This window comes from Shewanella fodinae, from assembly GCF_014651955.1.
GTDB lineage: Bacteria > Pseudomonadota > Gammaproteobacteria > Enterobacterales > Shewanellaceae > Shewanella > Shewanella fodinae.
In genome coordinates this window covers 1-115,343 of the sequence record NZ_BMXW01000004.1, presented here as the reverse complement: position 1 = coordinate 115,343, position 115,343 = coordinate 1, and the positions used below count along the sequence as shown (strand labels likewise).

Here is a 115,343-nt window from a genome sequence, read left to right as displayed (position 1 = left end):
CTTGCCCCCAACGCAGCTTCCCAAGGCGCTACCGGCAAAGTCAGGTAAACATCGCGACCTTCTACTCGATACAACGGATGGGGTCGGAAGGAAACTTCCAGCAACAGGTCACCATTAGCACCGCTCCCCATGCCGGGATTGCCCTGCCCCGCCAGCCGGATGTGTTGCCCCGGCATGACACCGCGAGGAATACGCACGTTCAGGGTACGAGCCTGACCGCCGCTGTCACTGCCGAGAGTAATAGTACGGGTTGTACCACGATAACTGTCTTCCAGATCGATCTGGATCCGTGCTCGCAGATCCTCGCCAGGAAAATCAAAATGAGCCCGAGAATGACGACCGCCACTTTGGGTGCGCGCGCGGCCACCAAACATCGACTGGAAAATATCATCAAAATCGAACGGCTGCTCACCTGCGCTATTATTGCCCTGATACTGATAGTGGTGAAAACCTTGTGCTTCTGCCTGCTGTGCAGCCTGCCAGTCGGCGCCATATTGGTCATAAGCCTCACGTTTCTGGGCATCGTGCAACACGTCGTAGGCTTCTTTTACCTCTTTGAAGCGCGACTCTGCATCGGTTTCCTTGCTGACATCAGGGTGAAATTTACGGGCAAGGCGATGGTACGCCCGCTTGATGTCTTTATCTGTGGCGTCACGGGCGACGCCCAGGATCTGATAATAATCTTTGAACGCCATAATGCTCCAAGCCTGTTTGAAGTGAATAAATGCAGTCAACTTCAGTCATTGTGAAGACTGGCTGTAACATTATAAATCTGGGTATTATTTGGCCATTTTCAAGGTGCTGCTGATAAAAGTCAGCGAGTTTTGCTGTATCTTTCTGCTGCCAGTTCAAGACCAGCGCCACTAGGAAGCTCCGCGCCCCGCAAGTCGCCATCGCCAGGTAATAACAGCGATAAAGCCAGCAAATACCCTGCATCAACTCTTTGTTGGGAACGATGGAACGCCAGAGCGTGCGCCGCCACCGACTAATACATCTGCCGCCAATGTGGTTTGCTGGTGACATATCCACTGAGACTTATTTTAGATGGCTACAGCCAGAGCAAAGTCGCAGGACAAAATGTCACCCAAGGTAAAATATCTGTAGTAACCTCTTACTACCACGGATGCCATAGAACTTGGTAAGTTGATGCAATCGTAACGACAAGGAGAGAACGACATGGCTAAGGTATTAATTATTGCCGGTGATTTTGTAGAAGACTATGAACTTATGGTGCCATTTCAGGCACTTGGCATGGTGGGCCATCAGGTGAGTGTGGTCTGTCCCGAGAAATCAGCCGGCGACAAGATAAAAACGGCTATCCATGATTTTGAAGGCGACCAGACCTATACGGAGAAACCGGGCCACCTGTTTGCACTGAATGCCGATTTTGCTGGCACTAACGCCGATAATTTTGATGCACTATTGCTGCCAGGCGGTCGTGCACCTGAATATCTGCGGCTCAATCCACAAGTCATCGCGCTGGTGCAAGCATTTGCCCAGGATCAGAAACCGATTGCCGCCATCTGTCACGGCGCGCAATTATTGGCGGCCGCCAAGGTCATTAAAGACAAGAAAATCTCCGCCTATCCCGCCTGTGCGCCAGAAGTGGCATTAGCTGGTGCCGAATATGCCAACATCGAAGTCGATCAGGCCGTTACTGACGGTTTATTTGTGACCGCGCCAGCCTGGCCTGCGCATCCCGCTTGGCTAGCGCAGTTCAACAAACTGCTAGCTTAGACTAAAGGGGTAATGACATTTGCCGCCCCCAGATTAGGCTGGAGCTTCCGGCCAGTTTGGGGGCGCAATATGTGTGAAATCTATTCCGGCACAGAAGCCGAACTGTTTGAACTGCAATCCCGCTCAGTGCGGATTGATGGCGTGGTCACGAGCATTCGCCTCGAAGCAGTATTTTGGAAAGTGATTGAAGATATTGCCAAAGACGCCAGCATTTCGGTGGCAGAATTTCTCACCCGCATCCACCGGGAAGTACTACTGAAACGCGGTGACGTTGGGAATTTCACGTCACTGTTGCGTGTTGCTTGCACCACGTATCTCAATGGTGGCAAACGGTTAACGCTATGATCAGGTTTTACGTTGCGTCACCCTAAACAAACGCCGCGGCAAACGTCCTTCAGTAAACTCCTCTACTGCCGCTGCCTGGTATCCCTGCGCCAGCAGCGCGACCTTGTCGCGACTGAAGAAGTGCACAATAAAACCATTGTTTTCATACATATCATCACCGCGATGGATGCCTTTTCCATAATCCGCATCTCCGGTGTGACGCACGGTATAAATGTGCAAACCGCCTGGACGCAGCACCCGCAAGACTTCACGGGATAACTGTTGCAGCTCCGCCGTTGTCAGTGCCATACAAAACAGCATATGCGAAAAACATGCATCGACACTATTATCGTCTAACGGTAATGGCAGGCGTACATCATGACATGTCAGGTTAATCCGTGACGCCAACCCATTTTGCTCAGCCTTGGCATTGATGGCTGCGACACCACTGGCAGAGTAATCCAGCACACTGACAGCAAAGCCATTAGCGGCAAAAAACAAAGTATCACGCCCCTGACCTGCGCCCAGTTCCAGCAACTGCGACTTCCCTTCATGCTGCAAGCGTACCGCCGCCCACTGTGCCGGTGCGCTAGCGGCACCGCCAAACATATCGCTGTTGCGGCCAAAACTATTGTCCCAGTGTTGCCGCTGCGCATTTAGAATATCGTCCAACTACCACCTCGATTATCATTGTTCGCGGTTATCTTTGATCCGATCATCTGATAAACGCCAAAGCAATACAGTGAGTTACCACCAATGTTGCTACAAAAAACACGACAGCAATGACCCAATAGCCATTACCTTACTCACGGCAGAATTACTGGCGATAAAGCCTCTACCGTGCTGCCACCAGCAAATATTTACCTTTAATAAGCGACATGTATGCACGCCATGATTTTGAACTCAGGCAGATAACGTCTTGATAACCCACAATTCGTTAAGTATGCTAACGGCCAAACCCAAGGGTGGCAACCTCACAATCGTGCGGTTGTTATACCACTACAACTGTGACCCTAGAAAAGTTCTGAGGGTAAGCATTCGCTAAGATTTGTTGTCAATAATATCGTGCAACGAGATATTCAGACATACATAAAAATGGGGGAGAACACAGACCCACCATTTTCTTATGATGGAAGATTAGCAATTATACATGGATTTGATTGTTTTATATGGAGATTTTTGTGAACAACAAAGTTAGTATCTGCTATGTTGCATATGGAAAGAAACTTGAAATATGTCAACAATTATACTTTTCAATTTTATCTTTACTAAAATATGACACCCGAAAATTTGATATTCATATTTTAACGGATAGCCCAGAATATTTTGTTAGACTTTCGGAATATTGTCATATTACTGTTATGACCTCACAGAACATTACCGACTGGAGTGGTCAATATGACTATCATTTCCGGATTAAACTAAAAGCATTAAAACTATTAACAGAGGTATCCCCCGATACAGATATTCTGTTCTTTGATTCGGATACTTTCCATTACGCCGCACCTGATACATTAATTACAGCACTGCGACAAGGACATGCTATTTTTCACTGTAATGAAGGTTTACTGGCAAAAAACCGTGATAATTCACTTTGGTCGCCTTTAAAATATAAAAAATTCGCCAACATTGAAATTAACGACAAAACTTATATGTATAATTCAGGCGTCGTTGGGCTTCCCGCATCACAGGCCAACGACATCTTGCATCAGGCCATTACTGCATGCGATCAAATGTGTCGCAACTTGCAAAAAAAAGGAGTTGTAGAACAATTGGCTATTTCTGCTGTCGCCCAAACAAAATTAGACTGCAAATTTGCAGATAAGTATGTTTTACATTATTGGGGTAATAAATCACAGTGGAATGAATTAATTCGCAAACATATGACTGAGGTTCTTTTAAGAAATTATAATATTACCGAAGAATTATCCTTACTATCTAGTTTCGATCCAATTAAGATCCCTATTTATAAAAGAACACAGATTAATAATCAACGCTTAAAGTCTCTCGCCGATGTAATGTTTCCCAAAATACGAGCCAAGTATTTCTCACCTTTAGAGCAAACGAACTTAGCAAGCAGCCATTGCCAACTCAAGCCAGTGAAGAAGTGATACCTAAACTGTCATCAGTATTGATTGACGGGTACCGCCTCGAGCCATAGCCGATTACTACGGCGCTTTGGCAAACGACCAGTGTGTCTGAATGATCTGCCAGCCACTGGCTGTTTGTCGATAAACTTCAGTACAGTTCCAATAATGGCTACCTTTGGCATTGGTTGAGATGAAGTTAAAAGTCAGCACGGCGGCAGTGCCAAGCAACTGCACTTTGGGATTGAGCATCTGATAATGATCAGCATGAATTTTGCCGCACAGCTTTTCATAGTAAGTGGTCAGCGCCGCTTTACCATCTAGCCGCTGCGATAAAAAGGGATCAAAGTACACCACATCGTCAGCCGCCAGTTGCAGGAATCCAGATGGATCACCACTTTCCCATAAAGCCAGAGCCGCTTGTTCATAGGCGATTATGGTCGCTTCCGGCGTAACTGTCGCCGCCATTGCTGGACTTAGCGTTGCCCAAAAAAGCAGGCAGCCTGTTAACCAAGATTTCATATCGACGCCTTGTCATCATCAACCAGTGTGCTAGCTAATCTAACGGCTTTTGCCTGATGGTTTATTTAAAAAAGTCACATTCTGAAACTTAAGTGAGCACCACCTCTGGCATCAGTAAGCTAGACAACCACGCGTCTACAGATACTTTGGGACTTATTCGTTATGACGTTGCAGTGGTAACCAAAATGTCTCATGAGAAACCGTGACTTTTTTGTCGGTAAACCGCAGCGAATGCGCTCGCCGTTCAAACGCAATAGTTGCACTCAAGCTGCCCGTTTGAGTGGTATAACTAATCAGACACAACGGCCATTTGTCGGCGGTTTGTGCCTAGGACGATAATTTTTGTCGAGTCTCAGTCACTCACACTCATCACAAAAAGAGCAAGCAAGTGAAAGAGTTGTGAAATACAAACCCACTTGCCGTTGTGTTACCACTGCATCGTGGCAAGACAAGAAAAGCAATGTGCTAGTGCAATACTCAGCTGGTAATACTGCTCTTGTTGGGCGTATCAACTTTCAACTGGGCAAACTTATAGCGCTTTTTACTTTGCTTACCTGCAGCGTCAGTATCCACAACAGTCAACTTATCGTCGTTGATAACAAAGGTAAGCTGATCATCAGTATCACGGGTCTTCCACGGGCCTTTTGCGGTTGCCCAGATCGTCTGGGCACCTTCAATTTTGCAGCGGTAAATATCGTGCTTCCAACTATCTTGCTCATGATAAGAAACATAAACCAGCTTGCCGTTAACGTCATCCACACTAAAAATCGATGGGTTTTTATCCAATGCAGTTGCCACAGAAGCACGACAGATCTCAGCATCGGTAAATGGGCCTTTATCGTTGCTGCAGCCTGCTAACATACTCACCAGTAGTAGCGGTGACAGCCCGATTAAAGTTGCGCGGGTGAACATAACTCCTCCATAAAATACGGCAATGAAGCGCATCATGTTGACCAATAGCCTCTAGCAACCTCACTGCAGCGTGATTGTTGAATTTTTAGTCTCTGCTCATCTGCCGCAAAAATAAATCAGAGAAACATGTCTTTTTGTTAATGTTCCGCTACGGATCCAGTCATCGGAGACTTCAACAACTGCCATTTTCTTATCGGCTTTTATCTCCGGCGAATCTGCTGCCATCGCAGTACCTGATAGCACATTGAGCATCGCTGCCGTCATCGCACTGCTAGCAAAACGACGGGACAAAATGGGGGGTTAGACGCGGAGAGGTATAACGGCATAAATAGTATTCTCACTTAGATATTAATGATAGTGATTATCTATTTCATTTTCTGGGTAATATGAATTGCAACGAAATAAGCCAATATTTCAAATGAATTCATCATGCCTTGATATCAGTTGTTAAAAGCTTTTCTCTTCAATCCCATTAATCAACAAAAACTCATTTATTGATTTCCCGTCACACAACAGCCATAGCCAGCCCTGTTAGCTTGTTTCATAGACGCTTTATTTGCCATTTGAGCCACATACGCCTAGTCTTTTTTAAGAATGTGTGCCACGGCGTTGAGCCCATAACCGACGTTGACCTAGCACGATCGCGCTCAAAGATTTCTACTGAAAAAAGGAAGAACACGTCGTGAATTTTCACCCCCATTATGCAAGTAGTGAGTCAACAGATCCGGTCGCGGCCGTTGCCGAATTTGCTCGTCAAATAGGCACCGAAGGCATCAATACTGTTATTTTTTTCTGCTCCCCAGACTACAACTTAGAAATACTGGGGCAGGAGCTGAAAAATACCTTCAACTGCGCCTGTATAGGTTGCACTTCATCTGGTCAGATTGGCAGCGAAGGCTTCCAACATTCGGGATTAGTCGGTATTGGCTTGGGTCCAGACTTCCACACCCGGCCGTTCATGATCCAACCTTTGGCGGAATACGCCGAGGTGGTGGCTGAAATCGCTGAAACCATTCGTTGTGATAGTGCTACCAGACCCAATCTGCAGCGTTTTAGCCTACTGCTAGTTGATGGTCTCTCAATGGCAGAAGAGCGCCTTGTTGCGAACCTCTACCAACAGATAGGTAATGTACCTATTATTGGCGGCTCCGCTGGCGATGATCTGCGATTCGAGAGAACCTATGTTTATGATGGCAATGGGAAATTTATTTCCGATGCGGCAGTATTTGCCGTTGTCGAAACCAATGCGCCCATCGCCTCGTTCAAGGTTCAGCATTTTGAAGCAGGCGAAGTAGAGCTCGTCATCACCGAGGCCGATGCCGAGAAGCGACTTATCATCGAGATAAACGGTGAGCCCGCTGCGCAGGTTTATGCGGAAGCCTTGGGGCTGACCGTGCAGGAATTAACCCCTACCGTTTTTTCCCGCAACCCGTTGGTGCTTTCCTTCGGCGACGAGCCCTATGTCCGTTCCATACAAAAATGGAACGAAGATCTGTCCCTCACATGCTATTGCGCCATAGAAGAAGGTCTGATTGTCGCCATCGGCAAAGCAAAAGATCCTGCGCGCACCTTAAAACAAGCCTTCGATAAGGTTCACGAGACAATTCCAGAGCCTTCAGTGATTATTGGCTGCGATTGTATCTTACGGCGGCTTCAGTTTGAGCAGGAAGGGCTAGAGCAGCAGATTGGTAACATAATGGTGCAGAACCGAGTGGTGGGTTTTTCCACCTACGGCGAACAGTACAACGGCTTGCACGTAAACCAAACATTCACCGGAATTGCCATTGGAGGGAAACATCTTGCTTGAAAATAGCACTCCCGCAGTGGCGATGGATGACTTAACCGCTTATTACGAGCGCAAACTCGCAGCACGCGATAAGACCATCGATGTGCTCAAACGTCGTATTGCACGAGAGGCTATGCACAGTCACGCCACCCCCTTTGCTATTCTGGAACAGAACGTGGGTCTGGAGAAAGTAGTCGCTCGCAAGACACTTGAGTTAGAGAATGAACGACATGCGTTAGAAAAAGCCCTGACCGAATTGCGCCTCACCCAAGCTCAGTTGCTGCAGGCTCAAAAAATGGAGTCGATAGGCCAACTCGCGGCAGGCATTGCGCACGAAATTAACACACCGACCCAATATGTGTCCGACAATGTCGGTTTCGTTAAAACCGCCACAGTTTCGCTGTTAAATCTTTTGGACTCAGCGCTGAAGCTGGCCGAGGTTGCACGGGAAAAAATGGCGGATGAGCCTGCCGTGGCGCAGTTCGATGCGGAGCTCAAGCACACTAAATTGGCATTTTTGCGTAGCCAGATCCCCAGCGCCATCGACGAATCACTGGAGGGGCTCACTCGCATTGCTAAAATCGTTTCCGCCATGAAGGAATTTTCCCATCCATCCAAGGGCGAGAAGGAATTTATCAATGTCAGCGAAGTTATCAACACCACGATAACCGTTGCGCGCAATGAATGGAAATACGTGGCAGAGCTTGATACCGACTTTGAAGACGACTTGCCGCAACTGCCGTGCCTGCGCGATATGATAGCGCAAGCGATACTCAATCTCGTGGTAAATGCTGCCCACGCCATCGCCGACACCATCCAAGAGGGGGTCAGAGAAAAAGGCCACATCCTCGTATCAGCGGTGCGCAAAGGCGAGTATATAGAGATCCGCGTCAAAGACGATGGCAGCGGTATACCGGCGGGGATCCGCGGCCGTATTTTCGATCCTTTCTTCACGACCAAAGCCGTAGGTAAAGGTACAGGGCAAGGTCTCGCCATTGTCTATTCCACCGTGGTAGACAAACATAATGGGCAGATCCGTTGCGAGTCCGAAGAAGGGGTCGGTACAACATTTATTATGCAACTGCCTATTCACTGCCATAAAGAGGAAAACTCCGCATGCAAGTGATGTTTGTCGATGACGAAAGTCGGGTGCTATCCGGTATTGAACGAGCCTTGATCTTACAAGACAACAAATGGGAATACCGCTTCGCAAATAGCGGTCAAGAAGCCCTTGCGATGCTGGAGGAAGTGCCTGCTGACGTAGTGGTGTCTGACATGAGAATGCCATTCATGGATGGTGCTGAATTGCTCAGCGAGGTACGTAAACGCTGGCCTGGCACCATACGGATCATTCTGTCCGGTTATTCTGAACCCGATGCAACCTTGCGGATGTTGGATGTAGCCCATCGATTTGTTTCTAAACCCTATGACAGTAAAGCGCTGCTGAAGATGGTGGGCAGTGCTTTAGATTTACGAAACATGTTTAAAGATCCAGCGGTGGTTGACGCCGTTGGCCGCATTAGCCAATTGCCTGCGGCTCCCAAAGTGTTCACTGAAATAAGTCGTCTTCTGGCCGACCCTAACAGCGAGATCCGCCATATCGCAGAACTGCTGGGCAGTGACCCAGCCTTAAGCGTCAAGATCATGCAGCTTGCTAATTCCGCCTATTTCTCCAGAGGCCACCACATTCATGACATCGGCAATGCCATCACCCAATTGGGGCTGGATCAGGTAAAGTTACTGGTCTTGGCTTCTCAGGTGTTTGCCGATGCCCAGAGTGTCCCCTATGTGGAACAATTGCAACAGAGCGCGCTGCTCGCATCCAACCTAGCGGCACATATTTCTAGCCGCCAAGGCGTCGAAGCCACTGCAGCCCTGCTTGCCCGCATTGCATTGTTACTCCCAGAACTGAGAAAGCCCACTTATGAACCCGCCACAACTCTTGGAAACATTCCCATTCACGCAGCCGTAGGAGCATATCTGCTGGCCTTATGGGGGCTACCTATGGATATTGTGGAAGCGGTGGCACATCACGTACAGCCCGCGCAATCGGGAGAAAAAGCCTTCGGGGTAATAGGTGTCGTGCATGTGGCGGTTTGTCTTGCCAACAACAGTGTCCCCGATCTTGACTACCTAGAACAAACTGGTGTGCTAAACCACCTGCCCTTATGGCAGAAAATGGTGGCCCAGACACAGGAAATGCTGAATGAGTGAAACCTTACCTCGCGTGCTTTGCGTAGATGATGAGCCCAACGTATTAGCCGCTATGGAGCGAAACTTATTCGATGAATTTGACGTGGAGGTAGCGAACAGCGGTGAAGCCGGCCTCCAAGCAATTCACCAAGGCGAGCGTTTTGCAGTGATCATTTCCGATATGCGCATGCCAAACATGGATGGTGCCACGTTTCTGTCAAAAGCACGTGAAGTCTCCCCGGACAGCGTGCGGATCCTACTAACTGGGCAAGCCGATGTGGAGTCTTCCATTGCGGCCATCAACAAAGGCGCCATCTTCCGCTACCTTTGTAAACCTTGTTCCAAAGAGGCGCTGGTTGCGTCTATCAACGATGCCGTCAGACAATATCGCCTTGTTCGTGCCGAAAAGGAGTTGCTCGCCACCACGCTTGCAGCCTCGGTTAAAACATTAACGGAAGTGCTTGCCATGGTGGCCCCTTGGGCTTTCCAACGTTCAGCTTTCGCGCAGTCGTGTGTCCGCCACGCGTTGGTCAAACTGAATTGGCCCGATGGTTGGCTTTACACTATTGCCGCCGCGTTAAGCCAAATTGGCTGTGTTGGCATTCCAGCGGAGATAGTCCAGGCGGATGCCGCTCAGCGCAAACTCTCTGAAGATGAGCAGAGACTGCTACAGGAACATCCCGATGTTGCGAGCCGTTTAGTAAAATGCATTCCTCGTCTTGAGCTGGTAGCCGAAATCATTCGCCACCAAGCCAAGGAAGCTGCAACTGATGCTCCCATTGAAGTCTGCCGTGGCGCGCACTTGTTACGAGCTGCCCTCGAATTGGAACGTCACGCAACGCTGGGGCGTCTAAATGTCGACCGTCCAGCAGAAATCCTGCGCACGGTGCGGCCGGCGTTGCCAGAATACATTATTAAAGCCTTGGCGGACTTTCGCGTTAACGTGACCAATGTCCGCAATGTGTATATTCGAGAGTTAACGCCGGGCTGGGTGTTAGATGAAGACATCCGTACAACCAAAGGCTTAATGGTGCTCACTAAGGGACATGAACTCACTGACACCGCTATCTCGGCGCTGCAACGCTTGCTTGCGGCCAACGCCATCAAAGAACCTATTCGGGTACGCTAAACCACTGAATATTGCCAATTTTTATAGTGTTATCACTATGATAAACCGCCACTCACAAAGGAAATGTTATCATCTTTGTATGGCAAATAGATACCGCAGCGCCTATGGCCCTTTGCACCAATACGGATGCGAGTAATGGAAAAGGCGTAAGTGCATCCGACTTACGCCTGACAATTACCCACTTTACCTAGGAACTTTTTAACTCTGACAATTTATATTGATTGCTATGCTTTTGGCCGTTGGCATTCGTCTCGGTAATAGTGAGCTGATTATAGTTAGCAATATAGGAGATTTGCCCTGCTGCTTGGTTTTGCCACTGCCCCTTGGTTGGTGCCCACAATACATGGTCACCATCGAGCCGACAGCGATAGATACTTTGCGATGAATCAGTGGGATCGGTGTAAGACACGTAAACCAACTTACCGTTTTTATCCACCAGACTAATGGTAGAAAGATCATGCTGTAACGCTGTCGCCATCGTAGCTTTACAGATTTCAGTGGCGGAAAACTTGCTTTGGGTCTGCACGGTATCATCACATCCAGCCACTAACAGCACTACCGTTAATGATGAAAGAGCAACCCAAATTTTACCTAATGCCATATACCCTCCTGGAATCAGCAGCAAAGCCCGCTAATAACGTGAGACATTGCCGTCAAATAAGTACATTTGTGCCCACAGGCATAAACGACGGCGGCAACAAGCATGTCAGCAAATATCAGGCTTGTGCTAAGTCACGCCCTTCAAGCGTGTACGCGATACAGCCGAAACCAATGTCTACAACACAGCAATACTTCCGAAAATACACCACAACTTCCACAATTGTGCCTGGGTAGTGAACTCGGTTATGCCCTGGCAATCCGCGAGGCATATCACCTATAGACTAAGGACTAATAGCCACCAGTGATGACTTATTAAAAATATGTGAACACGATATGAAATCGTCTGAAATTGAGAGAGGAGCTCAGCACACGCAACATATCCCCTTCGCTAAATCACTCGCGCCACAAAAGCTAAAGCATATTGCTCAACCTTCGTGCTGCAATATCTGCCGGATAGCAGGCAAAAATACCGTGATATCAATGACCGAAAAGGGCAATGCCTCACAGCCTCGCTACCTTCTAAGCAATGACCTTGACAGTACCGAAAGAGGAAGCGATTGCCTGCTGACGCATAGATTTTAGTTGCAGGTAAGCACCTTAGTGACACTAGAATTGACAGCCATTCTTGCGCTATTGGCGAAAACACTTGTGTTGAATTCGCGATTGCCTGAAAAATCCGCTTTTCAAAACCCTTATCATGACTGTTTATCAAGGTCGAACCACTCATCCAGCTATTAATCAATTTATTACGGCATAGACGTCAGTATTTTAATGAGGCTAAAAGTCGTCTAGTGAAGTAGTGGCGATTCAGACTACGAGCTCATTTCGACAAAGAATCGTTTTTCACCAAGCCTTTATAGCTGGCTTTTACATAGCCGAACTGGCGCTTCACTCTGCTGTAAGTTGTCCAACTGACTTAAATCATGTGCATTCGCGGAGTTGATCACCAAGCTATGGGTTAAGCCGCTTTTGGCATCAACGCCAATGTGGGCTTTTATCCCAAAGTGTCACTTATTGCCTTTTTGAGTTTGGCACATATCGCTGTCACGTTGGTTTTGCTTATTTTGGGTCGAGCTTGGTACTTTAATAATGGTTGTATCCATTAAAGTGCCTTGCAACATCATGACACTGCATTCGCTGAGCCATTGGTAAATGGGGCTGAATATCTCACGGGCCAGCTTATGTTGCTCTAACAGATGGTGAAAATTCATGATGGTCGTGCGGTCTGGCATGGCGCTATCTAAGGATAGATGTGCAAACAAGCGCATTGATGCAATTTCATAGAGGGCATCTTCCATGGCACCATCGCTTAGGTTGTACCTGCGCTGCAGGCAGTGGATACGCAACATGGTGCCAATGGGTAAGGACGGCGGTCATTACCCGCTTTAGGGTAAACAAGTTCGATAACAGTAAGGAGTTTTGCCCAAGGAAGGCTCGCATCCATCCGCGATGGGAAGATTTCTTTACGCGTCTAACGGCCTTTTTACTGGAAAATTCACTATCGGCAAATGTGAGTTAGTGTTCCATGATCTGACCGATTCCTTGGCAAACTGGATGAGTACATGAGCTCACATCTGGGACTTATTACCTTCCCTAGTTAGTGCAAGTGACTATCAATCTGCTGTTGCAGCGCCTCGCTCAAGGCTTGCACGGTCGGATCATGGCGACTGCTGTCATCGCGCACAAAATACAGTGGGGTTGAGCGGCTGTTCATCCCAATGCTCGCTAACGTACCATCTGCCAATAAGGGTGCCACTTGCTGCTGCGGCAACCAGCCAAAACCCAATTGATTTACCACAGCTCCAATCGCGGCATCAATCGAAGTGAAGTACCAAGATTCCTGTGCTGCCGGATACTGATGGCTGAGCTGCTGACTCTGCTTATCCACCACTTGGATCATCGGATAGCTAGCCAACTGCGAGCGGCGCAGTTCCTGCGTGACCTGCAACAGCGGATGCTGACTATGTGCCACACAAATAAACTGCACATCCATCACGAACTGCTTTTCTAACGCACTGGTTGGCGGCAAGCTGATCAAATACAAATCGCCCGCTTGCTGCTGTAGCTGCAAGATCCCTTCATCTTTGACCGATTCCTTCACATGTACTTGGGTCTGCTTATATTGCTGATGAAACGCCTTCAGCCCCGCAAATAACCACGCTTGTGGAAACATGCTATCCACCACCAAATTAACCACTGCTCGCCGTCCGGCATGAATCGCGTCAGCGCGCAGTTCCAAATCATGAAAACCGTTGAGCAATAGTTGCGCCTGTGCCAATAAGGCCGAGCCCGCCTCGGTCAATACCAAGCGACGCCCCTGTAGTTGCAACAACTCCACCCCCAAGCGCTGCTGTAGCTGGTTGAGCTGATAACTCACCGCCGGTTGACTGCGGTGATGATGCTCAGCGGCACTGGCGATACTGCCATGTTCAATCACGGCTGCAAACAGTTGCCATTGTTCAATGCTGGTCTTAAACATATAAAATTTCTTTATGTATTTTATTTAAAAATTACGTTTTTTATAAAAATATAAAATGATTAAGCTAACCACAAGTTAAATAAACAGCACATAAGAGGTAAGAATATGTTTGATAAAAATGATGTAAGCGGTCTTGTAGGCAAACATCTGGTGTATACCTATGACAATGGCTGGAACTACGAAATTTATGTAAAAAATGCCAACACCATGGACTACCGCATCCACAGTGGTATCGTTGGTAATCGTTGGGTCAGAGACCAAAAAATCTATCTGGTACGCGTTGCCAGCGATGTGTATAAAATCTCCTGGACGGAGCCAACTGGCACCGATGTTAGCTTAATCGTCAACTTGGCAGACAAAGTATTCCACGGCACCATCTTCTTCCCACGTTGGATTATTAATAATCCAGAAAAAACCGTCTGCTTCCAAAATGACCATATTGCGCAGATGAATGCGTACCGTGATGCGGGGCCAGCGTACCCAACTGTCGTAATCGATGAATTCGCCACCATCACCTTTGTACGTGACTGCGGCGAAAATAATGAAGAAGTGATTAACTGCGCAGCCAGCGAATTACCAAAGGATTTTCCTAATAACCTGAAATAACAGGATATTAGAAAATAGTATCATTCCGGCGAATGATAACCCAGCAAGTAAAAACGCCTCCCCAGAGGCGTTTTTGCGCCAACATTTCGCGCACACCAATGCCCCTCACCTATGATTGTCCCCAGCAATAAAAACAAATTCCACAATACTTAAGTCAATAAATCTACATTTTAGGTCGCTAATATTAATTGAAGTTCTGCTGTATGCTGCAAAGCAGAGATTGCGATGGTAATGGGGAATGTGGTTAACAGCGTCATTAACCTCAGCCGCTAACCGCCTAATGAAATAGGCCTAAATACACCCGCTGATTTTACTGGGAAGGAACAATAACAATGGAACTGCATTTGCGTACCAGATATCAAGCTTACCTTCGCGCCAAAACCCATTGGGCGATCATTCTGCCCTTGCTCGGTACACTACTTAGTGGTTGTGGTGGCGGTGAAGACACTACCGAGGTTGCGCCGTCCCCCACTCCGCCCGTGAGTACACCTGAGCCTGAACCCGGTGATACACCGGTAACGCCAGTGCCTGAAGATGAAAATCCTCCGCCGTTAGAAGCGCCTGCACTGACCAGTGCCGTGCCCTTGCCTCGCGCAGACGCGCCCTCATTACCACCACCGCCTGCGAGCTTGCGCTTGCCCGCCGACTTTGACATGGGGCAGCAGCACCAACAAGTTAAATCGACCGGCAGACGTGCAGTGATTGCAGCAACGGATGCAACGCTGCTCACGCCAGTGGCAGCAACCTCCTCGGGCGATGAAAATGACACCAATACCGCTGCCAAAGCCATTGATGGCGATGTAGAAACTCGCTGGGAAAGTGCGTGGAATAACACCGCGATTGACCCTGACGCAGCATGGTTACAGTTTGATTTTGGCGGTAAAACAGCGATTGGTTATATGAAGCTGCTATGGGAACGCGCCCATGCAACGGAATATGCCATCTACATCTCTGATGATGCCGAGACCTGGTATCAATTGCGTTATGTTGTCGATTCTCCAGGCGAAACTGAGCAGTTCTACAATTTAGGCATCTATGCCCGATATATCCGCTTACAGGGAATAAGCCGCGCCACGCAATATGGTTATTCGCTATTTGAGGCGGAGTTCCGTGCACCTGCGGCTGATAATTCGCTGCTGCCGTTGGCAACCTCCGCAGTGTCTTTCCCGATGTCTGGCGCTGGGCTCACGCCATTGCCACAGTTTGCTGAACCGATTGAGTCGACGCAATTTTCCCTGCCCGATGGCCGCTTGGTAACGCGCTTTGGTATGGTGGGTCGTTCTCGCCACGCACGGGAACGCGGTGAAGACTGGAATGAAATTGGCTATGGCGTGAATGATACTGTCGATGCGGTAGGGAATCCACGCGATAAAGGGCCTGGGGCACACCTCAATTTTGTGGCTAACTATTTTCAGTTGCGCACTTGGGGCGTAGAGATCATCGACGATAGTAATGTCGCTGGCGTGCTCCATCCTAAGTTAGTGGTTAACCAATACTTTCAGCAGCCACAAAAAGGCGGCGGACATGTGTTTGTGCGCGGCTTTGATAATCCCTACGTAACCGGATATGGCTGGATGAGTCCTGGTGATTTGTTGGATGATTCCACCTATCTCACCGATGGCGCCCCCTGTCCGGTGGTTGCCAAGCCCACCAATGGCGTATTGCTACGCCCTGACAGCGGCTACAACGGTGTTATTGGCGCTAATGATGGTTGTAGCGTGTTGTTCGATACCTTTCCCGGCCACCGAGACAATTCACCCGATGCCAACGGTGTCATGGCGCCTAATGGCACAACCATTGACGCCCGCCCATTGATCAAAGGCGATATATTGGAGTTTTCCAGTTCCTTTTTTACCACGCGTGAGATTATGGATGCGGCGGGTGACAGTCACGGCTATCGCTATTACACCAATGAAATGACCTACGTGATGGGGCAAGGATTAAGCCCTTGGTATGGCGTACAACCACGCCTGAAAAACCAGCCGTTACCAGCGGCAACGTTACAAGGTGGCACAGGCTCAATCTCCTACGATTACGCCGATAACGCCGCATTTATGTTTCAACAACCGCACACCACCATTGGTATGGAAAACATGCAGCGCTTCGTGGAAGGACGACGCTGGATCCATACTAATTTATGGACAGGTGAACATAATGAAGCGGATAACGATCGCAATGATGCAGGCATGCATCTGCAAGGGCCACGCTTTAACCAATCCTCCTGCTTTGGCTGCCACATCAATAATGGCCGCAGTGCCGCGCCTACCGTAATCAACCAGCGGCTAGATACCATGGCGGTGCGCACGGCAGCGTCAACCGAAGCTGGCACCTATTGGCCGGACAGCCATTATGGTGTCGCGGTGCAGATGAACGCCCGTTCTACCACCTCTGGCGCAGCCGAAAACTGGGGCACAGGCGTGTGGTTAGCGGGATTTGAGTATTCCTCTGCCGTGCTGGGCGACGGTACGGTGGTGGAATTACGTAAACCCAAAGTGGCGTTTGAAGGCCCCACCCCAACGGTGTATTCGGTACGTTCGGCGCAGCCGATGATCGGCATGGGGCTGTTGGAAGCCATCCCCGATGCGGAGATTTTATCCCGCGTACGCAGCACGCCTGATGAAGATGGCGTGCAAGGTGTCGCGAACTACAGCTATGACCCAGAAACTGGCGCGGTACATTTAGGCCGTTATGGTTGGAAGGCCAGTAAAGTGAGTTTGCGCCATCAGGTCACCAATGCGGCACTACTCGATATGTCAGTCACCTCAGCAGCCTACCCTAATCGGCAGTGTCTGGCAGGCTCTGCACACTGCAACGCCACTGATGGTAGCGAAGTTGGTCTCTCCGCAGAAGCGGTAGAACGTATGACGCAGTATTTGCAGCTGTTGGGCGTTCCAGCCCAGCGTAGCCTTGTTAGCGGTTTTCCCAAGGGCGTTACGCCGCTGGCCTATCTGGATGTCAATCCTGAGTCGATTGCTAAAGGGGAGCAGTTGTTTAGTGATATCCGTTGTAACAGTTGCCATGTGGTAGAACTGCAAACTGGTGCCACGTCAGAGTTTGCCGAGGTACGTAACCAAACCATCAAACCCTATACCGACCTGCTGCTGCACGATATGGGTAACGAGCTGGCCGATAATTTTGCAGAAGGTTTGGCAAGCGGCAACATGTGGCGTACCTCGCCGTTGTGGGGCATCGGCTACACCGAATATGTCGCCGCTGGCACGCCAGTGGGCTACTTGCACGACAGTCGCGCGCGTAATCTAACCGAAGCGATCTTATGGCATGGCGGCGAGGGAGAAGCCAGTAAACAACGTTTTGCCGCACTCACCGCGCAGGAACGACAGGACTTGCTGGCTTTCCTTAAATCTTTGTAATGGCTTCTTACGCTGGCCAGCATTGCGTTGACCAGCGTTTTTGTAATCGCTGTGACTCAGAAGAAAAATGAGCACAGCCACCAATTTAATCCCAAGTGGTTGAAGCGTCTTTTATATCTAGGATTAGTGAGGTTAGTCAAAACCTCGTTTTGAGCTTTTTTGTTTATGGCTTGCAGCCATAAAGGTGTTGCCTTGACGATATGGCTATTACCAATATGCTCTGTCGTACTAAATCGCCTGCAGCGGGCGCATGCACAGATGATCCAGTGACACGCTGTGAACCCATCCATGGGCGCTCGATCCTCGGCGTCCTGCCTCGGACGGTCACTGGTTCATCTGTGCTGGGAATTACGCTATTTCCCTGAAAAATCTGATCAATGAAATGAGAATGAGCACAATTTTCCAGTTGAAGACTGAATCTGAAAGTACCACGAAAAAAAGTTTTTATGCCCATTTGTTAAATTAATACATACAGTAAGATTTAATATCAGCTGTTAGATATTCCAGTTCTGGGAATATTGTTGAATGATGAATGCCACACATCCTTAATTCATAAAGAATGTTTTCTTTAGATGTGGCTGGAATGGTATATGATTTTATCATTTCTGGACATGCTTCTTGAGCATCTACAGTGGGTATTAGATCGCGATTATAAATGTATTTTCCTGTATGTATAGTAAAGCATCCAGCCTGACTAATAAGTCTCTTATTAATCATTGGCGGTTGATATAAAAAGATAGAGTCATTTAATCTACTAATTGAATCGCCCACTTCAAAAGTTAGATTTACGGGATCGTCATTTGTACAATAATGATTCTCAAGACTGCCTTTAATTTTAACTATTTCGTCAAATTTTAAATCATTAAAGTATGTATGTATCTTACTATTTATCTTGTCTTCCTTGATTTGCAATTCAATTATCTTGTTAATTAGCATCTCTTTAGCACTAAGAAACGAAAATACAACTTCATTTCCATCTAATATTACTAAGGTTTCCCAGAAATCAATATTTGAAATTAAATATTCAAAGTTTTCAAATTTTCTTTTTTTAGAATCTAAAATAAATAGATTGCCATCTTTGTGATTTTTAGATGAACATGCAAAATATAATGCAACTAAAAGGTTTTCTGTCCAGTCTAATAATCTTGTAGGTAGCCCATAATGCTGAGCATAAGTGAGAAGTTCTAGTATGTTATTATGCTTATCTTTAGCTTCTGGATTTCTTCTAATAAACTCCTTAATTAGCCTTGATTCATCATAGAGCTTTCCATCCATATTTCTTAACACACTTGGTATTAGCTTATAACTGATGTCTGAGTGTCCTCTAAACCATAAGTTACCACCTATGTTTTTCGTTACATCTATAGCATCTGAAAGACTATTAATTTCTACCATAAAAATCCATTTAAATTTTTAATAGATATTAGAATTAATAACTATAGCATGGATAAATCACTTATTAATAACATAAAAAATGGAGGCTAAAAAAATGGGGACATCCACCAATATGATTCCAGCTAACACACTGAATTTTTAGGCAACACAAAATTCCCCCTTGGCGCTGCCGCGAGCGTTGCTGAAAATGGCGTAGCCGAGATAGGGATGTCGAGGCGCGAAGGTCGAACAAGGATGTGAGTCCTGAGCATAGCCAGATTTTCAGCATAAGCTGGCGGTGTTGTCAGCGCCGTGGGGCGTCCTCGGGGTTCCAAGGGGCGAGGGACGAGCATCGCCCCTTGGCTCTGGTGTGGAGTGAGCAACTCCACGACTTTCCGCAAACGCAGTTTGCACATAGGCGCAGCCTATTTAGTCGTAGTGTGAGCACGAAAGCTCACGACTTTCGCAAGCGCCAGCTTGCAAGCCAGGTCGCAACCTGCTAGTTCAAGCGCGAAGCCGTTTCGCGCCATCAAACAGCCTAATCCTCTGGCCCTAAAAGGGTAAACTTCAAATTCTTCCGCATATCCTTAAGCACTACCCCTTTTTTCAGCATCGCTATGCTTAACCGCTTTTGCCACTTCAACAGATCTGGCGCTGCCGCCGCTAACGCTGGTTCATTCTCAAACTGAAAATTCAGCAGCAACGAACCGGGAAATAGCTGATATTCAACGGTAAACCAACATTGCACCATGCCGGGAATTTCCGCACGGGCTTGCGCTTCAAGGGCATCCGCAACCGTCTGCACAATCGTTTGTTGTTTTTGTTGTACGTTAGAGAGATTTTTCATGGTTAAAGCCTAATTGTTGAAGCCCAAGTCAGGGGCAAAAATTACGCGCAACGCCGTATAAGTTGGGCATTTTACATGTTTTTAAGAAAATGAGGGCATCCACCAATTTATTCAGCTAACACACTGAATTTTCAGGAAAAACTCATTACACTTCGGCGCAGTGTAGGGAAAAGAATGGGGACAGCCACCAATTTAAACTCAGCTAACACACTGAATTAATAGGCAATACCAATTCCCCTTGGCGCTGCGCAGGTGCGTTGGGCAGCCATTGAGCAATCGAGGCATGGACGCCGAGAAGCAACGCTGAGCCATGGATGGCGAATCGGTGCGATTTGCGAAAATGGCAAACCATAAGCCCGTAGCGTTTTGCGCCGTGGGGCGTCGTCGGGGTTATAAGGGCGAATACTCATCTACGATGAGTGCGCTTATAAGCGCGAGCCATGGATGGCGAGCTGGCCGTTAAACATGGATGTTGTTGCGGGACGAGCATCGCCCTTTGGCTCAGGTGTGGAACGAGTAGTTCCACGACTTTCCGCAAACGCAGTTTGCATAGGCGCCGCCTATTTAGCCGTTGCATGAGCACACAAGCTCACAACACTCACTTTTGTGCTAACAGCTGCAACACCGCGCCAGTGCCTGTGTGTTTAACACCTTCAATCACCTGCCGATCCAACGCTTGCAGATGCAAGATATTCAGCGCAGCTAATTCGCTAGCAACTTCATCTTTATCCAACAGCATTTCTACAGCCTTGGGGCCGCCAGTACCGAACTGTAATTGTCTTGGGGTATAGCCTTCCAACAGAAATACGCCACCCGGTTTCAAGCTATCAATCACCTGTTGATGCACACGTTTACGTAGCACAGCTGGCAGATGACAAAAAATAGAGACGATGCCATCCCACTGCTTGTTGCCAAAGCTAAAATCCGCCAGATCAGCCTGAATATAGTCAACATTGACCCCATATTGTGCCGCGAGTTTCTTCGCTTTGGCAATGCCAACAGCAGACAGATCGACGGCGGTGACTTGGTAGCCTTGTCGTGCCAGATACACAGAGTTACGGCCTTCGCCATCACCAATACACAACACCCGCCCTAGGGGCAGCTCGGCACTGTGCGCCCGCAAAAATTCGTTGGGTTCACTGCCATACACATAGTGTTCGGCATTGTAGACATCATCCCACATACTACTTCCTTGGTTTTTGTAACACTCATAACAAGAGTTACGACCACAACAGCGGCGGCCACAGCCGCCTTCCATAATATTTTTCTAATGTATCATAAACCACAAACAACCGCACAGGCTTAGCGATTAACGTCCACCAGCACCCGGCCCTGGACTTTACCGGCCAACAAATCGCTGGCGGTAGCAATGGCTTCGCTCAGGCCAATTTCACGGGTGTTGTGATCGAGCATGGCTTTAGGCAACCACTGGGCTAACTGCTGCCAGGCTGCAATGCGCTCAGCCTTGGGACGGGTGACGCTGTTAATGCCCAGCAGGCTAACACCACGCAAAATAAAGGGCGCGACCGTTGCAGGGAAGTCCATGCCTTGCGCCAGACCACAGGCCGCCACGGCACCATCGGCTTTGGTGGCAGCACAGGCATTAGCCAGCGTGTGACTGCCGACCGAATCCACCACCGCCGCCCAGCGTTCTTTGGCTAAAGGTTTCCCCGGTTGGCTCAGTTCACTGCGATCGATGATGGCGCTGGCCCCTAAGGCTTGCAGAGAATCTGCCAGTTCAGGACGCCCGGTGGCCGCCACCACCTGATAACCTTTGGCAGCCAGCAAGGCGATGGCAAAAGTACCGACACCGCCGTTAGCGCCGGTCACCAACACCTCACCTTTTTCGGGGGTCAGCCCATGTTTTTCTAGCGCCATGATACATAACATGGCGGTGTAACCGGCAGTGCCAATCGCCATGACATCACGAGTGGAGAAAGCCTCTGGCAGCGGGATCAGCCAATCACCATTGAGGCGAGCAAACTGTGCTAAGCCGCCCCAGTAATTTTCACCAACACCCCAGCCATTCAGCAGCACTTTGTCACCCACCTGATAATCTGGGTGGGCACTTTCGATAACAGTCCCTGCGAGATCGATGCCCGGCACTAACGGAAATTTTCGTACCACCGGCCCTTTGCCGGTAATCGCTAAGCCATCTTTGTAATTGAGCGTGCTGTAATCTACTTGCACCAACACATTTTCGGGGGGCAATTGCGCCTCTGCAAGCTGCTGTAATTCACAGCGATAACCTTGTTCATCTTTATTGATTATCAATGCGTTGAACATCTAAAACTCCCTGATCCAGGCGGTAAATGTGCCCAGCAGTGTAACCAGTTTTTTATGCAGAAATGAAGTTAGCGATTAGTCCCATCAAAAGACCATAGCATCATACGTGTTATGGATTGTCGCCATCGCCCTATAACAAAGGCCACCATTGATGAGGAATGAGGTGTGATATTCAAGCTCTACAAGGACAACGCATGCTAGCAGCATTCCGTTATAGCGAACACAAAAATAATCCGGCGATGTCACCGGATTATCTAGGTTGTCGTTAATTGATTGGGATAGACGATAAACGCCTAACGGAACCAGTTAGTCTTACTCAATTCGACAATTTCATCACCACGGCCATTGATAATGGCTTTCATCATATACAGGCTAAAGCCTTTGGCATGTTCAAACTTGATCTGTGGTGGCATGGCCAGTTCCTGCTTGGCGGTATCCACTTCCACCACTACCGGCCCTTCATCATCGAAGGCATCCTGCAACGCTTGCGGCAAGGCTTTAGGATCGTCCACGTGGATACCGCGAACCCCGCAAGCCTCTGCAATTGCAGCAAAGCTGGGGTTTTGCAAGTCAGTGTCGTTGGAAAGGTAACCGCCAGCCTTCATTTCCATCGCCACAAATCCCAGTGAGCGGTTATTGAATACCACGATTTTCACTGGCAGCTTCAACTGTCGCAGCGACAGTAAATCCCCCATCAGCATGGAGAAACCACCGTCACCACACATGGCGACCACTTGCCGCTGACGGTTTTCGGCCTGAGCGCCCATCGCTTGTGACAAGGCGTTAGCCATCGAGCCATGGTTAAAGGAACCTATCAGTCGCCGTTTACCATTCATCTGTAGATAACGTGCCGCCCAAACCGTCGGTGTGCCCACATCGGCAGTAAACACCGCATCTTCAGCGGCGGTTTCACTGATCAGCCGCGCCAAATATTGCGGATGAATGAGGTTGTGTGAAGTCTTGCCACTGGCTAGGTCGTCCAGATCTTTTCTGGCTTCATGGTAGTTTTTCAAACACTGATCCAGATGGCTACGAGAGCGCCCCTCATCGATAAGCGGCAACAATTCATCAATGGTGTGTTTGATATCACCCAACACGCCGAAATCAATCTGGCAATGACGACCAAGCGATGCCGGGTTGTTATCCACCTGCAATATGTTGGCTTTTTCTGGATAAAACGCCCGATAAGGGAAGCTGGTGCCAAGCAACAGCACGGTCTCAGCCTGGCGCATCGCATGGTAGCCGGAAGCAAAACCGATAAGTCCTGTCATGCCCACATCGTAGGGATTATCGTATTCCAGATATTCCTTACCACGCAGTGCATGGACGATAGGTGCTTGCAGTTTAGCGGCGAGAGCTACCACTTCATCATGAGCATCGGCACAACCAGCGCCGCAAAGGAGGGTTACCTTGCTGCTGCCATTCAGTCGCTGTGCCAGTGTTTCAATGTCAGGCATGGCAGGAAGATAGGTGGCAGGTTTTGGCAAACTCCATTTAGGTTCAACCCCTTCCGGCATCGGTTTTAACGCGATATCGCCAGGCAGAACAATCACAGCTACGTCACGATGCAGTATCGCCTGGCGCATAGCGGTTTCCAGCAAGTAAGGCATCTGCTCTGGATTAGACACCAGCTCGCAGAACACGCTACATTCTTTAAATAATTCCTGCGGATGAGTTTCCTGAAAATAGTTAGTGCCGATTTCGGCAGAAGGAATATGAGCCGCAATCGCCAGCACTGGCACATGGTTGCGATGGCAATCAAACAACCCATTGATCAGATGTAAGTTACCCGGGCCACAGGAACCGGCACATACCGATAATTCACCGGAGATGCTGGCTTCCGCCCCGGCAGCAAAAGCAGCGGTTTCTTCGTGACGAGTACCAAGCCATTCGATGGTGCCGATTTTTCGTAAACTGTCGCTGATACCATTGAGTGAGTCGCCAGTAACGCCCCACATCCGTTTGACACCCGCTTTACTCAGGGTATCGGCAATGAAATACGCAATACTTTGCCCCATACAATACACTCCACTGTTTTTAATCACTGATAGCAGCTTATTAATTCAGTGATTTGCTAATTCTATAGCTGAATAAATTGAAATTTTCTTACAAGACACATCATCCCTCCGTTAAAAAATGTGCGCAAGATCAATTTTATTCGGTCATTAGGGCAAGTTTTTATATCGATATAGCTGTGAATTCTATTAAGGCATAAAAAAAGCCCTTCAAATGAAGGGCCGGAATGAACTTCTCATAGATTGAGAAACTCAGGGTTCAGGACCCGCAGTAGCGACCAGGTTTGTGGTTGACTGCGAGCACAAAATTGGTGACCACGGCGCCAAACACTGACAATGCCAGCAACCATGGACTGATAATAAAAAAAGAGGCAATCACAATGGCACAATCCAGAACCATCTGTAACTTACCGGCGCGGATATTGAATTTATCCTGCATATACAGGGCAAAAATGTTAAATCCGCCGAGACTGGATTTATGCCTAAACATAATCAGCAGTCCCATCCCCAACAATAAGCCGCCCACTAGCGACGCATACAGCGTGTTGAGTTGCGTGAACCCCAGCACCACGTCTAGGTGATCACTCATGACCGATACCACGACAATCGAGATAAAGGTCTTTAACGTAAAACTCCGCCCCATCTTGCGCCACGCCAACCAGAAAAATGGCAAGTTCAGTAACACAAACAGTTGCCCAAAAGACAACGGGGTCAGATGAGTCAGCAATAACGACAGACCCGCGGTTCCACCGGTGAGTAAACCGGCCTGACGTAAAAAAAACACGCCAAGTGACACAAAACAACTGCCAATAAACAGGGCAGTAATATCCTCGAGCAAGGAGTGTTCTCGCTTGGGAGCCATAACAGATTCCATGAAAATACCAATTATTATAATGACTAATTTTGCACTTTAAGTGCCATTTTAGTCACCACTTCGCATAAAAAGATAGCAACAGCATAAATCTGTCATCTGCGGTAGTGGCAAAATAATTGAACACAGTTGTAACATTATGGTGCGCTCATGGGAAGTCCATATTTGAGAACAATGAAATCAACAAGTCAACATTTTTTCGCTATAAACCGCATAAACACTTAACAGCATTCGTAAACAATACATTCCACATACTGCTTTATTGGATAAAGCAGTGCATTTATAACAGGCATCAATGGCTACAGTGGTGTTACTACTGATGCGGTTACGAGGGCGATTTTAAGCCGGGACAACCGCTGCATAAGCACGGTAAAGATAAGCATAAAAATGTTTAACCTTTCAGCAACATTAGTGTCATCTAAATCCCCCAGAATCGGCGCTGACCGACATGATTGTCGGCCCACAATCACAACAGGAAATAACGCGAGGATAGCAATGAAAACCCTACCCCAGGTTCTAGCCGTGCTGACCACGGCTGTCGCAACCGCGTTGGTGAGCACTGCGGCAAACGCTGCCGTTTTGCCCGCTGCACAGACCCAAAGCAACTGGTTTACTGCCGGTGCTGAAGCTGTCGCCGCTAAAGTTGCCGAAGCACGTAAAACCGGTACGGCCAAAAACATCATTTTCTTTGTCGGCGATGGTATGGGAGTATCGACCCTGACCGCTGCGCGCATCTATCAGGGACAAGCCGCAGGCAATAGCGGTGAAGAGAACCGTCTGAGTTTTGAGACTTTTCCATATAGTGCGCTTTCAAAAACTTATTCGGTAAATCAGCAAACCCCCGATTCAGCGCCGACCATGACCGCCATGATCACTGGCGTAAAAACCGAAGATGGCATGTTATCAGTGTCCTCTGAGTCTATCCGAGGCAACTGTTTATCCAGCAAAGGTAATGAACTGAAAACAGCCTTGGAATTGGCAGAAGATTTGGGCAAATCCACCGGGATTATCTCCACCGCTCGTATCACCCACGCCACCCCTGCGGCAACCTATGCTCATACACCCGAGCGTGACTGGGAAGCAGACAGCAATCTGACGGCTGAAGCCGTTGCCAATGGTTGCCACGATATCGCCTACCAGTTGGTAATGGATGCCCCTGGTGACGGTCTGGAAGTCGCCCTTGGCGGTGGCCGCAGTTACTTTCTGCCCAACACAGTGACCGACGGTGAAGGCGCCAAGGGGCGTCGTGCCGATGGTAATGATCTGACAGCCGCCTGGGGTGAAAAATTCCCCCACGCTGCGTATGTCTGGAACAAGGAAGCCTTTGATGCGGTAGATGTTAGCACCACCGACCACCTGTTGGGATTGTTTGAAGCGTCACATATGCAATATGAAGCCGACCGTGCTGACGATACCGCTGGCGAGCCGTCTCTGGCCGAAATGACCAGCAAGGCGATTGATATTCTTAAGAAAAACGACAAAGGTTATTTCTTGATGGTGGAAGGTGGCCGTATCGACCACGCCCACCATGCCGGTAATGCGGCGTGCGCACTGGCCGATACCGTTGCTTTGTCTGACGCCGTGCAGGCCGCAATGGATAAAGTCGATCTGCAGGATACGCTGATCATCGTGTCTGCCGATCACAGCCATACCTTCACCATTGCCGGTTATCCTGCCCGTGGCAATCCAATCCTCGGGTTGGTGCATGAGCCCAATGACGAAACCATCAGCACCTCGCCATCGCTGGCATCAGACGGTCTGCCTTACACCACGCTCGGTTACACCAATGGCCCTGGAGCCAAAACCGGAGCCCGCGAGGATTTGACGGCAATGGATACCACTGATGTGGACTTCTTGCAGCAAGCACAAGTGCCGCTGAGCAGTGAAACCCATGCCGCTGAAGATGTGGCGATTTATGCCGCAGGCCCTGGTGCCTGGCTGTTCCAAGGTAGCGTCGAACAGAACGTCATTTTCCACGTCATGAACCAGGCAGGTGCTCTGGGTGGCAGCAAGTACTGATTTGAGGGATGCAAAGATGAAATTGAAAGCAATTGTGCTCGCCATGATGACCTTGTCGGCATTGACTTTAGCCGGCTGTGGCAGTGATGGCGATAAAGGTGATACGGGTGCGACCGGCCCTGCTGGTAGCGATGGCAGTAATGGTCAAAATGGCACTGATGGTCGTGATTATACCGCGGCCAATGAGTGGTTTATGGCGGGTCAAGCTACGGTTGCCAACGCCAGTAAAAACAGCATCAGTGACCCAGCAGGTAAAGCCAAAAATATCATTCTGTTCGTGGGTGACGGCATGGGTATTTCTACCCTAACCGCCGCACGCATCTATCAGGGACAGCAACAGGGCAACAGCGGTGAAGAGAATCGCCTGAGCTTTGAAACCTTCCCTTATTCCGGTCTGGTAAAGACTTATTCTGCCAACCAGCAGACACCTGACTCAGCGCCAACCATGACCGCCATCGTCACCGGCGTAAAGACCAAAGATGGCATTATTTCGGTGTCTGATGACGCAGTACGTGATGAGTGCAGCACCAGCGCCGGACATGAAGTGATGACCGCGTTGGAACTGGCAGAAATTGCCGGCATGAGTACCGGGATTATTTCTACCGCACGCCTGACCCATGCGACACCGGCGGCAACCTATTCCCATGCGGTTGAACGTAACTGGGAATCTGACAAGGAAATGTCACAAGCCGCCTTGAATGCCGGTTGTAAAGATATTGCCTCGCAACTTATCGACTTCCCTTATGGGGATGGCCCAGAAGTGGCGATGGGCGGCGGTCGGACTTACTTTATGCCAAATACCGCAACGGATCCTGAATATGGTAGCGCCGGTCGCCGTAACGATGGTCGCGATCTCACCGCCGAGTGGACCAGCAAATACAGCGATGGTGCTTACGTGTGGAACCGCGCACAGTTTATGAGTGTGGATACTAGCAGCGTCAAACATCTGTTAGGACTGTTCGAAAACAGCCATATGCAGTATGAAGCTGACCGCGTAGATGGCGATGGTGCCGGTGAACCTTCACTGGCAGAGATGACCAGCCGCGCCCTGGAAATGCTCAAGCAGAATGATAAAGGCTATTTCCTGATGGTGGAAGGTGGCCGTATCGATCACGCCCATCATGCCGGTAATGCCGCTCGGGCGCTGGAAGACACAGTGGCGTTGTCAGACGCCGTACGCGTTGCCATGGAAAAAGCCGATAAAGATACACTGATCCTAGTCACCGCTGACCATAGCCATGTGTTCACCATCGCCGGTTATCCGGTCCGCGGAAACCCGATTCTGGGATTGGTACGTGGGGTTAATGAAAGTGGTGAACCAGCAACCACTTACAGCACCGATAGCAATGGCATGCCTTACACTACACTGGGTTATGCCAACGGCCCTGGCTTTGGTTTTGGTAACGATCCGGTCAACACCGACAACTACCGTCCCGATCTGAACCTGTATAACGTCACCGATGTGGACTATCGCCAAGAAGCCACCGTGCCACTAGGCAGTGAAACCCATGCCGGTGAAGACGTTGCCGTTTATGCTACTGGCCCTGGTGCCCAGCTGGTTACCGGTTCGGTGGAACAGAATATGTTGTTCCATGTGATGAACTACGCGGCCAATCTGGTAGGTCGTGCGGAAGCGGCACAGACACAAAACTGATGCCTCAGTAACGGAACAGCGGCGGCCAGTCGCTGTTCCTTTTATTCTTTGGAGTCTTATCATGAAATTGCTTCCGATGCTGTTATTACTGCTGCCTACCGCCGCCAGTGCCGTGGATTTTTGCCCTAATAGCATGCCAACCCAAAACTGGGGCATACAGTATCAGCTCAGTGGCGCACACCAGGGCACGTTGCTGTTGCTGCGCCAGCAGGCGCAGACCGCCTTCTACAATCCGCAGAACCAAGTGGCCGAGTGGTGGCGCTTTGATAACCCGCAACATCCACAGTTCAGCCGAGTATTTGGCGAAGCCAAACGCCGTATTGACTATTACATGGGTGATTTGAGGACACTGGGAGTACAGGTGTCACAGGCAGAGATTGAAAGCTTTGCAGCGAACCATCTACGCCAAGCACTGACGAAAGTCCCGCAGTCTGACTGTGCCGAAGCTGAAGCCTACGAAGGCGACTACCATCAGGTGCATTACCGCATGTTGTGGAGCACCGCCCTGCAACTTCCCCTGACCTTGGAAACCACAGTGCAAGGTAAAGTCAGCCGTTGGCAGGCGCAACAATTTGTGAATAGTGCCGACGTGACAGGCCACTTTCAGCAATGGCAAGCTTATAAACGCACCGATTTTGCCGATGTTGGTGATAATGAACAGGATCCGTTCCTAGCAAAGATGATCAATCAGGGCTTTGTCGAACATAGCGAGCACGCAGCCTATGACAGCCGCGGTAATCCGCTGGGTAACCATAGTCATTGACACAACACAGTAAGCCGATGAATTAACATCGGCTTACTCCGTTTATAACTCCTTATAACTGCTTATAACTCCTCAGAAATGGTAGGTAACTGAGGCGTAAACTCGACGGTGATCCCCCGGAAATAATCCGGTACGGTTAATCAGGCCGCTGACCGCGTATTCCTTATCAAACAGATTTTTGATGTTGAGCTGGAATTGCCAGTTCTGCCAGTGACTCTGCCATGAGGCATCAAACACTGTATAAGGCTTGATGCGCCCGCCTTCTTGATCAAACTGCTCACTGACATAATCGGCACCAAAGGCAATGGCGGAATTGATCGCGGCAATATCGTAACGGCTCCACAGCCCTAACTGATGGCGCGGCGCGTTGGCAAAGCGATCACCATAAGCGCGGCTGATCCCACTGGTGGCTTCTTTCACTACGGTATCGTTGTAGGCGTAGCTCAGATTCAGTACCCAGTGCTCAGTCAGATCCCCCAGTAAATCGAGTTCTACTCCACGGCTACGGACCTTGCCCAGCGCTTGCAGCTTGTCAGTATCAAGCGGATCCGTCTGCAGAATATTTTCCCGCACGATGTGATAGGCCGCGAGGTTGATATTTATCGCATTATCAAACCAGAAGCTCCGAACACCCGCTTCCGCTAACTTGCTTTCCTCAGGATCAAATGGGCCGCCCTTGCTGCTCAGTTGGCTGGCGGCATCTTGCGGTACAAAGCCCGTGGCCCAGGTCGCATACGGATGCAGATGTTCATTGATTTTGTAGGTACTGCCGATACGATAACTGAAACCGCTGTCATCGTAGTCATCTCGGCTGGCGCTGATATTGTCGATCACTTTGTCATTAAAACCGTCCAGCCGTACCCCGGCCAGCACATCCCAGTCATCGGTAATACGCCATTGATCCTGCAGATACAGACCATAACGCAGCGCAGTGGTGTCAGAATCTGTGTTCAGCTTTTGCTGATAATTAGCAACGTCAGTTACCCCATATTGCGGGTCGGTGTAGCTCAGCCCGAGTACGCCACCTGACGCCGTGGCACGCAGGTAATAAAACCCTTCTTTCTGCCTGAAAAAATCGCCCCCGAGCAACACGGTATGTTGTCCTAACTCTGCCACCAAGTTACCGGTCACAGAACCGGCCTTGGTATCTCGCGTCTGATTGCGATACTGCCGCGCAGCCCAGTCGGCAACGCCGTCGCCATCGGTATCATCCATGCTGATAGGCTCGTGATATTTCTGTACTTCAGTATTTTCGAAATAACGCAGTGTCACATTGGTGCTGAGCCAACTGTTGATGTCCTGATCCAGTCGTGCTTGATAGACAGTGGCATCCAGTCGTTGAAAATCAGATTTTTCGTTGCTATTCCAACGGGTACTGGCGAGAAAATTGCCCATTTTATCGGCCGGAATGCCACGCAACCTAGCGCCGCCGTAATTCTGTTTCACATCGGTCAGTTGCAGCGTCAGCGTGGTGCTGTCACCCAAGTCAAACGCATAGCCAGTATCAATAATGCGGTTACGCACATCGGTGTTGTAGCGGTAGGGATTTTCGTGATCCTGATAAACGCCCAATCGATAACGTTGGTCACCACTATCGGTCACTGGCCCGGTCAATTCGACACTGCCACTGGTAAAATCATCATTGCCTAAGCCCAGCTTGATGCTGTTATTGTGCTGATATGCCGGTTTCTTAGTGACATAGTTGATCAAGCCACCGGGAGAGCCCGCACCATAAATTGCACCACTTGGCCCTTTAAGCACTTGTACCTGCTGAATATTGAATAGTTGCGGAATAGCAAAACCGTTGAATGGATCACCGCGCACACCATCATAGAGGATTTCGTCCTGATGAAAGCCGCGAAACGTGACCGCCGAGTAGGCATATTGGCTAACGCCACTGATAGAACGGTATAAATCGGTAACTTCAAGTGCCGCCTGATCTTCAATCAACGTTTCTGGCAAAATTTGGATTGACTGCGGTGTGCGTTCAATCGGGGTGTTGGTTCGGGTCGCCAGAGAACCATCATCCGCACGGTATAAAGACTGCGCTCGGCCAGTGACCGTCATGCGCTCAATATTAGTATTAGGAGTGGCCGCGGAGGTCGTCTCCTCTGCCACACCAGGAATAGCATATAACGCACTGAGTACAGCAATAGAAATCAGTGAAGGAGGCTGCATTTGACACCTTAAGCAACAGCAGGAATTGAAATTTGTCGAGATCGTAAATGATAGTAGTTATCATTTCAATTAATATATGCGATTTATCAATTCTATCTGGTTAAGTTGTGAACAACGCCTAACACTCAATAAAAACTATTGCTGTGGCGGGGACTTGAGATAACGTGCGCAAAAGATGTCTGCCGCTACCGGACGGGAAAACAGGTAGCCTTGGTAAAAGTCACAGTGAAGATTACGCAAATAGGCTTTTTCATCAACAGTTTCTATGCCCTCTGCCACGGTCTTCAGACCCATGGTGATACTGAGCGAAACAATGGCGCTGACAATTCCCTGTTTCTTGCGGTTATGGGTGATATCGCTGACAAATGCTTTATCAATTTTCAACGTATCGATAGGAAAATCATATAGATAAGCAAGACTCGAATACCCAGTACCAAAATCATCGATGGAGATACTTACCCCCACCTGCTTCAATGCCCGTAACGTGCTAACGGTATAGTCTAGGTCGCCCATCGCCACCCGCTCGGTGACCTCCAGTTCCAGCAACTCTGCGGGCACCTGATAGCGCTCCAACAGATAAATCACTTCATCCACAAACTGCGGCCGCTGAAACATAGGCAGTGACAGGTTAAGGGCGATTGGCAGCGGCGTAATCCCCGCTTGGATCCAGTCACTAAGTTGACGAATCACCGCTTCGAGCACCCAGCGGTCGATCATGACTATCTGCCCAGATTCTTCTGCCAAAGGAATGAAATTTCCCGGCGCTAACTCGCCGCGGGTTGGGTGATGCCAGCGGACCAATGCTTCAGCCCCAATCAAGGTGTCATCCTGAATATTAACCTTGGGCTGAAAATGCAAGCACAGTTCGTCATTATCGATTGCCAGCGCGAGATCATGTTTGAGGTTGAGTTTTTCCAGCGCGTCCGTCTGCATGTCGGCGGAGAAAAAGGCATAAGTGCCCCGCCCGACACCTTTAGCGCGATACATTGCGGCATCAGCGCTGCCTACCAGTTGATCTATGGTCAGGCCATCGGTTGGGGAAATAGCAATACCGATACTGCAGCCAATATTGATCACCTTACCGCCGATGGTAAACGTCTTACTGACAGAGGCAATCAATTGCTGAGCCAGTTCTATGGTACCGACACTGTCATACGGAGTTAACAGCAAGAATTCATCACCACTAAAACGGAACAAGGTGTCATCCAAGTCAATCTGCTGTTGCAAACGGCTGGAGACGGCCTTTAGCACCTCGTCACCAAATTGGTGCCCCATGGCATCATTTACATGTTTAAAATCATCTAGATCAATAAACATAACGGCCAGCGAACGCCGCTGTTTTTCGGCTTGGTTACTGCTTTTGAAAAATACCTCGTTGAGTTTATTGCGATTGGGTAACCCTGTGAGTGTGTCAAAATTTGCCAAACGCCGGGCATATTCTTCCGCTTGCTGCTGACGGGTAACATCTTCCATCACCGCAATCAGATGTTTCACCTCACCACGTTGGTCTGTCACGGTAGAAATGGTGCCGCGCTGCACATATAACTCACCATTTTTACGTTTATTACAAAACTCACCAGACCAACTGCCTTTGTCCAATAAGGTTTGCCACATCTCAGTGTAAAATTCGTCAGATTGTTTGTTGGATTTAAGGATCCGCGGATTATGCCCAAGCACTTCCTCGGCCGAGTATCCGGTGATCCGGCAGAAAGACGGATTGACATTGATCATGTTGCCTTGAGGATCGGTGATGACGATCGATTCCTGACTGTACTCAAACGCCTCATACCCGAGTTTCAGCTTGATATGATCATCCAAAGAGGTCAGAGCAAAGCTGAGGTCTTTTACCAAATCCTCAAACAACCGGTGCATATCTTCATCAAAGATAAAACCTTTGTTGTCGAAGACGGTGAGTACGCCATGAATATGACCAGAGCGGTAAATAGGAAAAGATACCCTAGTGTCGTAATGGCAACTTCTGTCACAGCCAGAGCAACAGCCGCTATGTTGAAACGCCTTATAACCATGGCTTTCGGAAATCCGGCTTAAATCCACTGGGAAAGCCCCACCGTCGTGAGCGCAATCATGTTCCGGAAACACATAACGCCAGGCAACTTTGTAGGTGTGAGGAGCCTCAGGACGACCAATATAAGGGGCAAAAACACTGATACAGGCCTGCTCCAAACCTATATCTTCCGTGATGATGCGGCAGACTTTGCTGAAAATTTCCCGCTCACTGCTGTCAAAGCCGATAAGGTTCTGATTAATGCTACTGAGCACTTCAAACATTTGTCGGCTGCGGCGACTTTTATTAAATGCCACGTTTTTTTCATTTATTAACATGCAGACAGCAAGTTTGACACTAACGACCACTAAGATGAAAAAAGTAAGCAAAACCAAATCGTTGAGGCGCTGATGGATATCATTGTCAGCGCTATCGAATTGCAGTGAGCGCAGCGCGAGTACACCAACACAACAGAGCACTAGGCTATTAAACCTGATAGAAAAACTTACAGCATAAAGCACCAGCATAGACATCAGTAACAACAACTGCAGGGAGATTTTATGCTCGCTGAAAGGGAAATGAGTCACCATCCATTCGGTCACCGCCAACGTCAGTAACCAATAAAACAGTAAAAGTAGTGGTGAACTCTGTTTTGCAAACCGATTACGCGGTAATAGCACACCATAAATAAGCAGTGGGCTAAACAATAATGCTGACAGTCCGAGGTTACAAAACCATCGGAACCAGCGCGGGGAAAATTCATCGAAGTTGCTATAAGGCAGCAAGGCGGGCAAACAACTACATAATAATGCGGGTAAAGTAACGCCGATAAACAGCAGCTTTAACATTCCATCAAAGCTGGCAAAGTCTACTTTTTTTAGAAAAAACAGTGACAACAACCAAGCACCTAGCAGGCCTTGTATCACCACGGTCATTGACTGAAGTATGGCGCTGGGCAGCGTCTCATGATAGTAAATGATATTGGCGGCAATGCTTAACAGCAATATCCCGGTAACAATCCATAGATCTGCTATAAAAGGTTTAGGATTTATGCTTCTTAACCCCAAAACCAAAGCGCCAGCAGCATCCAGATGCACCAGAGAATATGGCTGCTGAAACAGCAGACCTAATGTGGCAGTCAACGCCCCATAAACCGCGAGCCAAAAAATACCGGGCAACTGCGTAGTGCGATCACTGAACTCCTTCAGTTGTCCCATCCAATGGCGAATCATCATTCATCCTTAATTTTACGGTGGATTGAGCGATCGAAACTCCTTGCGATGACAGCTACTCTATTCTCCACCCTACAGATAAAAAATTCTATTTACTTGAATAAACATAATTTATTTTAAGAATTCAAACAGCAGCCTAGCACGGGCATTGAATATTCGCCACGGATAATATTCGCGGTAAGACGGCTGTCATAGATTTGTCGTTTTTTCAGGGCGAGGCAGTGTTTTCCTCAATCACGATTGGCATATTAGGTGACTAAATCTAAGAATTTTAGGTGTCCTGACCGTATAACTGTTTGCCAATATCAGCATCATCGCAACTTTAAATATGCAACTAAGCTCACATTCAGTTACCTTGACAGAGGTCGCTATTTTAATAACATACCGTTATATAAAATAGTATATAACGAAGTTACTTCGAGATTGACAGAATTTATGGATGTTACGCGTCGCTCATTAATGCAAGGACTGGCAGGCTGTGGGCTCTTAGCAGCATTTCCATCGCTGGCAAGAGCAGAATCGCCGTTGTTATTGCCGTTTGGCAAGATGCCAATGCCAGGTAATATACGCCAAGTGCTGAGTGCCGGAGCCCCAGCAGATATGTTGCTTCTGGCGTTAGCACCACAGCTGCTGTTGGGTTTCTCCAGCTTTGACTTGCGACAAGGCGCGCAATGGTTGAGCCCGTCAGTCACACAGTTGCCAAAGCTTGGGCGTCTTGCCGGACGCGCCAGTACCCTATCATTGGAGCAACTTTTGGCGCTCAAGCCCGATCTGATTATTGATTGCGGAGATATCAGCGATACCTTCCGCTCGCTGGCACAGCGGACGGTCACACAAACCAATACTCCGTATCTTCTCGTCAGTGGCAAACTGACGGACTCGCCCGCACAATTAAAACAAACTGGCGCAGTACTTGGCGTTGATTCCCAAGCAGCACAACTGGCAGCAACTGCCGAACAAATTCTCGGTGATGCCCGCACCTTTGCCGCCAGTACTGGCAAAAATCTTAGCTTTTACGCTGCACGGGGAGCCCGAGGACTGGAAACCGGAGTCACTGGTTCACTCCACACGGAAGCAATAGAACTACTGGGTTTGCGTAATGTGGTCAGCGACACAGATCGTAAAGGACTGGCACAGGTTTCACTGGAGCAAATACTCCTGTGGCAACCCGATTTGATCATTACTCAGGATGAGGCCACCTGGCAACATATTACCCAATCGCCGCAATGGCGAGGGATTACTGCGGTGAAACAGCAGCAGGTATTGTTATATCGGCGCTTTCCATTTGGCTGGCTCGATGCGCCGCCAGGCGTTAATCGCCTGTTGGGCGTGAGAAGATTACAGGCGCATCTTGATAGCGGTCTGCGCTCTGCGTTTAAAGCGGAAATGCAGCAGTTTTTCCTGCAATTTTTTCACAGCACACTCAGTGATGATGACTACCGCACTTTGGTACCGACGATATGAAGTGCGTTCCCGTCACGGCCATAATTGGCTTATTGCTGCTCTCTGGCATGATATTGGCCCTAAGTGCTGGCAAATATCCGTTGGGTTTAAGCGATATTAGTCAGTTGCTGACAGGTAACCCCCCGCACGATCCGCGTTTGTCGATCGTCTTCTGGCAGATCCGGATGCCAAGAATGCTGGCGGCATTGCTGATCGGAGCCGGTTTAGCTGCGGCCGGTACCACTTATCAGGGCATGTTCCGCAATCCCTTGGTATCGCCAGATATTCTTGGCGTTTCTGCCGGTGCCGGTATGGGCGCGAGTGTGGCGATACTACTGGGATTATCCATGCTGTATATTCAGGGGTTAGCGTTTGTCGGAGGACTGTTGGTCGTCGCACTAGTATGTGTTATCGCCCGTTTCACCCGGCGTCAGGACCCAGTGCTGTCACTGGTATTAATTGGTATCGCCATCGGCACGCTTTGCGGTGCCATGATCTCGCTGATTAAAGTGCTGGCGGATCCTTATACCGAGTTGCCATCCATCACCTTTTGGTTGCTGGGGGGGCTCAATACCATCACCATCAATGACTTACAAGTTGCCGCCCCCTTGACATTACTGGGCTTACTGCCACTTTGGTTGTTACGCTGGCGTATGAACTTGCTGAGTCTGCCTGATGAGGAAGCAAGTGCTATGGGCGTCAATGTTACCCGTCTGCGGGTGATATTTATTGTCAGCGCCACACTGGTAACCGCCAGTGCAGTAGCCATTGCAGGCATCATTGGCTGGGTCGGGTTGGTGGTGCCGCATATTTGCCGCATCATCACTGGCGCCAATAATCGGCAACTGTTGCCGATGTCGATGGCAGTGGGCGCGATTCTGTTACTGGTAACCGATACCTTGGCGCGCACCGTCAGTTCGGTAGAACTGCCGCTAGGCATACTCACTGCGATGATCGGTGCCCCTTTCTTCCTCTTGCTATTAATGCGGAGGGAGCGGCTGTGACTCTGGTGCAATTTGCCAATACCGCTATCGGCTATCCGCAACACCCAGTATTGCAGCAGATCTCTTTTAATATTGAAGCGGGAGAGGTCTGTTGTCTGCTCGGTGCCAATGGCTGTGGTAAAACCACCTTAATCCGCAGCTTGTTGGGTCGGTTAACGCTGCAGGGAGGTAACATCCTGTTGCAACGCCGACCTATCCGTGACTGGCGTGCTCACGAACTGGCGAAATGGATGGCCTATGTTCCCCAGGCACATGATAGCCCGTTTGCTTTCAGCGTACTGGATATGGTGTTGATGGGACGAAGCATCCATTTAAAAACGTTCTCCTCGCCATCAGCAAAAGATCGGCAACAGGCACTGGAACTGTTGGAAAACATGGGAATTGCGCATCTGGCTACCAGACAATATCCCTCCCTCAGCGGTGGCGAGCGGCAACTGGTGCTAATCACTAGGGCATTGATCCAACAGCCCAAATTATTGGTTATGGATGAACCTGCAGCCAGTTTGGATTTCGGCCGTCAGATCACCCTGCTGAAGAAAATCCGTCAGTTGAAAAGTGAAGGTATGACGTTGTTGATGTCTACGCATCACCCGCTTCATGCCCGAGCTATCGCGGACCGGGTGGTGTTGCTGTCCCCGTTAGGGGCACAACAAGGCAGTGCTGCGGCCATGCTCACAGGACAGAAGCTGGCAGCGCTCTATGATGTGCAAGAAGCCGATATCAGACATCATCTGGGAATCGAAATTTAAGTGTATGAGGAATCAGTAAATGGTACTGGACGAGTTAGACTTTGCCGAGCTTTACCGGCAACAGATGCAACAGGCCGGGCGCAGCACGAAAGCGCCGGAGCACTGGGATGCCCGCGCAGAAAAAATGGCCGAAGTATGCGCTAACCCACAAGATCCCTATCTGCTGCAACTACAACAGAAAATGTCACTGCAGGGAGCTAGTACACTGCTGGATATGGGCTGTGGCCCAGGCTCTGTATGCCTCAATCTGGCGGCATCACTAACTCAAGTTTATGGCGTTGATTACAGCCGTGGCATGCTGGAAGTCGCAGGCAGACGCGCACAAGGTTTAGGGTTGCATAATGTCACTTTGATCAATAAATCTTGGGAAGATGATTGGTCTGATATTCCTGAATGCGATCTCGCTGTCGCGTCTCGCTCTACGCTGGTGGCCGATCTGCGTCAGGCGCTCATCAAACTGAATAACAAGGCTCGTCTGCGCATTTACACCACCCATACGGTAGCCACATCTTTTGTAGATGTTGCCGTCCAGCGCGCCATTGGTCGCCCGGTAGTGGAGTTGCCTAATTATATTTTCGCCGTGAATATTCTATATCAGCTGGGCATTAACCCTAAAGTTGATTATATCCGAGGACCAAACTGCCAAAACAAGACTGATACATTTGAACAGTTCTCAGAGTCAGTCAGTTGGTCATTGGGGGCATTGGATGACGTTGAACAGCAACGTCTGTTTGATTTTTATCAGCAAAAACGTCGGTTGGGTGAGACTATCGTCCCGCCATCCAGAGATTGGGCACTGGTGTATTGGGACAAAACCACAACACTGTAATCCGACTAATACCAGGCTTGCCGCTGGGCACACATCCGGCAAGCCACAGTAAAGTGATAACGGCAATAACCCTCAATTGCCGTAATGATAACCACCGCCTTTCAGATGTCTGACGGGCAGCTTTTACTGCCATTTTTTGGCATAGACATCGTTATATAGTTAATTATATATCGATATTGAGGTTCATTATGAAATTTAACAAGCTCTCGTTATTTATTTGCTTCGTCATCAGTGGCCAGCAATATGCCATCGCGGATGATAGCAGCACTGAACGCCTGACCATATGGGGCAGTCAAGTTGCCGATACCAGCACCCGCATTGATCAACAAACACTTGAGCAATTGGGAAAGACCAATGTCGCCCAAGCGTTAAGTGTTATTCCAGGGGTGTCTTTGCAAAAATCTGGCAGTCGCAACGAATTACAGGTCAGAGTTCGCGGCTTTGACAGTCGTCAGGTGCCGGTATTTTACGATGGTATCCCAGTTTACGTTCCTTATGATGGCAACCTAGATCTCGGACGCTTCCTGTCCTCAAATTTGGACTCGGTAGAGGTTTCCAAGGGATACACCTCATTGTTACAAGGGCCAAACCAGATGGGTGGTGCTATCAACCTCACTACCCATAAACCACAAGAGCCATTTGAAGCCAGTGCTGCTTTTCGTCAAGGATTCACTCGTAATAAGAGCAATGCCTATGATGCCAATCTGTCACTCGGCATGCGCAGTGAGCTTGGCTACCTGCAGTTCACCGGGAGCCGCCTGAAACAGGATTATCTGGGATTACCTTATGGCACAGATAATCAGGTCGCCGGCAGTGACGGCAAAATGATCAACTCCGAAGCTGATGACAAGCGTGGCATTATCAAGTTAGGGATCACGCCTAATAGTACCGATGAATACACTTTTACCTACATCAAACAGGATGGCGAAAAACAAAATCCACCTTATGCTGGTAACAGTGGGCAGAAAGCACGTTACTGGCAATGGCCTGATTATAATAAGGAAAGTTACTACTATCAGGGGTTTACTCGGTTAAATGACATTTTCACGCTAAAAAGTCGTGTTTATCATGATGTCTTTACCAACACACTGATGATGTACAACTCGCTATCGGCGTTGCAACAGAAAAACGGCTTCTACAGCCGCTATGATGACTTCAGCAACGGCGCAGGTTTGCAACTCAGCGCCGATTTGCGGCAGCGGGATCAACTGTCCTTTGCCGCACATTGGAAAGAAGATGTACACCGTGAAAAAGACGCGCCTGACGGCCTTTATGACCGCTACAAAGATCGCACTGTCTCCCTGGCATCCGAGTATCAATGGGCCATCTCTGAACAATTTGATGCAGTTGCTGGCATCAGCTATGACAAACGCGAAAGCTTGGAAGGGATGCAGCATGAGGACGACGGCAGCATCACCCAATATGACGATAACGATCAACACGCCTTTAACTGGCAGGCATTATTGAAATACCATGTCAACGACACGGATTCACTGGCATTTTCCTTCTCTGATCGTAGCCGCTTCCCGACACTAAAAGAACGCTATACCACCTCTAAACCAGCGACAGGCCAAGTGGCACTCGTAAACCCGCAGCTAAAACCAGAACGGGCACGCACACTTGATATCACTTACAGTGGTCTTATCAATACGCAATGGAGCTATGAAGCCAGCGCCTATTACAACCGCGTAGATGATGCCATTCTTGCCATCAATATTGACGCCAATACCCTGCAGAATCGCAATAGTGGTCAGGTTGATTACAGCGGAATCGATCTCGGATTAAAAGGTAAGATCCTGGATATTGCCGAATTGGGTCTGAGCTATAGCTACACACACACCGACGTAAAACGTGAAGAAATTGGGGAAATCACCGGTTTACCTAAACAGATGGCGAACGCTTGGGTCAAAGTCACCCCTTGGGCACCATTAAGCCTGACATTGTCCGAAGAGGTCCGTGACTCCAGTTACAGCAATAGCGATGGCTCGCAGATTGCTGCCGGATTCGCTCTCACTAATCTACGTGCTGACTATCAGTTACTTGAAGAGCTCAGCCTGAACGCCTCCGTTAACAACCTGTTTGATCGCAGTTATGAATACTCCGAAGGCTTTATCGAGCAGGGTCGGAATTTCTGGTTGGGACTCGAATATCGAATGTAAAAAATACCGGTTGTAGCACAGCAGCCAGTTACCTCGTCTGTTCATCTGTGCCAGCAAAAGCCGGTGATTACTGGTCATAATCACCGGCTTTTTTATATTTACCGCCAACAATTGCAGCTCGGCAAAATGTTGAGCAATACTGGCCAACCTATACATTTAGCCTAGCAACAATGCCTCATGATGCCAGCGACTTTTGGTTAGAGGCCCAGCTCTAAATGTGGTGATTCGCCGCCAGTGCTATCTTATGGTGCAGGAAACTGTTCCCGACTATCTGAATCTGTTAATAATTCATTAATACTTTTCCGTCACCATAGCCGTATTCAAAAGTAGTCGGAACTCCTAACCTTGATGAGTAACCGCCTAATTGACCAAACGTACCTAACACCACGGATATTTCTTGGTGTAACTTATCTGGCGGCATTACTTCTGGTTTCGTTGCACTTGTGGCTGCGACCACTCATGCCAGTGGATGAAACCCGCTATGTCTCAGTTGCCTGGGAAATGTGGCGCGATCACAACTGGTTAGTACCACATCAGAATGGTGAAACTTATGCCCATAAGCCGCCATTACTGTTTTGGTTAATTAACCTGTTTTGGACGGTTTTCGGTGTAAGTGAATGGTCCGCGCGTCTTTCTGTGCCGCTGTTTTCCTGCCTCAATTTCGGTTTGGTCTATATGTTAGCTAAGAAGTACTTCCCTCAGTCTGATGCTGCGGCTAGGTACGCGCCTGTATTGCTATTAGCATTAGCGGGTTGGAATTTTTATCTGCCGACAGTCATGTTTGACTTGGTGCTGAGCGTCTTTGTGTTGCTGTGGCTACTGAGCTGTTTTGGCTTCAGTGACACAGGTAACCGACGCTTTATTGCCCTTGGTGCGTTGGCGGTCGGTCTGGGATTGCTGACTAAAGGGCCTGTTATGCTGCTTTACGCGATCCCGTTTATGCTGTTGCGTCCTTGGTGGCAACATAACAACAGCATCAGTAACGGCAGGTTTTTCCGTGGTAGCTCTATCGCCATATGCTTGGGACTGTTGCTTCTGGCGTGCTGGCTATTACCGGCGGTAATAGCTGGCGGCGGAGCTTACGAAAAGGAGCTCATTTGGAAGCAAACTGCCGGACGCTTAGTTGCCGCATTTGCTCACGCTCGGCCTTTTTACTGGTATGTATATCTTTTACCTGCGTTGTTACTCCCACTACCGCTACTCAGTGGCATCTGGCGCAGTCAAATATGCCGTTTTCAGAATAACCGTGATAAAGCCTTAGTACTTTACGTCACTATCATTCTGCTGAGTTTCAGTCTGATCAGCGGTAAACAGCTCCACTATCTATGCCCGCTGATGCCGGTAATTGCGTTGTATGTTGCCGCTGGCGTCAAGCCAGAAAATTTCGGACGCAGCTATGTGCTGACCGCGCTCTGCATGGTTGTCGTATTGTTAATCGGCTCGTTGCCATTGTGGGCTGACAAGGTGTTCAAAAACCTGCACGACCCCAAAATTGCCTTGTGGGCGATATTATTGCCCATAGTGCTGCTAGCACTGTCGCGGTGGCGATTCAAACAAGTCAGTTTGAATCCGTTGGTACAATTTCTGATATTTCCGCTGTTAATGACCAGCGTGCTTTTGGCCGTGAAACAGCCGTTACATGAGGCATACGATGTGACCGATGCGGCACGGCAAGTACGGCTATTACAACAGAAAGGAAACACGCTGGCATTCTGGGACAAATACGACAACCAGTTCCAGTTTGCCGGTCGATTACAGCAACCGATTGTGGAACTGCGGGATACCGACATAAATCAGCGCGTTGACTGGCTCAAGCAGCATCCGCAGGCAATAGTGATCTACCCGGTCAAGCGACCTGCCGAGGTTATGCGCAAGCAGGCGCTTTTTAGCCAACCGTATCGTGGACGGGTATTGTTGCTGATTAAGGCTACAGATTTTATCGCTTTAATGCCTGCCGCCCACTAGCTGACACAGGATGAAAAAGCGGCATTGGTGAATGCCGCTTTTGTCACTAGAATTTAGCCATTGTCATCTGGAAAGTCTTAAATCCACCAGTAAGATTGCGAACCTTAAAGCCATGCTGGCGCAACAGGCGATAAGCCACGTGTCCGCGCAACCCTACCTGACAAGCGACTAGGATTTCCTTGTCCTTAGGCAATTCGCCTAACCGTTGACGCAGTTGATCAACGGGGATATTCAGCGCTTGCGGAAACGCGCCAACGTTCGTCAGCTCTGGAGGATTACGGACATCTAACACAACTTGTTCGGCAGAAGGGCTAGCCACTTCATCAACGTGGCATATCTGTTCGTCACCATCCAACACGTTTGTTGCTACCATGCCGGCCTGATTCACTACATCACGGGCAGAACCAAAAGGAGGGGCATAAGACAGTTCCAGATCCTGTAGATCTCGCACAGTCATGCCAGCACGCTGTGCGACTGCCAACACATCAATACGCTTGTCGATGCCATCCATCCCGACCGCTTGTGCCCCGAGGATTTTGCCATTGTTGGGATCAAATAACAGTTTCAGTGTCACCGGATGAGCACCTGGATAGTAACCCGCATGACTCGCGGTATGCACATAGACTTTTTCATAGGGTAATTGCAGCCGCTGTAGAGATTTCTCATTGAGGCCAGTACTGGCAATCGCCAAATCAAATAATTTGCAGATGGCCGTTGCTTGAGTGCACCGATATTGTTTGTCCAGACCCAACATATTATCAGCGGCAATACGTCCCTGCCGGTTTGCTGGCCCGGCTAATGGTACCAAGGCTGCATTGCCAGTGACAAAATCTGGTGTTTCAACAGCATCCCCTACAGCATAAATATCTGGATCCGAAGTGCGCATTCCCCCATCCACTTTAATGCCGCCACGCTCCCCTAAAACCAGACCCGCACTATTGACCAATGACACTTCTGGTTTAACGCCGATGGCCAGAATCACCATATCGGTTATTAGGGTTTGACCAGTGGACAGTGTTAATGCCAGAGCAGTGTGATGGTGAGAAGGCTTGTCATAAACATCGGTTGCTTCTGGCTCTGATGGCATATTGTCACGGCTGTTTACTTCAGTAAGTCCGGTATTCAACCGCAGTTCCACACCTTTGTTAACTAATTCGCGATGCAACACATTAGCCATTTCGGGATCCACCGGAGCCATGACCTGTGGCGCTAACTCTAACAGTGAAATGCGGATCCCTCGCTGATGCAAAGCCTCTACCATTTCCAAACCGATAAATCCCCCGCCGACCACGGTCACATGCTGCGGTTTATGCGCGGCCAGTGCCGCAATAATGGCATCCATGTCAGCAATATTACGCAAGGTGAACACGTGGGGGTTGTTGATACCAGGGATCGGCGGCTTTACTGGTGCCGCGCCGGGGCTGAGCAGCAATTTATCGTAAGTTTCTTCATAGCTGTCGCCCGTCAGCAGATTTTTGACTCGTAGTGTTTTATGGATGGCATCAATCGACATCACCTCATTGAACACCCGCACCTCAACATCAAAACGCTTTTTAAAACTTTCAGGCGTTTGCAGTAAAAGCGCTTCTCTGGCAGCGATATCACCACTGATATGATACGGCAGGCCACAATTAGCAAACGAGATAAACTCTCCCCGCTCCAACATAATAATCTGCGCCGATTCCGACATGCGTCTTGCTCGCGCAGCGGCTGAGGCACCACCAGCGACACCACCGACAATCACTATTTTCGTCATATCCACTCCAGATCTTGCGCTACCAAGATTTCCGTATAAACCTTTAAAAATATTAAAATCAATGAAATAAGCTCTAGACCCGGTAAGTCACAGGGCGTGGTTAAGTACACTACCGCCTTGCAATCGCTAGCAGCAATCTGTCATTGTTTCCCCAAAAACTATCATCTATAAGAATAAACTTATGGAGTGAATGCAACCCTTTTGCACAAAAAACGCGATGGTCAGCGATTAACCGTCATCACATCAAAGCCCAATCCCAGTGACAAAGGTGCAATTTTGCTACGGTTTACGTGGTTGCAGTCGTTGCGCCCAACGCTCGCTCTGTTGACTTAGAAAGTGCTCAATGTCGGTGGTATAAGGCATGACCACACCGACATCACGATTGATTTCTTTGTGTGTCATCGCCTCAGGCATTAACGTTGCGGTGCTGCCCAGCGCCTTCGCTTGGGTGACAAATGCCTCGGCTTGCTCACAAGGCTTGTCTGGGCGTTTTGATGAACAAACCGCCAAAAATGGCGCGATTTTGCCTTTCATCTGTAACTTCGGTGAGTTCTGCTGCCAATAGGCCATGTCTTTACCAAAGGCGGCATCATAGAAGCGGTAATGCGAGCGCTCCATAATCTCAACGACATCGTAAGCAGCACTGTCCAAGGCTACCGTCGCTAACCAGGGTTGTACTTGATAGCGTTGTTGCAATGATACATCAGTCGCCAGCAAACTGATTAAATGCGCCCCCGCAGAATGCCCCATCAACACCAGTTGGTGCGGGTCAATCTGAAACTCCGTAGCATGTTGCTGCATATAAGCGACTGCTTTGGCGACATCGGCGGCCTGCACTGCCGGTGCGGCATCGGGTAACATACGGTAATTGACCGAGATAAAGACGATCCCTTGTGGCACCCAGCGTTTCACTTTGTTCACCACCACATTGCTACTTGTCTTGTCGCCAATGCGCCACGCGCCGCCATGCACCATTACCACAACGGGAGCAGGTTGCTGAAGTTGACGTGGGGCGTAGCTGTCCAGTTGCTGTAATTTATCGTCGCCGTAGGCAATGTTATGACGGACGGTGATATGGTCATTGGCAAACGCTGCTGCAGCATCACTGCTCTCAGTAAATAGGGCTTCATTGTCTTGATTAAGTCGCTCTGCACGACGCTCTTTGAATCGCTCTAACAATGACCCAGCACTCACAGTTTGCAGGGAGAAAAACATTAAACAACCTATGACAGCCATAAGTGCGATGCTGTGTTTCATTTGACGCTCCGATTGTCTAAATGGCAGGCGAAATCAATGTACAAAATTGGCGATAAAACTACCAGATGCACCTGCTGCTCTGGCAAGAAAAACATTATTCACTGTGTTTGACTTTGCTCTAGCAACGCTGAATCAACAGCAGTTGTTTGCCATTAGAGTGGACTAAATATTGGAGCTTTGGGGCACAACCATGAACAATCAGAGATTCAGGCCCGAATTTAAGCATCAAGCACTAAGACCTGTCATTGAATGGGGATATTTAATTAGTGACATCACTGAGAATTTAGGCGAGTTCTAGCACAGCATTTATAGATGAGTAAAACCCTGTGGACGCACAACACCCCAAAGCATCTTATTAGCCATCCTGAGATCTCATGCAAAGTTTGGAGCCGACCAGCACATCGGAAGATGAATGCTGCGTACAGTTGTACCCAAAATATTGGGGCGCAAAGGGAGGATAAGTGCTGGAAACAGAGACAAAAAAACCGACTTATCGTCGGCCTGTTATCTCTCAAGGAGATGGTACCAGAGGACGGACTCGAACCGTCACGCTTTTAAGGGCGGGGCCGATGTTATTGAAAGCGAATCCCCTGTGCTCGCAGGTTTGCTAGCAACACAGCATTGAAGCTTAAACCCGCCGGTACACCAAATTTCAGACATAAAAAAACCGACTTTCGTCGGTTAGCTCTTTCTAGATGTTCTCTCTAGAAGAGATGGTACCAGAGGACGGACTCGAACCGTCACGCTTTTAAGGGCGGGGGATTTTGAATAAGTAGTGTATAAAACTACTATTATTTTTCAGCTAGTTACATCATCATATAAACACTTTGCAAATTCTTTGCATGACTTACATCAGACGCAGACCATGAGTAAACAACTCGAAAGACATGATATCACTGACGAATTGTATGTCTACAAACAGGACAATAGTGAGCGTTGGTATGCCCGGATCAAGGTCGCGGGCAAATGGGTTGCCAAGGCTACTAAACAAAAGGAAAAAGAAAAAGCCATCGCCATGGCTTATCGACTCCAGATGGAGTTCGAGTTCATGGCCGACCGTAACCTACTGGTGGGCTCCAAGCGTTTCCGGGATGTGGCAGAGAAGGCTATCAGTACCATGCAAGCGGCAATCGACAATGGTAAGGATGTCGAAAAGTACACGACCTACATTCAGGTGTTACGTAAGTACCATATTCCCTTTTTTGACCGGACTTACATCACCTCGATTGATGTTGAGAAACTGCGAGCATTCGACATATGGCGAACAGAGCAACTCGGTCGTAACCCTGCCAAGTCGACACTACTGAACCATAACGCTGCCATGCAGTTAGTGTTCAAGGAAGCCGTGGAACGTAAGTGGATGCTGGCTGCCCAAGTCCCTTCCCTATCAACCAAAGGTGTTGAGTCACAACGACGAGCGCATTTCTCACCAGAAGAATACGACAAAGCCTTTGATATGGTGTGGGAGTTGGAACAAAACAGCCGTAAAGAAAAGACGCGACAAATCCGTGAACTGTTAATGGACTATATGGAATTTGCGGTCAATACCGGTATTCGTCCCGGCACGGAGATGGAAAGCTTAACGTGGGGTGATATCCATATTGATACCAATGAGCACAACATCATTTTCTATATCACCGTGAGAAAGGGGAAAACCGTTAAACACACGGGTACTCGGGAAGTGGTTTGTCGTGATGAAATCTTTTCCAGTATTCAGACATTGAGAGAACGGTTTCCTAATCGAAAACGAACTGACAAGCTGTTTCGGTTGGCCGATGGCAGTGATACCAAAGAACTCAGCAAAGCGTTTGATAAGGCGCTGACCGAAGCAGGTTTAAAAGAGTCTCCACATGGAGTGAGAACGCTCTACTCATTGCGCCATACCTACATCACATGGCAGTTACTGGCGGGCGTGAACATGGAAGTGTTGGCAAAGCAATGTGGCACCAGTATCACCATGATTGAGCAGCACTACAGCCATGTTATTCCGAAGATGTTCAGTAAAGAACTCTCCGGCGTCGACCTGGGGAAAGCGATGGTAAAACGCACCAAAGCCAAGGTGAGTGATAAACACAAACAGCATCTCGCTGACACGCTTAAAGAGTGGCAGGTACGCTATCGGCAATTAGGGTGTATCTAGTCGTCCAACTCTTCTCGGGTTGGCAATAGCTCAATCGCTTCACAGCCGAGTACCTCGGCAATCTTGTACAGCATATCCAGAGTGATATTCACCTCTGCACGCTCAATACGACCAACATAACTTCGGTCAATCTCAGCTCTGAGGGCTAGCTCGTCCTGAGAGAGTTTTTTCTGTATGCGCATCTGCCGCACAGACAGACCCACTTTCACGGCCAAGTTGTTCATAGGACTCCTGTTATTCAAGGGGTCACTATGAGAATTTGCCTGTGAACTATCCACGGATTATAATCCGCATTTTGCGGAGTATAGTCCTCATTTAATCGACGAGTTCAAGGGTATCCCAATAGATGCCCTCACTGCGCTCGTCCTGAAACTCTAGGAAGGAAGTTAATGGGTACGTTTAACATCATCTTTAAAGGTGAAGTCATTGAAGGCAAGGAACCACAAAAGCTTGCGATTGCCTTAGCGCGATATCTCAAGCTCCCCGAGGACAAAGCTTACTTGCTGCTCTCAGGCAAAGAGCTGTGCATTAAAAAGCACCTGAATGCCAGTGAAGCCTCTGCTATTCATGCCAAGCTGTTGTCTGTGGGGATAATCACCTATCTAAAAGAAGCCGCACTGCCTGAAACAAAGCCAGCAGCAAAACCGTCAGCGCCAGAGCGTGTTCAACAGGCCAAGCCCGCAACGGGAACGCGAAACCAGTCATTGAAAACGCCACACATCCTCCCTTCCGATAATGCAAAACCCCGTACTGCCCACCGGGACTACTCTTCACTAAGTAAAGGGTGGCAGATGATATTCAACACCTTTGATGAGCTTGGGGTGGATAAAGTCGGGTATCGGCAAGCTATACGCTCTGACGCATTACGACAGAGGTCGCTGATGGAACGAAGAAAACTACGGTTTAATTTCTTGGGAGCACTCTTTGGTCCGTTGTATTACTTCGCTAAGGGCATGTTCAAAAAGGGACTGTATCTGACCTTAGCATTAGCCATTGTCAACATTGCGATTGGCATGATTTGGGCGTTGTTTTCTGACTCTGCATTCATCGATAGATTGATAGTTGCTATCAACACCGTAACATTCGCCATGCAGGTCAACTACGACTATTACCGCTACTACCGCTTCAAAGAAACGCTGTGGCCTTGGCTGCCCAAGTGGATGGATAAATGGTGGGGCGTTTTGTCGGTGTATACACTTGCGTTAGTCGCTTTTTTTGGGCTTTCCTACCTCATCGTCTTATCTGATGAGTCTGATACCGCCAGTACCATCAAGGACAGTTACTTGGAAGGGTATGAACAAACCTCTATTGGTCAGGCTTTTGATAATTGGTCACCTTGCGCCACTATCAAATGGGAATCGCACGAAGCTAAGAATGGCACTCGGACAGTCACCTACCACTGTCAAATGAAACTGAACACCTTTAAGCAACAGGAAGGTAAGGCATATCGGTTAGTCACACACAATGACGACACTAAAATGGTTGACCTCACCAAGCAGGCCACCTTACAGATGAGTTTTACCGTCAACTATGACGATAGTTTCATCATCAATGATGCACAGTGGGACATTGACTTAGGTGACCACCATTATCAACCCTACGTACCCCATGACAGCGTGTTGTACGACATCTACAGAGATGAACTCTATTTGTCCATCGTGGAAATCTTCAGCCTGAAAAACATTCTTTCAAATGAGTTTATTAGAGACATAGAGCAAGCCAAATAAGCATTGTTCAAAAATGGCAAAGGCTCATCTAAATACTCTATATTTCTAGAAACATATAAAATTAAACAAAATCATAATGTTGAAAAGATGTTTGAGCCTCTAACTTTCATCAGGACTGATTACTTTATCCATTGAATATACAGAACTGAATTTTGCTCAAATAACAACCACTGTTTAAATATCCATATATTTATATTTTATCTGGGTCAAATGAGTGATAGATTATCACCCAAAAGACCCACAGGAGGAATCATGTCTGAATTTGACGTGCTAGCAAAGGATTTACTTGCTCAAGCAGAGACTGAAGAAAAGAACCGACAAGAGCTTGACCGAGATTTATTAGAAAAAGTCCTTGAAATTTATGATCAAAAATACGTTGCAGAACTACTTAGGCGCGTAGGGAAAAACGAGTGGAGCCGGGAAGCTCTTAATCGTTGGGTCAATGGTAAATATCAACCGAAGTCACTTACACTGGCAGAAGAAACGCTACTAAAGAAAATGCTTCCCGACCCCCCAAAAAATCATCCGAATTATACCTTCCGTTTTATTGACCTTTTTGCCGGTATTGGTGGGATCCGAGCAGGATTTGAGAGTATTGGTGGAAAATGTGTATTCACCAGTGAGTGGAATAAAGAGGCTGTCAGAACCTATAAGGCTAACTGGTATAATGATGATAAAGAACATGTTTTCAATCTTGATATCAGGGAAATCACACTTAGTAATGATGAGTCTATTTCTGAAGAAGAAGCCTACATTAACATTGATCAAGAGGTACCAGATCATGACGTACTTTTGGCTGGTTTTCCCTGTCAGCCCTTTAGCCTAGCAGGAGTAAGTAAGAAGAACTCTCTTGGGAGAGCACATGGATTTGAGTGTGAAGCTCAAGGAACTCTATTTTTTGATGTGGCTAGAATTATACATGCTAAAAAACCAGCCATATTTGTTTTAGAAAATGTTAAAAACCTTAAAAGCCATGATAGGGGAAAGACATTCAAGGTCATCATGGACACTTTAGATGAGCTTGGATATGACATTTCTGATTCAGAAATAACAGGCAGTAATGATCCAAAGATCATTGATGGGAAAAATTTTTTACCTCAACACCGTGAGCGTATTGTCCTCGTTGGATTTCGCCGAGACCTTCATCTGAAAAAGGGGTTCTCGTTAAGGAATATTAGCCAATTTTACCCCGAGACGCGTCCATTGTTTGGAGAGCTTTTGGAGCCCATAGTCGATAGCAAATACATCCTCACAGAGAAACTTTGGGCGTATTTATATAACTACGCCAAAAAACATGCAGCAAAGGGGAATGGATTTGGATTTGGGTTAATTGACCCTAAAAAACCACATAGTGTAGCTCGGACATTGTCCGCAAGATACCATAAGGACGGCTCAGAGATTTTAGTTGATCGTGGTTGGGATATGGCTAAAGGAGAAGAAAATTTTGCTGATCCTAGTAACCAAATAAACCGTCCAAGACGTTTGACTCCAAGGGAATGCGCAAGATTAATGGGCTTTGAAAAAATTGATGACAAACCATTTCGTATTCCAGTTTCAGACACACAGGCATACCGCCAATTCGGAAATTCCGTTGTTGTACCTGTTTTTACTGCGGTAGCCAAACTACTGGAACCTTATATTCGAGAAGCTGTAAAAGCTAATATACCTAAACGTATTACCAAGAGAACTTAGCTTGCTGGATGCTTTATATCGTTGATTAGCTTTCCATTAAAATCCGAGAATATCATATAAGATGATCTCGGATTTTCTCAGCGTATCTATTGCGAAGAGATTAAGGAACAACAAACGCTACCTTCTTGTCAAGTCTATGCCTCTCTTAAATCAAGTTCTCGTAACGAACGATATAACTGATGGATGTCTTTCCATTTGACTCTAAACTGGCTTCGTTTCTTCGGTTTCCATTTTCCATCATCTAACTTCATATTAATGCCAGGATCATAGTAGATAATACAGTTATAAAGTGATTTTAGAAAATGTTCTAATGTTGTACCTTGTCCTAGGGTTACATAAGGGCCATACGTAAATTGTGGGAGATCATTATCCTTGTTAACCGTATAAGTTACGTAACATGTATTGGAGTGCTTCCTTTTCCAGTGTTCAATGACTTTATCGAAGCTCCAGCCTGCAGCCAATCCTCCGTTTTTGTCCCTAAGCATCAAGCCACCATTAGGGTCTACAATTTTTCCTGATTTGGAGTCATATCCTTCCATTCGCAAGGTTAGGCTAGTTTTGCGGTTTTCTATATTCACATCGTGACGGCTTGCAAAATCTAGACGATCTTCTTGCTTTCTAGTTGCATAGCAATCTAAAAATGCTTTTAAACCATCTTTAATATAAACTCCAGTATTTGGCTCTGGCGTCATTAATGTAACCACTGAACCAGAATGAGACTTAAGCTCCCAATCCATGAAATCAGGTTCAGCGAATCCATTAGGCGTAATATTAAACTGCGCCTCTAGCGTGTAACCTGCTCCGTTCTGAGCTTTGTACGGGATTTTCATCCCATTAGCTTGTAAACGACATGACTCAATTGGCCCACCATCATAGATCGTTCGCAATTTCTCTAGCAGTTTCTCTTCACTAGTTTTGCCTACAGCTACCGATTCATAAAAAACAGAAGCGACTATATTTGCTTTATTATCGGCGACTAGTTGTTTGAGCTCTAGTGCTAGATTATCTTCCCAATCTGAGCAATATGCCCAAATGGTTGTTTTATTGACACCTAATACTAGATAGCGATGTAAACCATTCCTTCTTGCTCGCTCTTCTTGCGTTGGTGGTTGCATCAAATGACGAGGGGTAACATCCAGCTTTCGGTCAGTACCAGCTAAAAAACCTGACATACGAATTTCAGGGTATTTGGGGTATAAGATGATTTGGCTATTTGGCGCTTGATCAGTGTTTCCGTCTTCATCTATCCAATAAAAATCCAATGGTGCTTTAAAAATAGGACCCTTTTTACTAATTCCATCCGCATAAACTTCACCAGATGGAATAGAACGAATGACATCAAAATCCGAACCTAAGTAGATCTGTTGTTTGGTGTTGTCATTATTTGCAAGAGGCTTGAAGATGATCTTAGTAGCACCAAGAACTTTCATATGATCCGTGATTGCTTCAAATGTAGTCATATTGTAACAAATTCCGCGCAACAGCGAGTGGTTTTCACATTTCCTAATTCACTACTATATACTTTTCATTGCTAAATTTAATGCTCTTTGAATCAGCACCACTTTCTTAAATGACATTTGTCACATAACAACACTACAGCTAAAAACATCACACGTAGCTATTCACTCCGAACAAGATATGGCATTCAGGTATTCAGGTATTCAGGTATTCAGCACTAAGCATATCTCAAATCGAGTTCTCATAACGCACGAAACAGCTTAAAAATATCTTGACGAATCGATGTGGACTTTAGTAGTTGCTATTTAAGGTATGGCGCATATAGTGAGGAAATTATTTGTTGATTCGACAACTTTCCAACAGCCTATCCGTAACCTTTTCAAGGGAGACTCCGTCCAGCAGGCATTTTATATTCCTTGCCACTTCTTCTGGCGGAGTCTGGTAGCTACCTAGAACATGGAAATCCGTTGCAGAAATCTCAAGGAAATGATTTTTGGTCGCACCAGTGAAACTAGTTGTTTCATCACTCTCGTGGGCCTTCTGGTTCAGCAGAGCTTCGGCCTTAGCTAGGGTCAGCTCGGTTCCGATGAGCAGAACTTTGTGGTAAATGTCCCGGCGATTGAATATGTAGCCGGGATCGGAGTCTTTTTTCCAGTCAGGTTTTACTAGGATCAGGTGCAGAGTGCGGACACCTGCAGTCCCTAAGTCCCTAACTAGTTTCGCTTGGCCTATATTGATACCAAATTTGAGAGGGGCTTTAGTTCCACGCCTAAACGGGTATTTGTGCTTGAGTTCGATTTCCCAGTACTGGTTTCTATATAGGACGATCCGATCAAGGTCCCATAGCCAACTGAAGAATGGCTGGATCACAAAGTTTTTCATTACTCTATTAAGCAGCACCTCATTCCTGAAATTGTCTATTGTTTCAAAGGCCCCATGTAATCTGCCCCAGAAAACAGCCATCTGTCTTTCTATATCTCTGACATTCTGTTTGATAGAAGGGAATGGGATAGTTGCGAAACTTCTTTTTCCTTGCAGGTAGGTTTGAAGCGATATTACTTTCTCTTCACGGCCGGGTTTGTGGCAGTAGAAGTCACAGCTTTCCTCGTCGAAACCCACGCTAAAGGTGGTATAGGGCGCAAGCCTCTGGAGAGTTCTAATATACTCTTGGCTTGCCCAGTTGTTGTTTCGGTCCCAAACGAAGAAACACCGAGCATTTCCTGCTCCCTTCTGCTTAGCAATAACTGTAGTAACGTTAGGCACCTCGAGGCCTAGGTGTTCGAGATGCTTTATGTAAGTCATCGCGATCGGTTCTATTTGTAGTCCCTCTAGTGTCTGGTGTTTGTCGTAACTAAGGAGCTCGAACTGAATGTTTTTGTTGTTCAAGTCCAACTGACTCAGTACAGAACCGTTGCCGACAGGTGTTTGCGTTCCGTGTATTTTTGTTTTCACGTTGTGTTTGCTCCGACTAGCGCTGTATACCTAGGATTTCGTAAAAATAGTCCTTGAATAACGTATGCCGTTCGGCCTTAGAAGGTTGGTAGCTCGCTTGGATTGTTTCAGGCATCACGAGTTTCAATTGTAGTTCTTTCATCTGCTGGATCACCAAACAGTTTGGGGCGTTGATAATGCTATCAATTGTAGTGGCGATTCAGTTTCATTAAAATGCGAAATGTTCCAATGAGGCTAAAAGTCGTCTAGTGAAGTAGTGGCGATTCCAATCGACACGAAAGGCCTGAAGGTTAATGGCGAGGTGAGTGGAAAGTGAAAAAACATGGTACCCTTGACCAGTACACGCACAAGCCTGAATATAGGGCTAAGTTAATATTACATTCAATGGAAGGCACGTAATGACAGATTTAAATCAACTAATTTCTTCGGCGGTTAAAGCATCAGGGGCTGACGACTCAATCAATGCTCAATTGACGGAAACTTTGAAGAAAGAACTTAATGGCTACGTAAACCTTGAACTTCTTAAGACTAAGCTAGAAGTTCTATATAACTTTGAGAAAAGCTATCTAGAACTAGTTAAAGAGTATAAAGAAGAGATCAAGTTTGCTAGCACACTACAAGAAGATTTACGTAAAGAACGTTCAAAGTTCTTTTCTGAAACACTTAAAGAAGTTTCTCGTACATTGAGTGAGTCTCAAGTTGACGGTGATGTTGCTTCCAAGTGGTTAAAAGAACTTGTTGATAGTTACACCAAAAGTTTAGATCTAAGTAGTAGCCTGATTGAAGAGCATACGCTTGATACTATCGGTAAAATCCGTTCAGAAGCTAAGTTAAACAAGCCTACCGTTACAGCTAGGGACTGCTAATCAATGAGTAATGAGACTCAGATAAGACTTTTGGTAGCTGTACTTCATTTGATCAAGCAACGTAAAGCCTTAGAAAATGAATTGCATCGAAATACTATAGAAACCTTATTAAGTATTACATTCAATAATGCAACTTAAAACAGCAGAGACAAAGATAGCTCCTAAAGCAATGCAAGAGCTATTGAAATCCTTACGAGAGGCAAGGTCAGAGCTTGTTTCTCGTAGTGTTAGTGAAGATCCTCAACTTTTTTCAGCTTTCTTCCAATATGAGAACAACGAAAACCTTTTGTCATTATCTTTTGAAAGAGAATATTCCATTTTCATCAATAGTAATCTAGAAAAGTTATCAAACAATATCACTGATATTGAAAATATTGACACGCAGAAAAAGTTAAAACACATCATCGAAGAATTTGTGAGCTTTAAGCAATCCAAAAGTACCTCTTGCATAGACACGTTCTTCCTTGATGATAAAGTCAAACAGATTGAAAAAATCTTCTCAATCTTTGATAAAGACAAGGGTCGACTCGAAGAAATTAATTACATAAGAAGAAAGGATCAAGTTCTTTTTGAACGAGAATTTAATCGGCAGTTAGGAGAACAGAATGGGTTGGTTAAGTAAAGTGGGTGGTGCTCTTCTCGATTGCATCAGTAAGCCAGTTGAAGTTTTGTGTGATTGGGCTTCTGAACCGTTAAAGAGTAGGTCTCACGATAGAAGTGAATCGGCAAGGAATTCTGCCCATCAACGAAATATGGAAACTTTAACAGCTCAATCTAGATCTGAACACGAAATCAGAACGAGAGAGATGGAGCTTGAGCACGAACTTAAGGCTAAAGAAAAAGAACTAGATGTAGATCTTGAAGTTCGTAGAGTTCGAGAAATCGAAATGGCTGTAGCTGAAATTCAAGAATGGAAAAAGGAGAAAGAGTTTGAGCGTATGGAGCGCACCACCGCAGCGATTGCTCTTTACCTTGAACAATTGACTAAATTAAACGTTGAAACGATCAATGCTATTGGTCATATGCAACTTGAACTTAAAGAGCGTGCTCAACAACTCGTATACGAAAAAACCATTCAGTATAAAGAGCTACAAGATACCGCTATTGAAGAAGCAATGAATGACTTTCTTAGAATCGAAGAAAAATTTGGAGATAATGAAAGAGCAAAAGATATTCTAATCAGAGCTGTTGATACTAAAATGGGTAACATCATTGATACATCAACTCGCTTCTTAGAAGAGCTTAATAGAGATATTGTTAGTCTTAACCAAAGTATTGACAGACTAACTAACCAAGGTCAGAAATTCATTGAAAACCATCTAGAGCATTTCCATATAACTGATGCAAATTCGCCTCTAACTCATGCAGAAGCAAATGGTGAGAAGTTAATACCGCTGTCAAAAGATATTAACTAACTAACGTAATAAGTTATGAAAGTGAATCGCCACTACTTCGCTAGATGACAACAAGCCTCATACAAACACAACTGCTAAGCAACAACACGATGTAGTTACGTATGTGTGAAACGAACAGTGACTTTTGCATTTTAATAGTTATTAACATGCAGAAATCGCGTTTTTACGCGCATATTTGTGCTTTTTCAGCAGCAATTGACTGCAAACAGCAGTTAAGATGCTGCTATGCCTATAAAAGTGCATAAATAGTCACAATTTCGATGATTGAGCTAAAGTTGTGTAGTTAGCACGACTAACTATCGCACTCATTCACGCAGAGTGATGCTCAGTTCGTAACTGAACGTATCGCTTCGCTAATATCAAAGAAATACTTACCGAAGAACTTAGCACTGCTGTCTAGGCTCTCGACAGAGATATGTTAGATATTATGTTGATGCTGTCACCAGAAGATGATGAACTACTACAGATGAGCAACAATAGATGAGCAACTATATTTTGAATATCCTAGATATTGCCGCATTTTAAGATTTCCTCCAAGAAGTAGCTTCATGGTTTGACAGTTGGAAGTTACCATAAAATCCAATCTTCATAAAAATTTTCAGGCTCATCGGGTATGCCAGCAATGATATCTCTTCCGCCCAATGCAAATATTAATTCATTATATTCTTCTTTGGTTGAAATTTTCAAATCATTTAAAAGATCTTCGAGATCGAAAAGTGATAACTTTTCCCGGCGTTCAACGAAATCATAAGTTATGTATTTCTCCAGTATATTTAGTGAAAACTCACTTCCTTTATCAGAAATTAAAAAAACATCTAAAAATATATTCCAGTCGCAATTAAAAAATTTTTCAGGATGCACTGGAAGATAATCGTGCCATATAACATTCTCATCATAAAATCGGTTATATCCGCTTTGAGTATATATATAGTTATCATGTAAAAACAACTTAAAACCATTTAATGAAAATCTATTACCTTCTAAAAAAGTTACTAATTCAAATGGTACTTCTTCTTTATTTAGATTTGGCAAATCACCATCTTCATCATGATACACTTCATCTTCTTCGATTAAATTTGACTCATGAATCAGTTTACCATTGGAAGAATTTATTAAGTGTTCCATTACAGTTATGCCAGAAACTGTTATTTTTTCCAAAATGATCTGTGAATTATCAGATAGTTGATCAAATCTTAACAGTCCGAAACTAATCCTCCCCAACAAACAAGAAAACGCCGAACAATCAAATTCTGAATCTATAAAGTCACTAACATTCTCTCCGCGTTCATTAATTAAATTCTTTTCATACTTTTTAATTAATTCATCTTTAACGTAATAGAATCTTGATGGAAAATCTGGAATTAGAAGATTAGATAATAATAGATTACACTCTTTACATAACAAAACTAGAATAAACTTTATTTTCTTATTATTAATAAATAGGTGTGCGGTTGTGATGGCTGGACAATGATCCCATTCTAAGTTGGTTGAATTTCCACAACACTGACAAATTAGTTCATCAGAAACAGGCCAGGATCTCTTATATAGTTGATTATACTGTTTCATAGCCTGTTTTCTACTCATTGCATTTCCTCAAGTGTGTGAGTTGGATTTTATAACATTAATAGTCGACTTTAGAACTAGTAATCGATGGGATAACGCTTCAGTAAATAACACCGTGTAACTAAATACTAATTCTTATTTATTAGGCATTTATCTAGTATATTTAAAGTTTGCTTTGTCTTTAATTGAGCTTCGTGAACCCACCCTCCATCACTACTCAAGTAGTCATCAAAATTTCTAAGCAAATTTATCAATTCATCGATATTATCTAAACCGATCTTAACTTTATCAGCAGCATCCTTGACTCTACTGGTTGATAGTTTTCCTTTAGGTGGAACACCCACATCCATAAAGTGATATCCGTTAACAATTTCAATTGCAGATAACACCGCAATATCCAATAAGTGTTGAGGATCAGATTCAACACCTATTTTTCTCCTAAATATTGAAGCTATTCTCGGCTGTAGATATTCAATATATGAAATATGCTGACTAGATTCATTTTGGTGAGGAGGAGCACCACTTCCATCATCGAATGGAAGAGAACGAATATATGTATCATTAACTAGTGACAAGGCCATTAAACATTCTTCATCTAAAAAAAGTTGATGCTGATAAAGCAGCTCTTCAAACTCTTTCCATCCATTTGCAGGAACAGGTTCATATAGTCCCTCTTCAGGATCGTAATTAGACACCCACTCTTTATTTATTTGAGCCATTTTAGTTATTAATGCTGCAAATGCATCTCTTTGATGATCAAAGAATAATGAGGTTCGAAGTTGTGAAACCTGATTTTTGTGCTTAAATTCTTCAACTTTTGAATTTAATTCAGTTTTATAGCTTTCCAACTTTTCAGCATATTCATACTGAATAGATTGTTTCAGTCGCTCTGAAATCCACCCTTTGGCCAGCCAAACCAACATTGCACCACTAAAGCCACCAGATAACATACTTATCAAGTATTCCATTCTGCCTCCCGCCCCCTAAAATTTAATAGTGCGCATATGCGTATACCTCATTAGACCTAAAAAACGCACATTGCTAACTGGTTGAATCGGCGTTACTTCACTACACAACCTTTAGACTCAGTTAAAATACCAAACACCTCTGCTCCAAAACTGGGTTATCTGAGTGTTGCACCGATTTAACTTTCTCTGCAATTTCACATTCATTCTTTGTCACTGGATATTGCTTATCCCAAGCATTCATTAGCTGACGCTGAGCGTTGCTCATCTTGTAACGAGGATAAGCCGATTCAAAATACAAGTATGTGCGCGCAATCTGACCTCTCGCTTCTTTAGGAGGTTGGACTTTATTGCCTTCAATCCGCATGTCACAGCTACCAAACGCAGATTTGGCTGTGGGTAACATAGTGAAGTTATAGTTCTGCCTCGCTGCGTTAACTGAGCCTATTGCCGGTGCAAGGTTGTATAAGTCTGACTGCATCAAACGGTATTCTTTATTCGCTTTCTCTGCGCACTTTCGGCCATTGAATGCCTTGCCCTTGCTATCGACGCAAACAGAGTGGCCTTCGCGCCACTCGGAGAATGCCTGGCCGAAGTTCTCGGCAGGTACTATATGTTCAGCTTCCCACTTAAATCTGCGCTTAAGATAGACGGCTGTCTGAAATCCTTCAGGTAAAGTAATCTGCTTTTTACTGTCAAAGGCGGCACCACAGTATATCGTTTTGCGTAAAGTGTCGGTGGTGTAGATGCTATTCTGCATAAGCTTTTTAGCTGCCGAGAATGATTCAATTTCGGTGTTGCCAGCTGCCATTGCACCAGTACAGAACAATCCGATGATGAGCCAAGTCAATTTCATTCATCATTCCTTTTTATGATCAGCGACATTGAATCAAGGGTATTTGTCGCCAATCCGTAGTGTATTGCGGTGTTAGCATATCCCGTCGCATATGCCATTTTGGGTCAATACCCTGCGCAGCAACAAATACGGTGTCACTGCCATAACGCTGGTTAAGCTTATCCAGCACGCACATCAATCTTGGTTCTTCGGTAGGTGGAGAGAACAAATCATATTGCACATGCTCTTGTGGTCTAAGGTCAACCAAACCTACACCAATCTTGTAATAACGTACCCCGTCAACATAGAGCCTGGGAATAGCCATTGCAACCTGCCGACCAATCACTAGGCTATCATTAGTTGCTAGGGGGAAACGTAATAGCTGTTTGAACCCTCTTGTACAACCATCATCAAACGGTGAGTTATGAGCAAACACCAAGATTGCACCAGCCACACTATGCTGCTGCCTTGCTTTTTGGCTGGCTTTACTCACATGCATAGCAAAGGCTTGCTTGAGCGAGTCCAGTTCTTCAATTCGTTCGCCAGTGCTCCGAGTAGAAAATATCTGTTGCTTGTCCGCTCTTGTTTCATCCCAATTTCTAGTCGGCGTTCCATTAAGCTCCAAGACTAAGCGTTCCACTTCAACACTAAACTGCTTACGCGCTAACTTGATAGGAATTTTTGACAATTGTAATGCGGTCATAATCCCCATACTCTCTAGACGTTTACTTAGCTTCCGCCCAATTCCCCAAACATCAGAAACATGCATTTCCGATAGTATGGACTTTCTCGTAGATTCAGAATTAATTGCACAAACGCCATTAAAGCCCTCGATACGTTTTGCGGCATGGTTAGCGGCTTTTGCTAGCGTTAAAGTGTCACCAAAACCAACACCAACAGGCAATCTAGCCTCCCGCCAAACCGTACGCCGAATAACAGCACCCAGTTCTAACAAAGCTCCCTCACCTAAGCGCATTCCAGTCAAATCTAGAAAAGTTTCGTCTATGCTGTAGATATGCTGTCTTGGCGCAAACTGACCAACAATTTGCATCATCTTGGCAGATAAATCGGAATAGAGTTCGTAGTTGGATGAGCAAGCAATAACCCCATGTTGCTCAGCAAGCGCCTTTACCTGAAACCAAGGCTTAAACTTCTCTATTCCAGCAGCTTTAGCTTGTCGATTTGCGGCAACAACACAGCCATCGTTGTTAGACAGAACAACAATCGGCTTACCACGCCAATCAGGGCGAAACACCTGCTCTGCTGAACAATAAAAAGAGTTAGCATCAACGAGAGCAAACACTATTTATGCCTCAAAAGACGATTAGGTCTGAAGTTATGGATTGAGCGAATTACAACACCTTCAACGGAAAAGGTATCAAATTCCGAGACGGGTACAGGTTGGTATGCTTCGTTAGCAGACAACAACAATTTGCGCGTCGTATCAATGCACTTACACACGAACTCACCATTGATATTCGCAACTATGACATCACCATTAATCATAGTGATGTGCCTATCAACGATAAGTACGTCACCATCGAATATGCCCACCCCTTGCATGGAATCACCGGACGCCTGACAGAAAAAAGTGGCTGACGGATGTTCTACGAGTAGTTCATCAAGGCTCAACGGTAACTGATGGTATTCTGCGGCGGGGGATTCAAAACCAGTTATCCCCGCACTCGCATAGATAGGGATTACTCTCATAACTTAGAATACACTGTTTATATGTACAGTATATTCTAGCAGAGCTAATGGAGATGGGAAGGTGTAAAATCTTTAATCGAAGTGCCGTCCAATTAATCTCGCCAGAAGCGCTATAACACGATTTTCGCTGCGATTTGTCGATGACAGTACAAAGTAGTTACGGACGGCAAAAAACAACCCTATAGCGCCGGTAGCGATTCCAAGATAGTGAAATAGACGGATACCTCGCCCATACATTACTTCCAGCCCCGGATAGCTAACAACGCCTTGTGCTGCGTTAAGCCTTGATTCAAGCCAGTAGGGAAATGCGTAGTAGAAAATGAGGAAGGAGATTAGGCCAAACAAGAAAGCACCGTACCAAGACAATCGGCTGCCAATAACGACTGAGTCAGCTATTATCTGGCTGGAGTGGCTTCTGCGTCTGTATCGTCTTCCCATGACAATTACTCCCTAATCGTTACTAGTCTATGTACTCTAACTTATCCTCTGGCAGGTCGAGGAATATGCTAAGGCCAGAACGTTTGCCAGTCTCATCATCCTTTCCATACACAGATGAACCACTCATACAGGCAAGAATGGTCAAGGTTTTCTCAGCCCTAGTGAGTGCCACGTAAGCGTTACACAGCTCTTCTTTGTAGCTCGATAACTTGCTTTTGCTAAACTGCGGATCAAGCACGTAGCAATGTTCGGCTTCTAAACCTTTACACTTATGGTAAGTAAGTACCTGAATTGATTTACCGTCACCGTACTCAATATCAGCTTTTTTGAGCGCTTTTTCAACACTCAAGACTTGCTTGTTATAACGGCATAAGATGAACTGGGTGCCACTTGATTGCCTAGCCTTAATGTCTCGCACCAACCATTGAGCAGCTTCCTTCAGTCTATCGCAGTTTTTCAAGCGAGGAATATCAGCCTCTTCCGATTTATTGACTGAAACTGAAATACTGTACTTAGAATTGATCTTACGCCGAATTTCGTTAGCCAAGCTGACCAATGGAGCTGATGACCGATAGTTCTTAGTTAACTGAAAACGTTTACGATTGTTGAACGTCTTAGTGAATTGGTCGAGGTACTCATGCTTAGCGCCCCTGAAGCCATACATGGATTGGGCCGGATCGCCCACACAGAAGAATTGAATACCATGATGATATAGCATCTCTATGATATCCCATTGAATCTCATTGGTATCTTGGATTTCATCGATGATCAGGTGCTTAGTCTGTTCTGCCACCCTCTGGCAGAAATCATCATCTCGTAAACGTTGCCGTAGTTGCACCAGAAGATCATTAAAGTCCCTGAATTTTCCCTCTTTGTAATCTTTATAGCGCGCCAGAAGCTCAGAAATATCCTCTTCGTACTCGACTAATTCCGGTGCCACCTTCTTGATACTGCGCTCTAGAATAGGCTCATCAAAGTTAGCTAGGTGGTTGAAGATAAGCTGGCATCGGCGAGCAACTTCCCCACTATCAAGCCTTTTAACGATCTTGCTTTTAGACCGTACTAAGTCTTCGATGATCTTTAACGCTGCTTCTGCACTGAGAACCTTTTGATCTTTTTCAAAATTAAGCAGCTTGTTACACCAACTACTGAAGGTGCCAACAAACATGCTGTTGTTATCAGGGAGCTTCTCATCTAAGCGTTCAGCAAACTCTTTAGCGGCAGCATTAGTGAACGCCAGCACACTGATTTCACTTGCATCAACACCCTCAGCTAACAGATGCTCAACACGCTTTACAACTAACGATGTTTTACCTGAGCCGGGACATCCTTCTACGTATATAGCCCTTTCCTCAGCTTCAATAATGGCTGAAATCTTATGGCTCTTACTCGCAATCTTATTAATACGTGACTGAAGGAGCTCACTCACCTTACATTTGGCTGCGCTGTAGTTTCCGGTAACATCAGTCAACTCTTTAACTGGGGTTCGAATTGCCTCTAGTAGCATTTCAGAGCGGCGACTAACGGATGCAGCAATCTTCTGCTTACCCAACAAGAATAGCGATGAACGTGTCTTTTTTCCTTGTTCACGGCGCTCTTGGTTCTTTAGTCTCAAGGTCTCTAACGTGTTTCTGCAATTCCTCACTGTTTTATCAATGACCAACGCCTCAAGCTCAGAATCATCAAGGTCGAATAGCCGTTTAGGCCGTATTAGGCGGACATCTTCTAATAACGAGCGAACAAGACTGATATCAGCCAATTTGAAGGGGTCTTTTTCGAATCTGCGGCGAGATTCAAGGCGGAGACTACAAACCTGATTAGGGAACCAATCTTCAATGCCGTCTAATCTCTTAGCGATAAGATCCCAACCTAATACAGCTGCCTCGATAAATTTCTTATTTTCCTTAAGGACTTTGTCATAACCAATTAGGTGATCACTAGCACGGCTACCAACATAGGTCGTTTCAGCAGCCATGTCCCCTTCTTTTGGGAAAACTTCGCCGACCTTAACCTTGTTATTCTTGGTTAGCAGGAAGCCGAAGAGCTGGGATACGCCATACATGATGTACCCCGTATGCAACTCTAATATTAGGGCATTATCTATGAGTTGCTTATAACGGCGGATTTCTAATACCGATTGAAGCTGGTATAGCATAAAAGATGCTAATTCGCGGGAAACACGGGTAGGGATATATTCTATCTCACAGTTATATTTTAAATCTCTGCCTTTATTTCTCTCGAATTCCGGATCAGCAATATAAATATCAAGATATCGATATTCGTCGAGATCGGCGAACATCTGGAATCTATGAGTAAAATAAGGTCTTTTATCACTTTTCTTATACCCAACATTCTTATTGCCAACATTTAATTTATTTACTGTTAGGCGGTCTTGCCTTTTTTTGGTTCTCACCCGAATTAGGCCATTTTCGCCATCAAGTAGTTTTTCAATATCAAAGGAAGTAAGATTCAATCCTATACGAATGAAATCTATATCAACTGTTTCTTCGCTGATGTTATCGATTGCCGCTTCCATGAGAGTTTGTTGGTACTCAACAATTTCTCTATCTCGCAGCACACTCATAATTTTTGCGATATCAGTTGTGTAGTTTAATGTTTTAGGATTAGTAAGCTTAGCAATTTTACGGTTGAGTTCTGGCTGAACTAATGGGTATTTCTCATTTCTTGTTATATCAAAAATCTTACTCGGAACGAATTCTTCGAAAATGTTGGTTTCATCTAAACCACTAGTAGAACTATTGGAATGATTATTAGATAGCTTAGAATCACTCATCCTTGAATACCTATAAAATTGAATATTGATCTGACATTTAAGCTCATTTCCTTGTCTTGATATTACTTCTCTGCGACTACTAATACCACAGATTTTGCATCTGTCGGCGCATCACAATGATACTGCGATTTAGCAAATCGTACATCTTCTACTCGATCACGTTAGCTCTGCTCGCAGTGCTAAAAGCATAAAGTCGATTGCAGGTAACACAAAACAATTTCTGCGTTGAGGATTGATAAATCCTAGGCAAAAGCGCATCTTTGACTATGTACCACTGAAAATCCATCACGCCTTAGTTAGATGTAGAGAATTTTCAATATGTTACTGATTTTTTCGGCGTGTACATGCCATTTATATAGCGTGGACATGTCATTTAAACAGCGTGAACCTAATCATATTTTAATCATGGACATACAGAATATTGGTGATGGACATATCAAATAAATGGCATGAACATCTAATTAAAAAAGCATGGACATTGAGTATTTTTTAGCATGGACAGTTAGTATTTTTGACGTGGACATAGGGTAATTTATCGGATTAAAGACAAATAGTTCAGCCGACGAAATAATGCATAAGGAAATCATAATATGGGAAAACACCGTAAAGATAGAACCGCCGAAGAGTGGACAATATATGGAAATGACTTATTAACAATGATGGGAAAAAAACATAAATTATACAAAGAAATAGATGGACTATTAATAAAACTAAAAGATCATAAAAATAGTATTAGCAAACCAACAGTCTTACACGCACTTAATAGTCACAAGAATAAGCTAAAAGACATTTGGCGCAAATGGACGCAAAAGATAAAACAGACTCCAAAAGATGCGGAAAGAACAAAATTCTATATTAAAGACTCAACATTTGAAAATATACTTAAACTCATTGGCATCACACCAGAGGAAAAGAAAACAAAGGAAATAAGTGATAACGAAGTATTCAAAATATTAATTGAAAACATTAATTCATACGGCATAAATAATACTAAAGAAATGTACGATCTAATGGATGAATTAAAAAGGTATGATACAGCCACTAGTGAACGATATTCAAAAGACAACTTAACAGATGAAAAAAAAGGCTATCAAGGTGAAACAAATAAAATAATTCACGCCATACTGGGAGAGCTAAAGAGAAATAAAATTAACAACTTCGAAAAACTAAAAAATATTCGCAGTACGGTAAACAAAGAATTAAAAGAAGTGAACGAGTTCCTCACCAGTGAGAATGACAAACTGAAATCCAAAATCCACGAACTTGAAATTAAACTCAAACAAACATCGGATATTTAGCGAATTCGATACTGCGCAAATACTTTAATTTCCTTCGGCCTTAAAACCGTGTCAAAATCATTGGCTGAATTACCTCTTCGATAGTGATACCATGAGATTGTAGCGTGGTATCGCTATTCCCTTCTATTTCAATCATCTAGCAACAAATTTACTCATCTTCTAACTGGAGTTATTTCTATGACTACAGCGACCCCTTATGCGCTGTATTTGAGCCGTCTTGCGCCCAATAGTCAGCGCTCGATTGCTTCGCAGATGCGCAGTATTGCGCGGCTGATGGACTGGCCGGACGTCACAATGGGTAAGCAGCTGAGCAGCGTTGACTACCAGCAAGCGATGCAGATACGCGCCTTGCTTATCCACGAACAGTGGTCAGCCCGGTCGATTAACCGTGCCATGACAGCGATAAAGAGTATTGTCAAAGTCGCTGCGCTCATGGGTAAAGCCGATATGCAGCAGGTTGCCCATATCGCCAGCATTACGCACATGAAGCATGGAGAGCATCAAGGTAATCCACTGAGTGCTGCACAAGTGACACAGCTGTTTGAGCTATTAGGTAAGCGCAGAGGTCTCTATGGTCTGCGAACGCTAGCTATCTTTGCGCTGTTCTTAGGCACTGGGCTTAGACGCAGTGAGTTGGCAGCACTGACCATGGCTGACTATGACAGTAGCACCTCAACCATCACAGTCGTGGCCGGGAAAGGTAACAAGAGCCGGGTGCTGTTCTTACCTACTTGGGTTGAGCAGCATGTGCTTACATGGCTAGAGCTGCGTGGCCGCCAAGCAGGGTATCTCATTTGTAAGTGTACCGTCACCGGGCAATTCGCAGTAGATGAGCCTGTCAGCAGTGACACCCTGTATCGGCTAGTGAAAGACAAACTATCAGCGATTGGTGTGTTAGGCGCTTCCCCTCATGACCTGCGCCGCACCTTTATTACCCGGCTACTGGAGCAGAACGTTGATATCAATACTGTGCGCCAGATGGCAGGTCATGCCGACATCAGTACCACCACCATCTATGACAAGCGTGGTGATGCGTTTATGCGGGAAGCGGCGGCGACGCTGGATTATGTTCCTGAGACTAAACGTCGTGGCGGGAGGTCGTCATGCTGAAACGCAGCAAATCGCGTTTATGGCGTGCACAGTACTGCCACTATCTAGCCTCTTGTTATGGTGAAGCACTGATATGTGCTGCCTTTACCAGAGAAGGAAAATTCTCTTCTTCAATGGTGGAATCCATGACCGGGGAGAAGGTTGAGCGTCTCAAACAGTACACGCTGGATGACGTATTAGCCCTTATTCCTAGCGAAGACCGAGCACCGACAGCGAGCAACACCGTGACCCAAAATGCCAAGTTCCTGTGTCAGTTGTTTGGGCTGCCGTTACAGATGCAACCAGTAGTGGCATTTGTGATTGTGATGAACGCTAACCTCGGACTGAGAAGCATCGCCGATGTCCTGCTGGATGATGACGAGGGCGTACTGGAGCGGGTATTGGTTGCCAAGAGTGGTCTTGATAGCGAGGACATCATTAAGCAACTGGATAAGCTTGCCAAGTGCCAGTTAATAGAGGAAGTGTCATTTGTCACCCCTTATCTGATGAAGTTACCCGTACCGCTGATACCTATACTGGTGAAACAGCCGCTTACCAGTGCTGAGCAGTTGATGGCTCCGCTCATTTGTCAGAGCCCGGAAGCCCAATTTAGCCTGTCGCAATTTGGGCATGTGAACACTGACTTACTGGCTAACTACTTATCTGCCATTACCAAACAGCCAACTGTCGGTATCAATATCCTGCTCTATGGCAAAGCGGGAACCGGGAAAACCGAGTTAGCCCGAACCTTGGCAAATTCAGTTCAGCGTAGCCTGCTGGAAGTGCAAAGTCTGCGCTTGGAAGAAGGCAAACTGGTAGGGGCATTTCATTCTCGTAACCCGGCCTCACAACGTCTGGTGTATCTGAACCTGCTGCAAGGGTTACTCTCGGGTAGCAGTGGCAGTCTGCTACTGGTCGATGAATGTGAGAGCCTGTTTGTACAGGCCGATGAACACTACACCAAGGAAGGATTGATGCGGGTGTTGGAGCAAAACCCAGTACCCGCTATTTGGATAACCAACCATGCGGAGTTGCTGGAGCCAAGCTTTATCCGCCGCTTTAAGTTGGTCATGGAAGTGCCAGTACCGGAAGAGTCTTTTGCCTATGCCATGAGTCAGCAGTTACTGACATCGCTCAAGGTATCGGATGAGTATCGATTATTGCTGGCCGAGAAACCCAATGTCACTCCGGCCATAGTCGGCAATGCCGTGCATGTGGCAACGACACTGAAGCTTAAAGGCACCAAGGCCGAGGCCATACTGGATGAAGTGATTGAGTCTACATTGGAAGCTTGCGGGGAAGACGCACCATTACCCAAGTACCAGGGCGAATTGGTGTTTGATGACAGTCTGGTGAACTTTAAGGTAAATACCACGTCCCAAAGTCACCCTAATCACACTAACCCGGTATCACCGCAAACCGAAACCGCCGAGATACTGGCCTCGATTAACCATGCCGTGGAACAGGCGATGCCCATTCGGGTCATGCTCAGTGGTCCACCCGGTACAGGTAAGACGGCATGGGTACATCACTTAGCAGAAACGCACGGTTATGAGCTGATGCACATCAAATGCTCTGATGTACTCAGCAAGTATGTCGGAGACAGCGAGCAGAACGTCGCTAGACTGTTCAGAGAAGCAGATAAGCAGCAGAAGCTGATGCTCATCGATGAAGTCGACAGTCTGCTCAGCAAGCGCGAGAGCGCTCATGCGCAGTATGAAGTGCAGCTTGTGAACGAGCTACTGTCTCAGCTTGAGTGCAATACCATGCCCGTGTTTGCTGCCACCAATGCCCTTGCCAGTATTGATAGTGCAGTGATGCGCCGTTTCGATTTCAAGTTGGAGTGCGACTATCTCACTAGTGAGCAACGCCAAGCACTATATAAGCAGGTTTTTGGCATTAAGCGCCTGACCCATGTTGAGATTTCCACCCTTAACACCCTAAACCAGTTAACCCCCGGTGACTTCGCCATCTTGGCAAGACGCCAACGCTTTGAACCTAAGCGCGACCACCGCGCTACTGCCCTCGCTTTACTCGGTGCTGAGAACAGCCGTAAGCAAGGGAAACCCCGTATCGGATTTATCCGTTAACACCCAACCATAGGAAACACACCATGACTACTGTATTGAGTTCGCTCAAGGTTATCGCTCGCCCTGAAATTGCCCCTAAGCCACCCGTATTAGGTAAACGTATGAAGTTACTCGACAAGCTGGAGCAGCAACTATCACTGGCCGAGTGCATGATTGAAGGGAGGGAGTTTGAAGCCTACAAGGAGCGTTCAGTAAAGGATGCCGAGACGGGCGAACGCAAGAAAATCCGTCGCCGTTATATCGTCCGTCCATGGTTCTATGACAGCGACAATCACTACTACTTTGAGGTGCGGATTAGCAACAAACCTGTCGAGCTGCAAAAGGGCTGTCCGGCTATTGATGTCGGTGACAAGGCCAAGCTACCGGAAGTCATCAAGGTAGTGATTGACGCAGTGGAGAAAGGCGAACTGGACGAGCAGTTACTCGCCCCAGCCCCCAAGATTGGCAAAAAGGCTAGCGCTGACACAACGGCTGCTAACGAGAAAGCCAGTACAGATAAACCCACCACCGAGAAACAGGCTGCCAAGCCCGGTAAGTAACAACTCACATCGCTACACCAAGACCATAGAGAGGGGGAACCATTGCGTTCCCCTTACCTTTTTATGAAGGACAAGAAGATGCTCACCATTAATACCGACCTCCCTTTACCCGTATCCGATACCTTTGCCACCAAGTTAGCGGAACTTGTGAAAGATATTGATAGCTACAGCGTCACCATCAACTTCCGTGATGAGGATTACAGTGCCGAAAGCGGGGGATTTCATCCGGTGGAGATCCGTTTGGAGCACCACCGTGATCATTGGCGACTCTGTTACATCACGGAGTTTTGTTACGTGGGAACCGGATACTTTGCCGAACTGACCAAAGCCATTGATTTTGACTTCAGTTACTCCGCTTTTCAGACCTTGTATGGGTACTTCCCTATCAGGGCAGGACGTGACATGTATGAGATGTGGGAACCCAACTTTTTGAGCTACTGGGAGATGGGCGTTTTCACTATTAAAATGACACCCAATTAGACAAGCAAAACACTCAAAAGCACGTCATAGCCGATTCTTAATTCCCTTGCAAAGTTTGGAGCCGACCAGCACATCGGAAGATGAATGCTGCGTACAGTTGTACCCAGAATATTGTGGAACAAGGAAAGGATAAGTGCTGGAAACAGAGACAAAAAAACCGACTTATCGTCGGCCTATTATCTCGCTAGGAGATGGTACCAGAGGACGGACTCGAACCGTCACGCTTTTAAGGGCGGGGGATTTTGAATCCCCTGTGTCTACCGATTTCACCACTCTGGCACAACTTTGTAGCTTCAAAAACTTTGCAAATCTTTGCAAGGATTTTGCGTGTAAATTCTATCTAACTTACTTTGTAAATCAATACCTTAGTTAGCTTTTCTAGCTAAGCACAGTGAATTTTGAATCCCCTGTGTCTACCGATTTCACCACTCTGGCACTGATTTGATTTTTCACGTTTTTACACGTATCGGTGATAGGTAATCATCGATACGGACGGCATTATACCTGTGCTTCATACAATCGCAAGCCCTTTCAGTGCACTCACTATAAAATGCTGTCTGACTGATTAATTTTACAACGCTAGGCATTTTTATGGTGGCCAGATGACACAAAAACTAACCCCTTCGACGATGGTAAATATCGTCAAAAATTTGATCGGCTTCTGATACTGTCCACACCGCTTCGAGCGAAAACCACATTTCTGGTGGTTTATTGATCGCGATCAGTTTACCCGCATTGCACATTGGCTATTTTTTAACTGACTTTACGATAAGAGGAGTAAGTGAATGACACTATTACTTGATATAGATGTAATGTTCACAACACCTCTGGGGTTGCTGTCTACTCTCGTGCTGCTTGGCACTGTTGGACTCCTCAGTTACCTATCTTGGGTACTGATTGTAAAGTCTTCTAAGAGTTAGTTTTCGTATTTTCTTCTGAAGGTGACACTAAGAAGTGATTTGGGCAGCATTGCGCTGCCCTTTTTATTTATCGAAAAATATTAACTAAGCTGCGTGTTTGCGAACTTGCGCTAAGTTATTGATAAACTGCGGCCGAGTTTTAATTAGGTGTTGCATATCTTCTTTGCTTAATTCCCCAGCAGGTAATCTGAGTATCCTGCGGTTGAGATACTTACGGGCTTTCATGGAAATTTTGAAGTCAGCAGTTGGGCCCTGAATCGCGTAGTGGCGTTCATTGCCGATACATTCCAGAATGTGGCTCCGCAGCAAACTCTGCACGACCAAATCATCTTTAGGCATAGTCAGCACCGAACTGCCTTGCAGAAAGAATTCTCGCAATAATGCCCGTTCAGCGGGATCTAGAAGTTGGACTTTTTCCTCTATCGCGTCATCCACTCGTCGGCCCTGTAGATATTTAATTGCTTCATCTAACAGAAAATTGACAACCAACGCACCGATATACGCCAATGAACATAAAAGTCCTAGGCCAATATAATGACCATTATTGATGGTCCATTCATCCAGACTTACGAGATGTAGTAATGGCGAAGGGACAAACAACAGCAAGGTAGTCAACAACATACCCCACAGTGATAGCCTCAGCAGCAGTCCACGCATACTGATTTTTTTCGGCAATGCCAGTCTGAATCGCTTCATGAAGATACCCGGTGTCAAAAACATAACAGTGACAGCTGACAAGCAAATAAAATGCCACTGTTAAATGTATTATTGAGGAGAAAGCCGACATGGCATCGGCTTTACGAAGGAGGATTCGGTGGGATTATCGGTTAATCGTATCTTTGTGTAGTAAGTTGAGCGATATTAATGATGACTTCTACCGCCTTTTCCATTGACTCTAAACAGACAAACTCGTGTTTACCATGAAAATTATGTCCACCAGCAAACAAGTTAGGACATGGTAAGCCGCGATAGGACAATTGGGCACCATCAGTACCGCCCCGAATGGGTTTGATATCAGGCGTAACACCTGCCATTTCCATTGCCCGACAAGCGATATCGGTAATATATGGTGTGGGCATCACGGCTTCTTTCATATTGAAGTAACTGTCTGAGATCGCAATCTCCAGACTGCCACTGGTCAACTCATCGTTGTATTTCTCAACTAGATCCCGCAACCATTGCTTCCGTTGCTCAAACTGCTGCTTGTCGAAATCGCGGATTAGATAAACCAATTTCGCTTGTTCTGTTGTGCCTTCCATCGACACCAGATGGAAAAAGCCCTCGTAGCCAGAGCTGTGCTCGGGGGTATCATTCAACGGCATCCGGGCATGGAACCGACAGGCCATAGTTGTTGCATTCACCATCACCCCAAAAGCACTGCCTGGATGACAAGTGTTACCACGGGCGGTAATGACGGCTGTTGCTGCGTTAAAATTCTCAAACTGTAATTCCCCTGCGGCACCACCATCTACTGTGTAAGCCCACTGTGCCGCAAAGTGCTCTACATCAAAGCCCTGTATGCCGCGACCAATTTCCTCATCTGGGGTAAAGCACAAGGCGATTTCACCATGAGGAATTTCAGGGTGCAGTAGCAGATAATGCAGCGCCGTGATAATTTCCGCGATACCTGCTTTGTCATCAGCGCCAAGCAACGTCGAGCCGTCGGCGGTGATTAGCGTCTTACCAATATAATGCAGGAGATCGGGGAATTGCTCCGGTGAAAGCTGTTCTATTGTCCCTAACGGTATGATCTGTCCCTGATAATCACTGATGATCTGCGGCTTAACGTTAGCGCCACTATAGTCTGGAGATGTATCTAGGTGTGCCAGAAATCCTATCACAGGAGTATCAGCCACAGTCGCAGGAACGCGAGCATAAAGACAGCAAGTATCGCTAAGAAAAACGTCACTAAAACCAAGTTCAGTCAATTCCTGCTTGAGCGCAACGGCAAATTTATGCTGACCAACTGAGCTGGGAATCGCAGAATTGTTAGGATCGGATTGCGTATCCGATTGCACATAACGCAAAAACCGAGAGAGCAGAGCTTCTTGCATAGTTTTGTAACCCTAGTGCAATAAAGTGGCTGCATTCTAGCACAACCAATTTGATTACATTAGATTTGGATCATATTTTTGGCGTTAGCTGAATTAGGCCTTTTGCGCCAATTTCAATAGCACCCGGCTAGCAGCGACAAAGCCAAAAGTCCCCGTAACAGAGGTCACTGCACCAAAGCCTGCCGAGCAGTCCATACGCATACTGCCAGTTACGCCTTCCTTGCTATTACATACGCTGCCATCTGGCTGCGGATATTTCAGCTGTTCACTGGAGAATACCGCATCCACACCAAATCGCCGTTGGGGATTCTTACTGAAGTTATATTCCCGCCGCAGTAGATTACGTACTTTCGCCAATAATGGATCCTGAATCGTTTTCGCCAAATCAGTTACTGATACCAATGTCGGGTCGAGTTGTCCGCCAGCGCCACCAACGGTCACCAGCGGGATTTTGTTACGCTTACACCAAGCAATCAATGCTGCTTTAGGTTTGACGGCGTCAATACAGTCCACCACAAAATCCGTCGCACCTGCTGGTGGCAGATATTCAGCAAGATTATCAGCGCAGATAAAGTCTTCAATCTCGGTGACCTGACACAACGGATTGATCTCCTTAATACGTTCCGCCATTACCTTGACTTTTGACTGTCCCACGGTGGAAGCCAGCGCATGGATTTGCCGATTGCTGTTGGTAACACACACATCATCCAGATCCATCAAGCTGATGTTACCAACACCGCTCCGTGCCAACGCCTCGGCCACCCAAGTGCCCACACCACCAATACCTATGACCATCACACGGGCTTGAGAAAATACCTGTAACGCTTTAACACCATATAGTCTGGCGATACCACCAAAGCGTAATTGGTAAGCATCTGCTTCAATCATTGTTACTGACAAGATGACGTTCCTGGACTCAGAGATTGCAGTTTGCAATTGGGAAAGCAAAACTGCGTTTTAAATAGGTTAACTCATTTGCGTTTTGTAATTGTTTCACAAATTTATGGTCTCTGTCTTGTGTGTATCACAAGCTTGCTCTTAACGCTCAGATTTTATTCATTAAAAAATTTTACTTTTTTCAAACATCGACTATTACTAATTTATCCTTTAGTTGAACGGCAAGATCGGATACAGGCTGGCATACTGATAAGCCAATGCGTTTTTGCTCATACCACAGGAGGTTACGCTAAAAATAATCACTGCTGAATTTTTAATCGCTAATAGGTGTTTTTGTCACTTTTTTGAAAAAGTTCCGTGGCGCCAGGACATAAAGTGTGATCAATGCCACAATATTAAAAAATTAAAACTGTAAGAATTCGCGCAGCTTTATCTTGAGCAGGAAGCCCGGGATTAGCCCAGGAACACGAAAAGCAAAACCATAAATAAATGGAATAGAACTTAGGTTCTAGGGAGCACATACATGAAGAAAAGTTTTATCTCTGCGTCAGTAGCTACTGTTCTGGCAGCCGCCTCTTTCGGTGCACTGGCTGATGGTCCATCTTTCTACGGTCGTTTCGACCTGATGCTCACTAACTCTCAGAATAGTTCAACCCTGCAGGGTGATACTTCTGGCGTTACTGTTGGTGAGAGCGGTACTTATCTGGAAAACAACTTCTCATGGTTAGGTGTTAAAGGCACCGAAAAGATTTCTGATAGCGTAGAAGTCGTATACCAAGCGGAATGGGGCTTTGAAAATACCTCTAACACTGGTAGCTCTACCGTATTCAACTCTCGTAACACTTACTTTGGTTTCAAAACTGCTGCCGGTACTGCGGTATTCGGCCGTAACGATACCGTATTCAAAAATTCTGAAGGCGGCATCGACCTGTTTGGTAACACCAACGCGGATATGGACCGTATACTGCAGGCTCAAAGCCGTGTAGCTGACGGTGTATGGTATTATTCTCCAAAAATTGCTGGTGTTTTGACTCTGAACGCTAACTATCAGTTCGATGATAACAATGCCACTACTTCTGCCGGGGATGGCAGCAGCCAGTATGCACTGAGTGCCACTCTGGGTGACAAAGGCTTCAAAGCGCAGAACTACTACGCAGCAGCAGCCTACAACAAAGGCATCAATGGTATTGATGCCTACCGTGTAGTTGGTCAGGTTAAACTGGATCAATTCAAAGTAGGTGCGTTGTTCCAACAGTCTGAAAACGTACTGAACAGCGACATCGATGGTAGTACTTACCTGGTTAACGTTGCTTATAATCTGAACGGTGTAAACCTGAAAGCTGAATACATCTATGATGATGGTGGTTTCGGTAGCTACTTCAAAAACATCTCAGGTGTTAACATGAAGGCTGATACCGTGGCTACTCGCTCTGTAAGTGATGTAAGCGTTTCTAACTTCATCGTTGGTGCAGACTACAAAGTTGCTAAAACCACTATGTTGTACGGTCACTATGCTTACTACACTGGTGACTATAAGCAAGATGGTGCCAAAATCGACCTGGATGACGACAACGTATTCTCTGTAGGTGTACGTTACGACTTCTAATCCTGTTTAAGGATGCAAAAAGGCGGCCTGATGGTCGCCTTTTTATTATTAAGAACAGGTCAAAATTGACAAACAATACCTGAAAACATCAGAACCTAGCGAGAGTTTCTTCCACTTTGCGGAGCCAAGTACAGTTGTCACAATCACATTTACGTCGTGACAAGTGATGCGGTGTCAGATTGGCATCAACAAAGTCGACAGCAATTAGCAGTTGCTGCTTCAATTCTTCCACTGATTTTTCTTCCAAGGCGACTAAGCTGTCATTACGGTTCATCCAGATACATTCCATTCCCTGATGACAGAAAATGCATTGCTCATCGACGGCATTAAAAAAACCGGAATGAGGACAGTGACGTAACTCCATCGACTGGATCACTCTAGGTCTGGCGTATTCAAATAGCGCGATTAGTTCACGCTTGTCAGGCTCAGGCATAACGCCTCCGCTAAGATATGTCTATAGGACAAAGGTTACCCCTGACTGTTTTCGCTATATTTGATGTATGTCAAAGTGTCAGATAATCAGATGCGTTAGGAACATGCAAATCTGATATAGATCTCGCTTATATTGGTTTGTTCCCTACTTTGACTGCTGTTTAAATGGGCGGATAATCTAAGCTTCACTGCGGTAGGAGATGGTCGTTGCAAGTACCGGAATTACAACACTTCTACATTTCAGAAGAGCAGTCTGTTTATCTGCTTAGGGCCGATGATGCACGCAAACACCGCGCTTGGATCCGCCTTTGTCGTCAGCAACTGATAAAGCTTGGCTATGAAGAGCCTGAACTTATCGGCAAAGGTGCCTACGGTTTTGTCTTTGGAGGCCGCAATCGTTCCGGTGAAGAACATGTGTTCAAGTTTTCTCGTATCACCTTGCCACAGCACATTCAGGATCGCTTAGAAGAAGAAGCGTTTGTGTTATCACAAGTGCACCACCCCAACGTTCCTGCATTAATCAAATTTGAACGGGTTGGACGCCAAGGCATCATGGTGATGGCGCGCGCTTCTGGCCAGGATCTTGACCAACGCTGCCGCCAAATAGGAGCGCTACCGGTACATGAAATTATCAGTATCGCCCGGCAATTGGCGGATCTGCTGTTGTATCTGCGCCATGGCAGACCTTTGGTACATGGTGATATTAAACCATCAAACCTAGTGTATGACCCGCAGCAAGACAAGTTGTCACTGATTGACTGGGGCTCCGCGGTATTTGCTCAGCAGGAAGCAGACGGTCAACCGGCAAGTGCTAATGTGATGGAGTTATTGTCCTGCGACCAACAGCATACCAATGCCAGAATGGGCGATGTGTATTTTATTGGCGAGGAGCAACTGAACGGCGCCTTATCCAACCCACGTTTTGATGAGCAAGGTGTCGCAGCCACGCTATATGCGCTGGCGTCCGGTCAGGCCAGCCGTTTTGGCTCCAAGGTCATTCCTCCCACTAGCTTGGGATTACCTAAGGAACTGGCACGCACGCTGGAGGGAATGCTAAGTGATGACCCTAAATTACGTCAGCAAGCAGGTGATTATTTTCTGCGCAGTATGCGTTACAGTCATTATCTGCTGTTGCCGCCAGTGGCGGCGGTTGAGGTAACAGCGGATATTCCGGTGTGGGTGCAGTCTCAGAGCCGTGATGTGGAAACGGTCAGCTATAGCTCGCGCAAATCGTTTCTGCGCAGTCATCAAGGCGACATTGGCTCTGCCGAACCATTCCCCAATGATGTGCAGTTAGAAAAATACTATCGCAATTTTCTTGCGGGGATGGGCGATACCGAAAAGGGGTTTATCGCTGCGGTAGGGCGACTGGGGCAATATCCAATTGTTGGTGGACTGGCTATCCATTGGCGGGCACAGGGCGTATATATCGATTCCAATCTGGCGCTGTATGACGCGCCCCTTAAACCGGCACTCTTACAGGCGGTGAATAATATGGTGACGCTGGCGCGCGGGATCAGCAAAATCGGCGTCTTCAAAGCCTGTTTTTTTAACGCCAAAGATACCTTGCATCTGGAACGCGCCTCTGCTGCTATTCCCTTCAGCTGTAATGATGGTCAGCAGTTACCCTTTGAAATTGGCGATGTACCTAATCTGGAAGATAAGTCACGCCTGCATTCTTACTTTGAAGATGGTAAAGATCCAGATGAAAATCTAGAGCTGCCAGCAGAAATTATGGCGGAGCTGGAACGGCTTAACTTAATCCATCACACTGGCTGTATTATTTTCGAAGCCTTGCCGACCCACTTAAAAATTCATAGCTATCTGCGATTGCTCAATCCTCGTAAGCAGGCACAGTTTCGCGCCTGCCTTGACCGGATCCTGCTGCATGTTGACAAAATTCATGGTCAGGGCGTCTCGGGTTTTATGAAGCTCCCCTATAAAAACACCCGAGAGTTCTCCCATCTGCAGCGGCGCCCAGAACGATTTTTTCCACGTAACCCGAAGCGCAGCTGATTCAAATGGGCGCCCCCGGCGGCATGGGTACTGGATTCAGGATCATTCGCTTACTAGGCTGTTGCGCCTGTTGTTCAATAACGCTCTGCATCAGTTGATAATGCGCGGCGACAAAAGCGGTAACCCGTTTCTCCTTGCGATTGAACTGCTGCTGCCAGAAGGTGAGTTTAGCGCGCAGTTGTGCTCTGACCTCTGGGCTGGAGGCCGGATTTTCCATCGCATCCAGTACGGCATCCAATACCACCGCATTCACCCGCATTGCTACTGCTTCTTTATCACCCGACGGCAAATCGGCCAGCAATGTCTTAGCAGCTAACTGATCGAGTAACTTGCTGAGTGACAACTGTTCGTTGTCACGACTAGCTTGTTGCGCTATCCGGTTAAGGCGTTCGCTCTGCAGCAATAAACTGACAACGTGCCGACTGAGCGCCTCAGCCATGGCCTGAGGATCATTTGCCACCCCGAGTGACGAAGCAAAGCTTTCACGGCTGCGTTGATAATCGCCAGCCTTGGGCACCAATCTGGCGTAGAGACTGGTGGGCAGGTATAGCGCATCGCTGTCCAACGCCGCCAACAGGGCCTGTAGTGCCCGTAGTTGCATCTCTGGCGCCATATAATGCCAACTGCCGCCGTGAATATCTGCCTGATAACTGTAATCAATCCCGCCAATGAATTTGGCTGCCGCCTGCAACTGATAACGGCTCAGCAAATATACCGGTACTAACGCATCGGCCAGTTCCCCCAAAGGTTGCCCATTGAGTAACGCCGTGCCGGAAAATTGCTGTAACGCTAGCTTACGTACCTGCTGCAAGCGCTCCAGTTCGACAACCGGATCATCACCACGATCCCATAGACTGGCCCAGGCATTTGCGGCAGAAGACTGCCGCGAATCGGCCTCAGCAATATAGCGCAAGCCCTGTTGCTGCACTTGTTGTAATAATTCAGCCAACGCTGTTCTGGTCGCCGTTTGCTCACCAAAATCGCCATAGCCATAGGCGATAGCAAATTTGTCCCACTCACCAATGCCTTCGCGGTAGGGCTGACTGATATCAATTTGACCTTCATGCACACGGATATAAGGATGTGGATAATCCATCACCGAAGCGTTGCCGTTGCTGGAAGCTGCAAAATTGTGACTCAGACCCAGCGTATGACCAATTTCATGCGCCGCTAATTGACGGATGCGCGCCAGCGCCAATGCCATTGACGCATTATCGGCAGCGACCCTGTCACTCCACCCAGCAGTGACACCCCGAGCGATCAGTAAATCCTGTCGCACCCGTAAGCTGCCCAGTGTCACTTGACCTTTGATGATCTCGCCAGTACGTGGATCAGTCACCACCGCGCCATAGGACCAACCGCGGGTAGCGCGGTGCACCCATTGCACCACGTTGTAACGGATATCTTGGGGATCAGCGTAATCCGGCAGCATTTCCATCTTGAAAGCATTGAGAAACCCGGCAGCAGCAAAGGCCTGACTCCACCAGCGCCCGCCTTCTAATAATGCGCTACGTATCGGCTCCGGCACGCCGGGATCCAGATAATACACTATCGGCTTTATGACCTCGCTAGGGGCAGGACCAGGATGCACTTTTTGCAGACGATGGCGAAGCAACAGTCGTTTAGTCATATCCTGATCAATGGGTGTGGCGTAATCACGATATTCGTCAGCAAGGTACCCACTCATTGGCGTATAGGCTCGTGGTTGATATCCCGGTTCAGGTAAGGCAATGAAAGAGAAGCGTACTTGCAATGATAGCGCTTGCCCATCAGGTGCCACATCGGCCACTTGCGCGCCTGCTTTATCGGCGCCAAATGTCAGTTGTACGTCCACATCGCTGTTGCGCTCAAACGATTTAACGGAGGTAGGCAAGATCACCGAACGGCTTTGATCCAGATGGTAATGCCCCTGCCCAGTGGCGCTTAACTGTTGGGTAATGCCATGCAGATCTGTCAGCAACAGCTCGTTGAGTGGTACTAACAGGCGCTTTCCTGGCAGCAGTTTTCCTTGCCACAACACGGAATTAGCAAAGGCATCGGCGACAGCACGCCGCTCAAAAGGGTTGTTGCTACCAGCTCGATAACGGGTATTGAGTTGTTTGAGCAGCACATAAGGCCCCTGCCGTTCCAACTGTACCATCCGGGTATTTCCCAGTTGGCCGCGATCGAGCCCAATATCATTAGAACCAGCACCTTGTGGTAAACTGGTCAGCAACAGCATGGGGCGATTCAGGTGATTGGCTTCCAGATACAGCTGACCACTGCCATTATCAAAGTAGAAATTGATAAAACCTTCGGCTTTATCACTGTTACGTATGACACTGGCACTGTCTTCCGCCGCCGATAATGTCAGCGGCATTAGCAACAACAGCCACCATAGCAATCCCGAAAATGGCTTCATACCACTTATCCCCTGTGCTTGTTTCGCTTCCGTGGCATCCAAGTTAAGGGATTGATCCGCTTATCTCAAGCTTTGTGTATCCAGTGGCTGAGTGTTTCAAACAACTCATTGAGCATAATCGGCTTGGTAATGTGGGCGTTCATGCCTGCTTCTAAGCTCTTGTCTTTATCACCAGACATGGCATGAGCGGTCATCGCGATAATGGGAAGTTGTTCCATTGAATATTGTTTACGTAGCTCTCGCGTGGCGGTTAAACCGTCCATAACGGGCATCTGAATATCCATCAGCACTGCGTCATACGTTTTTTCTGCCACCATTGCCAGCGCCACTTTGCCGTTTTCGGCCACATCTACGTCATATCCGCCGCTACGAAGCAATTCACAGGCAACTTGTTGGTTGATAAGGTTATCTTCCACCAACAGCACCACCCCACGTAGTTCACTATTGTCAGTTGTTGACAGCTCTTGCACGGCATTATGTTCGGGGGCTTCACAAAATGCCGCTACGATTTCATTGAACAACGCCGATGACTTAAACGGTTTCTGCAGCAAAGCAAACACCTTGGTACTGCCCAGTTCCTGTGCCATTGGTTCAGCCGCATAAGCAGTCATCATGATCACCACTGGCCGTTTGCTAATTTTGCCATTGCTGACCATTTCATCCATCGCCACCAGCACGTCCCGACCGTCCATTTCCGGCATTTTCCAGTCAATCAGTAACAGATCAACAGGTTGCTGAGCCAATTTAAACAGCGCTTCTGGCCCACTGGCGGCGGTTTCCACATCAAAATGAAAATCACGCAATTGCGAGGCATAAATCTGTAATGCCGAAGGATTGTCATCCACTACCAAGGTACGCAGATTATTGAGTCGTTCCGGTACAGTTAACGGCGTAACGGGTGCTTCCTCTGCGATTTCAAAGCTGACGGTGAAAGTAAAAATACTGCCAACCCCCGGCTCACTCTGCACTTGTAGATCGCCGCCCATCATGGAGACCAAATGCTTACTGATGGATAAACCAAGACCGGTACCGCCATATTGACGTGTGGTCGAGCCATCTGCTTGGGCAAACGCATCAAATAGTTGCGCCTGCTTGGTCTTTTCAATGCCGATACCAGTATCCCGTACCCAGAATTTCAACGTCATCCGGTGATTGCGTTCACCCACATCTTCGCAGCCCAGTTCAATCTCGCCATCAGTGGTAAACTTCACCGCATTAGATAGCAGATTGACCAACACCTGCCCGAGTCGCAATGGGTCGCCTTTGAGGAGCAATCCAGCAGTCACTGGTGCATAGAGCAGCAGTTCAATACCCTTTTCTTGGGCTTTGAGCGCATTAAGATCTAGCGCATGTTCCAGTACTTTATCCAACTGGAACGGCACTTTTTCCAGCTCCAGCTTACCAGCCTCAATTTTTGAGAAGTCGAGAATGTCGTTGATGATCCGTAATAGTGACTGTGCCGAGAATCCGGCTTTTTCCAAATAGTCCTGTTGCTGCGGAGTCAGACTTGTACGCTGAGCCAACTGCAGCATACCGATAATGGCATTCATCGGGGTACGGATCTCGTGGCTCATATTCGCCAGAAACTCACTCTTATAGAGGTTAGCCAGTTCCGCATCTTTTTTGGCTTCCAACAATGCCAGCTCGGTATTCTTGTGGCGGGTAATGTCCTTATTGGTGCCCAGCATACGTTTAGGTTCACCGTTGCTAGTGAACTCCACCACCCGACCGCGAGCCAGCACCCAGTGATAATTGCCGCCCTTACCCAGCATGCGGAATTCCACATCATAAGTTCCAACGGGATCCCGCAGATACTGTTCACGGGTTTCCTGCACTCGCAGTCGATCATCCGGATGCGTCAACTCATCGATGGTGGACATCAATGCTGGGAACTCGTTGGCCTTATAACCCAGCATGGTGTAGAAAGACGGGTTGCAGATAAGCTGTTCTGAATCCAGATACCAGTCCCACAAACCATCTTCTACTGCATCCATTGCCAGATGGTAGCGCTCCTCAGACAAACGCAACTGTTCTGCAGATTCATATTCGCGGGTAACATCACGCCATACCACAATCAGTCCCTGTAACTCACCACGGCGGTTATAAAACGGCAGTTTCAAGGTATCGAGCAGTACAGGTCGCCCAGCCAGCTCCACTTTTTCTTGGTAACGTAACGGCGTCCGTTCCTGCAAGACTTTGGCGTCTTCATGACGGATGCGCTGTGATAATTCGGGAGGCGTCAGATCGCGATCTGACAAGCCGATCATTTCGCTTTCGGTATAACCCAGTACCCGCTCTGCCGCTTTATTGCACCCGAGGTATTTGCCTTCTTTATCTTTGAATACAATCGCTTCGGGAATCGAGTCCAAAAGCGATCGCAATAACGCAAACTCCTGCTCGCGGCGCTCGGTGGTTTCCCGCAAACGCTCAGTGCGCCGCGCCACCAGTTTATCCAGACGCTTATTCTGTTCAGCGAGATGTTTGGTGTACTGTTGGTTTTCATCAAAAATCCGGCTCACTAACTGAAACCAAGGCTGCCAGTCACGATTTATCTTACTCGGCGGTTCTTGTGGCGATTGCGAGCAGGCTTCTAGATGATTCAACAAACGCGAAGCGGGACTGACAAATGAGCGGCGGGTCTGCCAATGCACTATGGTAACCAAAATCGACAAAGCCAAGACCACGAGGAAGAAGGTAGCTTTCAGCTTCTCAAAGGAATCAGAAAACATGTCGTCTACGTTCTGCAGATACAGTAAACGCCATGGCGCGTTATGCAGCGCGACTGAGTAGATGTAATAACCGTTGCGGATCATGCCTTCATGGGCATCAAACAACTCAGATTCTGGCAAGGAGTGCAGTTCAGCCGGAATGCGCTGGCTGATGTGGTACACGCGGTTAATACTGGAAGTGTCAAAATCACTGTGAGACAGGATATTGTTGCCCTGATCCAGCAGGATCACTGTCCCCGGCATTTTAAAATATAGGCGAATCTGCCTTGCCAGTGACGCTAACGTCATATCAAGGTTGATAGAACCAATGAAATCATCGTCGAGATAAATCGGTACCCCGAGGGTGGTCAGCAAGCCGTTGCCAGCGGAATCCACATAAGCTTCACTCCAGAACACGCTGCGCTGTGGGTTCATCTCTGGGGTTGCCAACTGGAACTGTTTGCGATGTAACAGCTCATCACGAAAACGTACATCATCCGATGGCCAAGGATAATAGGACATCATCCGTCGTTTGGAGATGTAATAAATGGCGGATGCTTTAGGTGCCGCCTCCTTCGCTACCGGAAACGACAGTGACAGCTCAAACAGCATCTCCAATTCTTGATAGAACTTTTCGCTGCGGCCGTCCAAAGCTCCGATACCGGTAATGCGCCCCATATTGGTAAAGGGGTCGCCACTCCTGGCATAGGTGGGTTCTAAAGTGAAGTACTGACCGCTTTCATTAAACTTTTCATACTGTGGCAAACGCTCTTTGCGCACCTGTTCCGCCAACCGCAGGTGATCTACGGCAATATCCCGCAGACTTTTCACCGCACGGATACTGGACTCCAGCAACAGGTCTATCTGCATCACATGCCGGTCAACCTGCTCCTCTCGCAGCTGCATCTGCTCACTTTTCTGCCGCTCATAAAACCCCCAAGCGGTCAGTAACGCCAGCACAATTACCCCGATGTAAGTGTAAAACACGGCACGGTTATAATTTTTCTGAATGGGCGATTTTAGCTGGAGTTCAGGTTCAGTCGGTTTCATCCTAGCCCTTGCACAACGGCTGTATACAGGGAACAGCACGGAAAACTCTCACTATGATAGCAGCTTACCAAGGAAAACAAAGGCCTCCACAGAGGCCTTACACTGGATTACAAAGACTTACAACTGTTCTTCAGCAAATTCGGCAAGCCGCGAGCGTACCACGCCATTGAGATAAAGATTGGCACTGCCTTCAAACTGCTTGAACCGTTCAACAATGTAGGTCAAACCGGAAGTCACCGCGGTGAGATAGTTAGAATCAATCTGTGCCAAATTGCCGCAACAGATAAGTTTGGTGCCTTCGCCCATACGGGTGATCATGGTTTTGATTTGAGAGGCTGTCAGATTTTGGCATTCATCTAGCAATACCACGGAATTTTGAATCGAACGTCCACGCATAAAGTTAATGGATTTAAACTGAATATTGGCCTTATCCATGATGTAATTGAGTGAACCCGCGGGGTTAACATCATGTTTGTGCAGCACTTCCAGTGTATCGGTGATAGCTGCCAGCCACGGCGCCATTTTCTCTTCCTCCGTCCCCGGTAGAAAGCCAATTGATTCGGCAATTTCCGGGGTATTACGGGTCACGATCACCTTGTCATACTGATTGCGTTCCACCACTAGCTCTAATGCCGCCGCCATCGCCAGCAGTGTTTTACCACAACCCGCAGGACCGGTCAGGATCACCATATCAATGCTCGGATCCAACAGCGCCTGCAGTGCCATGCCTTGATAAATATTCTTCGGGCGAACCCCCCAAGCTTCCATATTCAATAGCCGTTCGCGTCCAAGATCTAACACACTCAGCGAGGATTCAGTACGACCAACCACCCGACCGCAGAAGTTGGAGTCTTGATCCAACAGATATTGATTCATGTAAAAAATATCATCGCCCAGATCTTTAAGCGGTACATCGTGCACTGTCTGGCGGCCATGACGCTCTGTCGCCACCCGGTCCAGATGTTCCCAGAAATTCCCTTCAAATTCATGAAATCCCTTGGATAAAAAGCGGATATCGTCGATCAGTTGGTCGGTACGATAATCCTCTACCATCAGCATCCCCGCCCCTTTGGCTTTGAGACGCATGTTGATATCTTTAGTTACCAGCACCACTGGTCGAGGGTGATGTAGCTTCTGCAAATAAAGCGCGGTATTGATAATGCGGTTATCGTTGTTATCGCCAGGTAATGCACCAATAGTGAACTCAATCTGGTGGTCGGGGAAGATGGCGAGAGTGCCAGTCGCATCGCCGTGGCCTTCACGTGCGGGTAGCGGCACGCCGCTAATAATTTGTTCCGGGGTGATATCGCCGCCAAGCGTATCTTCTAAGGCTCTGATGGCCACTCTGGCATCGCGACTGACATCGCGTTTGCGGTCTTTAATCTGGTCCAGTTCTTCAAGCACCGTCATAGGAACTATTACGTCGTGCTCTTTAAACGAATATATCGCCAAGGGTTCATGCAATAAAACATTGGTATCAAGTACAAACAATTTTCTGTCGTCTTGTTCCATAGCGCCTCCATAGCGTCATTGCATTATGACTTTGTGGTTTTTGTCGGGCGGGTAACGCCTGGTATCAGATAAGAGGCTCCTGTGGTTGGGTGAATGGCAAGCGTCCCCGGTGACGGGTTCAGTTTTTATACTGTCACCATTACTATGGGATGACAATCGCTTCGCGTTAAGAATTTTTAACAGCAATTTTACATTAGTAAAAATCCACCTCTGTCGATTACAGCCGCCTTCGGCAGGATTGGTATTATAATCGCTTTGGTATAACATACGCGCCCTTCACCAGGCACCGAGGAAAAGAGTTAAAAATGCCATTTGCTTTAGGTCAACGCTGGATCAGTGATACGGAATCAGAGCTAGGATTAGGCACGGTGGTACAATTGGAAGGTAGGATGGTCACCCTGCTATTTCCTGCAACCGGAGAAAGCCGCATCTTCTCCCGTCATGATGCCCCCTTAACCCGCGTGATCTACAACCCCGGTGATAAAGTCAAAAGTCATGAAGGCTGGACACTGGAAATCCAGATGGTTGCGGAACATGACGGTTTAGTCCTCTACCATGGTACAAATACCGACAACGGCGAAGCCGTGTCGCTACGCGAAACCTTGCTGGATCACAATATCCGCTTTAACAAACCGCAGGATCGGCTGTTTGCCGGTCAGTTGGATCGTCTTGATCGCTTCGGCGTGCGTTATCAGGCACAGCGTTTGCGCCACCATCTGGCAACCTCTGAATTGCTCGGATTACAGGGGCCAAGAGTCGGTCTTATTCCGCACCAGTTATGGATTGCCGCAGAAGTCGGCCGCCGCCATGCACCTCGCGTTTTACTGGCGGATGAAGTGGGCCTCGGGAAAACCATCGAAGCTGGCTTAATTATCCACCAGCAACTGATGACTGGCCGTGCTGAACGTGTATTAATTCTGGTGCCAGATACCCTGCGGCACCAGTGGCTGGTGGAGATGCTGCGACGCTTCAACCTACGTTTCTCAGTGTTTGATGAAGAGCGTTGTGTCGAAGCCTTTGCCGATCACGATAATCCGTTTTATACCGAACAACTGGTGATCTGCTCACTGGATTTGCTGAAACAGAAACGCCGCCTAGACCAAGCACTGGATGCTGATTGGGATTTACTGGTGGTGGATGAAGCCCACCATTTGGAATGGACCGCCGATAAACCCAGCAAGGCTTATCAGATAGTTGAGGCCTTAGCCCAGGTAGTACCTGCCGTCATGTTGCTGACAGCCACGCCAGACCAACTGGGACATGAAAGCCATTTCGCCAGATTAAGGCTACTGGATCCCAACCGTTTTTACGACTATCCAGCATTCATTAAGGAAGAACAGGATTATCGACAGGTGGCTCAAGCGGCTGATGCTATCGCCAGCGGTCATAAGCTGCCTGATGATGTGATTGCGCTGCTGACCGAACTACTGGCCGAAAAAGATATCATTCCAGCCATCAAATTAATCCAAGCCGACAACATCGCCCCAGAGCAACAACAGCACGCGAGAGACGAGCTATTGCAACAACTTCTGGATCGCCACGGCACTGGTCGAGTGTTGTTCCGCAATAGCCGCGCCTCAGTGAAAGGCTTTCCACAGCGTATTTTTCAGGCTTATCCACAGCCGATGCCAGAACAGTATCAGACCGCCATGCGCGTAGCCCTGATGATGAATCGCAATCTGCCGGATGAAACCCAGGCACGACTGGCGCTAACACCAGAAAAACTGTATCAACAGTTTGATGAGCAATCCGCTGCCTGGTGGAAATTTGATCCTCGCGTTGACTGGCTGATCGATTTCCTGAAAAACCATCGCAGTAAAAAGGTACTGATCATCGCCGCTCAAGCCGCCACAGCGTTAAGTTTGGAAGAAGCACTGCGTACCCGCGAAGGGATTCTGACTACCGTATTCCACGAAGGCATGTCCATCATTGAACGGGACAAGGCCGGAGCATTTTTTGCACAGGAAGAAGGTGGCGCGCAGGCATTGATTTGCTCGGAAATCGGCTCCGAAGGCCGTAACTTCCAGTTTGCTAGTCACTTGGTGCTGTTTGATCTGCCACTTAACCCCGATCTGCTGGAACAGCGTATCGGCCGTCTCGATCGTATCGGTCAGCAGCACGATGTGAATATTCATCTGCCCTATATTGAAGACTGTGCTCAATCACGGTTGCTGAACTGGTATCACCAAGGGCTGAATGCCTTTGAGCAAACCTGTCCAGTTGGTCACATACTGTTCAAGGAGTTTGCTGCAGAACTGCTGCCATTGCTGGTTCATGAAGACGACGAAGCCATGACCAACCTGCTAAATCATACTCGTAGCCGTTACAAAGAGCTGAAGCAGGCCATGGAGCAAGGTCGCGATAAACTGCTGGAACTGAACTCCAACGGCGGCGATCGCGCTAAAGCGCTGGCCTGGCAACTGGCAGAAATGGATAGCGATACCGGTCTAATCGGTGCGGTTATTCGTTTATGGGATGTCATCGGTATCGACCAAGAAGATAAAGGCGAACACACCATTGTTTTGCGTCCTAGTGAACATATGATGTTTCCCACCTACCCTGGCTTGCCAGAAGATGGTGTGACCGTGACATTCGAGCGCGATACCGCTTTAACGCGGGATGATATTGCGTTGATCACTCAGGAACACCCGCTGGTACAAACAGGGCTGGATTTAATCACGGGGTCAGACACTGGCACCACCTGCGTAGCGTTGTTGAAAAACAAGGCTTTACCCGCAGGAACGCTGTTTCTGGAGCTCATTTACATCGCCGATGCCTCAGCCCCGAAAGCCAGCCAGCTGTTCCGCTATCTACCCGCGACCCCGATCCGGGTGCTACTGGACAAAGACGGCAACGATCTGGCCGCAAAAGTCGCCTATGAACAGTGGGATCGGCAGTTAAGTCCAGTGAATCGCCATATCGGCAGCAAGCTGGTCAATGCCTCTCAACCGCTACTGCACCCGCTGTTGGCGAAAGGTGAACAACACGCCCAGACTGCCATGACGGCTTTACTGCAACAAGCTAGGCAGCAAATGGAAACGAGTCTGCATGCAGAGTTAGAACGCTTAGAAGCTCTGCAAACTGTCAATCCCAATATCCGCGACGAAGAACTGCTATTTTTACGGCAGCAAATCGCCGAACTGAATGGCTATTTGGACAACTGTCAACTGCGCTTGGATGCCATCCGGCTAGTACTGGTCAGCCATGTCTGATAACACAGGCCCGCAAATGCGGGCTTGTTTTTAAGTGCGCCGCACTGTGTTTCAGCCACAATGCACTTATAATGAGTTTTTTACTGGCGGAATATCGTGTTGCTGAAGTTTATCCGAGTACTGCTGCTATTAATGTTGGCTTATGGTTTGTTCGCTGCGCCCACAGTGCAGGCTAACCCAACCGCTGACGCTGAACAGCAGACGAGTCAGATTCAAATTGATGGTAAGCCCGTCACCGTGTTGACCCGTGATTGGCAGTATCGCATACACCGTGGCAGTGCCATCTTCATTCCTGCACCAGGTGATAATGCCATGTCACCAGGGTTGCTGGAATATCTGCGACAACAACTGAATCTGTTAGGCTGGACCACTATCAGTCTCACGCCACCACCGCAACCAGCGGAACCCAATTTCACCACCGAGGCGACCGAAGTCAACAAAGCCGGTGATGGCAAGGTGCAAGACAGTGGCAACGCCACCACCCGCAAGCGCAGTGATACTGACTGGCAGCAATTACAACAATCGCAACAACACTATCTGCAGCAAGGATTGACACAATTGCAGGCATCGTCACAAGCGTTAGCTGGTAAAAAATTGCTGATTGCCGCCGGACCTTCTGCAGCATTAGTGCTTAACTTACTAAGTAACAACAACATTATGGCACCCGATCTGCTGGTACTGATCAATCCCTATGCCGATGAAGCTAATGCAAATGCGCAAATTCCCAAACTGTTGGCCAATTTGCCGCTGGCAGTGCTGGATTTACAATCACCAGACGCGAATAGCGCTTCACTCGCCACTCAATCACAACGACAACAAGTGTATGACAGCCACCCCGGGTATCACTCGCGACAATTGCTTATGGGGCTGGATTTGACCCAAGCCACGGCTTATGACGTATGTTTGCATCTGATAAATCAAATGGGTAGCAGCATTGTTGCAATTGATAAAGAAAATCCCGCAAAAGCAGTATCGCCTTAAAAGGCGACAGCTGAAATGTCTGTGGCCGTCTATAATTAAGCCGCTGTTTTTCCCGGACTCAACACGGAGAGCCGCTGAATGACCATTCCTGTACTGATATGTGATGACTCTGCGCTGGCACGCAAACAAATGGCACGCACGCTCCCCAAGGAGTGGGATATTGAGATCACTTATGCCACCAATGGTGCAGAAGGATTAGAAGCAATAAAAGCCGGCAAGGGCGAAGTTGTCTTTCTCGACTTAAACATGCCGGTGATGGATGGTTACGAAGTACTACGTACGGTACAGCAGCAAGACTTGCCAGCGATGATCATCGTAGTGTCGGGCGATATTCAAATGCAGGCGCATCAGCGAGTGAAAGCCCTTGGGGCACTGGATTTTATTCAAAAGCCCGTCAGTGCAGATGCCATTACCAATATCCTGGAAGAGTACGGAATTCTGACATTAGCGGTAACAAATGCCCCCGCGACGGAAGAAGCTCCGCTGCTTGAAGTGGATCTGCGCGATGCCTGTCAGGAAGTTGCCAACGTTGCCATGGGACGGGCAGCGGATCTGTTGGCCAAACTGCTGGACGTGTTTGTGCTGCTACCAATTCCCAACGTTAATGTGTTAGAGGTTAGTGAACTGACGATGGCATTAAAAGCCACCGAAAGCAGTACAAAGGTTTCGGCGTTATGTCAGGGATTCATTGGCGCCGGGATCGCCGGTGAAGCATTACTGATTTTCCATGACTCCAGTTTCGCCGATATGGCGCACTTAATGGGCATGGCTAACCCAGACAATACCAATACCGAAATTGAAGTATTGATTGACACTGGTAACGTGTTGATTGGAGCTTTTCTCAATGGCATATCAGAACAGTTGGACATGAACTTCAGTCAATCTCATCCTGTGGTCCTTGGCCGTCACTGCACGGTAAATGATCTGGTCCACGATAATTCCAGTCGATGGAAGCGGACATTGGCAATGGAGATCAACTACCGTATCGAAGGCCACAATGTACAGTGCGATCTATTGTTGCTGTTTACTGAAGACTCCCTGCCGACAATGAATTTTAAACTCGGCTACCTGATGAACTGAAACGGATACTGCGATGACTCACGATGCTGACCCAATGAACGAACTGCACTGGTTGATTGATATGGTACAGACCATAGAAGTAGGTCTAGTGGTGCTCGACCGCAATTTCAATATTCAGTTGTGGAATGGTTTCATGGAGAACCACAGCGGTATTTCCCCCAACGAGCTTAAGGGCGATAATCTGTTCCAACGCTTTCCAGAGTTACCTGCCGATTGGTTACGGCAGAAAATGGAACAGGTTTTTTTGCTAAAAAACAATGTCTTTATCAGTTGGGAACAACGGCCTTATATCTTCAAATTCAACAACTATCGCCCCATTACCGGCCGTGCTGAATTCATGTATCAGAACATCACGCTGTTGCCTTTGAGTTCACTCAGTGGCACCAGTCACATCAGCATGATCATCTACGACGTTACCGATATCGCCATCAATAAAATGCAACTGACAGCCGCCAATGAGCAGTTACAGCAGCTGAACCAGCGGGATGAGCTGACACAACTGTTTAATCGTCGCCATTGGCAGGAATTGGTGCAACAGGAATTTGCTCGTTTCAGCCGTTACCAGGAACCCACATCACTGTTGTTAGTAGACATTGATCGACTGAAAACCATTAATGATCAATATGGTCATGTTGCTGGAGACAGAGCTATCCAACATATGGCCCACCTCATCAGCCGCAACTTGCGCAGCACAGATATGGCTTGCCGTTATGGCGCCAACGCATTCGCACTGCTACTACATCACAGTAATGCTGAGCAAACGCTACAGCTTGCGGCCAGACTGCAATCCAGTCTGGCGCAGACACCGTTGCAGTTTAATGGTGAACAACTGACATTTACGTTCAGTGCAGGTGTTTGCCCACTGGATGAGGAATGTAACAGTTATGACCTGTGGTTGGATAAAGCCGATGAAACACTGGCAAAAGCCAAGATGGCAGGTAGAAACCAGACGATTCTCACTAACGGCTAAGTGATAAAAAACACCGCACTAGGCGGTGTTTTTTATCATATTCAAGAGATACGTTGCACCTTGCCACCAAGGCCGCTGAACTTATCTTCAATATGCTCGTAACCACGATCCAAGTGATAAATGCGATCCACCACTGTGGTTCCTTCTGCAACTAAGCCTGCAATCACCAAACTAGCAGAGGCTCGCAGGTCGGTGGCCATGACCTGCGCACCGTTAAGCGATTCACGTCCATGAATGATGCAGGTATTACCTTCCAACTCCATACTGGCCCCCATTCGATTTAATTCGGGAACATGCATAAAGCGGTTTTCAAAGATAGTTTCAGTGATGGTGCTAGTGCCTTGCGCTAAGGCATTGAGCACACAAAACTGCGCCTGCATATCGGTGGGAAACCCAGGATATGGCATCGTTTTCAAGCTTACCGCTCGTGGACGCTGGCCTTTCATATTCAGTTCAATCCAGTCACTACCAACGGTAATCTCGGCTCCGGCTTCTTGAAGCTTCACCAACACCGCGTCCAAAGAGGCCGGATCCGCATCCAGACAGCGAATGCGACCACGGGTAACGGCAGCGGCGACAAGGAATGACCCGGTCTCAATCCGATCAGGCATCACCCGATAGTGACAACCATGCAGTTTTTCCACGCCTTGAATACGGATAGTGGCCGTGCCTGCACCTTCAATACGAGCACCCATAGCAATAAGGCACTTCGCCAAATCCACAACTTCAGGCTCTCTCGCAGCGTTTTCAATGATAGTTTCACCATCTGCCAGCGCAGCAGCCATCAGCAGGTTTTCCGTCGCCCCGACACTGACCATATCCATAAAGATATGAGCGCCTTTGAGACGGCCATCAATGCGAGCTTTAACATAGCCCTCTTTCACCTCAATGTGAGCTCCCATCAGCTCTAATCCGTGCAGATGCAAATTCACCGGTCTAGCACCGATGGCACACCCCCCTGGCAGCGACACATCGGCAGTACCATAACGGGCTAGCAAAGGGCCAAGCACCAATATAGAGGCGCGCATGGTTTTTACCAGATCATAGGGCGCACAAAACTCATTGATATTTTTGGCATTAATATGCACAACGCCATTTGCTTGTTCTAACACCTCGGCGCCAAGACAACGCAGCAACTTACAACTGGTAGTGACATCCCGGAGATTGGGAACATTGGAAAGAATGACCGGCTCGTCAGTAAGCACCCCCGCCATCAAGATAGGCAAAGCAGCATTTTTGGAACCGGAAATCACGACGTTACCGGCAAGTGGACCACTTGCCTGAATGGTTAATTTATCCACATCAACTCTCTACACTGGCATATTGAAGATCTTTTCACGCTGCCACTGCGCAGGAGTAAAAGTCTTGATACTGAGGGCATGCATCTCACCGCTGGTAATACGGTCCATCAATGGTGCATAAATTGTCTGTTGTTGCTTAATTTTGCTCATACCTTCAAAGCAATCACCAACAGCAACAATCTTGAAATGAGTCCCTTCCACCGTCACATAGACTTCGGAAAGAGCCAGTGCGTTGCGTAAAACAGTTTCGATCTCTTGTGTATCCATCAGCGAATATACCTTGTCAGGCGTTGCTTACTCAGTGAAAAATTCTTGCAGATCATAAAGATCTATCAAACGTTTAACTTGGGGTGATGGTGCACTCAGGCGCAATTGCGATGGATGCTGACTCAGCAGTTCCAGCAGAAACGCTATACCAGCACTGTCGCTGTAATCCAGTCCGCGCAAATCTAGGTTCTGGGTGTCCGCCGCTAGCAGTTGAGTGCGTTGCGCCCATAACTGTTTGACATCATCCTGACTCAGCCGCCCAACGATCTGGCAGCTGTCACCCAGTTGCTTGAACTCTATCACAGCGCATCCTTACCTTTAGGGGCATTGAAATCGATATGGATATTGCCTTTGTCTTTTAGCATAGCAATCACTTGATCAATGCCTTTCTCGCGCACCATAGCGGTGACTTCAGACTGCTTAGAGTTCAGCAGACTTACGCCTTCTGCCACCATATCAAACACTTTCCAAGTGTCATCTTTTAGACGGCGAGCCCGGAAATCCAGTTTGATTGGCGGACGGTCATTGTCCACGATCTGTACACCGACATCCACCATGCGTTCGCCGGAATAATCACTTTCTGGATCAAACTTCAGTTTCTGATCAGTGTAAGCGGTAAAAGCTTGGGCATAAGTTGCAACCAGATACCCTTCAAATGCGCTGACAAAGTCATCACGCTGCTCTTTGGTGGTTTCCTGCAAATAAGGACCGAGGACCTTATAAGCCGCATAACGTGTATCTACATAGGGCATCAACTCTTCAGACACGACAGTTTTCAGATAGTCAGGTTGTGCCTTGATTTTATCCTGATCCTGCTGAAAACGGGCAAAAGTCTGGTCAGCCACTTCCTTAATCATGGCATAAGGATCTTTGTACTCTTTGGTGGCTGCCTGCGACGCCATTGGTAATATCAGAAAAACTGTCGCAACCACACCGATTAATTTTTTAAACATAAGGGACTCCTTATTTTTTATCTTTTGAACCGGCGCTGTATAAGAACTGACCGATAAGATCTTCCAGCACCAGTGCAGAATGAGTATCGTAAATGCGGTCACCATCTTTTAAGGTGGCAACATCGTCATCGACAAACCCAGGGGTCAATCCCAGAAACTGCTCGCCTAGCAGACCTGAGGTTAATACCGACAGACTGCTGGTTTCCGGAAACTTGTTGTAGCGCTTATCCATGGTCAGGGTGACCACAGGTTCCATTTTTTTCGGATCCAATGCAATACCACTTACGCGGCCAACAACCACGCCCCCAACTTTCACTGGAGAACGCACTTTAAGCCCACCCACATTGCTAAATTCAGCTGTCAGCGTGTAGGTATCACTGGAAGTTTGTACCTCAACATTGGCAACTTTGTAGACCAACACCAGAAACGCAGCCAACCCTGCCAGCAGAAACACACCTACCAAGAATTCAATTTTTCTTGTCAACATAATCAGTTACCAAAGTTAAACAGTCATTATCCATTACTTGCCAAACATCAATGCTGTCAGCAAAAAGTCCAGTGCCAGAACCGCCAGGCTTGATTGCACTACGGTCTGAGTTGTTGCCCGGCTAATACCTTCCGGATTAGGTACCAACTGGTAGCCCCGATACAATGCTATCCAGGTCACCACCCAAGAAAATACAAAGCTTTTGATCAGACAGTTCACAATATCCTGCCGCCACTCTACGGCAGCCTGCAGAATTGACCAGAACGCACCGTCATCAATGCCCTTCCACTCAACACCTACCAAATAACCGCCATAAATACCGACAGCGGTAAACATCAGGGCTAACAATGGCATACTGAAAAAACCAGCCCAGAAGCGCGGCGCAATAACCTGTCGCAACGGATCTATTGCCATCATCTCTAGGCTCGACAGCTGTTCAGTGCTCTTCATCAGCCCTAGTTCTGCGGTAAGCGCCGAACCGGCTCGACCCGCAAATAATAGTGCCGTCACGACTGGCCCTAGTTCTCGCAACAAACTTAGTGCCACCAAAGGACCGAGACTCTGTTCCGTGCCAAAATCAACCAAAATGGTGTATCCCTGCAACGCCAACACCATTCCAATGAACAGGCCGGAAACCAGAATGATCACCATTGACTGCACGCCTACCACATAGATCTGTTTGACCAGCAGCGGCGTACCTTTTCGGGGTCTTGGTATTTGCACCAAGGCTCCCCATAACAACAGCCCGGCTTTTCCCAAACCGGCAACCAACCCCAGCGCATCGCGCCCGAGATCAGCAATAGAATCAGTCAGACGCACCCAATAACTCCTTCTGATAATCCATAGCCGGATAGTGAAATGGAACCGGACCATCCGGTGCGCCATCAAGGAACTGTCGCAGTTGCGGATTATTAGCATGTCGCAGCTGTTCAGGGGTTCCCTCCGCAATAATGCGTTTATCGGCAATGATATAGACGTAATCAGCAATGCTTAACACTTCGCTGACATCGTGCGAAACCACAATGGAGGTGAGTGACAATGCATCGGACAATTCCCGGATCAACTTCACTAGCACCCCCATGGAAATGGGATCCTGACCAGTAAAAGGCTCATCATACATCACCATTTCTGGCTCAAGTGCTATAGCACGGGCCAGTGCCGCTCGCCGCTGCATACCGCCAGACAGTTCACTCGGCATCAGCGAAGCCGCGCCACGTAACCCTACAGCCTCTAGTTTCATCAGCACAATCCGACGAATAATGGCTTCAGGCAAACCGGAATGTTCACGTAAAGCAAATGCGGTATTATCAAACACATTCATATCAGTAAACAGCGCACCGCTTTGGAACAGCATGCTCATCCGTTTGCGCACTTCAAACAGTTCACTACGTTTGAGCTGATGAATATTTTTGCCCTCAAACAGCACCTCACCACTATCTGGCGTTAGCTGACCACCAATTAATTTCAGCAGGGTCGTTTTACCAATACCACTAGGCCCCATAATGGCGGTGACTTTGCCTTTGGGGATGCTCAGACTGATCTTGTCGTAGAGCACCCGAGAGCCCCTACTGAAACTGAGATTCTTCACTTCGACCAATGCGGTCTGGGTTTGGCTCATGTTTGATTCCAGTTCTAATATTCCTGTTAAAGATAAATGGGATTTATCGCCGCTCCCATTGCTAGCGCAACCCCAAACTAACGGAGAGAGATTCTAGATTGCCGAGAACTAAACTTTGGCGATCCATTTCGTCCTGAAACATCATAACTATTCATCATGTTAGTTACGCCAATCTGAACCGTTACTGAACAGCTGCCGGTGAACAGCAAGCCGTGAACAATAAGCGATAAATTGTACGCAATCGGGTTACTCGACACAACAGGCTTACCAGGTTGGGCGTTGTACCCTTTCAATTTGCAGCAAATACAGCGACAATGCACGGCAGAATCCGGGGAAAACCGATTGTGCAATGCTATTTAATATATTTTTGCTTTTGGCCGGTTTGCTATTTCTGGTTTGGAGCGCAGACAAATTTGTATACGGATCAAGCGCTTTAGCTAGAAATCTGGGACTCCCACCATTGTTGATTGGTTTGACGATTGTGGCAATGGGGAGTTCCGCGCCTGAAATGTTTGTGGCGGTAACGGCATCCTTGTCAGGTCGTCCAGACACGGCGATAGGTAATGTATTGGGCTCCAATGTTGCAAATATTGCGCTAATTCTCGGCATTACTGCATTATTCGGCGCAATTCGTGTCAGTTCCCAAACCCTGTTCCGGGAAATTCCGCTGATGCTAATTGCCACACTAGTGGCAGGCTACTGCCTACATGATCAGCAGTTCAGTCGCGCAGAGGCCTTGTTGCTGCTACTGCTGTTTATTGGCTTGATGGGGTACCTCATCTGGCATGCCATCGCTAACCGAGCCAAAGATCGTCTGGCGGATGAAGCCGAACAAGATATTCCGCGAGATGTTGCCACTTGGAAAGCGTTGTTCTGGATTGCCGTAGGCATAATCTTATTGCCCATATCAGCCAACTGGATGGTAGACGGCGCCGCGGGTATTGCGCAGTACTTCGGGCTGTCAGATCTGGTGATTGGCCTGACAATTATTGCCGTTGGTACCAGCCTGCCTGAATTAGCAGCCTGTATCATGGGGGTGCTGCGGCGAGAAGAGGACTTGGCAATAGGCAATATTGTTGGCTCCAACCTGTTCAATATACTCGCCGTATTGGCAATTCCTGGATTGATTGCACCTGGAACAGTAGACGCGGCCGCTGCCAGCCGAGATTTTTACATGGTCTTAGCAACCAGTACCGCCTTGGCATTGTTCATTCTGCTGAGCGGCAGAAAACACCGCTCACTTAGACGGTGGCATGGCGTAGTGTTATTGATCACTTTTGTGTGCTATCAGATTAGCCTGTTTGAGCATCATCAATAAGCGCCAAACAGATGGAAGAGAGAAAGATATGACAGATGCAAATCAGATGCGTACGTGGGGACGCAAAGTCATTGATATCGAAATGCAAGCGTTGGACAACTTGTACCAATATGTAGATTCGCCTGAATTTGCCGAAGCTTGCGAAATGATTTATCGCTGTAGCGGCAAGATCATCGTCATGGGTATGGGCAAGTCAGGCCATATTGGCAATAAGATCTCAGCCACACTAGCCAGCACGGGGACACCCGCCTTTTTTGTGCATCCAGGCGAAGCCAGTCACGGTGATCTTGGAGTAATCAGCCATAATGACATTGTGCTAGCAATATCCAATTCTGGGGAATCCCACGAGATCCTGACACTGATGCCTGTCATTAAACGTCAGGGGATCCCTGTGATCAGCATGACCGGCAATCCTGAATCCACGATGGCAAAACTCGCACAACTGCATTTGTGTATCAAAGTGCCAGAAGAGGCCTGTCCACTTGGACTGGCACCGACATCCAGCACTACCGCAACGCTGGTGATGGGCGATGCCATCGCGATAGCGCTGTTACAAGCCAAAGGTTTTACCAAAGATGATTTTGCCTTGTCGCATCCAGGAGGCGCACTTGGCCGCAAACTGCTGCTGAAAGTCGAGAATGTGATGCACAAAGATCAGGATATTCCGCTAGTTCATCATGATATTTGCATTACCGATGCCTTGTACGAAATCTCTAAAAAAGGGCTTGGCATGACCGCTGTGGTGGATGCCGATAATAAACTGGTGGGAATTTTTACCGATGGCGACTTACGACGGGTTATCGATGCAGATGTCAATCTGCGTACAACCCGCATTGCTGATGTGATGACTCGCAACTGCATCACTGTCAAAGCCAATATTCTTGCCGCAGAGGCGTTAAAAGTCATGGACGATCGCAGCATCAATGGGCTGATTGTTGTTGATGCCGATAACCGCCCAGTAGGCGCACTCAACATGTTGGATATGGTGAACGCGGGAGTTATGTAATGAGTCGTGACAGTTTCTATGGACCAGTCTCTGAGACGGTATGGCAAGCGGCCCGCCAGATCCGGTTACTGATCTGCGATGTCGACGGCGTATTCTCTGACGGACGCATCTATTTGGGAAATCATGGTGAAGAACTCAAAGCTTTTCACACCCGAGATGGTTATGGTGTGAAAGCCTTATTAAATGCTGACATCCAGGTTGCCGTGATTACCGGGCGCCAATCACAGATTGTAGAAACGCGTATGATGGCTTTGGGAATACCTCATATATTTCAGGGTATTGATAATAAGCTGGCACCTTTTGAGTGGTTATTACAACACTATCAACTGCAACCACAGCAGGTGGCCTACATTGGAGATGATATGGTTGACTTACCCGTGATGCAGCGGGTAGGACTCAGTGTCTGCGTCGCGGATGGTCACCCCAGAGTCAGACAACTGGCACATCTAGTAACGTCTCTTAATGGTGGTCATGGTGCTCTGCGGGAACTAGCTGATTTACTACTATTGAGCCAAGATAAAATTGATTCGGCACACGGCATGAGTATATGAACAGAGTCACATTGGCAATTATTGCTTTTTTTACCGCTGCCCTGATCTTGTACTGGCAAGTTCAGAATAAGCGTAATACCGACGCGGGTCTGCAGAACTCTGATGTGGTACGTCCTGATTACGTTGCCGATGATTTACACAGTGTCAGTTATGATGAAAACGGCATGATCTCTAGTCGGGTGTCAGCCAAACACATGGAACACTACGAACAGGACGATCGCACCGTTTTTAGCAGCCCAGTGTACTGGATCTTTCCCGATAAAGGTCAGGCTGAATGGCGCATGACCGCAGAACAGGGACTACTGGACAAACGCAGCAACAAAGTGGTTCTGGAAAATAATGTTATTATTGATGCCATTAGTCCCACAGAGCCCATACAGTCTATCAGCACCAGTTATCTGGAATTAAATCTTAGTAATATGATTATGACCTCAGATAAAAATATACTGGTCAAGGGACAGGATTTTGATATTACAGGTCAGGGGCTGTACGCCGACCTCAACGCTCAGCAAGTGAAACTGCTTAGTCAAGTAAAAGGAACCTATGAAACCAAATAAGCTTTTTTTCGGTGCACTCCTGTGCCTCACCAGTCTGGCAGCATCCGCCGTAGATAAAGATCTGTTGCAGCAGGTGAAGATTTCTGCAGATTCGCAGGATGCCGACATCAAAAACAAGCAGGTCGTTTATAGCGGACATGTGATCGTCACGCAGGGTTCGATGAAGCTTACCGCCCAGGAACTTAACGCATCCAGTACCGATAAAGACGGCGAGCGGGTGTTGGTTGCCAAAGGATCTCCAGCGACTTTTCGCCAGAAACTGGAAGATGGCCGCATTGCGAACGCCAGCGCCAACGAGATCCACTACAACATCAACAAACGTATTCTGACACTCATTGGAAAAGCGAGGGTGGAACAGGACGGCAGTCTGTCTACTGCAGAAAAAATCGTTTATGACCTAGAAAACCAGCAACTGCAAGCTACCAGTAGTGGTCAAGGTGAAGATCGGGTTACCACGGTAATTCAGCCGGAAAATTACCAGCAAGATATCAAAAAGGAACCCAAGCAGGAGCAGCAATGAGCACTACCCTGACCGCCCAGAATCTCGCAAAAAGCTATAAAAAAAGAATGGTCGTGAAGGACGTCAGTCTGTCGGTGAAAACTGGGCAGATTGTCGGATTACTCGGCCCCAACGGCGCAGGCAAGACCACTACGTTCTATATGGTCGTAGGACTCATTCAGAGCGATAAAGGGCGGATCTTCATCGACGATGATGAGCTGACCATGGATCCCATGCATCTGCGTGCCCGCAAAGGCATCGGTTATTTGCCGCAAGAAGCCAGTATTTTCCGTAAACTCACGGTGCGAGATAACATCATGGCAGTACTACAGATCCGCAAGGGTCTGGATCGTGATGGCCGTGAAGAGCAGTTGGAACAGTTGCTCGAAGAGTTCCATATCACTCATATTCGCGACAGTTTTGGGATGTCACTATCCGGCGGTGAAAGACGCCGGGTTGAAATAGCCAGAGCCCTAGCGGCGGATCCAAAATTTATTTTGCTGGACGAACCCTTTGCGGGCGTGGATCCCATATCGGTCATCGATATCAAAAAAATTATTGAACAGCTGCGTTCCCGCGGACTGGGAGTGCTGATTACCGACCATAATGTGCGTGAAACACTTGATGTGTGTGAGCGCGCCTACATCGTTAGTCACGGTCAGTTGATCGCAGAAGGCTCCCCTGCTGAAATCCTCGATAATCAACAAGTACGTGCAGTGTACTTAGGAGAGCAATTCAAGCTATAGTAACCACCTTTGGGTAGGCAATTCTAATTGTTAAAGACTGTAATTACTGGATTTTTTATTACACGATAGGATGTAGGAGTAAGCGGTAACATGAAAACGTCACTCCAGTTAAAGCTGGGTCAACAGCTGACTATGACACCACAACTGCAGCAGGCAATCCGTTTGCTGCAGTTGTCGTCGCTGGAGTTACAACAGGAAATTCAGCAGGCGCTGGAAGCCAATCCACTATTGGAAGTCAATGAAGATAGTCAATTAGCCGATGACGACAATGATGTGGATAATGATCTCGACACGCCAACCATCGACGTTCAAACGGAAGACAGTTCAACTATTGAGACTTCCGATGCGTTAACCAGCCAATCCCTGCCAGAAGAACTGCCAATGGACACCACTTGGGATGAAGTCTTTACCGCAGCACCTGCTGCCCCTGCGGGTCCTATCCGTGATGATGACACGCCATTTCAGGGAGAAACCTCCGAAGGATTACGTGAACATTTGGAATGGCAGAAAAACCTGACACCGTTTTCCGAAACCGACTCAGCCATTGCCACCGCCATTATTGAGGCCATTGATGATCAGGGTTATCTGACTCAAAGCACAGAAGAAATTCTGGAAGCCATGGGCAATCCTGAGATTGAATTGGACGAAGTAGAAGCCGTACTGAAACGCATTCAGCACTTTGACCCTGTGGGGGTTGCTGCTCGAGATTTACGGGAATGTTTGCTGATCCAGCTGTCACAGTTCAGTGAAGACACACCGCATTTAGAAAATGCCATCATGTTGCTGGAGCAACACCTCGATCTGATCGCCGCGAAAGATTATCGCACCTTGATGCGTAAAACACGCCTCAGAGAAGAAGATCTACGAGATGCCATCGTGTTGATCCAGACACTCAACCCTCGGCCCGGCCTGTTGGTACAGCCACAGGACGAGGAATATGTGATCCCGGATGTCAGCGTCTGGAAAAAGAATGGCCGCTGGATTGTCGAACTCAACCCAGATTGTATGCCCAAACTGAGTATTAATCAGCAATATGCCGCCATGGCGCGCAGTGTTCGCAGCCAGTCAGACAGCCAGTTTATCCGCGGACATTTGCAGGAAGCCAAATGGTTTATCAAGAGTTTGGAAAGCCGCAATGAAACCTTGCTGAAAGTTGCTAATTGTATCGTCCAGTTTCAACAAGGCTTCTTTGAATATGGTGAAGAAGCCATGAAACCAATGGTACTCAACGATATCGCCGAAGCGGTCGATATGCATGAATCGACGATTTCACGAGTGACGACGCAAAAATACATGCATACTCCTCGCGGTATTTTTGAACTGAAATATTTCTTTTCCAGCCATGTTGGCACCGATGATGGCGGCGAGTGTTCGTCAACCGCCATACGAGCCTTTATCAAGAAACTGGTCGCAGCAGAGAATCAGAAAAAGCCGCTCAGTGACAGCAAAATGGCACAGTTGCTGGCGGAACAGGGAATTAACGTGGCAAGACGGACCATTGCAAAGTATCGTGAAGCCATGCTGATCCCGCCCTCAAATCAGCGTAAGAGTTTGTAATTCCACAGTACCCCTATGGAGGACACCCCTATGCAAATCAACCTGGCAGGCCATCATATTGAGATCACCGATTCGTTGCGTAGCTACGTGGAGAGTAAATTTGCAAAACTTGAACGTCATTTCGAACAGATCAATAATGTGCATGTCGTACTCAATGTAGAAAAAGCTATACAAAGAGTCGAAGCCAAGCTACATCTGAACGGTGGCGAAGTGCACGGCACCGCAGAGCACACCGACATGTACGCAGCCATTGACGCTCTGATTGATAAATTGGATCGTCAGATCATTAAATACAAAGAAAAGCTGACAAAATACTCATGATGGAACTTAGTACCGTCCTGCGGCCGGAGTGTACCACCTGCGCCACACCCGGCAGCAAGAAAAAGGTATTGGAGCTCATCAGCGAACTCGCCGCAGCCCAGTATCCCAATCTGTCGTCCCAAGCCATTTTTGAAAGCCTGTTGGCCAGAGAAAAAATGGGAAGCACGGGCATAGGCAATGGCATAGCCATTCCTCATGGTCGTATGCCGGACATAACAACTCCGATTGCAGTGCTGGTGAAATGTAACGAGCCGATTGCTTTCGATGCCATTGATAACCAACCGGTCGATATCCTGTTTGCCCTAGTGGTGCCCGCAGATCAATGCCAGCAGCACCTGAGCACCTTATCGGCAATGGCTGAAAAACTCAGTGACAAGCAGATACTTAAGCAGTTGCGCAAGGCGACCACCAAAGAAGAATTGTATCAGGTGATCACCGGATGAAACTGGCCATCGTCTCCGGCCGCTCCGGCTCAGGAAAATCTGTAGCATTGCGAGTACTGGAAGACATGGGCTACTACTGCGTCGACAATTTGCCTTTACCCATGATTGGCAGTTTGCTGGATAATCTTCGTGGCAGTAATGAGTTGGTGGCTATTAGTGTCGATGTGCGGAATATGCCTAACCAGGATAAAGTGCTCGAGGGCCAGCTAGGAAAACTGCCCCAAGGCACTGAGGTCATCAGCTTTTTCCTGAATGCATCTGATAAAGTGCTGTTAAAACGCTATAGCGAAACCCGGCGCCTGCATCCATTATCTAAAAGTAAAATTTCGCTAAAAGATGCTATCGAGCAGGAAGGTAAACTACTCGCCCCGCTGTCACAACTGATGGATCATTACATAGATACCTCCACGCTGAATATCTATGAACTAAGTGACACAGTGCGGGAGATTTTACTGGGAAGTGCCACCAAAGAACTGGTGATCAACTTCGAATCCTTTGGATTTAAGCATGGGTTGCCCGCAGAAGCCGATTTCGTATTTGATGCACGTTTTTTACCTAATCCCCACTGGGAGCCTCAGCTCAGACCACTGACTGGGTTGGATGAACCGGTACGTGAGTTTCTCAACCGCCAACCGCTAGTAAATAAGTTTATCTGGCAAATAGAAAACTTGCTCGATACATGGTTACCCCATCTGGAACGCAATAACCGCAGTTACCTTACCGTAGCCATTGGTTGCACCGGCGGACAACACCGCTCCGTTTATGTAGCAGAGCAACTTGCAAAGCGTTTCAGCAACAGTAAGCATAAAGTTCAGGCACGCCACCGGGAACTCGAACATGGCAAGAATTGAGCGAGAAATCACCATTCTCAATAAGCTGGGATTACATGCCAGAGCGGCGACAAAACTGGCCATACTCGCCAATGAGTTTGACGCTAATATCTTTCTGATCCAAGGTGAAAAAAAAGCTTCTGCAGCAAGCGTGCTCGGGTTACTGATGCTGGAAACCGGCATGGGTAAAAAAATCCGACTAATTGCGGATGGTCCTGATGCAGAACCAGCAATGGAAGCCATCTGCAATCTGATCAATGCCCGCTTCGATGAAGCCAGTTAACCGTTTTTCGCCCCGCCAAATCTCTACGTCAAAATAAACGTGATTCCATCATTCAACAAAGGCTAAGAAGGTGCATGACACTCAGCCATAGTGATGACCTGAGTATCGAGCAAATCTAACTAGCAAACGGCACTGTGATATTGGAAAAAAGGCCGCATAATGCGGCCTTGGCAGGATATCGATATTACTGTGCTAGTGGACTTAACACAATTTCCACTCGACGATTCTGGGCTCTGCCAGCAGCATTGCTGTTACTGGCAATCGGATTGCTTTCTCCTGCCCCCCGCGTCACCACACGCTGACCTGCAACGCCTTTCTGGATTAGATAGTTACCTACAGAAGAAGCGCGCACCTGCGACAGGCGCAAATTATAAGATTCAGAACCCGTGCTATCGGTATAACCAATAATATTCAGTTGAGTTTTGGGGTATTCTTTAGCCACCAACGCTACACTGTCCAGCACCTGCATGGCTCCGCCGCTCAGATCTGTTTTGTCCACTTGGAAGGTAATCTCATTTGGCATATTCAAAATAATGTTATCACCGGAGCGGGTTACACTAACACCTGAGGCGGATAACTGCTGACGCAGCTTAGCTTCCTGCACATCCATATAGTAACCAACGCCGCCACCGACTGCGGCTCCAGAAGCAGCGCCAATCAATGCACCTTTACCTCGATCATGTTTACTGGAAGTCGCAACACCAACAAGGGCACCAGCAGCAGCACCAATCAGTGCCCCACTCGTTGCTTTAGAGGTCTGTTGTTCATTGGTATAAGGGTTAACGGTTGTACAACCGGCGGCGAAAAACATTATCAATGCAGCAGAAGTCAACGGCATCATAACCTTGTTCATGGTGGGTTCTCCTTAGTCTCGCCGTGAATAATTATGGCATCAGTATATAACCATCCACCGGCAAAACAACGGCGTAGCGAATGCTGATCTGTATAATTTGCAGCTTATTCAGGCTCGATTCAGTTCCTCATAACCTATATTTCTGCCTTTTTGGCAAAGGTTACGCACCAAATAGGTGCATCACGCACATTCATGGTACGACCTCAAATTTTCGCATTTTCGCAGAAAATCAGTATCTATATGATTTTAAATAATAAAAAATATTTAAAAAAATTGGCACAGTTCTTACATACATAGAAAGTAGTATTCCGACACAGCAGGAGGTAAGGATGAAAATCATTTATCAGTTTTTCCACAGCTGGCGGCAACACTGGCAAAGCTATAAACACCTTGGCATTAGCCAGTGGGATATTGAGTAACAAATTCAGCAGTATAACGAGGTAATTCAGGAGGTGAAGATGGAAATGACAGATACCCTTCGGCATCAGGCAGTCATCGAAGTCACCCATAATGGGCGGTTGCTGTTTGATGTGGCCCGTCAATATGGACTCCCGACCAAAACTTTATATATGTGGGTACGTCAGAGTCAGCAAGCAACCGATACATCAACGCCATGGCTCTATGTATCCAATGTGATGTCACAGCTGAAAGCTAGGTATTTTAACTAACGGTTTCGACAAGTTTGAACTGAACTAATAACAGTTATCGCCCCCAACGATAGAAAAAGTGTGCTCCCCAAATTTTGCGCTTTTCTAGGTTCATTCTTGTCATTTTTATTCGATACCAGTTGCAGGAGCTAACTGGTGGCAACGCAAGGAAGCGGTCTGCCAAGGTTTCGACCTGAGTGGGCTGAACAAAAATATTTGTTATCGCCCCCAACGATAGAAATGTGCAAATAATAAAAATAACGCGCGAATTCTAGGTTCACTCACGTCGTTTTTATTCACGCAGGCTCAACCTGTGTAGCTTATCTGGGCTAGTTTTAGCCGCGATAAGAAAGTTTGGGCAGAGTTAATAGGTGAGAGTGAAAATATCGCCCCCAACGATAACTAACTCATTAATAAAAATAAAATTATAGATTTTACCTATTATCTCTGCCGTTTTTATTCAACCCAACTCTACGACGAGATTGTGGTAACCAACATGACAGGAGCGGATCGGAAGTTTATCCGTATATACCGCACCAAAAACAATAAAATATGCAACCACATTCTGAAGGTTCGCTCCTGTCGCCTCATCAAAGTTACTCACGCCATGCCCGGGTCATCTCGCGTTTGCCCAAAGCGCCAGGATATGCTTTTACCGTAAACCCAACCGCTTTTAGGTCACGCTTAAACTGACCACTGGCACAATATGACACCAGCATTCCTTGAGCTTGTAACAGCTGATAGCATTTGGCCAGATTGTCCTGACACCAAACATCGGGCTGTTTATTCGGTGCAAAGGCATCAAAGTAGATCAGATTGAATTGTTGCGGAGATAACACGACATGCTCCAACCGCATGTGACATTTTGTCAACCAGAACCCGGGCAACAACTCACAGGCTTGTTCCCAAGGCGTGGAATGCAGCATGTCAAACAACGGTGCGTAAGATGGCGCAAGCAATTGCTGATAGTTGAGGCGATGAATCAAGTCCGGCGCCAACGGATAGGGTTCAATACTGACATAACGCACAGTTAATGGCGGTTTATTATCAGACTGACGCTGTTGATTAATTTCTTGAAAATGTCCCAACGTCAACAATGCGTTTAACCCGGTGCCAAAGCCCACTTCAAAAATAGACAATTCGGTAAATGTCTCAATGACAGCATCAAACCCTGCTGCTATATAAACATAGCGAGACTCGGCAATAGCACCTTTGTGTGAGTGGTAAGTCTCATTCAACTCGGCATTAAATAATGTATGGGACCCGTCATCGGTCACCTGCAAGGATACCCTTTCCATAACTACCAGAATGTTTTCGTTTTAATAGCTCAGATTATCCGGCTGGGTAGCACTGTGCTGCAAGAATTGTCTTAGATAATCAAGAATCACATATCGAACAAGCCACTTTTGACTACACTTTAATCAAAGTTAACCAATGCACTGTATTTACATATGAAATGTCTATGGCAATCGATGTTGATAGTGTGCTGCTGTCTCCTATCTCAGAGTATAACTGCTGGCACCACTATCCAGTTAGTCGCCGGAGAGAGAGAACCGTATATTGGTCAACGATTGCAGAATCAGGGGTATGTCAGTGAAGTAGTCACCCAAGCATTTGCCCTTTCTGGATATCAGGTAGAAATTACCTTTTACCCCTGGGCAAGAGCACTCGCACTCGCCACACAAGGACGAGTAGATGGCATAGTGCCGGTATACCAAGATACTGAACCCGGTACCCTATTGTTTTCAAATGCGTTTCCTGGCGATGCGTTAGGATTACTGAAGCATCGTGATGACCCTTTCCGTTATCCCACTTCACCGACCGACCAGCTAGAAAAAGCTTTGTCACCGTTGGCTCACAGCGTGGTGGGAGTAGTCAGAGGGGGACTGACGATCCCCCATTTCAATCAGTTGGTTGCGACGGAGTTTGCTACATCAGACCTGCAAAATCTGGATAAACTTTATCACGGACGAGTGCCATATATTCTCATTGATAAATATACGGCAGTAGATCTGATGGTTGGCCATCGACCTCAGTACATCGGTGAGTTGGAGTTTGTGCAACCGGCTCTAGTGGAAAAGAGTTTTCACGTTGCCTTCCCATTACAGTCAGCTCGTAGCGTAAAACTGCTCAAAGCTTTTAATCTTGGGCTGCAACAGATGCGCAAAGACGGTACCCTTTTTGCGTTAAGAGCGAAGCATGGATTACTGCTGAGTTCAGACGCTCAAACTCACAAGGTGAGGTTGACAATAGGCTCAGTGGATAACCCGGATATGCGCATCATGCAGCGTCTAGGTACCGTATTTGAGCAACAGCACCCAGATATTGAGCTCAATTGGGTATTTCTGGAAGAGAGTATCCTCAGACGACGTTTACTTGGCGACCTAGCAATTGCGGATGGCGTGTTTGATGTGATGACCATTGGTAACTTTGAGACGCCAATCTGGGCTCGTCGCCATTGGCTGAAACCGTTAAAGCAACTGCCACATAGCTATGATCTGAATGATATTTTACCGATGAACAGAGCAGCACTCTCGTTTCAGGGACAGCTATTTGCCCTACCGTTTTACGCAGAAAGTGCCATGACCTTTTATCGCAAAGACCTGTTTGCCAAAGCTGGGCTAACGATGCCGACACAGCCTACATTCGCCGACATCGAGACCTTAGCGGCAAAACTTCATGACCCGACCAACCAACTATACGGCATCTGTTTACGTGGTGAACCCGGTTGGGGTGGGAATATGGGACTGATCACCTCATGGGTACATGCTATGGGTGGACGCTGGTTTGACGAGCAATGGCAGCCACAGTTGTTATCTCGTCCATGGCAGCAGACATTGGAACTCTATCAGCGCTTACTAAGACAATATGGTCAACCTCATGCGACCCAAAGTGGTTTCATCGAAACACTACAACTGTTTGCCGAAGGGCATTGCGCTATCTGGGTGGACGCAACCGTTGCCGCAGGTTATCTATTTGATAAGCAGGTTTCTAACGTAGCAGAAACAACCGGATTTGCTTCTCAGCCGCAAGGGGAATTACCCTCACAATGGCTTTGGATCTGGGCGTTGGCAATACCTAACTCCTCAAAACAGCAACAAGCTGCACAACGTTTTATCGAATGGGCGACCTCCAAATCTTATGTGAAGTTGGTTGCGGACCATGAAGGTTGGGTCGCAGTACCACCCGGGACCCGCCTCTCAACCTACCAACATACCGAATATCAACAACAAGCGCCTTTTGCCTTAACGGTACTGCAAGCGTTACAACAGAATGGAGAAGAAAAAAGAACCCTGCAACCAGTGCCATACGCTGGCACCATTTTTGTTGGGATCCCCGAGTATGCGGCTTTTGGCACCAGCGTTGCCAATCGAGTGGCCGAAATCATTGACGGGAAACTGAGTGTTGATGCAGCGTTACAGCAGTCACAGGCAATAGTGCTAAAACAGATGCAACAATCTGGCTATATCAACATACATCAGGAAGATAATAACAAGCAACCATAACCCAATCACCTCCCGTCCACGTTCATGGCTTACGCTTAATCACCGTAGGTGCCCGCTTCTGAGGCTTTCTCAGCAATACCATCATGAGTAACATCAGTACACATAGGAACATCATTATTCGAAAGTCCTGCAGGTATCCCAGTAGCGATGCCTGATACGTCACTTCATTGTTGAGTTTGACCAAACCTATGGTCGTAGAGAGATCTGCTGCACCCACATGCGCAGCAGCCTGGAGCGCCTTATTAAAAGGAGTAATGTAATCAGCAAACGCGGCATGATTAATCTGGACCCGCTGAGACAGATAAGTCGTGACGGCGGAAATGCCGATGCTACTGCCAATATTTCGTATCAGGCTATAAAGCGCCGTTCCCTCATTACGGAACTGCGGTGCCAGCGTTGAAAAGCTGATGGTTGATAACGGAACAAATACCAGTCCCATCCCCAGACCTTGGATAACGCCGGTGTATATAACCTCCCAACGACTGACATCAATTGAGAAGCCCGTCATTTGCCACAACGATAGGATCATCAACAGCAACCCGATGACTATCAGATAACGTAAATCCACTTTATTTGCCAGCTTGCCCACCAGCATCATTCCAGCCATGGTGCCAAAACCGCGCGGCGTCAACAGCAATCCCACATCAATCACCGGGTACCCCATCAGGTTTTGCAGATAAGGAGGTAGCAGCGCCATCGTCGCTAGCAACACAATTCCGATAATAAATATAAAGAGTAACCCGATAACAAAGTTGCGATCGCGGAACATCTGCGGCTCAAGAAACGGTTGATTAGCGGTAAACATGTGCACGATGAACATATACATGGTCAGCGCAGCCAAAATGGCTTCCACCATAATCTCCATGCTAGCAAACCAGTTTTGTGACTCGCCACGGTCCAAAAACAGTTGCAGGCTACCAATAGCGATTGCCAACAACATAAAGCCAAACAGGTCAAACTTACGCTTGGGATCTAATGGTGTTTCCTTAACAAAAGTAGCGATGCCCAACCAAGCCAGCACCCCAAACGGAATATTAATATAAAACACCCAACGCCAGTTATAGTACTCCGTTAGCCAGCCACCTAAGGACGGTCCAAGAATCGGCCCGACCATTACTCCTACCCCCCACATTGCCATGGCTGAACCATGCTGCTCCGTAGGATAGGTATCCAGTAGAACCGATTGTGACAACGGTACTAGGCTGGCACCGAAAATACCTTGTAGCAGGCGAAAGATCACTATCTGATCCAGTGTTTGCGCCGCACCACATAACGCGGATGTGATGGTAAAGCCAACCACTGACCACAAAAACAGCTGTTTTCGTCCAATACGAGCGGAAATAAAACCGGTCATAGGCATAGCGATTGCAGCCGCCACGATATAGGAAGTCAGCACCCAAGAAACTTGATCCTGAGTCGCGCCCATTGCTCCCTGCATATGGGGCAATGCCACATTCGCGATTGTGGTATCAAGGGCCTGCATGATAGTGGCCAGCATCACCGATAAGGTCACCAAGCCACGGCTTACCCCTTGGTTTTCTCTCTGAGTCACACGCAATCCTCAAGTCAGAATGCCAAGTGGCGCTGGTGGTGAGTATCTATGGTAACAACGGCGCTGAGGCCTGCGCGTAATTTAGGGGCTCCGGGCAAAGGGTCAATATGGATACGGATGGGTAGTCGCTGACTGATTTTCACCCAGTTGCCGGTGGCATTTTGGGCGGGGATGACCGAAAACTCCGAGCCAGTGGCAGGACTAAGGCTGCTTACGGTGCCATGCCAAGTGTAATCTGGTTGATAATCCACATTGATTGCAACATTCTGGCCGACGCGAACATAGGTGAGATCCTTTTCAGTGTAGTTAGCTTCCACCCACAAATTATCGTCAGCAACTAGCATCATCGCGCTGCTGCCGGGGTTCACATACTCCCCCTTTTCCAGCACGTTCGTCACAATGCCACTCGATGGCGCATAGATATCAACATGTTGAAGATCATTACGCGCTTTTTCTAAAGACGCTTGTGCTTTTTTATACTTAGCATTCTGCGCTATCGGAGCGTTGACATCGCCTCCCAGCCCTTCGGCCGCCAGTTTCAGTTCGGTATACAAAGATTCAATCTGCAACTGTTGCTGTTCAGTATCTTGCCTGGCCGCATCGTAATCAGAGTCGGAGATATAGTGCTGCTTCAGCAAATTCTGTTTGCGCTGTTGTTCCCGCAACAGGTACTGATATTGATTCTTAGCGGCGGCAATACTTGCCAACTTGGTTTGCACATTGGCCTTCAGCACCTTTAGCAAGTTAACAGTGTCGCTAAGATTCGCTTCCGCTTCCGCCAGCGCTATCTGATAAGGCTTTGGATCAAGCTGAAATAGCAACTGACCGGTTTTCACCTGTTGGTTATCTCTCACTAGAACGTTAATAACTTTGCCAGAAATTTCGCTGCTGATCAGTGTCTTATCAGCTTTCACATAGGCGTTATCAGTTTCGACATAACGTCCGCCATGGAGATACATAGCCAATGCGGCACCGACCAACAATACTGGCATCACAAACAGCATTACGATGCGTTTGCGCTGACGACCAGCACGGTGAACATGAGAATTTTCCTGGAGATGAGTGTCTGCCGCAGACATAAATATACCCTGATTATTCTTTTGATAAGTTATTGTGGATGGATTGCAAAACCAGCATGAAATTATCTATCTGCTCTTCAGATAAACCGGCAAGAGCATGCCCCCAGACCTCCTGGGACGCTTGCAGAACCTTATCCTGTATCGGTTTGGCATTAGCCGTGGTATGAATTAAGTGAGCCCTGCGATCAATGGGATCCCGTTTTCTAACCAAAAAGCCTGCTGCCACTAATTGATCAATGACTCTAACCAGCGTCATCGGCTTGATTTCCAAGCGCTCAGCCAATTCAACCTGACGAATTCCTTCATTTACGGAGACACACTTCAACGCTCGAGTTTGCGCCAGCGTAAGGCCACTTAGTTCTGAACGTTTTTGAAACGTTCTGCGAAGCAGACGCATAACATCGGCCATCAGATAGCCAATACTTTGTTGAGGCATAGATGTGACTCCGACGATTATCACAACGAAGAGAAGAAAGGCGTGAATAATAAGCAATACTTATTATCTGTCAAGCTAACTAATATAATGACTGCAACAATCGCCTACTCTATCAGTGACAATCTGTGTTCATCACTGTCATGTAAACAGTTGCGAATTTAGTAGATTCGGGGAGCCCTGCTTAGAGTAAGTATTCATAAAATTTCAGCACAGCTAAATAACTGACCCTAATTCTGCTACAGCTCTGCCAGTCCATGTTGTTCCCGGGATAGGGTGAAGCGGTTTCCATAAATCGCTTCACCCTTTGTAGTAACTGCCACATCTGCGAACATTTATGATTACGTGTCACCGTTTCATGAAGTGCATGCCCAGCTTCTCAATCTTATTCACCCAAGGACTATAAACAGGCTGAAACAATAGCGTGAACTTGCGATTTTTACTTAGCCAAGCCTGCACTTTTTTACTCTTGTGAATGATGTAATTATCCACGATTAACGTGATGGTTTTCGCTTTGCGATAGCGCTGCCGAAGCAATTCCATCAGCTTGATAAACAACGCCGAAGATTTTGAGTCACTGCCGACATATTTCACTGTGCCAGTGCTGGTATGTAAGGCGCCCACAAGATAATATGTTCCGTTACACTCAGGAGTTGCCACTAACCGTTGTTTCCCTCGAAAGCCCCAGTCTGCACCTATCTTCGGATTTAAATGGATATCCACCGTCTTCATAGAAGACGGGATTATCGGCATTACAGTTATCCAACGCGGCTTTAATCGCCGCTAACTTTTCGCCCTTATGTGGGTCACAAATTCCGAGTATCGGAGCTGCCCGACGACATACTATCCCGAGTTCGGGCATCCATCGATGTAACGTCGAACTATGAATATGAATTCCTGCATGTTTTTGTAATACTTTGGCGAGCAATTCGGTACTCCAACGACTACGCTGATAGCCTAAATCTTGTAGTGAGCAAGGGATTAAAAAATGCAGCATCTTCACTATGGCATCGCCGGGTAAGTATGGAGGTTTACCAAGCTCGGCATCTTTCAATCCGTTTATCCCCTGTTCGTTATACTTGCGACACCAGCGATTTACGGAAGAACGAGCAGCGCTAAGCAAGCTCGCGACTTTCTGTCGGGATAGTCCTTAATGTACAAGTAACGTAGCATTTGCTCGACGGCTGAAACGTTTATCTTTGCTTCGCTGGACGATTTTCTCTAATCGGCGTCGCTCGGCACGATCAATGTTATTCTGTTCATACTCAGTGTGGATGTGTATTAGTGGCCGTTCGGCGACTGATCTGATCGCTCATTTCACACTGAGTTTCCTTTTCGGGTGATCTACACTTCAGAACAGTTATTTAGTATCACTAAAATAAGCAGGGTGGGATCATACTTTGTTAACAGCATGGAACTTATCAGTATCAGCATGATCTGATCAGGCATGTTATTCTACTCAGCCTAATCCATGTCCTTGTTTGACCATTTGAAACTCATTGAAGACCCACGTTCATATATCAACTTGGAACATAATTTGGTTGATATCATTTTCCTCGTTTTAGCCGCAACCGCTTCCGGTTGTCACGGATGGCTTGAGATTGAGGAGTTTGGTCATGAGCACTTGTCATGGCTCCAGAAACATCGGCCTTTCGCAAAAGGAATACCCACTCGGCACTCTATTGCGCGGATCATTAAAGCAATCGATGTTGAGATGATGGTACTGGCATTGTTTCGCTGGACCAATAGTTTGAGAGCCTCTGCCGGTAAACCGTTAATCGCCATTGACGGAAAAACCCTTCGTGGCGCAGTTAATCGAAACGGTACGGAACAAGCGTTACACCTCGTCTCAGCATTTGATACCGAGCTAGGGTCGGAGCACACTTTGAGCAATTTCTAACCAAAGAACACTTTTTCACGGTAGTCATCGCTCCAGCTAGCTTGTTTTAGTTTGTTCCGCTGGCTCGGTGAGCCGCAATCACACTGCCGCAGTA

Annotated in this window: 93 protein-coding genes, 1 tRNA gene and 3 pseudogenes (1 of these 97 running past the window's edge); 49 read left to right on the top strand and 48 right to left on the bottom strand. The window is 47.2% G+C overall.

Annotated elements, in window-relative coordinates:
• A protein-coding gene (locus IE064_RS05435; protein ID WP_189616980.1) for a DnaJ C-terminal domain-containing protein crosses the window boundary here: on the bottom strand, positions 1 to 695 show its 5' portion. Its footprint begins 238 nt before the window's first position; only the first 695 of its 933 coding nucleotides appear in the window; its start codon is at positions 693 to 695; its stop codon lies beyond the left edge, outside the window.
• Positions 696 to 1,176: 481 nt separating this feature from the next.
• Here IE064_RS05435 and IE064_RS05430 point away from each other — a divergent pair, with 481 nt between their 5' ends.
• Together IE064_RS05430 and IE064_RS05425 are read left to right on the top strand one after the other, a co-directional pair.
• Positions 1,177 to 1,737: a DJ-1/PfpI family protein gene (locus IE064_RS05430; RefSeq protein ID WP_189616979.1), complete on the top strand. Its 561-nt coding sequence runs from the start codon at positions 1,177 to 1,179 to the stop codon at positions 1,735 to 1,737.
• A 12-nt stretch (positions 1,738 to 1,749) separates the two neighbouring features.
• Positions 1,750 to 2,082 carry a ribbon-helix-helix domain-containing protein gene (locus IE064_RS05425; RefSeq protein WP_229799866.1) on the top strand — a complete coding sequence of 111 codons (333 nt, stop codon included), beginning with the start codon at positions 1,750 to 1,752 and terminating at the stop codon, positions 2,080 to 2,082.
• Here IE064_RS05425 and IE064_RS05420 read toward each other — a convergent pair whose 3' ends face one another.
• Positions 2,083 to 2,733, bottom strand: coding sequence for a class I SAM-dependent methyltransferase (locus IE064_RS05420; protein WP_229799865.1), 651 nt, complete (start codon positions 2,731 to 2,733; stop codon positions 2,083 to 2,085).
• Between the two features lie 509 nt (positions 2,734 to 3,242).
• Between IE064_RS05420 and IE064_RS05415 the strand changes: the two genes are divergently transcribed.
• Entirely contained in the window at positions 3,243 to 4,172 is a 930-nt protein-coding gene (locus tag IE064_RS05415) for a hypothetical protein (protein ID WP_189616978.1), read from the top strand.
• A gap of 57 nt (positions 4,173 to 4,229) precedes the next feature.
• Here IE064_RS05415 and IE064_RS05410 read toward each other — a convergent pair whose 3' ends face one another.
• The 3 genes from IE064_RS05410 to IE064_RS05400 form a co-directional block, all read right to left on the bottom strand.
• A complete protein-coding gene (locus tag IE064_RS05410) occupies positions 4,230 to 4,670 on the bottom strand; it encodes a YybH family protein (protein ID WP_229799864.1) in 441 nt (146 codons plus the stop codon).
• Between the two features lie 477 nt (positions 4,671 to 5,147).
• On the bottom strand, positions 5,148 to 5,582 hold the full coding sequence (locus IE064_RS05405) for a hypothetical protein (RefSeq protein ID WP_189616977.1): 435 nt from the start codon (positions 5,580 to 5,582) through the stop codon (positions 5,148 to 5,150).
• A gap of 96 nt (positions 5,583 to 5,678) precedes the next feature.
• Positions 5,679 to 5,846 carry a hypothetical protein gene (locus tag IE064_RS05400; protein WP_189616976.1) on the bottom strand — a complete coding sequence of 56 codons (168 nt, stop codon included), beginning with the start codon at positions 5,844 to 5,846 and terminating at the stop codon, positions 5,679 to 5,681.
• Between the two features lie 418 nt (positions 5,847 to 6,264).
• On the opposite strand from IE064_RS05400, the gene IE064_RS05395 reads away from it, so the two are divergent.
• From IE064_RS05395 to IE064_RS05380, 4 genes are read left to right on the top strand one after another with little or no spacing between them, the layout of a single operon-like run.
• Positions 6,265 to 7,389: an FIST N-terminal domain-containing protein gene (locus tag IE064_RS05395; RefSeq protein ID WP_189616975.1), complete on the top strand. Its 1,125-nt coding sequence runs from the start codon at positions 6,265 to 6,267 to the stop codon at positions 7,387 to 7,389.
• A complete protein-coding gene (locus IE064_RS05390; RefSeq protein WP_229799863.1) occupies positions 7,367 to 8,494 on the top strand; it encodes a sensor histidine kinase in 1,128 nt (375 codons plus the stop codon). The genes IE064_RS05395 and IE064_RS05390 overlap by 23 nt, the downstream gene beginning before the upstream one ends.
• Complete coding sequence (locus IE064_RS05385; protein ID WP_189616974.1) at positions 8,485 to 9,582, top strand: HDOD domain-containing protein; 1,098 nt, start codon at positions 8,485 to 8,487, stop codon at positions 9,580 to 9,582. The genes IE064_RS05390 and IE064_RS05385 overlap by 10 nt, the downstream gene beginning before the upstream one ends.
• Complete coding sequence (locus tag IE064_RS05380) at positions 9,575 to 10,690, top strand: response regulator (protein ID WP_189616973.1); 1,116 nt, start codon at positions 9,575 to 9,577, stop codon at positions 10,688 to 10,690. Before IE064_RS05385 ends, IE064_RS05380 begins: the two co-directional genes overlap by 8 nt.
• A 187-nt stretch (positions 10,691 to 10,877) precedes the next feature.
• Here the strand turns inward: IE064_RS05380 and IE064_RS05375 are convergent, their stop codons facing one another.
• The 3 genes and pseudogenes from IE064_RS05375 to IE064_RS05365 form a co-directional block, all read right to left on the bottom strand.
• Positions 10,878 to 11,291, bottom strand: a complete 414-nt coding sequence (locus tag IE064_RS05375) for a hypothetical protein (RefSeq protein WP_189616972.1) — start codon at positions 11,289 to 11,291, stop codon at positions 10,878 to 10,880.
• A gap of 825 nt (positions 11,292 to 12,116) precedes the next feature.
• Positions 12,117 to 12,805 (bottom strand): annotated as a pseudogene (locus tag IE064_RS05370) (IS5 family transposase); the annotation flags it as partial.
• 82 nt (positions 12,806 to 12,887) lie between these two features.
• On the bottom strand, positions 12,888 to 13,769 hold the full coding sequence (locus tag IE064_RS05365) for a LysR family transcriptional regulator (protein ID WP_189616971.1): 882 nt from the start codon (positions 13,767 to 13,769) through the stop codon (positions 12,888 to 12,890).
• 105 nt (positions 13,770 to 13,874) lie between these two features.
• Between IE064_RS05365 and IE064_RS05360 the strand changes: the two genes are divergently transcribed.
• Positions 13,875 to 14,375 carry a phenolic acid decarboxylase gene (locus IE064_RS05360; RefSeq protein ID WP_133037289.1) on the top strand — a complete coding sequence of 167 codons (501 nt, stop codon included), beginning with the start codon at positions 13,875 to 13,877 and terminating at the stop codon, positions 14,373 to 14,375.
• Positions 14,376 to 14,707: 332 nt separating this feature from the next.
• Positions 14,708 to 17,746 carry a di-heme oxidoredictase family protein gene (locus tag IE064_RS05355; RefSeq protein WP_189616970.1) on the top strand — a complete coding sequence of 1,013 codons (3,039 nt, stop codon included), beginning with the start codon at positions 14,708 to 14,710 and terminating at the stop codon, positions 17,744 to 17,746.
• Between the two features lie 462 nt (positions 17,747 to 18,208).
• Here the strand turns inward: IE064_RS05355 and IE064_RS05350 are convergent, their stop codons facing one another.
• The 6 genes from IE064_RS05350 to IE064_RS05325 form a co-directional block, all read right to left on the bottom strand.
• Positions 18,209 to 19,141, bottom strand: coding sequence for an FRG domain-containing protein (locus tag IE064_RS05350; protein WP_189616969.1), 933 nt, complete (start codon positions 19,139 to 19,141; stop codon positions 18,209 to 18,211).
• 517 nt (positions 19,142 to 19,658) lie between these two features.
• Entirely contained in the window at positions 19,659 to 19,967 is a 309-nt protein-coding gene (locus IE064_RS05345) for a hypothetical protein (RefSeq protein ID WP_189616968.1), read from the bottom strand.
• A gap of 598 nt (positions 19,968 to 20,565) precedes the next feature.
• On the bottom strand, positions 20,566 to 21,150 hold the full coding sequence (locus IE064_RS05340) for a class I SAM-dependent methyltransferase (protein ID WP_189616967.1): 585 nt from the start codon (positions 21,148 to 21,150) through the stop codon (positions 20,566 to 20,568).
• A 119-nt stretch (positions 21,151 to 21,269) separates the two neighbouring features.
• On the bottom strand, positions 21,270 to 22,253 hold the full coding sequence (gene acuI, locus IE064_RS05335) for an acrylyl-CoA reductase (NADPH) (protein WP_189616966.1): 984 nt from the start codon (positions 22,251 to 22,253) through the stop codon (positions 21,270 to 21,272).
• Between the two features lie 293 nt (positions 22,254 to 22,546).
• Positions 22,547 to 24,271 (bottom strand): ubiquinone-dependent pyruvate dehydrogenase, encoded by a 1,725-nt coding sequence (gene poxB / locus IE064_RS05330; RefSeq protein ID WP_189616965.1) that lies wholly within the window; start codon positions 24,269 to 24,271, stop codon positions 22,547 to 22,549.
• A gap of 256 nt (positions 24,272 to 24,527) precedes the next feature.
• A complete protein-coding gene (locus IE064_RS05325; protein ID WP_229799862.1) occupies positions 24,528 to 25,130 on the bottom strand; it encodes a YitT family protein in 603 nt (200 codons plus the stop codon).
• A 504-nt stretch (positions 25,131 to 25,634) separates the two neighbouring features.
• On the opposite strand from IE064_RS05325, the gene IE064_RS05320 reads away from it, so the two are divergent.
• The 3 genes from IE064_RS05320 (at position 25,635) to IE064_RS05310 (ending at position 29,575) form a co-directional block, all read left to right on the top strand.
• The gene (locus IE064_RS05320; RefSeq protein WP_189616963.1) at positions 25,635 to 27,158 is read left to right on the top strand and encodes an alkaline phosphatase family protein; all 1,524 of its coding nucleotides are present in this window, start codon (positions 25,635 to 25,637) and stop codon (positions 27,156 to 27,158) included.
• A gap of 16 nt (positions 27,159 to 27,174) precedes the next feature.
• Positions 27,175 to 28,812 carry an alkaline phosphatase family protein gene (locus IE064_RS05315; protein ID WP_189616962.1) on the top strand — a complete coding sequence of 546 codons (1,638 nt, stop codon included), beginning with the start codon at positions 27,175 to 27,177 and terminating at the stop codon, positions 28,810 to 28,812.
• Positions 28,813 to 28,873: 61 nt separating this feature from the next.
• Entirely contained in the window at positions 28,874 to 29,575 is a 702-nt protein-coding gene (locus IE064_RS05310; protein WP_189616961.1) for a hypothetical protein, read from the top strand.
• A gap of 72 nt (positions 29,576 to 29,647) precedes the next feature.
• Here the strand turns inward: IE064_RS05310 and IE064_RS05305 are convergent, their stop codons facing one another.
• Entirely contained in the window at positions 29,648 to 31,753 is a 2,106-nt protein-coding gene (locus tag IE064_RS05305; RefSeq protein WP_189616960.1) for a TonB-dependent siderophore receptor, read from the bottom strand.
• Positions 31,754 to 31,888: 135 nt separating this feature from the next.
• Entirely contained in the window at positions 31,889 to 34,993 is a 3,105-nt protein-coding gene (locus IE064_RS05300) for a bifunctional diguanylate cyclase/phosphodiesterase (protein WP_189616959.1), read from the bottom strand.
• A 432-nt stretch (positions 34,994 to 35,425) separates the two neighbouring features.
• On the opposite strand from IE064_RS05300, the gene IE064_RS05295 reads away from it, so the two are divergent.
• The 6 genes from IE064_RS05295 to IE064_RS05270 all read left to right on the top strand — a co-directional run bounded on the left by IE064_RS05295 (position 35,426) and on the right by IE064_RS05270 (position 43,139).
• The gene (locus tag IE064_RS05295; protein WP_189616958.1) at positions 35,426 to 36,454 is read left to right on the top strand and encodes an ABC transporter substrate-binding protein; all 1,029 of its coding nucleotides are present in this window, start codon (positions 35,426 to 35,428) and stop codon (positions 36,452 to 36,454) included.
• Positions 36,451 to 37,437: a FecCD family ABC transporter permease gene (locus IE064_RS05290; protein WP_189616957.1), complete on the top strand. Its 987-nt coding sequence runs from the start codon at positions 36,451 to 36,453 to the stop codon at positions 37,435 to 37,437. The genes IE064_RS05295 and IE064_RS05290 overlap by 4 nt, the downstream gene beginning before the upstream one ends.
• On the top strand, positions 37,434 to 38,186 hold the full coding sequence (locus tag IE064_RS05285) for an ABC transporter ATP-binding protein (RefSeq protein ID WP_189616956.1): 753 nt from the start codon (positions 37,434 to 37,436) through the stop codon (positions 38,184 to 38,186). The genes IE064_RS05290 and IE064_RS05285 overlap by 4 nt, the downstream gene beginning before the upstream one ends.
• Before the next feature lie 19 nt (positions 38,187 to 38,205).
• A complete protein-coding gene (locus IE064_RS05280; RefSeq protein WP_189616955.1) occupies positions 38,206 to 39,015 on the top strand; it encodes a class I SAM-dependent methyltransferase in 810 nt (269 codons plus the stop codon).
• Between the two features lie 188 nt (positions 39,016 to 39,203).
• Complete coding sequence (locus IE064_RS05275) at positions 39,204 to 41,174, top strand: TonB-dependent receptor plug domain-containing protein (RefSeq protein ID WP_189616954.1); 1,971 nt, start codon at positions 39,204 to 39,206, stop codon at positions 41,172 to 41,174.
• Positions 41,175 to 41,522: 348 nt separating this feature from the next.
• Entirely contained in the window at positions 41,523 to 43,139 is a 1,617-nt protein-coding gene (locus IE064_RS05270; protein WP_189616953.1) for an ArnT family glycosyltransferase, read from the top strand.
• 46 nt (positions 43,140 to 43,185) lie between these two features.
• On the opposite strand, the gene IE064_RS05265 is transcribed toward IE064_RS05270, so the two are convergent.
• Both IE064_RS05265 and IE064_RS05260 read right to left on the bottom strand, forming a co-directional pair.
• Entirely contained in the window at positions 43,186 to 44,895 is a 1,710-nt protein-coding gene (locus IE064_RS05265; protein WP_189616952.1) for an FAD-dependent oxidoreductase, read from the bottom strand.
• 279 nt (positions 44,896 to 45,174) lie between these two features.
• Entirely contained in the window at positions 45,175 to 46,152 is a 978-nt protein-coding gene (locus IE064_RS05260) for an alpha/beta hydrolase (protein ID WP_189616951.1), read from the bottom strand.
• An 865-nt stretch (positions 46,153 to 47,017) separates the two neighbouring features.
• Here IE064_RS05260 and IE064_RS05255 point away from each other — a divergent pair.
• Positions 47,018 to 48,292, top strand: coding sequence for a tyrosine-type recombinase/integrase (locus tag IE064_RS05255; protein ID WP_189616950.1), 1,275 nt, complete (start codon positions 47,018 to 47,020; stop codon positions 48,290 to 48,292).
• Here the strand turns inward: IE064_RS05255 and IE064_RS05250 are convergent.
• Entirely contained in the window at positions 48,289 to 48,516 is a 228-nt protein-coding gene (locus IE064_RS05250; RefSeq protein WP_189616949.1) for a helix-turn-helix domain-containing protein, read from the bottom strand. The genes IE064_RS05255 and IE064_RS05250 overlap by 4 nt on opposite strands.
• A gap of 165 nt (positions 48,517 to 48,681) precedes the next feature.
• Between IE064_RS05250 and IE064_RS05245 the strand changes: the two genes are divergently transcribed.
• Together IE064_RS05245 and IE064_RS05240 are read left to right on the top strand one after the other, a co-directional pair.
• Positions 48,682 to 50,019, top strand: coding sequence for a DUF2628 domain-containing protein (locus IE064_RS05245; protein WP_229799861.1), 1,338 nt, complete (start codon positions 48,682 to 48,684; stop codon positions 50,017 to 50,019).
• Positions 50,020 to 50,271: 252 nt separating this feature from the next.
• Entirely contained in the window at positions 50,272 to 51,711 is a 1,440-nt protein-coding gene (locus tag IE064_RS05240) for a DNA cytosine methyltransferase (RefSeq protein ID WP_189616948.1), read from the top strand.
• A gap of 134 nt (positions 51,712 to 51,845) precedes the next feature.
• On the opposite strand, the gene IE064_RS05235 is transcribed toward IE064_RS05240, so the two are convergent.
• Entirely contained in the window at positions 51,846 to 53,171 is a 1,326-nt protein-coding gene (locus tag IE064_RS05235) for an MvaI/BcnI family restriction endonuclease (RefSeq protein WP_189616947.1), read from the bottom strand.
• Between the two features lie 331 nt (positions 53,172 to 53,502).
• The gene (locus tag IE064_RS05230; protein WP_189616946.1) at positions 53,503 to 54,621 is read right to left on the bottom strand and encodes a hypothetical protein; all 1,119 of its coding nucleotides are present in this window, start codon (positions 54,619 to 54,621) and stop codon (positions 53,503 to 53,505) included.
• Positions 54,622 to 55,019: 398 nt separating this feature from the next.
• Here IE064_RS05230 and IE064_RS05225 point away from each other — a divergent pair, with 398 nt between their 5' ends.
• The 3 genes from IE064_RS05225 to IE064_RS05215 all read left to right on the top strand — a co-directional run bounded on the left by IE064_RS05225 (position 55,020) and on the right by IE064_RS05215 (position 56,902).
• Positions 55,020 to 55,487: a nickel transporter gene (locus IE064_RS05225; RefSeq protein WP_189616945.1), complete on the top strand. Its 468-nt coding sequence runs from the start codon at positions 55,020 to 55,022 to the stop codon at positions 55,485 to 55,487.
• A gap of 127 nt (positions 55,488 to 55,614) precedes the next feature.
• Positions 55,615 to 56,109, top strand: a complete 495-nt coding sequence (locus tag IE064_RS05220; protein WP_189616944.1) for a hypothetical protein — start codon at positions 55,615 to 55,617, stop codon at positions 56,107 to 56,109.
• Entirely contained in the window at positions 56,093 to 56,902 is an 810-nt protein-coding gene (locus IE064_RS05215; protein ID WP_189616943.1) for a hypothetical protein, read from the top strand. The genes IE064_RS05220 and IE064_RS05215 overlap by 17 nt, the downstream gene beginning before the upstream one ends.
• Before the next feature lie 567 nt (positions 56,903 to 57,469).
• Here IE064_RS05215 and IE064_RS05210 read toward each other — a convergent pair.
• The 6 genes from IE064_RS05210 to IE064_RS05185 form a co-directional block, all read right to left on the bottom strand.
• A complete protein-coding gene (locus IE064_RS05210; protein WP_189616942.1) occupies positions 57,470 to 58,486 on the bottom strand; it encodes a hypothetical protein in 1,017 nt (338 codons plus the stop codon).
• Positions 58,487 to 58,593: 107 nt separating this feature from the next.
• Positions 58,594 to 59,433 (bottom strand): hypothetical protein, encoded by an 840-nt coding sequence (locus IE064_RS05205; RefSeq protein ID WP_189616941.1) that lies wholly within the window; start codon positions 59,431 to 59,433, stop codon positions 58,594 to 58,596.
• A 121-nt stretch (positions 59,434 to 59,554) separates the two neighbouring features.
• Complete coding sequence (locus IE064_RS05200; protein WP_189616940.1) at positions 59,555 to 60,286, bottom strand: endonuclease; 732 nt, start codon at positions 60,284 to 60,286, stop codon at positions 59,555 to 59,557.
• A 19-nt stretch (positions 60,287 to 60,305) separates the two neighbouring features.
• Positions 60,306 to 61,568 (bottom strand): Y-family DNA polymerase, encoded by a 1,263-nt coding sequence (locus IE064_RS05195; protein WP_189616939.1) that lies wholly within the window; start codon positions 61,566 to 61,568, stop codon positions 60,306 to 60,308.
• Complete coding sequence (locus IE064_RS05190; protein ID WP_189616938.1) at positions 61,568 to 61,975, bottom strand: LexA family protein; 408 nt, start codon at positions 61,973 to 61,975, stop codon at positions 61,568 to 61,570. The genes IE064_RS05195 and IE064_RS05190 overlap by 1 nt, the downstream gene beginning before the upstream one ends.
• A gap of 460 nt (positions 61,976 to 62,435) precedes the next feature.
• Complete coding sequence (locus tag IE064_RS05185; RefSeq protein ID WP_189616937.1) at positions 62,436 to 65,207, bottom strand: DEAD/DEAH box helicase; 2,772 nt, start codon at positions 65,205 to 65,207, stop codon at positions 62,436 to 62,438.
• Between the two features lie 590 nt (positions 65,208 to 65,797).
• Here IE064_RS05185 and IE064_RS05180 point away from each other — a divergent pair.
• From IE064_RS05180 to IE064_RS05160, 5 genes are all read left to right on the top strand, one after another.
• Positions 65,798 to 66,505 (top strand): hypothetical protein, encoded by a 708-nt coding sequence (locus IE064_RS05180; protein ID WP_189616936.1) that lies wholly within the window; start codon positions 65,798 to 65,800, stop codon positions 66,503 to 66,505.
• Positions 66,506 to 66,682: 177 nt separating this feature from the next.
• On the top strand, positions 66,683 to 67,615 hold the full coding sequence (locus IE064_RS05175) for a tyrosine-type recombinase/integrase (protein ID WP_189616935.1): 933 nt from the start codon (positions 66,683 to 66,685) through the stop codon (positions 67,613 to 67,615).
• The gene (locus IE064_RS05170) at positions 67,609 to 69,684 is read left to right on the top strand and encodes an AAA family ATPase (protein ID WP_189616934.1); all 2,076 of its coding nucleotides are present in this window, start codon (positions 67,609 to 67,611) and stop codon (positions 69,682 to 69,684) included. Before IE064_RS05175 ends, IE064_RS05170 begins: the two co-directional genes overlap by 7 nt.
• A gap of 23 nt (positions 69,685 to 69,707) precedes the next feature.
• Positions 69,708 to 70,223 (top strand): hypothetical protein, encoded by a 516-nt coding sequence (locus IE064_RS05165; protein WP_189616933.1) that lies wholly within the window; start codon positions 69,708 to 69,710, stop codon positions 70,221 to 70,223.
• Positions 70,224 to 70,301: 78 nt separating this feature from the next.
• The gene (locus IE064_RS05160; protein ID WP_189616932.1) at positions 70,302 to 70,703 is read left to right on the top strand and encodes a DUF2787 family protein; all 402 of its coding nucleotides are present in this window, start codon (positions 70,302 to 70,304) and stop codon (positions 70,701 to 70,703) included.
• Positions 70,704 to 70,895: 192 nt separating this feature from the next.
• Here the strand turns inward: IE064_RS05160 and IE064_RS05155 are convergent.
• The 4 genes from IE064_RS05155 to tcdA form a co-directional block, all read right to left on the bottom strand.
• Positions 70,896 to 70,982: transfer RNA gene (locus tag IE064_RS05155), tRNA-Leu, on the bottom strand.
• Positions 70,983 to 71,707: 725 nt separating this feature from the next.
• Positions 71,708 to 72,319, bottom strand: coding sequence for a superinfection exclusion B family protein (locus tag IE064_RS05150; protein ID WP_133037310.1), 612 nt, complete (start codon positions 72,317 to 72,319; stop codon positions 71,708 to 71,710).
• Between the two features lie 131 nt (positions 72,320 to 72,450).
• Entirely contained in the window at positions 72,451 to 73,677 is a 1,227-nt protein-coding gene (pepT, locus tag IE064_RS05145) for a peptidase T (protein WP_189616931.1), read from the bottom strand.
• 93 nt (positions 73,678 to 73,770) lie between these two features.
• On the bottom strand, positions 73,771 to 74,565 hold the full coding sequence (gene tcdA, locus IE064_RS05140; protein ID WP_189617049.1) for a tRNA cyclic N6-threonylcarbamoyladenosine(37) synthase TcdA: 795 nt from the start codon (positions 74,563 to 74,565) through the stop codon (positions 73,771 to 73,773).
• A 532-nt stretch (positions 74,566 to 75,097) separates the two neighbouring features.
• On the opposite strand from tcdA, the gene IE064_RS05135 reads away from it, so the two are divergent.
• Positions 75,098 to 76,180 (top strand): porin, encoded by a 1,083-nt coding sequence (locus tag IE064_RS05135; RefSeq protein WP_189616930.1) that lies wholly within the window; start codon positions 75,098 to 75,100, stop codon positions 76,178 to 76,180.
• Positions 76,181 to 76,268: 88 nt separating this feature from the next.
• On the opposite strand, the gene IE064_RS05130 is transcribed toward IE064_RS05135, so the two are convergent.
• Positions 76,269 to 76,613: a hypothetical protein gene (locus IE064_RS05130; RefSeq protein ID WP_133037313.1), complete on the bottom strand. Its 345-nt coding sequence runs from the start codon at positions 76,611 to 76,613 to the stop codon at positions 76,269 to 76,271.
• A gap of 206 nt (positions 76,614 to 76,819) precedes the next feature.
• Between IE064_RS05130 and IE064_RS05125 the strand changes: the two genes are divergently transcribed.
• Complete coding sequence (locus IE064_RS05125; protein ID WP_189616929.1) at positions 76,820 to 78,628, top strand: protein kinase domain-containing protein; 1,809 nt, start codon at positions 76,820 to 76,822, stop codon at positions 78,626 to 78,628.
• A 1-nt stretch (position 78,629) separates the two neighbouring features.
• Here the strand turns inward: IE064_RS05125 and IE064_RS05120 are convergent, their stop codons facing one another.
• The 3 genes from IE064_RS05120 to IE064_RS05110 form a co-directional block, all read right to left on the bottom strand.
• The gene (locus IE064_RS05120; RefSeq protein ID WP_189616928.1) at positions 78,630 to 81,029 is read right to left on the bottom strand and encodes a zinc-dependent metalloprotease; all 2,400 of its coding nucleotides are present in this window, start codon (positions 81,027 to 81,029) and stop codon (positions 78,630 to 78,632) included.
• Between the two features lie 65 nt (positions 81,030 to 81,094).
• A complete protein-coding gene (locus tag IE064_RS05115; protein ID WP_189616927.1) occupies positions 81,095 to 84,787 on the bottom strand; it encodes a response regulator in 3,693 nt (1,230 codons plus the stop codon).
• Between the two features lie 117 nt (positions 84,788 to 84,904).
• Positions 84,905 to 86,299 carry a PhoH family protein gene (locus IE064_RS05110; RefSeq protein ID WP_189616926.1) on the bottom strand — a complete coding sequence of 465 codons (1,395 nt, stop codon included), beginning with the start codon at positions 86,297 to 86,299 and terminating at the stop codon, positions 84,905 to 84,907.
• Positions 86,300 to 86,604: 305 nt separating this feature from the next.
• On the opposite strand from IE064_RS05110, the gene rapA reads away from it, so the two are divergent.
• From rapA to IE064_RS05090, 4 genes are all read left to right on the top strand, one after another.
• Positions 86,605 to 89,511, top strand: a complete 2,907-nt coding sequence (gene rapA / locus IE064_RS05105) for an RNA polymerase-associated protein RapA (RefSeq protein ID WP_189616925.1) — start codon at positions 86,605 to 86,607, stop codon at positions 89,509 to 89,511.
• A 99-nt stretch (positions 89,512 to 89,610) separates the two neighbouring features.
• Positions 89,611 to 90,492: a DUF3530 family protein gene (locus IE064_RS05100; protein WP_189616924.1), complete on the top strand. Its 882-nt coding sequence runs from the start codon at positions 89,611 to 89,613 to the stop codon at positions 90,490 to 90,492.
• A 78-nt stretch (positions 90,493 to 90,570) separates the two neighbouring features.
• Entirely contained in the window at positions 90,571 to 91,572 is a 1,002-nt protein-coding gene (locus tag IE064_RS05095; RefSeq protein ID WP_189616923.1) for a response regulator, read from the top strand.
• 13 nt (positions 91,573 to 91,585) lie between these two features.
• Positions 91,586 to 92,542, top strand: coding sequence for a sensor domain-containing diguanylate cyclase (locus IE064_RS05090; RefSeq protein WP_189616922.1), 957 nt, complete (start codon positions 91,586 to 91,588; stop codon positions 92,540 to 92,542).
• A gap of 41 nt (positions 92,543 to 92,583) precedes the next feature.
• On the opposite strand, the gene murA is transcribed toward IE064_RS05090, so the two are convergent.
• From murA to mlaF, 7 genes are read right to left on the bottom strand one after another with little or no spacing between them, the layout of a single operon-like run.
• Positions 92,584 to 93,843 (bottom strand): UDP-N-acetylglucosamine 1-carboxyvinyltransferase, encoded by a 1,260-nt coding sequence (gene murA, locus IE064_RS05085; protein WP_189616921.1) that lies wholly within the window; start codon positions 93,841 to 93,843, stop codon positions 92,584 to 92,586.
• Positions 93,844 to 93,852: 9 nt separating this feature from the next.
• Complete coding sequence (locus tag IE064_RS05080) at positions 93,853 to 94,110, bottom strand: BolA family protein (RefSeq protein WP_133037322.1); 258 nt, start codon at positions 94,108 to 94,110, stop codon at positions 93,853 to 93,855.
• A gap of 27 nt (positions 94,111 to 94,137) precedes the next feature.
• The gene (locus IE064_RS05075; RefSeq protein ID WP_189616920.1) at positions 94,138 to 94,413 is read right to left on the bottom strand and encodes an STAS domain-containing protein; all 276 of its coding nucleotides are present in this window, start codon (positions 94,411 to 94,413) and stop codon (positions 94,138 to 94,140) included.
• Positions 94,410 to 95,063 carry an MlaC/ttg2D family ABC transporter substrate-binding protein gene (locus IE064_RS05070; protein ID WP_189616919.1) on the bottom strand — a complete coding sequence of 218 codons (654 nt, stop codon included), beginning with the start codon at positions 95,061 to 95,063 and terminating at the stop codon, positions 94,410 to 94,412. The genes IE064_RS05075 and IE064_RS05070 overlap by 4 nt, the downstream gene beginning before the upstream one ends.
• A 10-nt stretch (positions 95,064 to 95,073) precedes the next feature.
• Positions 95,074 to 95,550, bottom strand: coding sequence for an outer membrane lipid asymmetry maintenance protein MlaD (gene mlaD, locus IE064_RS05065; RefSeq protein ID WP_189616918.1), 477 nt, complete (start codon positions 95,548 to 95,550; stop codon positions 95,074 to 95,076).
• A 33-nt stretch (positions 95,551 to 95,583) separates the two neighbouring features.
• Entirely contained in the window at positions 95,584 to 96,369 is a 786-nt protein-coding gene (mlaE, locus tag IE064_RS05060) for a lipid asymmetry maintenance ABC transporter permease subunit MlaE (RefSeq protein WP_189616917.1), read from the bottom strand.
• A complete protein-coding gene (gene mlaF / locus IE064_RS05055) occupies positions 96,356 to 97,168 on the bottom strand; it encodes a phospholipid ABC transporter ATP-binding protein MlaF (RefSeq protein ID WP_189616916.1) in 813 nt (270 codons plus the stop codon). Before mlaF ends, mlaE begins: the two co-directional genes overlap by 14 nt.
• 349 nt (positions 97,169 to 97,517) lie before the next feature.
• Here mlaF and IE064_RS05050 point away from each other — a divergent pair, with 349 nt between their 5' ends.
• The 11 genes from IE064_RS05050 to IE064_RS05000 all read left to right on the top strand — a co-directional run bounded on the left by IE064_RS05050 (position 97,518) and on the right by IE064_RS05000 (position 105,279).
• On the top strand, positions 97,518 to 98,486 hold the full coding sequence (locus tag IE064_RS05050) for a calcium/sodium antiporter (protein ID WP_189616915.1): 969 nt from the start codon (positions 97,518 to 97,520) through the stop codon (positions 98,484 to 98,486).
• Between the two features lie 28 nt (positions 98,487 to 98,514).
• A complete protein-coding gene (locus IE064_RS05045; protein ID WP_189616914.1) occupies positions 98,515 to 99,492 on the top strand; it encodes a KpsF/GutQ family sugar-phosphate isomerase in 978 nt (325 codons plus the stop codon).
• Positions 99,492 to 100,043 carry a 3-deoxy-manno-octulosonate-8-phosphatase KdsC gene (kdsC, locus tag IE064_RS05040; RefSeq protein ID WP_189616913.1) on the top strand — a complete coding sequence of 184 codons (552 nt, stop codon included), beginning with the start codon at positions 99,492 to 99,494 and terminating at the stop codon, positions 100,041 to 100,043. The genes IE064_RS05045 and kdsC overlap by 1 nt, the downstream gene beginning before the upstream one ends.
• Positions 100,040 to 100,600, top strand: coding sequence for an LPS export ABC transporter periplasmic protein LptC (gene lptC / locus IE064_RS05035; RefSeq protein WP_189616912.1), 561 nt, complete (start codon positions 100,040 to 100,042; stop codon positions 100,598 to 100,600). The genes kdsC and lptC overlap by 4 nt, the downstream gene beginning before the upstream one ends.
• Positions 100,587 to 101,120 carry a lipopolysaccharide transport periplasmic protein LptA gene (gene lptA, locus IE064_RS05030; RefSeq protein ID WP_189616911.1) on the top strand — a complete coding sequence of 178 codons (534 nt, stop codon included), beginning with the start codon at positions 100,587 to 100,589 and terminating at the stop codon, positions 101,118 to 101,120. Before lptC ends, lptA begins: the two co-directional genes overlap by 14 nt.
• Positions 101,117 to 101,845, top strand: a complete 729-nt coding sequence (gene lptB / locus IE064_RS05025) for an LPS export ABC transporter ATP-binding protein (RefSeq protein WP_189616910.1) — start codon at positions 101,117 to 101,119, stop codon at positions 101,843 to 101,845. Before lptA ends, lptB begins: the two co-directional genes overlap by 4 nt.
• 90 nt (positions 101,846 to 101,935) lie before the next feature.
• On the top strand, positions 101,936 to 103,402 hold the full coding sequence (locus IE064_RS05020) for an RNA polymerase factor sigma-54 (protein WP_189616909.1): 1,467 nt from the start codon (positions 101,936 to 101,938) through the stop codon (positions 103,400 to 103,402).
• A gap of 30 nt (positions 103,403 to 103,432) precedes the next feature.
• Positions 103,433 to 103,723: a ribosome hibernation promoting factor gene (hpf, locus tag IE064_RS05015; RefSeq protein WP_133037335.1), complete on the top strand. Its 291-nt coding sequence runs from the start codon at positions 103,433 to 103,435 to the stop codon at positions 103,721 to 103,723.
• Positions 103,723 to 104,166, top strand: coding sequence for a PTS IIA-like nitrogen regulatory protein PtsN (gene ptsN / locus IE064_RS05010; protein WP_133037516.1), 444 nt, complete (start codon positions 103,723 to 103,725; stop codon positions 104,164 to 104,166). Before hpf ends, ptsN begins: the two co-directional genes overlap by 1 nt.
• On the top strand, positions 104,163 to 105,017 hold the full coding sequence (gene rapZ, locus IE064_RS05005) for an RNase adapter RapZ (protein WP_189616908.1): 855 nt from the start codon (positions 104,163 to 104,165) through the stop codon (positions 105,015 to 105,017). The genes ptsN and rapZ overlap by 4 nt, the downstream gene beginning before the upstream one ends.
• Entirely contained in the window at positions 105,004 to 105,279 is a 276-nt protein-coding gene (locus IE064_RS05000) for an HPr family phosphocarrier protein (protein WP_133037337.1), read from the top strand. The genes rapZ and IE064_RS05000 overlap by 14 nt, the downstream gene beginning before the upstream one ends.
• A gap of 184 nt (positions 105,280 to 105,463) precedes the next feature.
• Here IE064_RS05000 and IE064_RS04995 read toward each other — a convergent pair whose 3' ends face one another.
• Entirely contained in the window at positions 105,464 to 106,132 is a 669-nt protein-coding gene (locus IE064_RS04995) for a YiaD family glycine zipper/OmpA-like lipoprotein (protein WP_133037338.1), read from the bottom strand.
• A 458-nt stretch (positions 106,133 to 106,590) separates the two neighbouring features.
• Here IE064_RS04995 and IE064_RS04990 point away from each other — a divergent pair, with 458 nt between their 5' ends.
• Complete coding sequence (locus IE064_RS04990; protein ID WP_189616907.1) at positions 106,591 to 106,800, top strand: transposase; 210 nt, start codon at positions 106,591 to 106,593, stop codon at positions 106,798 to 106,800.
• A gap of 575 nt (positions 106,801 to 107,375) precedes the next feature.
• On the opposite strand, the gene mnmC2 is transcribed toward IE064_RS04990, so the two are convergent.
• Entirely contained in the window at positions 107,376 to 108,077 is a 702-nt protein-coding gene (gene mnmC2 / locus IE064_RS04985) for a tRNA (5-methylaminomethyl-2-thiouridine)(34)-methyltransferase MnmC2 (protein ID WP_189616906.1), read from the bottom strand.
• A 153-nt stretch (positions 108,078 to 108,230) separates the two neighbouring features.
• On the opposite strand from mnmC2, the gene IE064_RS04980 reads away from it, so the two are divergent.
• A complete protein-coding gene (locus IE064_RS04980) occupies positions 108,231 to 110,285 on the top strand; it encodes an extracellular solute-binding protein (RefSeq protein WP_189616905.1) in 2,055 nt (684 codons plus the stop codon).
• A gap of 22 nt (positions 110,286 to 110,307) precedes the next feature.
• On the opposite strand, the gene IE064_RS04975 is transcribed toward IE064_RS04980, so the two are convergent.
• The 4 genes and pseudogenes from IE064_RS04975 to IE064_RS04960 form a co-directional block, all read right to left on the bottom strand.
• Complete coding sequence (locus IE064_RS04975) at positions 110,308 to 111,837, bottom strand: DHA2 family efflux MFS transporter permease subunit (RefSeq protein ID WP_268244734.1); 1,530 nt, start codon at positions 111,835 to 111,837, stop codon at positions 110,308 to 110,310.
• A gap of 14 nt (positions 111,838 to 111,851) precedes the next feature.
• Positions 111,852 to 112,916 (bottom strand): HlyD family secretion protein, encoded by a 1,065-nt coding sequence (locus IE064_RS04970; RefSeq protein ID WP_189616904.1) that lies wholly within the window; start codon positions 112,914 to 112,916, stop codon positions 111,852 to 111,854.
• Between the two features lie 13 nt (positions 112,917 to 112,929).
• Entirely contained in the window at positions 112,930 to 113,352 is a 423-nt protein-coding gene (locus IE064_RS04965) for a MarR family winged helix-turn-helix transcriptional regulator (RefSeq protein ID WP_189616903.1), read from the bottom strand.
• Between the two features lie 236 nt (positions 113,353 to 113,588).
• A pseudogene (locus IE064_RS04960) lies at positions 113,589 to 114,598 on the bottom strand (IS630 family transposase).
• Positions 114,599 to 114,820: 222 nt separating this feature from the next.
• On the opposite strand from IE064_RS04960, the pseudogene IE064_RS04955 reads away from it, so the two are divergent.
• A pseudogene (locus IE064_RS04955) lies at positions 114,821 to 115,222 on the top strand (ISAs1 family transposase); the annotation flags it as partial.
• Positions 115,223 to 115,343 lie beyond the last annotated feature (121 nt).

Coding starts and splice junctions, on each gene's coding strand:
- IE064_RS05430 (WP_189616979.1), top strand. CDS start 1,177: ATGGCTAAGGTATTAATTATTGCCGGTGATTTTGTAGAAGACTATGAA.
- IE064_RS05425 (WP_229799866.1), top strand. CDS start 1,750: ATGACATTTGCCGCCCCCAGATTAGGCTGGAGCTTCCGGCCAGTTTGG.
- IE064_RS05410 (WP_229799864.1), bottom strand. CDS start 4,670: ATGAAATCTTGGTTAACAGGCTGCCTGCTTTTTTGGGCAACGCTAAGT.
- IE064_RS05405 (WP_189616977.1), bottom strand. CDS start 5,582: ATGTTCACCCGCGCAACTTTAATCGGGCTGTCACCGCTACTACTGGTG.
- IE064_RS05400 (WP_189616976.1), bottom strand. CDS start 5,846: ATGACGGCAGCGATGCTCAATGTGCTATCAGGTACTGCGATGGCAGCA.
- IE064_RS05385 (WP_189616974.1), top strand. CDS start 8,485: ATGCAAGTGATGTTTGTCGATGACGAAAGTCGGGTGCTATCCGGTATT.
- IE064_RS05380 (WP_189616973.1), top strand. CDS start 9,575: ATGAGTGAAACCTTACCTCGCGTGCTTTGCGTAGATGATGAGCCCAAC.
- IE064_RS05375 (WP_189616972.1), bottom strand. CDS start 11,291: ATGGCATTAGGTAAAATTTGGGTTGCTCTTTCATCATTAACGGTAGTG.
- IE064_RS05365 (WP_189616971.1), bottom strand. CDS start 13,769: ATGTTTAAGACCAGCATTGAACAATGGCAACTGTTTGCAGCCGTGATT.
- IE064_RS05360 (WP_133037289.1), top strand. CDS start 13,875: ATGTTTGATAAAAATGATGTAAGCGGTCTTGTAGGCAAACATCTGGTG.
- IE064_RS05355 (WP_189616970.1), top strand. CDS start 14,708: ATGGAACTGCATTTGCGTACCAGATATCAAGCTTACCTTCGCGCCAAA.
- IE064_RS05350 (WP_189616969.1), bottom strand. CDS start 19,141: ATGGTAGAAATTAATAGTCTTTCAGATGCTATAGATGTAACGAAAAAC.
- IE064_RS05345 (WP_189616968.1), bottom strand. CDS start 19,967: ATGAAAAATCTCTCTAACGTACAACAAAAACAACAAACGATTGTGCAG.
- IE064_RS05340 (WP_189616967.1), bottom strand. CDS start 21,150: ATGTGGGATGATGTCTACAATGCCGAACACTATGTGTATGGCAGTGAA.
- acuI (WP_189616966.1), bottom strand. CDS start 22,253: ATGTTCAACGCATTGATAATCAATAAAGATGAACAAGGTTATCGCTGT.
- poxB (WP_189616965.1), bottom strand. CDS start 24,271: ATGGGGCAAAGTATTGCGTATTTCATTGCCGATACCCTGAGTAAAGCG.
- IE064_RS05325 (WP_229799862.1), bottom strand. CDS start 25,130: ATGGCTCCCAAGCGAGAACACTCCTTGCTCGAGGATATTACTGCCCTG.
- IE064_RS05320 (WP_189616963.1), top strand. CDS start 25,635: ATGAAAACCCTACCCCAGGTTCTAGCCGTGCTGACCACGGCTGTCGCA.
- IE064_RS05315 (WP_189616962.1), top strand. CDS start 27,175: ATGAAATTGAAAGCAATTGTGCTCGCCATGATGACCTTGTCGGCATTG.
- IE064_RS05310 (WP_189616961.1), top strand. CDS start 28,874: ATGAAATTGCTTCCGATGCTGTTATTACTGCTGCCTACCGCCGCCAGT.
- IE064_RS05305 (WP_189616960.1), bottom strand. CDS start 31,753: ATGCAGCCTCCTTCACTGATTTCTATTGCTGTACTCAGTGCGTTATAT.
- IE064_RS05300 (WP_189616959.1), bottom strand. CDS start 34,993: ATGATGATTCGCCATTGGATGGGACAACTGAAGGAGTTCAGTGATCGC.
- IE064_RS05295 (WP_189616958.1), top strand. CDS start 35,426: ATGGATGTTACGCGTCGCTCATTAATGCAAGGACTGGCAGGCTGTGGG.
- IE064_RS05290 (WP_189616957.1), top strand. CDS start 36,451: ATGAAGTGCGTTCCCGTCACGGCCATAATTGGCTTATTGCTGCTCTCT.
- IE064_RS05280 (WP_189616955.1), top strand. CDS start 38,206: ATGGTACTGGACGAGTTAGACTTTGCCGAGCTTTACCGGCAACAGATG.
- IE064_RS05275 (WP_189616954.1), top strand. CDS start 39,204: ATGAAATTTAACAAGCTCTCGTTATTTATTTGCTTCGTCATCAGTGGC.
- IE064_RS05270 (WP_189616953.1), top strand. CDS start 41,523: ATGAGTAACCGCCTAATTGACCAAACGTACCTAACACCACGGATATTT.
- IE064_RS05265 (WP_189616952.1), bottom strand. CDS start 44,895: ATGACGAAAATAGTGATTGTCGGTGGTGTCGCTGGTGGTGCCTCAGCC.
- IE064_RS05260 (WP_189616951.1), bottom strand. CDS start 46,152: ATGAAACACAGCATCGCACTTATGGCTGTCATAGGTTGTTTAATGTTT.
- IE064_RS05255 (WP_189616950.1), top strand. CDS start 47,018: ATGAGTAAACAACTCGAAAGACATGATATCACTGACGAATTGTATGTC.
- IE064_RS05250 (WP_189616949.1), bottom strand. CDS start 48,516: ATGAACAACTTGGCCGTGAAAGTGGGTCTGTCTGTGCGGCAGATGCGC.
- IE064_RS05245 (WP_229799861.1), top strand. CDS start 48,682: ATGGGTACGTTTAACATCATCTTTAAAGGTGAAGTCATTGAAGGCAAG.
- IE064_RS05240 (WP_189616948.1), top strand. CDS start 50,272: ATGTCTGAATTTGACGTGCTAGCAAAGGATTTACTTGCTCAAGCAGAG.
- IE064_RS05235 (WP_189616947.1), bottom strand. CDS start 53,171: ATGACTACATTTGAAGCAATCACGGATCATATGAAAGTTCTTGGTGCT.
- IE064_RS05225 (WP_189616945.1), top strand. CDS start 55,020: ATGACAGATTTAAATCAACTAATTTCTTCGGCGGTTAAAGCATCAGGG.
- IE064_RS05220 (WP_189616944.1), top strand. CDS start 55,615: ATGCAACTTAAAACAGCAGAGACAAAGATAGCTCCTAAAGCAATGCAA.
- IE064_RS05215 (WP_189616943.1), top strand. CDS start 56,093: ATGGGTTGGTTAAGTAAAGTGGGTGGTGCTCTTCTCGATTGCATCAGT.
- IE064_RS05210 (WP_189616942.1), bottom strand. CDS start 58,486: ATGAGTAGAAAACAGGCTATGAAACAGTATAATCAACTATATAAGAGA.
- IE064_RS05205 (WP_189616941.1), bottom strand. CDS start 59,433: ATGGAATACTTGATAAGTATGTTATCTGGTGGCTTTAGTGGTGCAATG.
- IE064_RS05200 (WP_189616940.1), bottom strand. CDS start 60,286: ATGAAATTGACTTGGCTCATCATCGGATTGTTCTGTACTGGTGCAATG.
- IE064_RS05190 (WP_189616938.1), bottom strand. CDS start 61,975: ATGAGAGTAATCCCTATCTATGCGAGTGCGGGGATAACTGGTTTTGAA.
- IE064_RS05185 (WP_189616937.1), bottom strand. CDS start 65,207: ATGAGTGATTCTAAGCTATCTAATAATCATTCCAATAGTTCTACTAGT.
- IE064_RS05180 (WP_189616936.1), top strand. CDS start 65,798: ATGGGAAAACACCGTAAAGATAGAACCGCCGAAGAGTGGACAATATAT.
- IE064_RS05175 (WP_189616935.1), top strand. CDS start 66,683: ATGACTACAGCGACCCCTTATGCGCTGTATTTGAGCCGTCTTGCGCCC.
- IE064_RS05170 (WP_189616934.1), top strand. CDS start 67,609: ATGCTGAAACGCAGCAAATCGCGTTTATGGCGTGCACAGTACTGCCAC.
- IE064_RS05165 (WP_189616933.1), top strand. CDS start 69,708: ATGACTACTGTATTGAGTTCGCTCAAGGTTATCGCTCGCCCTGAAATT.
- IE064_RS05160 (WP_189616932.1), top strand. CDS start 70,302: ATGCTCACCATTAATACCGACCTCCCTTTACCCGTATCCGATACCTTT.
- IE064_RS05150 (WP_133037310.1), bottom strand. CDS start 72,319: ATGAAGCGATTCAGACTGGCATTGCCGAAAAAAATCAGTATGCGTGGA.
- pepT (WP_189616931.1), bottom strand. CDS start 73,677: ATGCAAGAAGCTCTGCTCTCTCGGTTTTTGCGTTATGTGCAATCGGAT.
- tcdA (WP_189617049.1), bottom strand. CDS start 74,565: ATGATTGAAGCAGATGCTTACCAATTACGCTTTGGTGGTATCGCCAGA.
- IE064_RS05135 (WP_189616930.1), top strand. CDS start 75,098: ATGAAGAAAAGTTTTATCTCTGCGTCAGTAGCTACTGTTCTGGCAGCC.
- IE064_RS05130 (WP_133037313.1), bottom strand. CDS start 76,613: ATGCCTGAGCCTGACAAGCGTGAACTAATCGCGCTATTTGAATACGCC.
- IE064_RS05120 (WP_189616928.1), bottom strand. CDS start 81,029: ATGAAGCCATTTTCGGGATTGCTATGGTGGCTGTTGTTGCTAATGCCG.
- IE064_RS05115 (WP_189616927.1), bottom strand. CDS start 84,787: ATGAAACCGACTGAACCTGAACTCCAGCTAAAATCGCCCATTCAGAAA.
- IE064_RS05110 (WP_189616926.1), bottom strand. CDS start 86,299: ATGGAACAAGACGACAGAAAATTGTTTGTACTTGATACCAATGTTTTA.
- rapA (WP_189616925.1), top strand. CDS start 86,605: ATGCCATTTGCTTTAGGTCAACGCTGGATCAGTGATACGGAATCAGAG.
- IE064_RS05095 (WP_189616923.1), top strand. CDS start 90,571: ATGACCATTCCTGTACTGATATGTGATGACTCTGCGCTGGCACGCAAA.
- IE064_RS05090 (WP_189616922.1), top strand. CDS start 91,586: ATGACTCACGATGCTGACCCAATGAACGAACTGCACTGGTTGATTGAT.
- IE064_RS05080 (WP_133037322.1), bottom strand. CDS start 94,110: ATGGATACACAAGAGATCGAAACTGTTTTACGCAACGCACTGGCTCTT.
- IE064_RS05070 (WP_189616919.1), bottom strand. CDS start 95,063: ATGTTTAAAAAATTAATCGGTGTGGTTGCGACAGTTTTTCTGATATTA.
- mlaD (WP_189616918.1), bottom strand. CDS start 95,550: ATGTTGACAAGAAAAATTGAATTCTTGGTAGGTGTGTTTCTGCTGGCA.
- mlaF (WP_189616916.1), bottom strand. CDS start 97,168: ATGAGCCAAACCCAGACCGCATTGGTCGAAGTGAAGAATCTCAGTTTC.
- IE064_RS05050 (WP_189616915.1), top strand. CDS start 97,518: ATGCTATTTAATATATTTTTGCTTTTGGCCGGTTTGCTATTTCTGGTT.
- IE064_RS05045 (WP_189616914.1), top strand. CDS start 98,515: ATGACAGATGCAAATCAGATGCGTACGTGGGGACGCAAAGTCATTGAT.
- kdsC (WP_189616913.1), top strand. CDS start 99,492: ATGAGTCGTGACAGTTTCTATGGACCAGTCTCTGAGACGGTATGGCAA.
- lptC (WP_189616912.1), top strand. CDS start 100,040: ATGAACAGAGTCACATTGGCAATTATTGCTTTTTTTACCGCTGCCCTG.
- lptA (WP_189616911.1), top strand. CDS start 100,587: ATGAAACCAAATAAGCTTTTTTTCGGTGCACTCCTGTGCCTCACCAGT.
- lptB (WP_189616910.1), top strand. CDS start 101,117: ATGAGCACTACCCTGACCGCCCAGAATCTCGCAAAAAGCTATAAAAAA.
- IE064_RS05020 (WP_189616909.1), top strand. CDS start 101,936: ATGAAAACGTCACTCCAGTTAAAGCTGGGTCAACAGCTGACTATGACA.
- hpf (WP_133037335.1), top strand. CDS start 103,433: ATGCAAATCAACCTGGCAGGCCATCATATTGAGATCACCGATTCGTTG.
- ptsN (WP_133037516.1), top strand. CDS start 103,723: ATGGAACTTAGTACCGTCCTGCGGCCGGAGTGTACCACCTGCGCCACA.
- rapZ (WP_189616908.1), top strand. CDS start 104,163: ATGAAACTGGCCATCGTCTCCGGCCGCTCCGGCTCAGGAAAATCTGTA.
- IE064_RS05000 (WP_133037337.1), top strand. CDS start 105,004: ATGGCAAGAATTGAGCGAGAAATCACCATTCTCAATAAGCTGGGATTA.
- IE064_RS04995 (WP_133037338.1), bottom strand. CDS start 106,132: ATGAACAAGGTTATGATGCCGTTGACTTCTGCTGCATTGATAATGTTT.
- IE064_RS04990 (WP_189616907.1), top strand. CDS start 106,591: ATGGAAATGACAGATACCCTTCGGCATCAGGCAGTCATCGAAGTCACC.
- mnmC2 (WP_189616906.1), bottom strand. CDS start 108,077: ATGGAAAGGGTATCCTTGCAGGTGACCGATGACGGGTCCCATACATTA.
- IE064_RS04980 (WP_189616905.1), top strand. CDS start 108,231: ATGAAATGTCTATGGCAATCGATGTTGATAGTGTGCTGCTGTCTCCTA.
- IE064_RS04970 (WP_189616904.1), bottom strand. CDS start 112,916: ATGTCTGCGGCAGACACTCATCTCCAGGAAAATTCTCATGTTCACCGT.
- IE064_RS04965 (WP_189616903.1), bottom strand. CDS start 113,352: ATGCCTCAACAAAGTATTGGCTATCTGATGGCCGATGTTATGCGTCTG.